Source organism: Bacillus sp. FSL R5-0654 (assembly GCF_038008745.1).
GTDB classification, from domain to species: Bacteria; Bacillota; Bacilli; order Bacillales; family Bacillaceae; genus Bacillus; species Bacillus safensis.
Genome location: NZ_JBBOZV010000001.1, coordinates 803587 through 918929, shown reverse-complemented (window position 1 = coordinate 918929; position 115343 = coordinate 803587). Strand labels below are relative to the sequence as shown.

Here is a 115343-nt window from a genome sequence, read left to right as displayed (position 1 = left end):
GTCTACTGATCATTCCACTTTAAAGGATGACATCGATCAAATAAAAGAACGCATGATCAAATTAGATCATATTTACTTGTTATACAAAGAGGAACGAAGCTATTTAAAGAAAACCACCTATGTCAAATCAAGAAAGCTTGTTTTGTTCAGGCAGGCCATTATGACTTCAAATCGTGCTCTGTATTTACTGAAAAAGCTTCATAAATTAGAAAATGAGATTCATTTGATGCCAGAGCATTTCAGGGAAAGCTTAACGGATGAAATTGATTATTTACTGTATTGGCATGAGCGCACCTTGATGAAATTCGTCGGAAAAATGAAGCCGCAGGACGATGAATTTCAAAATGAATGCTCTCTTCGCCTTGAGACGTTAACGAAATCATTTATTCAGCATCAGCAAAACCAAGAAAATGACCTGCTCGATTACAACATGCTGAATGTCATGTCCAGCATCATCGAATACCGTGATGAATTAGAACATTTAGATACATTGATTACAAGCTTCCAGACGTATCACCCAAAAGATAGTGAAATCGAGACAGAAGAAAAAGAAGCATAAATAGAAAAGACCGATTCCTAGAATCGGTCTTAAATTGTTGACAAAGAGCTAAAATGATCTTGATTTTAGCTCTTTGTCTTCTTTTCAGCGTGACCTGAAAACCTTTGCAGTCTAGGAAGAACGAGTACCGGAGCGGAGCGAATTGAGTATTCGTGAGCACCGGCACGCAGGACTGACACCGAATGCGAGGGTTTGCCCGCGCGCTGAGACCGATTCTGAGAATCGGTCTTATTTTATTTTCTTCATTTTAGGATCTAGTGTGTCTCTTAATCCATCCCCCATCAGGTTAAAGCCTAAAACAGTCAGCATGATCGCTATTCCTGGGAAGAATAATGTCCAAGGGGCTTGAACGAGATAAGGCCTCGCATCGGCGAGCATTTTCCCCCATTCTGGACTTGGCGCCTGTGCCCCCAATCCTAAAAAGCCTAAAGCGGCTGCCTCAATAATTGCCGTTCCGATCGCTAGCGTTGCCTGTACGATGACCGGCACCATACTATTTGGCAGGATGTGGCGCAGAACGATGCGGCGGTGTGACATCCCCACCGCCTTTGCTGCCAGCACGTATTCTTCTTGTTTAATACTCAGCACTTTTGAACGAACGAGCCGTCCAAAGGTTGGGACATTAATAATCGCAATGGCAATAAGGGCATTTTGTAAGGAGGGGCCTAGGATGGAGACAATAGCAATCGCTAATAGAATGCTAGGAAAAGCAAGTAAAATATCAAACAATCTGGAGATCACAGCATCTAACACTCTTCCGCCATAGCCTGCTATCAATCCAAGCAGTGTGCCTAAAATGACAGACCCGAGGACCGAGAAAAAGCCGACCCATAAGGAAATCCGTGCTCCATGCACAACTCTTGAAAATATATCTCTGCCGAAATCATCCGTACCAAACCAGTGTGCAGCTGAAGGGGCACTAAATCGCTCACCGAGTGATTGTTCATTGATTCCATAAGGAGCAATGAGCGGCGCAAAGATCGCTAGGATCAGAAATAAAAAAACAATCACACTACCAATGACCGCCAGCTTATGCTGAAAGAACTGCTTCATTGATTCAAGAATCAATGATTGAGAGCGTTCATCTTTTGGCTGAGGTAGTTCAAGTTCTTTTTGTGCTTCCATATTGTCACTCTCCCTCCCTAATATTTAATCCTTGGATCAATGACCGCATACAAGATGTCCACAATGAAATTGATCAGGACAAATATAAGCGCAACGACGAGAATACCTGTTTGAATGACTGGGTAATCACGATAACTGATGGCGTCATATATATACCGCCCAATTCCCGGCCAAGCAAAAATGGTTTCTGTTAAAATCGCTCCACCAAGCAAGAGTCCTGTCTGAAGACCAATAATCGTCAAGATCGGAATGAGCGCATTTTTCAGGCCATGCTGATAAATGATAAAAAATGAACGTACTCCTTTTGCTTTTGCTGTTCGAATAAAGTCGGAATGAAGCACTTCCAGCATACTTGCCCTTGTAATTCTCGCAATAATCGCAGCAGGAATTGTGGCGAGGGCTGTACTTGGTAAGATCAAATGCTTGATGCTGTCAGCGAATTGATCAAACCGGCCTTGTAAAAGCGTGTCCAGTGTATGAATATACGTAATCGATTCGACTGGATTCCTTACGTCTTCTCGGCCCGTTGTCGGCAAAATACCTAATTCGATCGAGAACAGCCACTGCCCCATTAAGCCTAACCAGAAAATTGGCATGGACACTCCGATGAGTGCAATAAACATCGCGGCATAATCAAAGAAGGAATGCTTAAACCAAGCACTAATGATTCCGGCATTCACTCCCACGACAATCGCCAGCACCATGGCAAAAAAGGTCAATTCTAACGTCGCAAATAAGTAAGGCTTCATTTCCTGGGCAATAGCCGCTCCTGTTCGAATGGAAGTCCCTAAATCCCCTTTTAAAAGGCCAAGCATATAATGACCGTATTGAACGTACCATGGCTGATCTAAACCGAGCTGGATCGTTAATTGTTCTACAGCCTCTTTCGTTGCCCGCTGTCCTAAGATGACCTGCGCTGGATTTCCAGGTATAAAACGAATAATTGAAAACACGACCAATGTCATTCCGATCAGTACTGGGATGAGCATTCCTGCCCGCTTCATACAATAAGCAAACAAACAGCTTTCACCGCCTTTATCTTTGTTTGATAAGGGAGATACATGATCTCCCTTATTTGCTTATTCGAAATACACGTCAGTTAAAGCTTCTGAACCAGTTGGATGCGGCTGATAGCCTTTTAAATCATTAGAAGCGGCAAGCATTGGAATCGAATGCACCAATGGAATCCAAGGCGCTTCGTCATGAATGATTTCCTGCGCTTTTTTATACAGCTCATTTCGTTTCTTTTGATCTGTGTCTGTTTGCGCTTCAATGAGAATGTCATGCATTTTATCGTTTTCGAAGAATGTATAGTTGTTACCGCCAATGCTGTCTTTGTCCAGCAGTGTGTAAATGAAATTATCAGGATCGCCATTGTCCCCTGTCCAGCCTAATAAGAACACATCTGCTTCCCCTTTACTTGCTTTATCTAAATAGGTCGCCCAGTCATATGTGACAATTTCTGCTTTGACGCCGACCTTTTCAAAATTTGACTGAATGACTTCTGCTACCTTCATCCCATCTGGCATGTATGGACGTGGTACAGGCATCGCCCAAAGCTTGATGCGAAAGCCGTCAGGGAAGCCCGCTTCTTTTAATAGTTCTTTCGCTTTTTCTGGATCATACGGATATGGCTCAATGTCGTCATTGTAGCCTTCTAAAGCTGGCGGCAATGGATTTTTTGCTGGCTCAGCAAGTCCGCCATAAAATGACTCAATAATCGATTCTTTATCGACCGCATAATTGAGTGCCTGACGAACCAGCTTGTTATCAAGCGGCTTTCTTGTGACGGTCAGTCCGATATAGCCTACGTTCATCGATGGTCTTTCAATGAGCTGGAGTGCTTTATCGGTTTTAATGCCATCTAAATCTGACGGATTCACGCCATCCATTAAGTCGATCTCACCTGTTTTAAGGGCATTTAAACGAGCAGAGTTTTCTGGAATGGAGCGGAAGATGATTTGATTCAGCTTTGGTTTATCCTTCTGCCAATAATCCTCGTTTTTTTCTAACACGATACGGTCGTTTTGCTTCCACTCTTTAAACTTAAATGGTCCTGTCCCCACTGGATTTTCTCTAAATGAATCGCCGCTTTTTTCAACTGCGGCTGGACTGGCGATGCCAAATGGTGACATGGCAATGTTTTTGAGGAATGTCGCCTGCGGGCGCTTTAGCTGAAATTCAATTTCATGCTCGCCTTTGACGATGATGTCTTTAATGACATGCCCTTTATCTTTTTTATAGCCGCCAAACATACCATAGTAAGGAAACTTTTCTGCGTCTCCATTCATCCAGCGGTCAAAGTTGAATTTCACTGCTTCTGCGTTAAAGTCTGTACCATCGTGGAATTTCACACCTTTTCTTAAGTAGAACGTGTATGATTTTCCGTCCTTTGCAACATCCCATTCTGTTGCGAGGCCAGGATGGATGGTCGTGTCTTTCTCACCGTAATTCAAAAGCTTTTCAAATATATTCTCTGTGACCTTAAAGGTTTCGCCTTCTGTTGTTGTGATTGGATCTAGTGAAGTGGAATCTCCCCCTCTGCCAAATACGAGGGTATCTTTTGTTGCCTTTTCTTCTGATGTCGGTGAAGACGAGCATCCCCCTAAAAAGAGCGCCAGTGCCAGCACAAAAATGAAACTACTGAATAACCATGTCTTCTTCATTGTGTTCCTCCTTTTGATATAAATAACACGCGGCCGCGTGCCCCGGTGCCTCCTCATACAAAGCAGGAACTGCTTTCAGGCATTTCTCCCATCTTTTTGGACACCTTTTGTAGAAAGGACAGCCGCCGCGTTCCGTCATTGTGGTTTCTTCTGCTGCCACATCTTGCGCCTCTAGTACGTGATCCATATGTGGAATGGATTTCAGAAGCAGCGACGTATAGGGATGAAGCGGGCTGTGAAACACATCTTCGGCAGGCCCCATCTCCACAATGCGCCCAGCATACATGACGGCGATCCGGTCACTCATATATCTGACAACCCCAAGGTCGTGAGAAATAAACAGATACGTCAGAGAAAGCGTCTTTTGCAATTCAAGCATCAAATTCAAAATTTGCGCTTGAACGGATACATCTAAAGCCGAAACTGGTTCATCGGCAATAACTAGACTTGGGTGCGTAATAAGTGCTCTAGCGATACCGATACGCTGCCTTTGTCCGCCGCTGAATTGATGCGCATAACGTTCCCCGTAAGACGGATCAAACCCAACAATGTGCAGCATCTCTTTTACCCGTTTCCGTCTTTCTGCTTTCGTCCCATGCTGATGGACAATCAGCGGTTCCTCTAAAATATCTTTGATTTTCATTCTCGGATTTAAAGAAGCATATGGATCTTGAAAGATCATTTGAATATCTTTTCTTAAGGAACGCATGTCTCGTTCTTTTAGAAGGGTGATCTCCTGCCCTTTTAATTGAATAGAGCCTGACGTCGGTTCAGTCAATCTCATTAGGCTTTTGCCAAGTGTTGATTTACCGCAGCCTGATTCACCAACAATGCCAAGCGTTTCTCCTTCCTTCACGTGAAAGGACACTTGATTTAATGCCAAAGTCGATTGTTTATGTTTAGAAAAAAAAGCGGCTGTGTCATACCGTTTTGTCAGCTGATTCACTTGCAAGAGTGGGTGACTCAGTGTCTTCTCCTCCTTCCATTAGAAAACATGCCACGCGGTGATTGTGTTCTATGGATTGTAAGGCTGGATCTTTTTCAAGACATTGCGCCATTTGATATGGGCAGCGTGGTGCAAATTGACAGCCGGACCGGATGGCCCCTGGCTTTGGCACATGACCTGCAATAGAGATGAGTTTTTCTTTTTTCTCTTTAAACGATGGGACTGAGGCGAAAAGACCTTTCGTGTAGGGATGCAGAGGTTTTTGGAAAATACGGTCAACGGTTCCTTCTTCTACAATTCGACCGGCATACATAATCATGACTCGCTGGCATATTTGCCGCACGACACCTAGATCATGGGTAATAAATAAAATAGCAGTGTCCATTTCTTCGTTCAGCTTTTTGAGCAGACGAAGGATTTGTGCTTGGATGGTTACATCAAGTGCAGTTGTCGGTTCATCAGCGATCATGAGCTTTGGGTGACAAAGCATTGCCATCGCAATCATGACTCGCTGGCGCATGCCGCCTGATAATTCATGTGGATATTTTTTAAGCAGCGATTCCGCTTGCTTCAACCCAACTGTTTCAAGAAGATCAACCGCCTTCGCTTTTGCTTCTTTTTGACCGATTGCTTGATGTGTGAAAAGGGCTTCCGTCATTTGTTTGCCGATGGTCATTAATGGGTTCAGAGAGGTCATGGGCTCTTGGAAAATCATCGAAATGTCATTTCCTCTTATCTCTCGCCACTGTTTCTCTGAAAGTGACAGCAGATTTTGCCCTTCGAAATGGACCTCGCCCGTTGTATCGGTTTGCTGATTCAATCCCATTAATGACATGCTTGTGATACTTTTCCCGCAGCCAGATTCGCCCACAATTCCTAACGTTTCCCCTTTTTGAATCGAGAACGATATGTGATGGACGATGGGCACTTTTTGCTTTTTCTGCTGAAACGCAATGGACAGCTGTTTGACATCTAGCAGCACGTCTTGTTCTTTCACATATTCACCACCCCGTCATACTTTTTAAAATTGTATTGAGACAAGCTGGGAAATATGTCATGTTTTTGACAAGCATAAAAAAGCCTATCCGCTAGAATCGGATAGGCTTCTACTAATTTAATGTTTGAATGGTAAATAAATGACGATAGTGGCTGTCTTGATTCATTAATTCTTCGTGTGTTCCCTTTTCCACAATTTCGCCTTGTTCCATGACCACAATTTGGTCAGCGTGTGTAATGGTTGATAATCGGTGTGCGACAATAAAGGTTGTGCGATCCTTCGCCAGCTTTTGCATCGCTTCTTGAATGTAATGCTCACTTTCTAAATCAAGTGCAGACGTCGCTTCGTCTAAAATTAAAAGCGGTGGATTTTTTAGAAATACTCTTGCAATGGAAATCCGCTGTTTTTGTCCGCCTGACAGCTTCACGCCCCGTTCTCCTACTTTCGTGTCATATCCTTCAGGAAGAGACATAATAAAATCATGGGCGTTTGCCGCTTTTGCAGCCGACACGATTTTTTCAAAAGATGCTTCAGGGTCACCAACCGCAATATTTTCTTTAATTGTGTCACTGAATAGGAACGTATCCTGCAGCACCATTCCGACTTGATTTCGAAGACTTCTTGCTTTGTACTCTTTGATATCAATGCCGTCAATTTCAAGTGACCCGTTCGTCACATCATAAAACCTTGGAATTAAGCTGACGAGTGTCGACTTCCCTCCACCGCTCATTCCTACAAGGGCAACCGTTTGTCCTTTTTCTACTTTCAAGGAGATATTGTGCAGAATCTCTTCCTGCGTGTGTTCATAACGAAACGACACATGTTTAAACTCTACCTCTCCTTTTAAATGATTGGCTTCTTTTGCATTCGGCCGGTCTGTGACCTCATATGGCTCATCAATAAACTCAAAGATCCGATCCATTGATGCAACGGACTGGGTTAACGTCGTGGATGAGTTAATGAGACGGCGAATCGGATTATACATCCGGTCAATATAGCCGACAAAGGCGATCATCGTCCCAATTGAAAGCGACCCGTTAATCACGGTGTAACCCGCAAATGCAATGATTAACAGCGGCGCAATGTCGGTGATGGTATTGACGACAGCAAATGTTTTTGCATTCCAATTCGTATGGTTGATTGCTTTGTTTAAGAAATTTTTGTTTTCATCATGAAAATTCTCTTGTTCATATTCTTCAATCGCAAAGCTTCGAATGACCGGCATTCCTTGTACTCGCTCATGCAGGTGCCCTTGCACTTCAGCCAGCGCCTGTGACCGCTCTTTTGTCAGCTTACGAAGCCGTCCGTAAAAATACTTTACTGCAAACGCGTATAGCGGAAAAATAATGACAGACACGATGGTGAGCTTCAGATCCAGTGTACACATAATAGCGATCACGATCAGTACAGTCATCATATCCAGCCAAATGTTCATAAGACCTGTGATGACAAATTCCTTTGTCTGCTCCACATCGTTGATCACTCTTGAAATAATTTCTCCTGTTCTCGTGTTGGCATAATAACGAAGACTTAGCTTTTGAATATGCGAGAACAGCTTCTCCCGAATATCAAACAAAACCTTACTGCCTGTCCACTGAGCGTAGTATTGTCTATAGTATTCAACAGGCGGCCTCAACACTAAAAATAATACGAGCATGATTCCCATTATGATCAGTAGAGTTGATGTCTTTTCTTCAGCTGACCCCGAGCCTTGAATGACATCATCAATGACATATTTTAAAAGCAGAGGCAAGGTTAAGGGAATCGAGAACTTAATCATTCCGATGACCATTGTCAATGCAATCTGTTTTTTATACGGTGTTACAAAAGCCATGTAGCGTTTAATGACCCCCATGTAAATCTCCTTCCCAATCTATCAGTGCCTCTTATCCGTACGCAGTCAAAAACCTGTTAGCCTAAAAAGCCAAACAGGTTTTTCGATGCTCTTGCTTATTTTGTATAATGTAAAAAACGTTCATACCACATATCCACAAATTCAGGAGCAAACGGACCTTTCCGCTGGTGAATCCAATGCAGTAATGTATTCAGATGCTCTCTTAAGATACTATCGATTTCTTTTGGATAATTCATCTGCCTCTTATGATCTGCATATTCGTCCTCATCCAAAATATTGTACGTCATGTCTGGAAAGACTTTGACGTCTAAATCGTAATCAATATACTTAATTGCCTCATCATCTGTCGCAAAAGGAGAGCTGATGTTGCAGTAATAATATACCCCATCATCTCTAAGCATCCCAATTACATTAAACCATTGTTTTGCATGGAAATAGCAAATAGCCGGTTCTCTCGTCATCCAAGTACGGCCGTCGGATTCAGTCACCATTGTACGGTCGTTTGCACCAATGATACACAATTCCGTTGCTTTCAGAATGGTGGTTTCATTCCAAATCCTGTGGATCAAGCCATTATGTTTATAGCTTTGAATTTGGATGGTTTCTCCTTCCTTGGGATAGCCCATATTTTCTCCCCTACTTTCTATAACAAACAAACCTAACAGTCCAAAGACCTAATTTCCCAACTAAACATGTCTCTATTATATTATACCGTTACATCATTAAAAAATGAAATGAAAAAGCCATTCAACCCAATTGAACGGCACACTGACTTACATCACGCTAGAACTCTTTTCCATCTGTTTATATGAATTGATGACCTCTTCTGTCTGTTTTTTAAACAAGGTTTGCACTTTTTGCAGTTCCTCACGTTTCTGTTTGATCTGATCACAAAGCCTATGCCACTCTTCTTTTTTTTCATCCTGCAGCAATTGTTTTTCTGTTTCTAAGCATAGATCGAGTTCTCCCTGCACATCGAGCAGCTGATCCATGAGCTGCATTTGTTCTTTTACAAGCTGATCGAAATCAGACATCTAACTCCTCCCTTTTTATCGAATCCACTTTTTGTCTGTATACCATTTCTTGAAAGAAGGAGGAAATCCTTTGACTGTTTATGTAGAGGTTTTACAGGTTTTGTCGGATGGTGGTGAGGGGCAAAAAGAAAAGCACTTCATTCGTATATGAAGTGCTTTCCTTTGTTTCAGTGATTAGCTGTTTTGTTGTTTGTTTTGCTCAGCTTTTTGGTTGTATTTTTTTACGTGCTGTGCGTCAGTCTCGCTAGCAAATTCAGTGCCGTATTGACCACCTTGTGCAGCAGCTTGGTTTTGTTTCTTCACTTGTTGTGCGTTTGTTTTGTTTTGTTGTTGATCCATCATTATCACCTCCACGCACATTAATTTGTGCAGAAGGTGTACATCCTATTCATGATTTTTTTAAACAAGCAAAGAACGTCCGCCATCTACAATAATCGTCTGGCCTCTAATCATGTCTGCTTTGCCTGATACAAGGAATTCCACGCTGTCGACCATGTCTTTAATTTCCACCATTCGGCCGGCAGGTGTATTTTTCTTCGCATCTTCTAAAAGCTCTTCACGGTTCGGGAAGTGCTTAAGTGCATCGGTATCGATCGCGCCGCCTGATACAGCGTTGACGACGATATTTTTTTGTGAAAGCTCAACAGAAAGGTAACGTGTTAAAGCTTCTAGTGCTGCTTTTGATACGCCGACGACTGTGTAATTTTCAAGGTAGCGGATAGAGCCAAGAGAACTAATGCTGACGATATGTCCGCCGCCGTTTTTCTCCATTAGTTTCGCCGCTTCTTGTCCGCAGAATAACAAGGCTTTCGCATTGATATTCATCGTCCAGTCCCAATGATTTTCTTCAAGGTCCATAATGGGACGCTGAACACCTGATGCCGCATTGTTTACAAATACATCTAAACGGCCAAAGGTTTCGTCAATTTGCTGAAACATGTCTTTGATTTTCTCAGGCTGGCCTACATTTGCTTTGACAACCAATGTTTTGACACCCATCGCTTCAATTTCTTCCGCTGTTTCAAGTGCGGCTTTTTTGCTTCTCGCATAGTTAATGACAATGTCATATCCTTTTTCAGCGAGGCGAAGGGCTACTTCCTTCCCTACTCCTCTGCTGCTTCCTGTAATTAATGCACATTTACGTTGACTCATTATGGTTCATCTCCTGATTTGAATAGTTTTCGTTCATTCGCTTCACACTAATAGGAAAGTTCCTATTAGGAGGTTACATTCATGTATGTCGGACGCGATTTAAGCCAGCTTGGCATGATGTCCAAGGATCAATGGAAAGATACTGAGCTTGCTTACTTTCATCATGCTTTCCAACAAATTTTACCTTATTTGAATGAAGAAGGGCAATCTAAGTATCGAGAAATCATTTCTGAAATCGAAGACCGCGGGGGTCTGCACCGAAATGAAGCTGATTATACCCACGGGACAACGGTTAAATATGACTAGGCTGCTCAAGTGCCAGCTTCCAAATTTTTTGGTGTGAGACTGGCAAAGCATATGCCTCAAATTCTTCTGTTGTGACTTTTTTCAGCTTCGTGTCATCAGATACAGAGGTAACTCGTCCAAAGAAAACAGAAATATTCCAGATGAGGTGGGTAAATACATGCTGAATGGTGCCTTCTAAATCACCAAGCTCCGCTTGTACACCCGCCTCCTCTTTTAAGAAATCAATCAGCTGCTCTTTTTCCGTTTTTCTTCCCTTCATGGTTTCCATGTTAGGGAATTCCCATAAATTCGCAAGCAGGCCTGTACTTGGCCGCTTATGAATATATAGGTTGCCTGCGTCATCAAATAACACCGCTGCTGCCATTGATTTTGCAGTCGGCTTTTTCTTTTTGCTTTTCACTGGGAGCTCATACTGAACGCCTTCCTCGAATGCCGAGCAATGCATGTTCACAGGGCAAATGAGGCAGGCAGGGGATGTTGGGGTACAAATGAGCGCACCAAGCTCCATCAGCCCTTGATTAAATTCTGACGGCTTTTCCCGGGAAATGAGCTGATCGACCGCAAACTCGAAAATGTTTCTCGTTTTTGGTTTTGCAATATCATCCCATATGGACAAAATACGAGAAATGACCCTCATGACGTTGCCGTCTACCGCAGGATACGGCTTGTTATAGGCGATACTCAGCACTGCGCCGCTCGTATACGGGCCTACACCTTTGAGCTTTGAAAATTGCTCTTTCGTATTAGGGACAATACCATCGTAGGATTCATATACTTCTTTCACAGCTGCCTGTAAATTACGCACTCTTGAGTAGTAGCCAAGACCTTCCCATGCTTTCATGACCTTTTCTTCATCAGCTAAAGCGAGATCCTTCACCGTCGGGAATTGCTCCATAAACCGGTTGAAATACGGAATGACCGTATCTACTCTCGTTTGCTGAAGCATGACTTCTGATACCCAGACGCGGTATGGATCTTGATTTTCACGCCATGGCAATGTTCGTTGTTCTTTTTCATACCAATCAATTAAATCATGCTGAAAGCCCGCAATATCTTTGCGGTCCAGCTTTTCTTGAATGTCTTTCATATCTATACTCCTTCTCATTGGACCGAGGGCTAACGTTCTGAATAGAACCTTATTTGTTGTATACTGTTTGTAGATACGTTAACATGTTACATTAAATCGGGATAAAGCAAAAGTGATTTTGCACATAGTCTTGATTGGAGACGTATACTTTGTATGATTGTTCCTAAGCATGACAACTAGGAGGTAATCAATTGGACACTGGTACTCATGTAGTAATGGGCATTTCTCTTGGGGGACTTGCACTTTTAGATCCAGCCGTCAGCGCAGATCCACACATGGCACACGCCGTGATGATCGCGACCATCGCCGGCTCCCAAGCACCAGACATTGATACTGTGCTAAAACTAAAAAATAATGCGGTTTATATAAGAAATCACCGAGGATTTACACATTCCATTCCGGCTGTACTGTTTTGGTCATTGCTAATTCCGGCTGTGATTTTCCCATTTGTGCCGGGGGCGAATATACTTCACCTTTGGTTATGGACACTATTAGCCGTTGTGCTTCATGTGTTTGTCGATATTTTCAATGCATACGGCACGCAGGCCATTCGTCCATTTTCGAAGAAATGGGTAGCACTTGGGATCATTAATACGTTTGATCCGTTTATCTTTTTTACACACCTTGTCGCTATTGTCGTTTGGGCGATTGGCGGTCATCCCGGCTATACGTTCATTACGCTGTATGCCGTGATTTTCTGTTACTATATCGTCAGGGTCATCATGCAGCTTCAGATTAAACGTCAGCTGCGTGCACGATTCGATGAAATTGAAGAGATTATCATTTCGCCTACAATGAAGTTCAGACAATGGCGCATTGCCGTGAAATGTAAATCCTCTTTCCATGTTGGGCGCAGCATGAATGGAGAAGTCGTCATTTTAGACACGTTTAACCGTGTGCCGGTCCCGGATACTGAAATTATGAAAATTGCCAAACAAGATGAAAACATTTCAGCCTTTCTCTCCTTCTCCCCTGTCTACCGGTGGGAAGTGGATAAATTTAAGGATCATTATGAGGTGCGGTTCATTGATTTGCGCTACCGAAGCAAAGGTCATTATCCTTTTGTCGCGATCTGCCATATCGACATGGACCACCAAATCAAAAATTCCTATACCGGCTGGATTTTCAGTGAGGAAAAACTGCAAAAAAAATTAAGACTCGGCTCTGTGTGAGCGAGTCTTTTTTTGTACTTCACTTTTACAACTTCGTCATATATTCCACAATAAACTCCCAAAATCCAGGTCCTTCTTGGTAAATCAGCCGGTCTATTTTTTCGATGAGTTTGATATAGAGTTCTTGTTCGAGGTCTTCTCTTTCTTGATATGCCGTGTTTTGTAGTTTCTTTTTGATCATGGGTGTGAAGGTTTCAATGAGTTCTTCCATTTCTCCATTGGTCATTTTGTCTTCGTGCACGGACATCTCCCCCTGTTTCTTCTTTTAGTTTGTTGAGTGCTTTTTTGTGAATGTTTGAGATGTTTTGTCTTGTTTCGCCTAACTGATCGGCTATTTCCTTCATCGTTTGGCCTTCGACATAGATTTGGGTTAGGACCATTTTTTGTTTGTCTGTGAGCTGCTGGTAGGCCTTGTACAATGTTTGATCTTGCAGATGCTCCCCTAGGTCTTGCTGGTTGAAGAGCACGGCTTCATACGTATCTGTTTGAACAGGGTCTTTCACTTCTTGCGTATCAGGATGATCGAGTATGAGCGGAAAACGCTGCTGCTTCTTTTTTACTCGTTTATCAAAGTCGACTGAAAAGATGCGTATCATTGTGGAGATATACTTGATGATGCGGATTTTCTGATAGAACTGTTTGAACTCGGAATCTAGTTTTTTGGCATTTTCCTCGTTTGGCTCTTCCATGACCTGCCGGAGCAGCTGCTCGTTTTTCGGATTGCTTAAAAACTGCTGAATGAGCGGGTGATCAATGATTTCGTTCCATTTTGCTTTCAATAACAGCCGATAATCCATGTGCATCCTCCCCTTTGTTCCCTCTACTAGCATTAAGTGGACAAAAGTTAAAAAAAGTAAACTTCGTGAAACGGGTCTAATGATTCATTTTATCCCCCTCTGCTTTCCTTTTTCTTCTTTCATACCACTTATATAGAAGACGAGCATCCGCTGGGAGGTGAGACAAATGGAGACCTTTTTTTCGGAGGAATGGCTGAAGCAGCTCGGTCAGGCTGGCTTCCCTGCCATTTTGACAGTGTACTTGCTGACACGCTTTGAACGAAAGTTTGATGAATTAAGCAAACTCATCCAACGATTAGTCGCTGCTCAAAAAAATGATGAATCAGATTGACATCTGCTTGATTCGTTTCACCTTATGAAAACGAGGGCGAAATGAAAGGCCTTTTGTCACCTCACACAATACGATGTTGAAAGGGGATTTTATCATGAGTGAAAAGCAAAATGGAATACCACAGCCGATTCGAGGAGAAAAAGGAGCAACGGTCAAAATTCCACGTAATCTCGAGCGGGACAGACAAAATCCAGATATGCTCACGCCGCCAGAAACCGATCATGGAACGGTCTCCAACCTGAAATATTCTTTTTCTGATACACACAATCGTTTAGAAAAAGGCGGCTACGCCCGTGAGGTAACAGTACGTGAACTGCCGATCTCTAAAAGTCTTGCATCTGTTAATATGCGGTTAAAGCCTGGTGCGATTCGTGAGCTTCACTGGCATAAGGAAGCGGAATGGGCGTACATGATTTATGGGGAAGCCCGGATTACATCGGTTGATGCAGAGGGGCGCAATTTTACAGAGGATGTGACTGAGGGTGATTTGTGGTACTTCCCTTCTGGCCTGCCGCACTCTATCCAAGCACTTGAACCGGGAGCTGAATTCTTGCTTGTGTTTGATGATGGGTCATTCTCAGAAAATAGTACGTTCCAAGTAACCGATTGGCTTGCCCACACGCCAGAGGAAGTCGTGCTCAAGAACTTCGGTATGACAAAAGAGCAGTTTGACAAGCTGCCAGAGAAAGAAAAGTATATTTTCCAAAAAGGAATTCCTGGTTCCCTTGAATGTGACAAGGTGAAAACAGAGCAAGGAGAAGTCCCGAATTCCTTTAAATATGAGCTGTTAAAACAGAAGCCGATTACATCAAGCGGCGGACAAGTGTGGATTGCGGACTCTACCAATTTCAAAGCATCTAAAACGATTGCATCCGCTCTTGTGAAAGTTGATCCAGGTGCCATTCGCGAGCTGCACTGGCATCCAAATACGGATGAATGGCAATATTTTATTTCTGGAAAAGCACGAATGACGGTATTTGCTTCTGATGGACATGCGAGAACCTTCAACTATCAGGCCGGAGACGTTGGATATGTCCCATTTGCGATGGGGCATTATGTAGAGAATACAGGCGACGAACCGCTTTATTTCTTAGAAATCTTTAAGAGCGATCATTATGCAGACATCTCACTCAATCAGTGGCTTGCGGTCACACCGAAACAGCTTGTTCTTGATCATTTAGATCAAGGCGAAGACTTCTTAAAACTGCTTGATACTGAAAAACATCCTGTGATCGCTGCGCCTAAAAAAGAGGATTAACATATGACTTCCTGCAAAAAGGCTGTCCTTTTTGCAGGTATCTTCATGTAAAGGAGTGTTTGTTCACCTATGCAGCAATCTGTTCACGCTTTATGGCAAGGGCTGAAATGGCTCATGGCGGCGTCTGCTGTCTGTTACATATTTTTGTTGTTTTGTGTACTGTTCTTTCATTTAACGGGTGCTTTTTATCAATCGATTTTATCGATGCTTTTATTTATGGGCATCTATGTGGTACTTGGGATATCCTTTGAGCATGTGGAGCATGTGCTTATGAGAGTTGTTAGAAAATGCCGTTCCAAAAAACGCTCCATCGTTTTCTATGCCATATCCATTCATCTTTTGTTTATTTGGAGTGCTGTCTATTTATCAGATGAATTGGTAGGCGGCATTTTACTGTCTACTTCTGAGGAAATCCTCTTTGCTCTAAGCCTTTGGTTGTTTCATTTTTTGTTTGATTATGCGACGTTTTCGTGTGAGAAATAAGCTTAGTGATTTGCTTCATATAATCGATCAGCCCTTGGAAGATAAAAAAACACCACTTATGATGAAAAGTGGTGTTTCTTGTGTTTTCTCCGTGCATATAGGATCGCAACGATCAAACTGACGAGTGAAATCAACGCGAGAATTCTGATATAAGGCGGATAGTAGGTTAGCACAATCTCGTTTTTGCCTTTTTCTATTGGAAAACCGATAAAGGCGTAATTGGCTTGTTCAATATCGGTCTGCTGACCGTTTACTGTGAGCTCCCAGCCTTTTTCATATGGTACTGGCAGAACCATATAATCATCGCCGCGTTTGTTATCATATGAAATCGTAAAGCGGTTGTTTTCGAGCTTTACCTGCTGGCTGCCATTATCCTGTTTTTCTTTTTCATATGCCTTTTCTAGGATGCGGTAAGGCTCTTGATACAGTTTCAATTGATCGAGCTCATATGTCCCTTTTGGCACTCGAATCGAAAGTATTTTCTCAGCAGGAACCCGAATCGTCACTTCATTGACGCCTGTTTTGTAAATGGATGTATTGCTTTTTCGTGAGGTGACGTAGTTGTCAACGGATAACTGAAATCCTTCGTTCCGGTCTGTCCGCTTCACATAAAAGCTCACATACACATCCCCAGCGCGGGCCATATCATCTGGCAGCGTGATATTCAGGCCGCCTGTTTCTCCGTATACATCAAGCACGCCATGTTCGTATACGGCTTGTTCCGTATGAATCTTTGTATCCTTGACTCGATCTGGCGCGTGCTCAATTTCAGCGTTTCCTTTTTTGTCTAAAATCACACCTTGCAGCATCGCATGCTCTCTATCAAGCGCTGAGGCATCCTTTAAAGATTCTTCTGAATAGATGGTGCTTGTTGTTCTTGCAAATGGCAGTGGCCGTGTATTTTCATACACTTTATAATGCTCGCTTTCCAATATTGGCTTAAAATAAGCTGGCGGTGAGTAAGGCATAATGTTGTCTCTCATATAATACTTTCCATAGGTCAGGCTGTATAAATTCGCTCTGTCCCCCATTGTTGCATAACGGCTGACACTTTCACGTCCCATATCGATTTGCAGGTCATTCCAGTAGAAATTGAGCAAATGTTTATTTAATATACTTGAATACGCACTCATGCCTTGAAAGCCTTCAAATAACGGGGTATTGTTGCGCACGCCGTTCATCCAATCAATCCGGGCAAGCGGATCTTTTGAAGAGCGGCTTTGAATCTGCTGAATGAGCTTCATTTGCTCATGTCCAGCATACGCCTCACTATTCAGATACGTATCTGATACGCTCTTAATATTGCTTCTTTCAGATAAATAGCCCTGCTGATACACGCCTGCTGTCAGTAAGCTGAAAGCGATGAGCACAGCTGAAATGAGACGAAGGTGCTGGCGTTTTTCCGCATGAATCACAAGGAAAAACAAGCTGATCACAAGCAGTCCTATGCCTGTAAATACAACAACATCCATATTTCCCTTTGCTCGTTCTGATAAGATGACTGCGAGAAGAAACACGATCCAAGCGCCTAAGACCGCACGCTTTTTCCACTTCCACTCGATTTGCGAGAAATGCTTGATGGTGATGGCTACGACCGCCCCAACTGTAAAGGCAAGAATGTATTCAAACCTGTACTGCGGTGCTGAAAAACCATTAAACACGCTCGCCATCTTTGGACTGTAGTGAAAAACAATGAGCAGAACGCTGATCGATGTAAACATGAAAAACCACCTGTTCCGGTAAAGCGGAACGAGGAACATACAAATGAGAAAGATGACAGGTAATAAATACACCCTGCTAGTAAACAGCAGATGATCATGCAGATCAAACCAAGGTATAGATTGATCATATGGCGGTCTTATATTATTCAGAAATCCATAGACAGACGGGACAAAAAAGGCAGCACTGATTCCAAAGGATAACAGCGTAGAAACCGCCAGCGTCCAGAACACCTTCCACCCATGCTCCTCACTTCGAAGCTTGATGATATATCTGAAGACAAGATAGATCGCTAAAAAGATAAAATGAATATAAGCAAAGTAAAAATTGTTGATGAGCATCAGGCTGCACGCCGCAATAAACCAAGCCGGCTTACCAGTTTTGAAAATCCGTTCAACCCCAAGCACCAGCAGCGGGAGCCACATCATGCTGTCGGTGAAAAACTCCCAAAATGTTTGATGTCGAAAATACACAATAGACAATCCGTAAATTGCGGCTCCTGTGAATGCACTCAGCCTATGCTGAACCATTGAATGGAGCACACGGTAAGCGATGAAAAGAATAAGCGTCAACTTGATCACACTCAGCCAAATGACGGCATTTGCCCAGAAATGGATGTCCGTTGACTGGATGAGATGAAGCGCATTCATCAGCCAGACGACAGCGACTGTAACCATAAAGACAGTCGACGTTGTGAAATAATAACCTAATTGCGTATATGTACCGCCGCCTAGACCGAATTGATAGGAATAAAAGAAGTTCCCTTTGACGTATTCATCGTACAGCAGCTTTTTAAATGGGAGCATTTGTGAGATCCCGTCTCCATCTCCTGTCATGTACCGGCCTTGGGTATATTCATATAAGAAAAAGGAGTGTCCTAATAAAGCGAGAATGAGGCACATTCCTATTAGTATCCATCTACGTTTCATCATCTAAATCCTTTCCACAAAAGATCCACTATTCTTTGAAACAAAACAACCCAGCAAGCGATTCGTGCTTGCCGGTTATTTGACTCCACGTTATTTAAATAACTGTGTTAACACTCGATCTTGTTCCTTTGAGCTTGTCTCTTGTTCCATCACATTTGATTCCTGGATTAAATAATGCGGCCTCTTTTTCGTTTCATAATAAATACGGCCAATATATTCTCCAATCACGCCTAGACTCAAAAGCTGGACACCTCCGAGGAACAGCACAGCCGATATTAAAGTAAAATAACCTGGCACCATAATGCCCGTTCTGACGATTTGAATAAAGGTGGCCACGATGTAAATCAATGAGAGAAATAAGATCAGTATGCCAGTATAAAAACAAATTCGCAGCGGGCGGTTGTTAAAGGAAATGACGCCATCTATGCCATAGTTAAATAATTTCTTCAGTGACCATTTTGTATCACCATGCTGTCTTTCTACATTTTCATAATAGATGACCTTTTCTTCAAACCCAATCCAGCAAAAAAGCCCTTTCGAAAAACGATTTCCCTCTTTCAGCTGGAGAAGTGCATCGATGGCTTGGCGTGAAATTAAACGGAAATCCCCGACGCCATCACGCAAGTCCACTTCTACTACCTTGTTCATCACCTTATAGTACATGGATGACAGGTATGAGCGCAGCTTGCTGTCACCTTTACGATTCCGTTTGGCAATGACTTGATGATAGCCTTCTTCATACCCTCTGACAAAGTCCTGAATTAAATACGTCGGGTGCTGCAGATCGGCGTCCATAATAATCGCAGCGGCTCCTTTTGCATGTTCAAGACCTGCCAAAATAGCGGCTTCCTTTCCAAAGTTACGCGAAAAGGAAATATATTTAACCTTTGCACTTTTGCGAGAGAGCTCTCTCATGTATTGAAGCGTGTTGTCTTTGCTTCCATCATTTACAAAGATGATTTCAAAGTCATAATGAAAATCGCGAAACTCTTCCTCGAGTGCCTCAAAGATTCGTCTGATGTTTTCACCTTCATTGTAAGAAGGAATTATAACAGAGAGCAGTTCCCGTTCCATATCGCACCTTCTCTTCACTTTTTTCACATAGTCTGATATGTTCATTATTCCTTTTTTGTCAGAAAACGAAACCCTTTTTTATTATCCATAAATTACATGTCTCTTCAATCGTTTCATTATATCAGAGTTTTATTTCCAGTGATTTTCGGCAGGATGAATTTAATGTAATTTTAAGTTTAATCATTGTAAAAAGCCTGTAATTTCGATCACAGACTGGGTATTGTTTCATAAAGTTATTTGTTCATTTGTATATTTTCCAAATGATTGAAAAAGATGAATGGAAGTAAAAGGGCAACCTTTTAGTGAAGCAGCCCTCGATTGTTTTGTTGCAGATGCTCATTTGCCTTTGATTGTTTATTTTGAAATAGATGCAGCTGCGCGCCGTAGCTCTCGATCCACTCTTGGACAATTCGCTGTGTTGTTTCTTGTCCTTTATACTTGCGGCCAGCCTTTGCATAAGTCGTTTCAAAATCACTCCAAAGCAGCTCTACCCATGTACGTGCTTCGTCATATGTCAGCATATTGTTTTTTTCCATAAGTTGTTCTGTTAATCGCTCAAAGTATTGTTCCATGCCTGTTCCTCCTTCATCTAGCAGAATGTGCCTTTTTAAAAAAACTTCTTTTTTCATATACTACCCTTACGTCTTCAAAAGACGCAAATGATTTGTATTGTTTGGAGGGAATCGATATGCGTAATAAAGCAAAAGGCTTTCCAAATCAGGTAAATCACAAGTTTGAAGGCGAACCAGGCGCTACAGATGCTTATGCGTCTAAACGGCCGAATGGTGAAACGAACACACGTCCACAGGAACGTATGAGGGCATCAGGGAAACGCTAATTTTTCCAAAGGGAGTGCTTGAGATATGAGTTCAAATGGGAAATCGTATATGGCAGACTTTGTTCAATTAAGGACAACCGCTTACCCTCAACCATGGGCAAATGCAAAACATTCTGCCTCTCAGGTCAACGGAGAAACGCAGCAAACGCAGCACGACATCGTACTTCAGAACAACGTCCGTAAACAGCGTTCGAAGTAAAGAAAAGGACTGATCTTTTAGGATCAGTCCTTTTGCGTCAGCATTGAAATCGGCAGGGCATCTTCCTTATTTGGAGCCGATACTCTGTATCCCCATGCAAAAACGCCATTTAGATATTCCACATAAAACTCTTCTTCTGTGTCTTTAATTTGATAAGTTGTTTTCGTTTGAATCGAGGCTGGATCTAATAAATAGGCTTTCGCCATATCGATTTTCCGTTCTAAAACTGCGTATTCATTCACAATGCCAAGCTGCTCAGCCTTTCGTGCTTTTTCAGAAAGGGCGGCAATCTCCTGCTTCAATTCGTATTCTGTCATCTCACTATAGCGTTTTTCCATCTGTCATTCCCCTTTGTCTAAAACGTGATCAATTGTATCGAGATCAAAGCCTTTTCTGAATAAAAATTGCTTCACTTTCATCTTTTTTTCAAATGATCCGTCATATCCTACCTTGCGTTTTGCCTTCTCCAGCATATAAAGGAGGGCTTCTTCTTCCTTTTCGTCTTCTTGTCCATCATAGGCTTCTTGAAGGGCTTTATCAATGATCTCAAACGAAAATCCCTTTCGCTGCAGCTGCAGCTTGATGCGCTGCTCGATCTCTTTTGCAGAACGATTTTTTTCTTTTTTGACAAGCTTGAGAACCTGCTTTACAGCTTCCTCCAGCTGTAAGTCATCAGGGTATTGCGATAGCGCCTGTTCAATCGTGTCATCGTCTATCCCCTTGAGCTTCAATTCTTTTTTTAGGACGGACGGTCCTTTGCTGTTCGTTTTTCGGTGGGTGCTGACATAGGCTTCTGCAAATTCAAGATCATTTACATACTTATAATGCTTTAATTTGTGTATAATTTCACTAATAGCAGGTGCAGGGATTTCTTTTTTCGTTAAATAATCGGTGACTTCTTTCACTGATCTCATGCGGTAGGATAAATAATCAACGGCCTGCTGAAATCCTTTTTTCACTGAATCACCGAATTGAATCTCAATGATATCTGCTTCGTCCAGCTCTTTTCCTTTTTTCAAATCGTGCTGGACGAGCACATCTAAATCAACGCTAAAGGCGTACTTTTCATCAAGAAAGATGTTGACCCGCTCGGTATTGTTTTTCTGAGCAGAAATTTTTGTAATATAGGGCATCCTGTGATCACTCCTTTTCCAAAACAGTCAGGATGTTTCTTCTGATTCAAAATCGTGAAAGATATAGGTATGTATATGAGAGGAGAGATGTCAATTGAATATCGCCATTACCGGAGGAACCGGTTTTATCGGCCAGCATGTCACAAAAGTGCTCGCTGCTGAGGGACATCATCTATATATTTTAACAAGAAATCCAAAGGAATCCGAACAAAATCATTTACATTATGTGCAGTGGCTGACTGAAGGTGCTGCACCTGAGCATGAATTGCCTGCCATCGATGTATGGATTAACCTTGCTGGAAAATCCATTTTTACACGCTGGACAGACAAGGCAAAAGAAGGCATCCTCTCCAGCCGTCTCAAATCAACACAAGAGGTAAGACGCATTATAGAAGCGCAGGAATCAAAGCCATCTGTACTGATTCAAGCAAGTGCTGTCGGAATTTATGGCACTTCTCAAACAGGCGATTTTACGGAGGAGTCACCTCCTGCAGATACTGATTTCTTAAGTCATACATCAAAGCTTTGGGAGGCTGAGGCGCAAAAAATTGAAGCACTCGGCATTCGTACAGTCTACACCCGCTTTGGCGTCGTGTTAGGCGAAAAAGGCACACTGCCGCTGATGACACTTCCTTACAAGCTGTTTGCCGGCGGGACAATCGGCTCTGGCTCGCAATGGGTTTCATGGGTTCATGTTGAGGATGTGGCACATCTCATTGCTTATGCGATTCATAATGACGACCTCTCAGGCCCGCTCAATGTGACATCACCGAATCCTGTTCAAATGAAACAGCTTGGACAAACCATTGCTTCTGCCCTTCACCGCCCCCATTGGCTGAAGGTGCCATCTTTTGTGATCAAAACGGCCCTTGGTGAAATGTCATTACTTGTTTTAGAAGGTCAGCGTGCTCTGCCAAAAAAAGCACTGCTCTCTTCTTATGACTTTTTGCACCCTGAACTAAAAGAAGCGATTTTGCATTCTAAGGAATAAATGTTGTCAAAAACACCCATCCTATTAGAAATGATATGAGGGGGCGATTTTGATGAAGAAAAAAGAACACCAGCCAACTTCAAAGCTGAAGAAAACCCAGGAAGTCCTGTATCAGCAGGAATTCAAAAAAGCGGAAAGAGCAGCAGAAAAAAGAAACAAATAAGACGGATATTCCCCTCCAACAAGCACATAACTAAAGTGATCTTGTAAAGGAGGGAAAGGCTTTGAAAAAAGACCAACACAAAAAATCCAACCACGAGCTCGCGGCACAAGAGACGGATGGCGAATATGTTGAATTTTCCAAAGAACTTGCAGATCCGAATGACGTAAAAGCAATGGCACGTATGAAAGCAGCCGATCAGCGCGCCAAAAAACAATAAGTAAAAAAGCAGACCTTATTCAGCGGTCTGCTTTTCTTTTATTTGATTTCAGTAAGAAGACTTGATGCTTTCTGGCGTGATTTTTCCTCAGGCACCTCTTCTGGATAACCTATATGAAGGATCGCAGCAAACCGTTCGTTTTCCTTTAATCCCATGTCTTGTTGAAAGCCTTTATCGTATAAAATACGTCCGCTCTTCCATACCATACCGATCCCTTGATCCCACGCAAGCAGCTGGAGATTTTGAATGAGCGCGCTCACGGCGGCAAAATCATCATTTCTCACCACAGGGTTCTCGTCTTCTTTTAGTACGACAAGTAAAAGCGCTGGGACCTTAGAAAAGTAATCTCTATATTGATTGATCTTTTCTTCTTTTGCATCTGGGTTGTTGCGCTGAAAGAAAGCAATGAAGCGCTCTACAAAAGTCGCTTTCGCTTCATCAGTCACCGCATATAAAAAGCGCCACGGCTCCGTGATTTTATGGTTCGGCGCATAGACTGCATCCTCTAATAGCGGCTGAAGCTGTTCAATCGTCACCGGTGTGTCTTTGAATTTGCGAATCGATCGTCTATATCTGACAGCGTCTCGAACCGTTAACGCTTCTGTTTGTTGTTTCGTTTCTGGCATATATGTCATCCTCTCAATCAACCTTAATTGAAATTGATTCTCATTCACATTATAAACGTCATCGCGTGCAGTTGCAAATCAAGTATCACTCCTCCCCGTCTGCTAAATAGTTGTTTGACTTTTTCAAGTAATGTTACAATCATATTACGTTTTAAACAAATTTTGAGAAAAAAGCCAAGATGATGAAATGATTTTCAAGTATTCCCATTTTGTCTGATCTGGTTTTTTTGTCAAAAGGCTTTCAACCATGATTGGAAGGGAGGCTTCTGGATGGAATGAAAATCAATATTGGACAAATCATTAAACTCTACCGTTATAAACAAAATATGACCCAATCTGAATTGGCAGAAGGAATTTGTTCTGTCTCTCATTTAAGTAAAATTGAAAATGGCTCAAAGGAGGCCAATCAAGATACGATCAATTTGCTGCTTGAACGGCTTGGCATCAGCCAAGAAAAGCTGTCACAAAAGGCGCGTCATCTGCTATCACTTTTGGATGAGTTTCAAATGAATATGTATTTCTATGCTCTCGATCAGGCTGAACAAAATGCAGAAATGATCATTCAGCACGAGGAGCAGTTCTTTTCGCTCGATTTAGGCATTCAGTATCATTTGTCCTTATTTCAATTTTATTTATTAACGGATAAACAGCCGCTTGCCTTAAAAACACACCGCGTGCTCAAAAAATTCGAAAAAACCTTTATTGAAACGGAAAAAGAAATTTTTGAATATCTTGACGGCATTCATCAAATTAAAATTGGTCAGCTTGAAGATGGGCTCAAAAAGCTTGAAAGCTGCTTTTCCTACGCTTCAGTCGAACAAAGTGATTTGTATTATCACTATGCAAAAGCACTTGGAAACATGGGACAGCTGGGTGATGCGCTTGAAGCGACACATCAAGCGATGGATTTATATAGACAAAAGAACAATTTCAAGCGGATTATTCACTGTACACTCATTCACGGCGTGATCTCACTTGAACTAAAAGCCTATCAAACTGCGAAGAAATATATAAAGGAAGTGATTTTGCACACGTCCCTTCATCCTGATGCCTATATTAAAATGTCCGCTTATTTTTATTACGGGGTGCTCTTAAAACGTGAAGGTGATTTTTCTTCAGCTGTGCCTTATTTACTAGATTCACTCAATTATTTTAATCAAGAACAGATAGAAGATCGTTACTGTGAAACGCTATATGAAATTGCGACACTATACGCTGAATATGACCGCAAAAAAGCACTTCCCTACATACACGAGTTGTTAAAACAGCCTCGTATTCAGCCAAACTGTTTATATATGATCAAAATCTATAAATTGATGATTGAGGAAAACCCTCTTGATTTGAAAACCTATTTGGTCGAAGCAGCCCTTCCTTACTTTGAACACAATGAGCTGCACAGTGAATATTTATTTGCTCTTAGAACCTTACTTACCTACGCAGGTGCTGAGCTTGATGAGCAGGCCTATAAGTCCTATACAAAGAAATTGCTCGATCATTTAACAGTATATCTTCCCTATTACAAAAAAGCATGACCTTCTGCCGATCGAAGGTCATGCTTTTTCTATTTATTAAATGGTCTCTTGTTGATCTGTATCATGATGGTTCACCCGTTTGACAGAATGAATATACCGTCTTTTTGCAAAGAAATCGTACGCATGCTGTCCAAAGCCAAGCCAGATGCTGAGCACGATGAATGGGACCGTTCCCCATAAAGCAGGGATATGGCAGGCCATACGCAGCCAAGTATAAATCCCTGAATTCTTTTGATTTTTGGCTAGGGAAATAGACACAATTCGTTTTTCCGCCTTCTCTTCACTGATTTTATTCAGCCTGAGCAGCTGCGAGTGTCTAAAGGATTCAAAGTGAATCCGATTTTTCCAATCGAGTGATCTTAACACATCAATCGTTTTTGCACATGCAGGGCTTTGTCCGTCATAAAACACAAGCAGCCTCAGTGATTTAATGGAACGCTGTTCTCTTTTTTTCGATTCAGCGAGCTTCTTTTTTTCTTGATCGAGATAAATGATTTTTTTCATAAATTGATCGCCTGTCCTTTTCCGTCATTTTTTTAGTTCGTTCAAAGGAGATTACAACTAGATTACTATAGTTGCTGGGCCTCTTGTATTGGGAAAAAGCCAACCGTTGTGCGTTATATGAGCCTTTGGATAAGGGCAAAATCATTGATTTCATAGCATATATGAGGTTTTTCAACTAAAAGTGGTTGGGAAAATCGTGGTGCTTTGCGGTTTTCTGCGGTATTTGATAGAATTCTGCGGTTTTCTACATCTTTATGCGGTGGTTTTGTAGGTGAAACGCAAAAACAAGATAAAAAAAGACTACTTCCCATTGCGGCGAAGTAGTCTTTTGGTTTATATTTTTGCCAAAACTTCTACTATTTCTTTCTCAATATCTTTCCATAAGTAGCGGTCTGTCGTATAGTGATGTGCGGCTTCTTTCGCAAATACTTGAAAAGCTTCTTCATAATCAGGTGCATCTTTGTCTGGTTTTTTCTCGTCGACAAAGCGCTGCGCCTCTACTGAGCGAGGTCCCCATTTGCCCACTTCATTCCCGTCCTGATCAATGATGACGATAATCGGAATCGATCTTGCGGTCCCGTTCGTTAAATACTGATCCATCAGGTCTAGATGCTCATCCCGAATGAAATAGCGCGCATCAATGAGTGCTTCATTTGCAATACGCATGAAAATTGGAACATTGACCATCGCATCTCCGCACCAGTCCGCTGTGATGACAAGTGCTCTGAGCTTTTTCTTTTGCAGCTTTTGAAGCAGCTCTTTTTCTTTTTGATGAATTGCATACTGGTTGTACACCGTGAGCAGATTTTCCCGGTTTTTCTCCATGTTGTGTACATATGTACGTTCAGCTAATCCCTTTGTAAACCATTCATTTAATGTCATATGAACATCCCCCTTACCCTTCAACTTTACCACTTTTGCTATTCTTTTGTCTAAAAAAACCTTCACCTAGTGAAAGGTAAAGGTCTTTTGGTTTATGGACGGCGCTTTCGATTTGGGTCCAACCCGATCAGCTTGGTGACAAGTACCATTGTGACAGGCAGTGACGTATTCTTTTTATACGCTAAATATTTCCCGCGCCATTCAGGCTTATATTTCTGTTTAAATGACCGTAAACCGCTGAAGCTGTACATGTATCTGACATTGTTGAAAATAACACTCGCCAAACGCTCCGTGAGAAAGGACTGATGGAACGTCCCCACATTCGATAAAGGTGCCATTCCCATGTTAAACGATTTGTAGCCTCTTTCTTTCGCCCATTGAAACAGGTGGATAAACAGCGCATCCATCATCCCGTTCGGTGCATCATGCATATGACGCATTAAATCGATGGAAATCTCCCCTTCTTGATACATCGGCATCAATGATACAAAGGAAATGATCTGCCCTTGTTCATCCTTTAGAATCGCAATCGGTGCTTTTTGAAGATAGTCTTCTTGAAAATAACCGAGCGAAAATCCTTTTTCTTTTTTCTTTCCGAGCCAGCTGTCAGAGATCTGTTTTAAAGTTGAGATCAACTCATTTGAAAAGGGAGGTTCCAGCATTTCAAAGGTGTAGCCTTCTCGTTCAAATTTATTCGCCACAGCTCGTAAATTTGATTTTTTCTTACCTGACAGAGTAAACGTTTCTAAATCGACCATGGCTTCTTCCCCAAGCTTAAAGAAGTGAAAGCCTAAGTCATGATAAAGAGCCATCCCTTCTCGTTCTACTTGATAAAAAGCGACGCGGTAGCCGGCTTTTTCTGTCTCCTGTAAAAACTCTTCAAGTACAAGCGGATAAGACGCCTCACGTCCAGATGGATCTCCGAGCACAATGACGCAGCGGCCAATTCGTCCAAACTGAAGCATCGCTTCTCCATCACTTGAGAAAAATAGTTTTTTGTCGCCTAAAAAGCCAAGATGACTGAGGGCATTTCCGCCCTTTTCTTCTAAAAACGTTTTTAGTTTTTCCTCATCTGCTTTTTCTCCAATCGGAAATGCTTTCTTATTAAAAATCAATTTACTAATGAAGAAGAAAAGCGGGACACCGATGAGAGCAATCATGCTTGTCATCGTGATATGCCGTTCATTATGCACCAAGTAATCCTTACTCAAGAAATGCCCGATTTTTGTCCAAATAAAGTTACCAATGACATTATAATTAAACAGCACGAGTAAATAACCAGCGGCAGCCGTCACAAACTGATACAAGGAATAAGGTGCCTGCTGCTTTACAAATTGATTTCGAAGAGAGAAAAACACAGCCATGATGACTGGCAAAATAAAAATCAGACTGAGGTTAAACCCCTTTAACAAAGTAAACACAAAACCGCCTGCTAAAGAGATCATTGTCAGCACGTACGATCTTTTCGTTCTTTTATACACTTCAATGGACAAAATCATCAGAATGATTCCGAACATTAAAGAAAGACCATTAAATCCTGATAACAGAAAGCGCGGAATGCTGGTAATCACACCTAATCGATCGACTGGAAGCACAACAGATGCCATGATAAGCAAGCCGCTTCCAAAGGTTAAAATCGATAAAGATCCGTACAATAAACGGATTAATAAAGCACGGTGCAAAACAATTAAAACGTTCGTTGTTTCAATGGCAGGTGCCATTTTCGGATTGCCTTCAAGACGTCTAAGCGTCGTTCCCGTTAAATCGTAAGCAGCTAGACAAAGCCCTAAGATAAACGGGAAAATCGAGTACACGAAGCGGTACAAGACGAGCGCCGTCAGCACCATCTCTTTATCAAAACCAATGTATTGCATGCTCAGTAAAAAGATAAGGTCAAACGAACCAAATCCGCCCGGAACCATACTGATTAAACCGCCGATTGACGCAATCGCAAATACACCTAAGACTATTCGGACATCGATATTCATCCCCATAGAGACGACAGCCATGTACATGACAAGTCCAGCTGCCAGCCATTCTAAAAACGATGCCCCGATATAAGCGTAAATTGGATGCTTTAGTCCATTTTCACCGCTCTCGATCGAGCTTTTTCGAATGGATGCCATGACGATATAAATCGGTACAATACAGGCAAAGATAATGACAAATGCCCATAGCCACGGCTCCTGGCTGATAATACTTTCAACTGGAAGCACCCTGACCAAGATCAAATCACTGAAAATAGATAAGCCCAAAAGGACAGAGGAAGTCAAAAGGGCAATGCCTTTCAGCAATTTTTTCGTATCTGTTATGTACTCCTTATAGAGAAGCGTTCTAAGCCCTGCTCCTGATAGACCGCCAAATCCAAGAACACTGTTAAAGGAGTTCGCAATCCAGGAAATGCGTATCGTTTTCCAGCCGCTGATGGGCATATCAAGGCTTTTTCGTAAAATAAAATCATATAAGGACATCGATAAAACCGCGACAAGTCCAAGAAAGACAAGAATAAACAAGTCCATTCGGTTCAAGCTGTCAATAATATAAAACGTCTTTTTAATGGAAAGTCCGCTCAGCTCCTGCTTCGCGACAAAAATCAAGACAAGGATAATGACGATCGGAAAAAGCATTTTTAAGATCGTCATACCCGTTTTTTTGTTCCACATGTTTTTCCCAACTTTCTAGGTTGCTTCATTATTTCAACTGAACATTATTATACAACAAATACCACTTGATTCATGCAGTTTAACATTCAAAAGCTTGACGAACCTTTCAATTAGAAGTAAAAATCAGTAATATAAAGAAAAAGAGCCGCTTAAAGGAAGTGAACAAGCGTGGAATATAATATTCATGACACCACCGTATTAAAAGAAGAGATTCTATCTCCAGAAGAAAAAAAGACATGGATTCTTTATATGAAAGTGCTCACAGCTGCAGGTCTTGGAGATGTTTCTGAATGGATGAAGCTTGATATGAGTATGCCTCAAATGAAGGTGCTCATGCTGCTCAATAACCATGGCTCTCTCAAAGTATCCGAAATCGCTGAAAAAATGGGCGCTTCTTTGTCCAATATGACAGGTCTGCTTGACCGGTTAGAACAGTCTAACTTTGTCGTGCGAAAGCACTCTGAGCGTGACCGGAGAATCATTGTCGTCGAACTGACAGAGGAAGCGAAAAATATTTTCAGAAGTATTTATCAAAAAGGACACGAAAAAATCAAAAATTCCCTGCAGCGGCTCAATGACGAGGAAAAAGAAAAAGTCAATGAAGGCCTTGCTATCTTAGAAAAAGCACTGCGTCCTGAACGCGGCTAACAAAAGAAAAGGAAAAAAGACGGTCACTTGAGCTCCGTCTTTTTTGTTTCTTCTACTTGTCGATCTGGGGTGAAAAGCTTTTTACGAATCACTTCCCTGTCATCCCATAAAAGATAGGCTAAGCCAATGATGAGGAAAAAAATGCTGATCCACGTACCGCCAGGGAGCAGCTGTTCAAGTTCCTCAATCGTTCTTTCTGAGCCTAAGCTGTTACTATAGCGTATCTCAAAAAGAACATATTTCGCTATATAAAACAATGCCGCCATACAGATAAACATGGCACCGACAATTCTTCTTCCAGACATGCGTTTACTCCTTTAATTCCACTGATTTCTTTTGATTAATTCCGTAATATGAGCAAGGTGATGCTTTGAATGCCAGACGTACATTCCTGCTGCATCATATAAGGACACCGTTTGTTGATCGGCAGGGTGATAATACGAAGCGTTGAAGTCATCCTCTGACATTCCCCGCAGTAAAGTGACCCACCTGCGATGCAGACTGCTGATCAAAGGCAGAGATAAACTGATGGGCGCCTTGCTGTCAGGAAGTGAGGCAAATCCCTCCTGATCATATGGACGTATGTCCGGTGTATCTTCTGTGAGAGCAAGTTTGAATCGTAAGTATGCATTTAGATGGCTGTCTGCTACGTGGTGAATGAGCTGACGAACAGTCCATCCTCCCGGCCGATAAGGTGTATCAAGCTGAGCATCTGTAAGCGGTGCGGTCACCGCTTCATACTCTTCGGGGATTGCAGCCAGCTCATCAATCCATGCTTCAAGCTGTGCTTTCGTTTTTGTTTCAACCGGTTCATATAAGCCAATTGGATATTGTAATGACGTCATACGCTCTCTCCTCTCTCAAATCCTTCAAGCACAAATTTTCCAATCATCTTTCCTTGCTCAAGTGTTTGATGTGCCTGCTTCAAGTTAGCAGCATTGATCGGACTGAGAACCTTTGTTAAGGTATGCGTTATTTTTCCCTGCTCAAATAACTCACCCGCCTCTGTCAAAAGCTCATGCTGTTTGATCATGTCCGCTGTTTCATACATAGGGCGTGTGAACATGAATTCCCATACAAATGCCGCACTTTTATTTTTGAGTAATTGAATGTCTAGGTTGTGCTCGTTTTCGACAATGGTACAGATCGTGCCTTGCGGTTTGATGGCTTCTGCCATGCCTTTGAAATGTCCATCTGTATCATTTAAGCATAAAATAAAATCCACTTCGCCTATTCCTTTTTCTTCGAGCTGCGCTAAAAGCGGCTGATGATGATCAATGATATGATCGGCACCTAATGACAGACACCACTCTTTTGTTTCTGGTCTTGATGCGGTAGCGATCACAGTTGCCTTCGCTAATTTGGCTAGTTGAATGGCGATAGACCCAACACCGCCTGCACCACCAATGATTAGCAAGGTTGACCCTTCAGCATTCCGCTTCATATGCATCCGGTCAAATAAAGCCTCATAAGCCGTAATTGTTGTAAGGGGCATCGCGGCTGCTTCTGCAAAGGATAGATTGGCAGGCTTTTTCGCCACAATACGTTCATCCACAAGCTGATATTCACTATTCGACCCTTGACGCGTAATATCTCCCGCATAGTAGACGTGATCACCTGGCTGAAACAATGTACACGCTTCGCCCACTTCAACAACCGTACCGCTTGCATCATAGCCTAGAATTTTCAGTTTTTCTTCCTTCTGATCCTTCGGTGATCTCACCTTTGTATCAACTGGATTCACTGACACAGCCTCTATCTTCACGAGTACATCTCTGCCAGACGCCTTAGGCTTTTCAACCTCCTGATCCATCAGGCTTTGCTCATGCTCAATCGGCAAATACTCCAATAGTCCAACTGCTTTCACTCGCTCGCACTCCCTTTCTCTATTCTTTCTTTCCACATTTTATCATAATTTTCTGATGTTTATGGCTGGATCAACCGAGTGATGGCACATTTATAACCTTTTCAGGGCCTTTCGCTCCCTCGCCATGTCTGAAGGACGTGCTTTTTGCAAAGAAGGAACATAAATGAACCAGCTGTTGGATTTAAAAAATAGCTGAACGTAGTAAAACTGGACGTGCTGTAGAAAAACGATAATCAATAGAAAAAGAGTGAATGACAGTGTAGATAGATCCGCCCTTCCTTGTATCCATTCATTGATCAATAGAATGACAAAACTGAGGATGAGGATCTGTTCAACTCTTTGCACGAGCTGGCTAAAGACATGCCCGCGTTTTGATAAGTCACCAGACTGGTGCTTTCTAATCTTTCTCGATTTGTAGAGCCAAATGGTACTTTCTGTAAGGTTATGAATCATAAAAAGAGAGATGAGGGCCATCAATAAAGGTGACGGGGTATAAAGGACTTGTGCAACGAACGGAAACACTAAAAAATAACAGGCAATCAATGCGTGTCTGACTGATAAGAGAAATAGGTCTTTTTCTATGGATGTTTTCATGTGTTTCACCTCCATATGTACTACGTTTGAATTGCCAAAATGTTCCCCTTCGCTCCTCTCCATTCAATTGAGGTAGAACGCATTCTTTCCTCATGTCATAATAGGGTGTAAATTGGAGAAATTGGAGTGTCCGTATATGATGGTGACGATTGTTCTTTTTTTATTAGCAGGTTTAGCAGAAATTGGCGGCGGCTATTTGGTATGGCTTTGGCTGCGTGAAGCAAAACCTGTCAGCTTCGGGATCGCCGGCAGCCTCATCTTGGTTGTATATGGCATCATTCCAACCTTTCAGCAGTTCCCGACTTTCGGACGGGTTTATGCTGCCTATGGCGGTGTTTTTGTCATTCTTGCTGTGTTTTGGGGCTGGTGGGTCGATCGAAAAACACCTGATCTATATGACTGGATGGGTGCTTTGATCTGTTTGGCTGGAGTCAGTGTGATGTTATTTGCGCCTCGCAATTAATGGACCCATATAAAAAGTGCTGCCACATACGGGCAGCACTTTGCTATGTTATTTGAATGCTTCAACGAGCTCCAGCTGTTTGTAATTCTTTGTTTTTCTCTTTAAAGCGTTCATTATGAGAGGAAACGTATGCCACTTTTTCAGCTTCTGGTTCGATGTACAGCTTTGCGCTATTCAGTGCATTGACTCCATCAACAAACGTGCCGGCAATTAAGCGAACCTTGCTTTTATGTGTACACAAGTCGCCTACCGCATAGACGCCCGGTAAATTGGTTTCCATTTTTTCATTGACCTCGATCAGTCCCCATTCACCTTGCTTAAGGCCCCATTCTGATAGCACACTTAGATCGCCTTTCATTCCGTGATTGACAATCACAGCATCTGTTTCGATTCGTTCTTTTTCACCTGTCTCTATGTTTTGAATGGTGACCGCAGCAATTTTGTCGCCTTGACCATGCAGCTCTGTTAGTTCATGCGGGGTTAAAATTCGTTTGCAAGTTGCCTTCATGTTGGCGACGTTTTTCTCATGTCCGCCAAACATGTCACGGCGATGCACGACGGTGACACTTTCAGCAATCGGTGCAAGGGCATTGGCCCAGTCAACCGCTGAGTCGCCGCCTCCAGAAATCACAACCCGCTTCCCTGCAAATGTCTTGAGCTCCTGGACAGTGTAATAAAGGTTTGTCACTTCATAGCGGTCTGCATGCTCGATTTCAAGTTTCCGCTGAACTGGAATGCCATGACCCATCGCTAATATGAGGGTCTTTGTCAAATGACGATCACCATTTTCAGCCGTCAGTATGATGTGATTATGTTCATCTCGCTCAAATGACGTGATTTTTTGATTCAGTGCAATCTCTGGTTCAAATGTTTTCGCCTGTGTTTCCAGCTGCTGTATCAGCTGTTCTCCTCTTGTTGGCGGCAAACCGCCGACATCCCAAATGACCTTTTCAGGATAGAGAAGGATTTTTCCGCCAAGGCTTTCGTTGTACTCAAGTACCTTCGTCTTTAAGTCCCGCATCCCACTATAAAAGGCGGTGTACATGCCTGCTGGCCCGCCGCCAATAATGGTGACGTCAAACAATTCAAGCTGCTCTGTCATTTGAGTCCCTCCAGTTTTCCATCGAATGATCTATTTATCAGTGATATTGATTCTCATTATCATATGTATCTATTGTAGTCTACTCTAGTGAGGGGAATCAATAGCTTTCTGCAAAAAAGAACAGGACGAGCGCTCACTCGTCCTGTCATCCATCATACAATGGTTAAACCAAGGTCTTTTAATTCAAGAGAAACAAGTCTTGCAATCGCATCTGCGCCTTCTTTTGTAAAGTGCGTGCGATCCTCAATTCCTGTTGACAGCATAAAATAAGAGGTCGTTTTCTCTATGCCGGAAATTTGATAAAACTGAAGGCTTGCGGTATTTAAATCGACGAGAAGAACTTCTTCTTCATCGGCTAATTCTTTCATAGCGGCACAGTAATCAGGAAAATCATTGATAAATTCTCCGTCTTTTTCATGAAAACGGCCGACTGGCGTTAATAAAAGTGGTGTTGCCCCTTTTGCTCTTGCTCCATGAATATATTGAGACAGGTAGTTTTTATACGTTGTGAAAGGATCTGTATGTCGCTCAGGCTTTTCCTTGGAAGCATCATTGTGCCCCATTTGCGTGAAAAGCCAGTCTCCTGGCTGAATGTCAGCCAATATGTCATCAAGGCGTCCTTCTTCAATGAATGTTTTGGAGCTTCTTCCACCACTGGCACGATTGTCGACGTTCACCCCTTGCGCTGTATAGCGGTGTAAAAACTCTCCCCATCCTCCTTGAACAGGACGATCTAGATAAGATGAAACGGTCGAATCACCAGCTAAATAGATGGTTGTCATGTTCATACGCCTCCTTTTTCATTGAGCCACTTCACCCGAGCGATACGGGCATCCTAGTGGCTGCTGAAAAGATATGAAACAATCAGCTATTTCAATTATTCTCTTTTTAAAGATCAAAACCCTGCTTACCGGTAGATGTGAATGTGTTAAATATGCGGCGGAAGTTCTACTTTTGATTCCACTGCTTGATGTAACGCCTGAAGCATGTAGCCAATTCCTTTATATGGAGCAAGCGGATAATTTGCTTTTTGATGAGGCTGTAATAAAGGATCGATCACTTTTCGATATTTCTTTCCGCCTAGTACCACCAGTTCATCATATGCGAAAAGATTTTTTTGATGAAATTGCTGGCTCAGTTCTTCTCGTGTGATCTGCTTAGCATGCGGTGTACCAAAAGCCACATCATAATTTTCATGTATGATATCATCTGCCTTTAAGAACCCGTGCTTTGCTGATAAGATCATCCAGTCTGAAAAGAACGTTTGAGCATAGCTTTTCGTACGCTGATGCAGGGGACTTAAATAGACATGGTTCGCTGGCTGGCTCCCTGCTTCTGGATCGACATCCCAAATTTTCTTCGCGCCACATGGAATAATACAAACTCGCTTCACTCAGGTTTTCTCCTTCCTTTTTCGATAAATCTGATACACGATACAGCCTAGCGCTGTGCCAAGTGTATTTAAGAGAATATCATCAATATCGCTGCTTCTTGTAATAATACCAGATTGCGAGAACATCCATTGGAGCAATTCGATCATGGTTGACAGGAGAAAGCCCCCAAGAACCGCCTTTTGCCAGCGCAAGGTTCGAAAGGTTTGATATAGAAAAAAACCGAGTGGAACAAATAACAATATGTTCCCTGCTAAATTTAGAAAGACAAGATTGGGATAGCCATGATGGTACGCGTGAAGATTTTGATAAATGGACTGCAAAGGAATGAGATTAACACTCACCTGATCCCTAGAGGCGGAAAAACGATTTGGAAAGACCGTCAAATATAGTAAAACATTCGTATAAATAAACAGACTGGCAAGGACCAATTCTGTCCGCAAATAGATAAAACGATTGTGCTTTTTTGCCTGTCTGTATCTCATATGTAAATAGAGCGGGACGAGCAGGAGAAAATAAGCAATGGAAAACATAGCACTGAAAGTCATACAGAGAGCTGCCCCTTTCTCATATGATGATGCTTGACCATATTTACAGCTTATTCAGGCTTGCCCGCATCTATTCATCACTTATTCTCACATTCAATGAAGAGAAAACCATATTGACAAATCGTCATTTTCTCGCTAAACTGAATGACATTCAGTCATTTAAGGTCGGTGATGATATGTCGAAACGAGAAAAGATTATGCTTGCTGCGATTGACGCGTTTAAAGAAAAAGGCATCGAAAAGACGACCATTTCGGATATTGTGAAAGCAGCAGGAGTAGCGCAAGGAACGTTTTATTTATATTTTCCTTCAAAGCTTTCCGTCATGCCTGCGATCGCAGAACATCTTATCGCACAGATGGTGCCTGCGATCGAAAAGGAATTAACTCAGCATGCAGATGTCCTCGATCAAGCAGATGCACTTGTTGAATTCATTTTTGCTTTTACAAGGCAATACCGAGATGTCCTTGCCCTCACCTACTCAGGCTTAGCCGCCACCGAGCATTTAAAGGAATGGGAAGATATTTATGAGCCGATTTACAAATGGGTCGCTGCTTTTCTAGAAAAAGCAAAGCAGGACAAACGAGTCCGTGCGAATTTGAACTGTCAATATGCAGCCAAATTCATTATCGGTTTACTCGAATCGTCTGCTGAGCAAATGTACTTGTTTACGGAAACAGATACAGAAGAGGTTCTGATTCAAAAGCGAGAGGTGAAGCAATTTCTTCTTTACGCACTTGGCATAGAGACACCTTAACTTAGTACAGCACTCGCTGTACGCAGCGTGTAGACAAACCCTCGCATTCGTTGTCAGGTCTGCGCTCCAGTGCTCACGAATGTTTCAATTCGCTCCGCTCCGGTGCTCGTCCTTCCTAGACTGCAAAGGTTTTCTATCACGCTGAAAAGAAGACAAAGGGCTAAAATCAAGTTCATTTTAGCCCTTTGTCGACAATCTGAGTACAGCACTTGCTGTACGCTCTTTTTTGGGTTCAAAATGACGAATCGTCATTTTTAAGTTTTAGGAGGAAATACGATGAAAAAAAGCTGGATGTATGTTGCACTCACTTGTTTATTCGAATTACTTTGGGTGTTTGGTTTAAATAGAGCAGATGCTCTGTGGGAATGGGCGATCATTATCTGCCTGATCCCAGTTGATTTTTACTTTTTAATGAAAGCCTGCGAAAAGCTGCCGACAGGAACCGTGTACGCCGTGTTTGCCGGAGTTGGAACGATTGGTACGTCTTTGATGGATTATGCACTGTTCGGCGGTTCGTTTTCATTAGAAAAACTCTTATTTATGGGCATTTTGATTCTCGGGATTATTGGACTGAAAGTGTCTGATGGAGATGCACATGAGCAGAAAGGAGAAGCGGTATAACATGGGCTGGTTTTTTGTACTGTTGGCCTCTGCCTGCGAAATCGGCGGAACCATTGGCCTCAATATGTTTAGTAAGAAAAAGCAAATCACGACAGGCATTTTATTTGTCGGCGGGTTTGCCTTATCCTTTTTGTTTTTATACGCCTCGTTTTCTTCCGTTCAAGTATCCGTTGCCTATACGGTCTGGATTGGACTTGGAACGGCGGGCTCTGTCTTGTTTAATATGATTCTATTTAAAGAGCCAAAAAACATGATTCGTATACTCAGCTTGCTGCTGATTGTCATTGGAGTGGTTGGGCTGAAGTTGTTTGCTTGATTGAATAACAAGAAAGAAAAAGCAATGGAATTGATTTTCCATTGCTTTTTAAGTTATTTTATAAACTTTTCTTGGTACGCTTTAAATTGTTTTTCGTATTTTTGCAACTTTTCCCCATCAACTTTTGAATTTAATTTCGGTTTTCGCTTTCCAATCACCATCACATCTTTATCTACAATAGGACTTGATAAATAGATGTATGGCGCAAAACGATCACACTTCGTATTTGGGAGGGTGACGGATAACCTGGCATATTCTTCTGTCGGGAATTGGTTCGAAATTTCAAGTTCCTTGAGTCCCTCTAATTCCGATATCGGCTCTAAAGACTCGTCCTTCACTTTTATATTTGATAAGCACAGATATGTTAAATTCTTGAGGTATCTTAAAGGTTGAAGAGTATTTATATTTAATGTATTCCAAATCCCGCCTGACAATTGTAGAAATTCTAAACCAGTGTTTTTTTGCAAAGGGGCTATGTCATTCAACTTTGAAAAATCTGTTATGGATAAAGATTTTAAAAACGTGTTTTTTGATATATCCCATAAACTTTGTGCCTTTGTATTCCATTCAAGTGCCAATACCTCAACATCTTTAAGAGAACTGATGATTGATAAATCTTCTACTCTCAGTTCATGCACAAAGAGCATTTTGGGATTAACTAAGCTTAAGATCGTATTGAATTCCTTTTGGTTCACTTTGTAAATCCACAATTTCGTCAGGTTAGAAAAAGATTTCAACCTTTCAATATTTTTTGTTTTTCCTGTGATTAACAACTCAGTGGAATTATTATCTACATCGGCTAAATCATGAACAACTTCTGGTCGTTTATCATGATGAAAAATATATTGGGGGTCTTCTTTTCGCATGCTTTTACCTCCACACCTATAATTAAGGAATAATCTAAATAAATTTTATCAGTATTTTGCAGTCAACACATGATTATCTTTAGCACTTTCTGATATTCCTTTTGAAGAAACAGGGAAAGGATAAAAACTAGATGATCTTCTTTGGTCGCCAATCTTGATTATGACCTCTGTTTTCGATCCATTTTATAAAATCTTTATCATCTAAACATTGGAGACTATCTGCTGGGCAGCGGACTTCTTAGTAGATAATAAAGTTAGTAAAACGTCTATATATATACAAATAAAAGAACTCTAATTCATATACGAATTAGAGTCCTCATGATATAACTGATTTTATTTTTCCACCTTAAAATCGAACCCGCTAATTTATTTCTCGTTTAATGGGTATCTTGCTGCTCGAGCAAGAGATCCATTGCGTAAATCGATTCGCCTTTCTCATCCAATAAAAAGTACACAATCAAAGGCTCTCCAAAAGCTGCTGTCTGCTGCGTGAACAAAACACATGTGAATTTTTCAATACCCATTGGAAGCTTTCTTTTTAATAAAGGGTGAAGAATAGGTGAAGCCCGAATTGTATCTACATCAACATCCCAACGTTCGTTTTTTAAAGTTGGATAATGCTCTGATAACAATTGGTGTAACATATCGGTCGTGAGCACTGCTTTTCCATCGCATCCATCATTTATTATGTTGATGTTATACATCGGATGGCTGCTCACCCTTTGAAGCGTTGATTCGTATCCCTTTTAAGACAAATCGTTTCTGACCATCAAGTGTACAAGTGATCAATGTCAGTTCATTTTTCCCACGATCCTTTAGTACATCCACATCCGTCGGTTCAATCGTAGCAGAGCTGACAATTTTATATTCGTATGTTTCAGCTTGATGATGTAAGACGACTTTTTCTCCTTTAGGCACCTCTGGCAGCTGACGGAAAAGACGGTCGCCTCTATACCCTCTATGTCCTGCAATCGTGAAATTCCCTTTACCTGGCATTTGATGAGATTTAATTTGAGTCAGTGCTATACCTAAATTTTCTTTTGTTGTAACAGGAAGCACTTTTTCGTTTAAATCAATTGACGGGATCTCTAGCTCCATCACATCTCGCAGGTCTTCTTCTGACACAATTAAATGTGGAATAGAAGAAAGGGCATCACTTTCATTTTCTTTAATCATTTTTAATGCCTGTTCCATTGCTGCTGTCTCTTGTGAAGTTCGCCACTCATATAGAAAAGGAACGGAGGTGAGCATCAGCCCCGTGACCACCAAAAAGCTTCCTAATAAGGTTCTTTTTTTCATCAATACACTCGTTCCTTCCTTTTACTGAATGGTTCTTCTTCTGAAAACAAGAAGAACAGTTCCAGAAGCTACTAGTAAAATCCCTGCATACATCAAGTAACGCAGCCATTCTTCACCAGTCTTTGGCAGCTCACCGTTTGAGTCATGAGGCGGATGCTGATCCCCTTTATCTGAGGCTGGCGGATTCGTGTGGTCCTCTTCATTCTTCACTGGTGCATTTTTCACAATCATTGTCTTGATCTCCACTTCGCCCATTTGAATTGTAAAAGCGAGCGGTTTCTTTAAAGCTACATAACCATCCGGTGCTTTCGTCTCTGTGAGTAGATACTCTCCAGGTTTAAGCCCTTTGACAATGGCTTCTCCGTCTTTTCCTGTTGTCACAGATTTTATGGTTTTCCCGGCTTTTGTACGAATGTCAAAGGATGCCCCTTTTAAGGTTCTATCTGTCTGCTGGTCTACCTTTATGATACGCAGACTTCCTAAGATCAAGTGATTCTTCGCTGTTAATTGAAGCGGCTTCTGCTGATTTTTCTCAATTGTGAACAGGATCGGCTTATCATCCAATTGATAGCCATGAGGTGCTTTCGTTTCAACGAATTGATATTGTCCCGGTTTTAAATCATTGATGTGAAGCTTTCCTTTTTGGTCTGTTACAAGTGATTTCTTCAACGTTTTTCCTTCTTTACTCAGAAGAGCAAATTCTGCATTTTCCAGCGTGTGTCCTTCATCATCCACTTTAGTCAGTTCCACTGCTCCCGGCGTTAGCTTGTTAATCATTTCTACTTTGGCTGGTTTGTCTTGACCTAAACGAATCGTAAATGAGACAGGTGTCTGATCCAATTCATAGCCGGCAATGCTTGCTGTTTCGACAAATCGATAGGTTCCTGGCTTCAGTTGACCGACTGTCAGTTGACCGTTTTTGTCTGTCTTTAAGTCTTTCTTTATACGTTGATCGTGCTCATCAAGCAGATCGAAGGTCACTCCATTGAGTAACTGACCATCTTCTCCTTTTTTCTGAAGCTGCACAGCACTTGTCGTCCGAATATTTTCTTTTGTCACTTTCACCAGTTGTTTTGGGTTGAAATCAATTTTAAATTCTACTGGTTCTGCATCTAGTTTATGTCCAAAAGGAGCCTTCGTTTCAACCAATTGGTAAGCGCCTGGTTCCAAATCGTTGACAGTGATGATGCCTTTCTCGTTGGTTGTTAAACCTGACATCAATTCTTTTCCATCGTCATTAAAAAGGGTAAATTCTGCTCCTTTCAATCTTTCTTTTTCTTCCCCTATTTTTGTGAGTTCTACAGAACCTTTCTTGAGCTGATTGATTGCCTCCACTTGAATCAACTCTTTTTGACCTAATTCAACTTCAAAGACAAGTGGTTTCGTACTCAATTCATAGCCTTCAAGACTCTTTCTTTCAACAAATTGATAGGTTCCAGGTTTTAAACCTGTGAAGGTGATCTTTCCATCCTGATTGGTTGTGATTCCTTCTCCTCCTGCCACTATCTTTCCTTTATCATCAGATAGATCAAAGACAACCCCTTCTAATGATTTCCCATCTTCGCCTTTTTTGTGTAACAGCACTCCGCCTGTAGTGCGGTTATTTTCTTTTGTCACACTGACCAGCTTCTCAGGGTTAAATGGAATAGCAAAAGTGACAGGTGTTTCGTCAAGCTCATGACCGAATGGAGCCTTCGTTTCAACAAACTGATACGTTCCAGGTTTCAGATCGTTGACGATGATCTTCCCGTTCTGATCAGTGACGAGACCTGTTTTTATCTCTTTTCCATTTGCATCTACAAGCTTAAATTCTGCTCCTTCAAGCACATCATTCTTTTCACCGAGCTTCGTGAGCTGGACAGCTCCAGTTTTAAGATCATTGATCACTTTGATCTCTGCTGGTGTTTTTTGTGCGATTTCGATGGTAAAAGGATAAGGTTTATTATTCTTTTGGTAACCATCAACACTCTCTGTCTCCACGAGCTGATATTTGCCCGGTTTGAGGTTGTCGACCAAAAGCTTCCCATCTTCATCTGTTGTCAAATCTTTACGCACAACTTTGTCATTTTGATCCAAGACTTCAAATCGAACACCTTGAAGCTTCTTGCCATCTTCCCCTTCTTTTAACACTTCTAATGCACTTGTCTCATATAGGTTCTTTTGCGAAATGACGACTGGTTCCTTTGGATCAAGTGGTACTTCAAATTTGATTGGCGTTTCATCTAATACATAACCATCTGGTGCTTTTGTTTCAACGAGCTGATACGTACCCGGTCTTAGTTCGTTTATCGTGATCTTGCCATTTTCTCCTGTGACAAGCGACTTTTGCAGCTCTTGCCCATCTTGATCTAAAAGCTTGAATTGTGCACCTTCTAGTCTTTCTCCGCTTTCACCTATTTTGCTCAATTCTGCAGAGCCTTTGATGATGTCATTTACTGCAGTGACAGCCGTTGTTTCTGTTTGATTTTCTTTAATGGTGAACGGCCATTTTTGCTGATTTAATTGATAGCCTTTCGGTGCGTTTGTCTCAACAAAATAATAGGAACCTGGCTCAAGATGTTTGAAAAGGATTTCTCCTTTTTCGTCTGTTTTCAAATCGGTTTGGACGGTGTCTCCAGATTCATTTTTCAGTTCAAATTCTGCATTCTCTAATGCTGCACCCGTCTCTTTGTCTTTTTTCGTTAACTTGACATGCTGACGGATTTCTTGGTTCTGCACCGTCATGCTATTTCCTGTTTTCGCTTGATCTCCAGATTCGTAAGGCTGATCAATCGTGACATGGATCGGATCCTTGGTTTTAATATAACCATCAGGTGCTTTCTCTTCTGTCACGATATAATCACCATACAGAAGACGATCAAATCGAAGAGCTCCTTCTTCATCTGTTGTCTTTGTACCAATGACGATGCCGCTCGCAGCATCTGTCAGAGAGAAGCTTGCTCCTTTTAGCGCTTTTCCAGTACTCGCATCTACCTTTTTAACGGTTAAAGCACCAATCGATCCTGTGCCATCTCCCATACCAGCGGTGCGTTTGACCACAATTGAGGCTTCGGATTCCTTTTTGATTTCTTTTACATTTTCACCTCTAAACGTTACTTCGTTTTGAAGTGTACTTCCCACTTTATCTAAAATGAGAGATTGGTATTCTAAAATATATGGTCTTGTGATTTCTTCTTTAAATTTGATTTGAAAAGAATCTGGGTCGAATTCAAGGTCTAGTTCATAATCCTTCCCTTTTTCCAGTTCTTCTCCTTTTGTCACTTGCCCCTTTTCATCTACTGTCGTCGAATAGAGATGAAATGAGTTTTCTATTATGGCTTGGTTACTGCTCGGATGGTCTATAATCGTCGCATCTTGGACTGTTGATTGACCAAAATTGATATTCAGTTTCCAATCAATGACTTTTCCTTGCTGATTTCCTGATTTGCTCGTGTATTTCCCCCCATTTGGAATGGACACCACTGCATTCACATCAGATTCTTTTGTCTGCCCATCATAAAGGGTCGCTTTATTATCGTAGGTTTTCTGTACTAAATCCATTCCTTCAACACTTGTTTGATACGTGATTTTGTATGGAGAATCAATGGCTTTTTTGAAAATCACTTCGAAGCCTGTTTCTCCCTTTTCATTTTCAAGGAATTTGATGTCATAATGTTCTTTCGCTAATACCTCTTTTTCTTCTGCTCCATTTTCCCCGCCTTGTAAATCAAGCGAATAGACGATGATTGAATCTTTAATCAAACGCTGATTTCCTTGAATGAAATCTTCAATTCTCGCCTCTTCTAGATGTTTCAAGTTATAGTTCACACCGATATTCCATGTGATCTCTTTTTTCTTTGCATTATAAGTTCCGTTTTTGAAGCCATTTGACTGCGTGTATGTGTCAGGCGTGAAGACAGATTGATTTTCCTTCGTCAAATCCTTGCCTTCTTCATTTACCCATTCAAGCTTTACATGATTACGCAGGTTCTTTTGGTCTTTATCTGCTCTTCTTTCATAATCAAAAGACGTTGTATATGTGACGGTATGTTCTGTCTTTATTTCTTTCGTAAATTGAATATCAAATCCATTTGCATGTTCAACTATTTGATAATCTGTGCCTTCTTCAAGCACTGTATTACCTGTCGTCACTTTTAAACTATCTTTTTGCAGCGTCAATCCTTCGTTTGTAAACGTATCTTTTAATATCACATTGTTCATCGTTTGTTGATCTTTGTTGAAGGTGATACGCCATGGAATGGTCTTGGTCTTGTAATTCGGTGTTCCATGATTTTTCGTTAGGATTTGCTGGTCAATTCTTTGCTTCCCTTGTTTGCTCTCTTTGCCAGCTGTTACCATATTGATGATCTCTTCAGCTTCAAAAATCCGCTCGGTTGCTTTTGTTTGATAGGTGATGAGATAAGCTGATTGAATATCTTGATTGAATTGCAAGGTAAACCCGTTTTGTTCATCCTTTTTTTGAGGTTGAACCACGTAATTTTCAAACGCTTTTGTCCCTGCTTCTTTGCCATTTTGATCAATTGTGACTTCTTTGACTTGAATGGAATCAGATATCAGCGCCTGTGTGCCGTTAAAGAAGTCTTCTAACAAAGCGTCCTTTTCAGCAATCTTTTTTTCGTTATAGTTATAACGAATTTCCCATGTAATTGTTTGTGTCACTGGGTCGTATTGGGCGGCTTTTTTATTTAAAGGACTGCCTCTTGTCACATTCACTGTTCCTTCTGCTGAACTGATCACTTTATCACCAGAAACAAGGGACGCTTTATTACGAAATGCAGATTGATCCTGATTCGTAATATCCGTTTCATACATTAAACGGTAAGCTAGATGAACGTCATCTTTAAATTCAATCGTGAAATCTTGACCATCTGCTGTTTTGCCAATTGTGTAGTGGTTTTCGTCAAGCAGCTGACCAATCGATGTTTCTCCATTTAGCTTTGTATCAATACGATAAAGCTTAATTGAATCTTTTTTCAACGCCTGACCTTCTTGAATCGGATCTAACAGTTTCGCTTGTTTCACATCTTCTAAATCCATATTAAAATCTACTGTCCATTGAATGGTTTCAGCATTGTAAGAACGATTTGGTTCTCCCTTTTTAGAGACGTTTGGGCCATTTGGAATGTATTGAATCGGGATTGATATTTTATCCTTTCCTTCAATCGGGGTAATGACCACTTCTTTTTCTTCAGTAATGACAGTTTTTTTATCTAATTGCGTCCACACTTGAAGTGTTCCATGGATATTTGAATATTGTTTAATAAAATCAGTGAATTCGATGGAGGCATTTCCGCTTTCATCTACAGAAAAATAACCAATGGTTGCCTGATTAAATTTCATTTCAAGACGATCGATTTTTTCATAAATCACTAATTCCTCTGGAACCTTGAAATGGAATTCATCCCCGCCATTATAGCTATGACCGTTCGGGATGGCCCACTCATAGTTAATGGAAATCAGCGAGTTGATATCAGGTTTCTCAACTGAATTTCCTTCCTGATCTTCAAAGATTAATTTCACACCAGTGAGGAGATTTTCTTGTATCAGCGTTTGTTTTGAAACACTTTGCAGCCCTGCACGCTTAGATACGCTCACTTTGTTTTTTAGTAATTCATCTTCATCGTTTTGTTTCGTTTGAGCCGCTTCTTGATTGTTAGATGCTTTATCTTTCTCAGATGAGATTGAGTCATCTTTTGGAAGGCTTTCTTCACCTTCATTTTGCTTTGTTTTCTCTTCTTGCTGAGTTATACTGGTGACATCGATGTCAATTGATCCTTCTAAATTTGGATCGATCTCAACATCTTCTTTAAATTTCACCGTCACTTCATTTTGTTTTGAAACGGTATACTCGCCAACAGGTATGTCACCCACAGTAATGGGTTCCTTCTGCTCCTTCTCTACCTGGATGGCTGAAGGAAGAGTGAGAACATACGGATATTGTTTTTTTAGATCAATTCCTTTTATAGACCAATGCACAGTGGCCTTTCTTACTTGCTGATCTTCCATGCTTGATAACTTATTGCCTTCGCTATCAGCAAATTCAATATCCCCATAAATGTTTTCTTGAATTTCTTTTGCTTGTGCCCCTGCTAAAGGCAAGACTCCTAATATACTAGACTGTATGACTAGCACTGTAATGAGTGCCAGCGACAATATTCTTTTCAATACATCCACCCTTTTCTAAAATTAATTTTCAACAACGATAAAAAAATCATTAGTATACTGTCAGATCAATCACTCCGCTTCTGATCAATATTTTCTAAAAATGGCACCTTAAGACCCTATGAATAAAATGAGTTGATCAATCATGAGCTTGAAAGGTCATCATGAGTAGTGGATTGAGTAACTGGATTGGGGTCTATAGAAATGGGGAATAGTGAGAGGATCGTGAAAAGATTAAATGTGAATTTTTATATTTATACTGGAATGAACAATAAATGATGTGTACATGCATATATAAGCATGTATTCACATATGGTTCGTTCATATGAAACAAGCATGTATCATATCGTATGTAAGATGCGTCAGTTCAGCATTATATAAATCGCCTTCCTTTCTACTCCCTTTCATATGGTAATCAAAAAGCTGCTGCGTTTTATTCTTACATTTACCGTTTCATCAGCAAAAAAATAAACTTAAATACCTAAAATGATCCATTTTTATAGGATTCATGGCTTACTTATCACCTTTTAAAAGAAATATATGGAGAATCAGGGAATAACATTTGTTTTCGTCTAATTTTTTTCTCTTTTATCATGAAAAGTGAAGACAAAACGATTTAGCCTAAACATTAAAATCATTTTATGCCTATTTAGAAAATCAAATGTTCTTTAAGTGAACTTCATCATATAGAGGCAAGCCAAGGGAAGGAGTTAGTTGTTTAATGGAGCTCATTGATAATAAATCAAAGAGATGGATAAAAATTTTAAAACTGCTTGTATCAAAAGATAAGTGGTGGAGCCTTCAAGAGATATCGAATGAAAATATCGGCTCGGTTCGTGCGATTCAAAGCGATTTAGAACAAATGAAGTCGTTCCAAACAGAGAACGGAGAGCCGTTAATCCACATAAAGCCAAGACAAGGCATATCCATTTGTTATACACAGACGATACGAGTCGACTACTATATCAAAGAAATTCTAAAAGATACGATTGAAATTCGATTGATTGACGGCGTTTTCTTTGAACAAAACAGGTCTTTCTATGAATGGATGGACACGCTGAATATCAGTAGATCCACATTGTATAACACCATTCATAAAATCAATTCGCTTCTTATCTCGTATGACATTGAGTTACGACCAGATAGTATGCAGTTCCATGGAAATGAGAAGGAGATTCGTCAATTTTTTGTGGAATTTTTGTTTGAAGTGTATGGAAGCAGGCTTTGGCCATTCGAAGATATTCAAAAGCAAGATGCAGTTGATTTTTTACAAAAGCTATTTCAGGTGCTCGAAGTCAATCTACCTGATGTGGCTATAGATAAATTTTGCCTATGGCTCGCCGTTTCCATACACCGAGTGAGGAAAAATTTTACCATACGACGCAATTATAGGTACTCAATGGATCAGGAAAAACAAACATCTACAGCTAAAGGTATCTATAATCAAATCAAAAACTTGGAAGAACACGTTTGCCAAATGACAAAGGACACTTTTGGTGTTACGTTGGATCGTCACGAATTTGTCTTTTTACTATTGATTGAGCCAGCTATTGGCCATTATAAATCAATTGAAACTGTCGAAGAAAAATTGACGTTCTTTCAATCGCATACACCACACCTCTTCGAAGCCATTCATTCCTTTATCAATCAATTGGAGTTGATTTTTCATCAAGAGGTGGCTAATCGCAAGGCGATGACACTGATTCTGCTCCAATATTATGTGTATTCTAGGGAAATTACCGTAAGAGATGGATTCCTTTTCAAAAAGAAATCGAGGTATTTATCAGAGGTAAAAAAACAGCTTCCTTACTTCTATTCGAGGATTACTCATATCATCCAAGAGTTAAAAACAGACGATATACTTGCTTCTTTTGTGAAAAATGAACGAGAATTGATTCGTATCATTACTTCTAACTGGAGGGGGCTTGTTCATTTGGAAATGGATCGGAGAAACGTGTTGAACATTTTTGTCATTTCAACATTAGGTTATAATCATAGTTTGTTTATTGCGGATTTAATTAAATTAAGATTGCCTCCTCTCATTCATATTTTCACAAGTCCAGAAAATACATTAAATGAACTGACAATGGATCAACTTGGGATTGATATGGTTGTGACCGATACTGAGCTTCCTAATCAATTAGGACGGTCTACGCTGCTGATCAGCTCTTTTCCAACAAAGAAAGAAGTGGACAACTTGCACTCAAGATTGGTTGATATGACAAACTAATATTCACAAGAAAAGCTGCTGAGGAGCTCTCTCAAGCAGCTTTTTGCTTCTGCATTAATGAAGTGCTATTTGTTCATTCATCAAATCAATGGCATAAAGCGATTGCTCATGTTCATCTAATAGAAGGTAGACTTTGAGCGGTGCAGCGGTTTGATCTGTCTGCTGCGTGAATAGAACACAAGTGAATTTTTCGATTCCTTCTGGCAGCTTGCTTTTCAGAAAAGGATGAAGAATAGGAGAGATTCGAAGGGTATCAACATCTTTTAGCCAAAGCTCATCTTGTAACGCAGGATAATGGTCAACCAAAAACTGACGAAACACTTCCAATGTACTCAAGGTAGATATCCTCACTTTCTTCTATTTATGGCTTTAAGCTTAAATAAAAACAAACATGTTCAACTCATCCTATGATCTTAGTCCGTCTAGTTTCGCTTACTACTAGAGACATGATTTCATTTTTTCTTCTAAAAGATTTGTAGATCAACTTTACTGCAATGGTTTTTCATTATGTATGACGTTTACTATATGAAATACGAATTTCAACCGATGGACCTATGATCATATTCTTATCTGTTTCTTTCGTGATGAAACGACAACTTCCTTCTACAAAATTCCATTTTTATTCTAAAAAGAGGAAAATGGAGCAAAAAAGAACAGCTGCTCACTGTTCTTTTAGAAGTTATGAAAGGTCTGTCAAAGAGAACACTTCACCGCTCACTGCATCAACACCTTCATGACAGTCGAGCTTTCCGCATAAAACATATTGTTTTTGCACATCGTCATAGACGTAGATGGGTGTAAGTTCGAGGCGTTCTCTCAATGTTTCAAAGGCTTCTTTCTGAGAAATGGTGATTTCACTAGCGGTTTGAGATGGATTGAGTATCCCGCATACTTGAAACATCTCTTTTTTATCTATGTAATTAATGGCTTCAAAAGTGCTGGCATCAATGAAGACCTTGATCTTATCCATAAAACCACAGCCTTCTTGCTCATTCGTTTTTAATATCGCTTCGATGTAGCCATGGTCGCGGTGGAGTGTTTTTAGCACCCACTTCCCTGTATCCTTTGAATATTTTTGCGCCAAAAAGGTGCGAACCGCTTTGATACACTCAGCCTGCTCTTCTTTTGAGATCGGGAATATATCCGGCGAAGGCTCCAGTGAGAAGGCTTGTTCAGCAGTAATGTCCTCGTTTATATTGATTTCCTTTTTTTCAAAGGCTTTGTTTAACGGTTCATTCCACTCCATGACCTGATTCATGTGTATACAATGTGTTTCTTCACGCCCAATTTCAAACGGTATCGTTCCTGTTCCATCGTTCTTGATATAAATTTCTTCTAACGCATATATAGGGCGGATTCGATTCTGCTCGAAGGATGGCCAATCAAACCGCTGCACTTGCTGCTGAGCTAAATTCTCGATCCTATCAATGGAAAGCACATATTCTTCAGTTCTTAGTCGTTCTTTTGCCATAAATGGCCCTCGATGTATATAGTGAATGAGCTGCCCATGTTCATCCCATTTCACTTCGATTCTGCCTGAAGGCGTCACTTTCACACCATCTATTGCTTCTTCGAAAAAAAGTTCCCCTTTCTCCTTTTGATGCATATGAAAATGCTCACCATAGACCAACCCTGTTTCTTGTTCGATCCATTGAATGACATGAGCTGGATAAGGCCTCTTAAATGTGACACCATTCTTCGCGAAGGTTTTGTCCATGACAAAAATGACCGTTTCAATCTGGCCTGTATTCAAATTCACGTCAATCACAGCTGTGCCGTCCGGGTTTAGATCATCGTCCTCGGGTTCAGCTTCATGAGAGGGAAACCATTCCATATTCAATGTATAAACCGTTTCATTGAACATATTGACGTAGCGATGAAAACTGTGTCTTTTTAAATAGTAAAGATCTAAACCAAATTTCGCCTTTGTCTGATCGATCAGTTGTTGAATGTTTGCATTCATTTGTTTCACCTCAAAATTCTGTTTTATGGAAGAAGAAAAATGACGATAAAGATGAAAATGATGATTACAGTTAAGAACCCTAAAGCTATTGCCATTATATTTGACTCTTTTGTATAGCCTGTTAATTCGCCTTCAGTCGACCGGTCAATTTTTCTAAAGCGAAAAAGCATGCTTATATTGATAATGGCTAGAGCCATAACAAATAAGAAAATGAGAAAATTAGGTTCTATATGAAAAAATGGATCTTGCATCGTTTGAAAACTAAATGATTGGAAGAACATTAGCCCGCTCAATATCAATTTCCAAATATTCTCCACTCTTTGTTCTTTCTCCCACTCTTTTCCCAATTTCTCTTTTTCATAAATGGCTACCTGCTCAAATATGGGAATGATAGACTTTGTTGATCCTTTTTTGATCAAGCCGTAAATACCTTGAAGGAGCATGAAGATTCCTAAACAAAGAAAGAAATATGTAAATTGAATTTCAACATTTTGAATCAAAATAAAAAAAATCAAGATCAACATGCCGAATAGTAAATTAGAGGTAACTACTTGTTTCGATCTCATCTTTTTCAGTGCTGCTTGTTCCATGCAATACTCCTCTCCGTTTTAAACGGTTTCTGTTGAACGCTCTATCTTTATTACGATTTTACCGAAAAAATGTTTCAATATTTTCCCTTTCTACTGTCAATTCGGCTTTTTTCGCAAATGAAAAGACGCCCATCATTCAATGAACGTCTGGTCCTTCTTCATAAAATCATCACATCATATCTGAGCAGCCGATCTGTCTTTGATTTGCTTAGCAGCCATGTGTTTAAAGTCCTCAATAGACAGCTTTTTTGACGTCTTTTCTCCGTGCTGTCTAATATTTAGTGTGTTGTCTTCCATTTCTTTATCGCCGATGACCGCGATATAAGGGATTTTTTGCATTTGTGCTTCTCTCATTTTATAGCCAAGTTTTTCATCCCGCTCATCGATTGTGGCTCTTATTCCGATACTTCTTAATTGCTGCTGCACCTCTAAGCAGTGATCAAGGTGAACAGTTGAGACAGGGATGATTTGCACTTGTACCGGTGCTAGCCATAATGGGAAAGCGCCTGCAAAATGCTCGATGAGAATACCTAGGAAACGATCTAGAGAACCAAAAATGGCACTGTGAATCACAACTGGCCGAACCTTTTCATTTTTTTCGTTGATATATGTTAAACCAAATTTCTCTGGCATTTGGAAATCCAGTTGAATTGTGGCGCACTGATGGCTCCGCTGCAGGGCATCTTTAATATGAAAATCGATCTTTGGACCATAAAATGCGCCATCTCCTTCATTCAGCTGGTAGTCGACCTTTAGACGATCAAGCACATTTTTTAACGCTGTTTCGGATATATCCCAAATAGCATCATTGCCTAATGCTTTTTCTGGACGAGTGGATAGCTCGACTGAATACTCAAATCCAAATGTCCGATACACATGATCAACTAATTGGAAAATCCGTTTGATTTCAGCTTCGATTTGATCTTCTCTTAAAAAAATATGGGCATCATCTTGGCAAAATGTTCTGACCCTGAACAAACCATTTAACGCTCCGCTAAATTCATGACGATGCACCTGACCAAACTCAGCCATTCTAATCGGAAGGTCTCTGTAGGAATATAAGCTGTTTTTAAACATGAGCATATGCCCTGGACAGTTCATCGGTTTTAAAGCGAAGCTTGTATGGTCCACTTCCGAGAAATACATATTTTCATGATAATGATCCCAGTGCCCTGACTTTTCCCAAAGCTCTTGGTTCATCATAAACGGTGTACTCACTTCTTCGTATTGCGCTTTGCCTCTCACTTCTCTTGAAAAGGCCATTAATTCATTTCTGACAATCTGTCCTTTTGGTAAATAAAACGGCATACCTGGCGCTTCTTCTGAAAACATAAAGAGGGATAGCTGTTTCCCTAATTTCCGGTGATCACGTTTATTTGCTTCTTCCATGAAATGAAGATACTCAGCGAGATGCTTTGGGTGTTGAAACGCCACACCATACACTCGCTGCAAGACATCCTGATGACTGTCTCCCCGCCAATAAGCCCCTGCAACACGTGTTAGTTTAAATGACTTTACGTACCCTGTAGAAGGTACATGCGGCCCGCGGCATAAATCTACAAATTCTCCTTGCTGATAAACTGTGATGGCTTCTTGAGAGGGTAAATCTTTTAAAATATCCAGCTTATATGGATCATGTGCAAACAGCGCTTCAGCTTCTTTGTAAGAGACTTCCTTTCTTTGGATAGGGTGATTCTCATTTATGATGTTTTTCATCTCTTTTTCAATTTCTGCTAAATCCTCTACGCTTAATGATTGATCGAGCTTCATATCATAGTAAAATCCATTTTCAATGACCGGTCCGATCCCCAGTGTGACATTGTCATATAACCTTTTCACAGCCTGAGCTAATACGTGTGCAGATGTATGGCGCAGCACTTCAAGCCCTTCTTTTGAATCTAGTGTGACAATAGACAGCCGAACATCGCTGTATAGCTGCTCACTTAAATCAACCATTTGATCATTGACCTTACCTGCCACTGCTTTTTTTCTTAAGCTCGGACTAATATGGGAGGCAACATCTGCGACAGTCGTACCTGCGGGAAACTCCTTTATCTTTCCATCCGGAAATTGAATCTTCACCATGTTTTCTCTCATAACCGACACACCTTTCCTATTTTTTGAAATAAAAAAACACATCCATCCCGCGTAAAGGGACGAATGTGTAATCCGTGGTTCCACCCAAATTCCCATAATGCGTATTCGCTTTATGGCTCTGGTGCCGTAACGTGGCATTGACGGTATTGGATACTGCAATTTTCCCCAATACAGCTCAAAGGTGGTAAGACCGCTTTTCTGCGTTAGGAAGATTTCAGCGTGACTTCCCTCTCTGGTAACCGTAAAAGCTGCTCATGTCCTTTTCAAAGCAATGATCCTATATGAGTGTACAAAAAAAACACACCCATCCCTCATAAAGGGACGAATGTGATATCCGTGGTTCCACCCAAATTCCCATAATGCGCATTCGCTTTATGGCTCTGGTGCCGTAACGTGGCGTAAACGATATTGGATACTGTGATTTCCCCAATACAGCTCAAAGGTGGTAAGACAACTTTCCTGCGTTAGGAAGATTTCAGCGTCACTTCCCTCTCTGGTAACCAGTAAAAAATTGCTCATGTCCTTTTCTTCGCTTTTAATTTCTCCATATCTTACATGATGATGATGGATTGTGTAAAGCTTTATTTTGTGCAGTGATAAGAAAATTCATTCTTTAAATGTAATATTGCGCGTATTCACTTGGGCTGTATTCAATTTGAAACGCAGGAGACAAGGCTCGTTTCACTTCTTCAGTGATACGCTCTCCTTCTTGATTGAACTTCCTTTCCATGTCTACGCCATTTGGCAGCAAATCATCGGTCTCTTCGTCAAACCAGCGGCCATACTGTATGTTCCAATTCCATATCTTTGAGAAAAGAGTATCACTCATTGGTACATCATCTCTTTCTAAATGACATTCGCAATACCCACACTGAAAAGGTTCACCGTAATCTCCTTCAATTTTCACAAAAGGATGATCTACAAACTCTCGACAGCATACCCATTTTTTGAAGTTCTGACCGAACTCCGTCAGTTTAATTGAGTAATAACGCATGGAAGTTCGTTTTCCTTTCATGTCAAAAATTCCTTGATCAATTAATGTCTTCAGCCGATATTCAATAAAATCATCGCCGATATACTGATCTAAATGACCAATGACTTCTCCTATTAGACGTGGAGTGACGATGTACTCCTCTTCTGGTGCGGACTGATGAAGCCGCTTAGCCATTTTCACTAAATAAGCATCAAATTCATCTTCTGGTACGCTGATCACTTGTCCTTTTTTCCATATCCGCAGCGTATGATTTTCTTTAGCAAGTGAAAGCCATTCATTTTGTAATCTTTCTCTCTCTTCTTTTGTCACTGGGTGAATATGCTCTTTACTCTCATACAAAATTTTAAATTTTTCAGATGCGATTTCTCCGGAATGTCGAATATCCATTCTTCTTGTATTTGTATTGAACAGCTGATCAAATGCTGTCGTTGTATTGATTACTGACAATTCTATGCTTTTCTCTTTTAATAAATAGACGGCATATCGCAAGCCAATTTGCTCATGGGCATTACTGCCTGTCCAGAGAAGTATACGACTGCCAGCTTTTATTTCTTTTATTTGCTGAAGCATTCTGTGCTGATCGTTGACCATGTCGTCAAAATAGCCATATTCATTTGACATCACGTTACGCAGCCACTCTATACGGTTCGCTTGTCCTTTATGTTCGTGTAAATACAGAAGTGGTCCAATCGAATAAATATCATCAAAAGCGATGATATCATTTATTTGATCTTGCTTCATTTCACGTATTGCTTGTTTTAAACTACCCGCAGCTGCCGCCCCAAATATGATATGTATCATCATCCGTCTCCCTTTATCTTACAGTTTATTTCATCTTCACCTATTCACGGTTCTTGCGTCAATTCTATTGAGTCAATTTCATTCAAAAGTATGACAAGGAGATCAGGTATTTACAGAAGTAATAAAGCAGAAGTGCAGAGATAAGAATTTTTATAAAAAAAAGCCCACGAAATGGGCCAAGGTACTACCCTAAATAAGTAGTTCCCACAATACAAAACTAAATTTGTATGTTCACTAGTGAAATCGTTCATGTTACCTTCCTTGCTCCATTACCTTCAAACTCTTCTGCTGAGAGATTCGGTCAAACGCCACCATCAAGATGGTCATGAGTAAAGCAAGAAGAACCGTTCCAGCGCTGATCCAGCTCAGGTGCAGTATAGATGTCCTGCTCAATACAAGCCCTCCTAACCCCGAGCCTAAAGCAAAACCGAATTGAATAAACGATGTATTGACACTTAATGCGATATCAGGAGATTTTGGTACAAGTGTGACGAGATACAGCTGCTGAGCTGGAGATGTGCTCCATGTAGCAATCATCCATATCATGATCACCGCCACCATGACCACGAGATTCCCTGACACAAATGCCAGCAGCATCAGCATGATGATTTGCAGAATAATTCCGGAGAAAATCGTGAATGTTGGGCCTTTTTTATCTGCTGCAACCCCTCCAAGACTGGAGCCTAAAAAGCTGCATATTCCCGCTAGCAATAAAATGCCGCTGATTTCTGTGATGCTAAGGTTTGCTGATTCTTGCAGGAATGGCGATAAATAGGTAAATAAAGTGGAATATCCGCCTACATAAAAAAGTGTCACTGCCACTGCAAGCAAAATTCTCTTATCTTTTAATATCGATAATTGCATACCTAGCGTCACCGGTTCTTGTTCTTTCATAGAAGGGATGCGCCTATACACAACTATCAGCGGAATGAGCGTGATCAATCCAATGGCTGCAAATAATGCTTTCCATCCAATCATGCTGCTTAGAAATGTCCCGATTGGCACACCTAAAACTAAGGAACTGCTTAATCCCATTAAAATGATGCCAATCGCTGTTCCTCTTTTTTCTCGTTCGACAAGACGAGTCGCCACAGCCATTGCCACCACAATAGCCGTTCCCCCACTAATTCCTTGTAAAACCCTTGTCATCAGCACCATTTCAAACGAATGGCTGACACTTGTGATGATATTACTTAAAGTAAAAATGATCAGCATCCATGATAATATTTTTCTGCGGTCGATATTGATGGTCAGTGCAATGACAATCGGCGCGCCGATTGCTGCTGAGAGCGCTAATGATGTGACCAATAAACCAGCAGCAGATGTCGTGACCTGTAAATCATCTGCGACCATTTGAATAATTCCTGTAATGATATATTCGATCGTTCCAATTAAAAAGGCTGCTAAAGCAAGTAAATAGACAACGGCTTTATTTTTCATCGTGGCTTTTCTCCTTTGGGCATTGTTTACGATTTGACTTCATTTTTTATAGGAATTTGAATTTCAATGAGTCTTCCTTCTTCATTTTCAGCCAATGGGTAATAAATCTCTCTGCCCGGCTGATCTTCTTTCACGCGGTATCCGTTATGTTCGATCCATGTCGCCAGGTCAACACAAGCAGATTGCGCAAATGGAGAATCTGAATGAAATAAGAGCGTCGCCATGGTTTCTTCAGCTGGTAACGTGCGCATCGTAATTCCCTGAGGAAGAGAGCCCCTTAACGCTTTCGCGGAATACCCAACCTCAAATTCGAACTCACTTTCTTTAGCAAGTGATTCCCTCCACAGCACGATTTGTGGCTCAGAGTTCAATTCTTGCGGATGTTTATGTAACAAATGATGAAACGTTTGAAAGAATGTTGGGATTTCGTCAACAGTTCCATGGGATTGAAAAGACATGATACATTTGCTTTCAACCGATTTGATGATGACCTCCTGCGCTTTTTCAACACACCCCTCTCGTTTGATGAGGTGCATCCGCTCCTTAATACGCGCTAATTTCTGTTGTTCTCTCTCGATCAATTGCTGAATCTCACTCTCTTTCAAGAGAAACATGCCCTGAATCTGCTCGACAGAAATATCTTCACGAAGAAGCTGACCCATTTGCTTTAACGTAAAACCTAATTCCTTGTACAGAAAAATCCGATTGACCTCAAGCAGCTGTTCAGCTGAGTAATACCGGTATCCGGATTCTTGATCGATCTGCTTAGGCTTTAATAAATCTATTTGGTCATAATACCTTAAGGTTTTGACAGGGACCTTACTTAACATAGAAAAATCACCGATTTTAAACATCCTGCATCTCCTCCGATTTGTTAATCTGATCAAAGTATAAACCTTTCAGTAAAGGGGAAAGTCAACAGGCGATTTTAAAATTCAATTTATTGCATATAAAAAGCCCTATTTCAAATAGGTCACGTTGTTTGATGAACTTTATTCGTCCTCCAAAATATGTTTAGCCGCTTCTAGTGCTGAAGCTGCTTTAGGCCATCCGATATAAAAACTAAGATGAGTGATGACTTCAATCAATTCGTTCTTCGTGACATCATTTTCTTTGGCAAGATGTAAATGGTATTCCAGCTGATTCAGGCTGCCCGTACTTACTAAAGCTGAGACTGTAATCATACTGCGATCTCTAAGAGAAAGTTCCTCTCTCCTCCACAAATCTCCAAAGAGAACTTTTTCTGAATACTCAACAAATGCTGGGGCAAAATCTCCGAGAGTGAATTTTACAGTTGGCTTGATTGGCTGATGCATAGCTATTTCCCCTTTCATTCGTTCTGTTACTTGATCATCTGCGCAAGTCCTTCTCCAAAGGACCAATTCTCCAACCCTGTCTCATACAGCATAATGAATACATTTTCTTTCGAGATATGAAGCTGGCAATACAACTGGTCAGCTATTTCCTTATATAAAGACTTCTTCTGCCCGTCGGTTCTTCCTGGACCACATGTAATTTGGATATATAAAAGACGATGATCTCTTTCATGACGAAGAAGATAATGGGGATTATAAAAAAATTCTTCTTTCTTATGTGAACTGAATACCTGAAAGTAGTCTTTTTTAGGAACTTGAAATTCTTTCATCAGAGCTTTCATGATCGTTTGGCTAACAGAAGCTAAGCTTTCTGTATCGTACGCATTTTCCATATAGCTGACTTTTACAAATGGCATGAATGTCATCTCCTTTTTTCTGTCTACATTCATTTTACATCCCAATACTTGTTTTATATAATTGAATAATATATAAAATTGTATTCATAAAATGAATGGAGATTATTAGAAATGGACTTAAAAGAGTTAAAAGCATTTCAAGCCATCATTCAGGAAGGGACATTCTCAAAAGCCGCTCAAAAATTGAATTATGCACAGTCAACCATAACGAATCAGATCAAACGATTAGAGAAGGAGTTAGGATTTCAATTGTTTGTAAGAGGATGGGAGGCTGAATTAACCCCTTCAGGACAATTGTTTGCCAAAGAGATTGATCAGCTGATACTCCATTGGCATTTTGTATTAGAGCAATCACAAAAACTCCAAAAAGAAGAAATCGGAACCTTGAATATAGGCGTCATAGAACCAATTGCTGCCACTATTCTTCCTTCCGTCCTTCAAACATTCAGGAGGCAAAAACCGAATATCACATGCCACTTTATCATTGGTAATACAGACTTTCTTCACAAGCTTCTGCTCAAGGGTGAGATTGATTTTGCCGTTGCAGGGGAACCTGTGATGAATACACTTCCGTTTGAGGAGTTGTACAAGGAGGAAATGTCTTTTATTATCGCAAAACAGCAGGCAGATCAAGTCGGACCGATTTCATTGATCAAGGATCTTTATGAACAGCCTTTGATTATTGGCGGGGAAAGTTGTTTATATCACATGAAATTACAAAAGGAACTCTCAAGAATAAATGTCGAGCCGTTCACTTACACCATCAGCCAGATTTCAGCGATTCCATCATTTCTAAAGGCGTTTCCTTCCGTCGGGGTGGTGCTTTCTTCTACCCCATTATCAGACGAATTTGTTAAAGTTCCAATAGAAATAGAGGACCCTTTTATCCCAATAGGAATCTTAACTCATAAGGAACCCCATCTCTCTCTGGAAAACACCAAGCAGCTGCTGCTTGATCTATTTCGTCAAGAAGTGGAGCAATTCACATGCTCATAATCTCGTTTCAGAAATAAAAAAACCTAGATGTCATACATCTAGGTTTTTCAATCTTTCAAGCCATTTTAAGATGGCTCCACTTTTAAAAGAACCCAATATGGCACCATCGCAAAACCGCTCAGCACTCACCACTCCCATGATGAGTGCAAGTATACACTGCGCATTTAAATGTGAGAGGTCCACATTCTCGATATCGTTCAATCCACCTTCAATGCCATTTTCTTTGAGGATTTCTCTGTAGCGGATAAGCTCCAGCTCTTGATGTTGTTCCGCAAAGGTATAGACATCTTCGATAAAGTGACGGACAGTTTCGGAATAATGGACAAAAGGCATCTGGATTGGGCGTTCAGCTGTTCCATCATTTTCTTGATCGATCACCCATTCTCCGATATGGTCCTCGCGGAGCATCGGTATGTATTTTGTTAGAATCTCGAATTGACTCATTTCCATCCTCCTCTACCTCATTCATATGGTTTACTCTGATCAACACCTACGGATCAGTATATAAAAAAATCCGTGATTATCCTACCAGCTAGACACCAGTATTCAAATCACGGACAGTTTTATTCACTTCACTTTTTTACACTCTTACCATTGATACAACGGTCTCTACATGCGCCGTATGCGGAAACATATCAACTGGCTGCATGTATTCGATCTTGTAGTCTTTTGACATGTATTGAAGGTCTTTTGCTAGTGTGGATGGGTTGCAAGAGACGTAGACAAAGCGTTTTGGTTTGACTTGTTTGACGGTGTCTAAGAAGGTGCGCTCGCAGCCTGTTCTTGGCGGGTCGACGACGATGACGTCAGGACGGAAGCCTTCTTTGACCCATTTTGGCAGCCAATGTTCAGCTGTTCCTGTTACATAGGTCGCGTTTTTCATGCCGTGTTTTTTGGCATTTTTCTTGGCATCATCAATCGATTCTTTGATGACATCCATTCCTCGTACTTCTTTGGCGCCATCTGAAAGCCACATCCCAATGGTTCCAACGCCGCAATACGCATCGACAACCTTTTCTTTGCCAGTCAATTTGGCCGCTTTTTTCGCTTCATCGTAAAGCTTTAGCGTCTGCTTTGGATTCAATTGGAAGAAAGCACGTGCACTTAGTTCAAAAGAGACGTCTCCTAAAAATTCTTGGATGACCATATTGCCGGCTAGGTGAGATGTTTTATGGCCGAAGATGACTGATGTTTTTTCACCATTGATATTGTGCATGATAGACGTCACTTCAGGCAGTCGTTTTTGAATGGCTTCTGCGATTTCTTTTTTCTTTGGAAATTCAGGTTTTGATGTGACAAGAACGACTTGTACTTCACCTGTTTCAAAGCCGACACGCACGACAATCGAGCGTACGTCGCCTTTTCTTGTCCGTTCATTGTAGACAGATACGCCGAATTTCTCTAAAATTTTGCGGACAACGCCCGTTGTTTTGTTCGTTTTTGGATGCTGCACGATACATTCCTTGATCGGAACAAGCTTATGAGAATTCAATCCGTAAAGTCCTGCAATGATGTCTCCGCTGTGAGAACGACCTACTTGGAACTGACTTTTGTTTCGGTAATGCCACGGATCTTCCATACCGATCGTTGGCCGAATATCAAGCTTTTCAACCGATAGCTTTGTATGGCGCTCCATTGATTGAATGACAATATCACGCTTTTCATTTAGCTGCTGCTCATACGCCAAATGCTGAAGCTGACAGCCGCCGCACTGTTCGTATACTGGGCATGGCGGTTTGACTCGATGCTCGGAGCGCTTTCGCACTTTCCTCACTGTACCTTCTGCATATTTTGCTTGGACATTCGTTGCTTCAACGACCACTTCCTCACCTGGAAGTGCACCTGGGACAAAGACCACTTGCTTTTTAAAATAACCGACCCCTTCACCATTAATGCCAAGGCGTTTAATGGTAAGCGGGAACTGCTGTCCCTTTTGCAAAAGGGCACCTTGCTGTTTTTCTTTCACTTTATTCTCTCCGTTCTATTTGAACCCTTAATAGGTTGTCTTCATTTTATTCCATCTCATTAGTATACCACGTCTTAGACAAAGAGAGAAAATGCCTTTCATTTATTTATCTGTCTCAATGCTTCTCCATAAATATAAAGAAGCGTAGCTTAAATATGGGGTCCATTCCTTGCTTAGCGCTGACATCTCTTCTTTTGTCGGTTTTTCAGGCAGGTCGAAGTGCCGTTTGATTGCATTTTGAATGCCGATATCTGCCATCGGAAAAAGATTTGGTCTTCCAAGCCCATTCATGAGCACATTTTGAACCGTCCAAGGTCCGATCCCTCTAATCGGAAGCAATCGCTCTTCCACCTCCAAATCAGATAAATGGTGTAATTCCTCTAAACAAAGTGAGCCGCTCACAATTCGTTTCGATACATCGATGACATATTCTGCTTTTCGCTGACTAAATTGAAGCTTTCTCAAATCATCTGTCTCAAGAGAGGCAATGGTTTCAGGTAAAGGATCAAACCATACACCTTCTATTTGCTCTCCGTACGTATGGACAAATCGTTTCGTGAGCTCGTAAGCAAACGAAAGATTAAGCTGCTGATGAATGATACATTTCATTAAACAATGATATAAATGGAAATCAAGCATGAGCGGCGTTCCGATATGCTGCTCAAAAATGGGCGCTAGATTGGTTTGAGAAAAATGGTCTTGAATCATGTGTAATTGATGCTCCATGCCAAATATCCGTTTCACCTCAGAAAGAAGGGGTTCCTCTGGGCCGTCTGCCCGCACCCGAAACATAGGTGCATCTTTTGTTCCAGTAGCTTGAACGATGACCACATAAGGTTTTTGCTCTAATCTGATCGGCACTTTGATTTCTCTTTGATTCAAATCGACTGCTTTTAATGGATCACTTGATAAGCGTCTAAGCACTTGATCGAAATGATACGGCGGCTCTACCACCAGCTGTTTTTCCCACATACATGTCCTCTTCCTTTCTGCAAACATACGCAGATGTGATTGTTTCATTTTGCATGAATGATTCTCTAGATTGAATACTTTTAAACATAAAGAGTACAAGAATTTATCAGTTATATCTTCCTTATTTGTGGTCATTCTCCTTTTGGATAGACGAAAGTTTTTAGTCGAATTCAGCTAAAATTCGACAGCATCCTGCAACATTTTAGGCTCATTTTCCTTAAATTAGAAATAGAACCTCTGGGTGATATCTTCCATTCCGAAAATATTTGTATAATTATGACATATCAAGGAGGTGAACAAAGAAATTAGCGGATTAGGCAATCATTTGTTTTATCTTGCAGGAACATATTTACCTCATTGATGACCGGCTTCACTTAGTTTCACATTTTACAAAAAAGAAGACCCAAAATTTAAAAACAAAGGAGATCCGACCAATGAAAAAAACAATTCTTTCTGTTGCCCTTGCCACTGCTGTTTCTTCGACACTGCCAGTATTCGCTGACGCTGCTGAGCCAAAAACTTCAGCACCTGTTTCTACTACACTTCAGCAAACTGTCTTAAACAAAGCTGCTGAAGGTAAAGCATCTACAACTGCAGGAAACGTTAATATTAACTTTGATGTACTTGGTATTGCAAATGCATTAATCAATGCTGCAAATGCTAACACAAACCGTGAAGGCTTTGTCAAAGGATTAATGGAGTCTGCTTTCTATGCTGCTGGCGCAAAATACAATGTCATGGTATTTAACTTAAGCCAAGGTTATGAGACTCGTTTCAACGGCGTCAAAACGTTTGCTACTGTGAAATACGGAAGTATTACGTACGGAGTCTGGGTATTCGAAAATGGATCTTTCACAAACAAAGGTGACGGCGGCTACATCAACTGGGCATTTAGAGGCTGGTTCGACCGTAATGGTGGTTTCGTCAACTTCCGTCGTCCTTAATTCTCGATTTTATCCATCAATCATACACGCACATTGAACCGATCTCAAAAATGAGATCGGCTTTTTTTATGAAGAAAACGTATAAGTTCACCGGTGCTGCTTCATGATATAATGCAAGTCTGGAGGGGTGCACATGCTGAGAAAACTTGCAGTGACAAAAAACGGCGACTTGATTGAACATGCAACATTGCAGCAGCTTTCAAGCCCCGATATCGCCTGGTATTGGATTGATTTTCATGCGCCAACGGAAAAGGAAGCAGCGCTTTTAAAGGAATATTTTCATTTCCATCCACTCGCGATTGAAGATTGTTTTCATTATTTACAGCGGCCCAAGCTTGATTTTTATGAAGGGTATTTGTTTTTCGTGCTGCATGCCCTTAATCAAAAAACGCTTCGTTCTGAGGAAGTCGATCTGTTTGTTGGTGAAAACTATATCGTGACCTTTCATTTGAAGGAAGCGCCATACGTTGAACGTGTAATTCGAAAGCTCAAAGGGTCTGATAAAGCGAGAAACAGCGGACCTGAGCATATTGCCTACATGCTGATTGATCAGCTTGTTGATGATTATTTCCCTATTATTTATCAAATTGAAGACAGGCTGAATGAAATTGAGGATGAAGAAGGGCATAAAACGTATGGCACATTGATGAACGAAGTATTCGGGATTCGATCAGATTTACTCAAACTGCGAAGAACGATTATCCCGATGAGGGACCTTTTATATCGTATTGTGAACACAAATATGATGAAAAGCGATACAAACCGCCAAGCGTATTTTAATGATATTTATGATCATCTATTAAAACTAACCGAAATTGTTGAGTCAAACCGTGATATGACAGCCGATTTACGAGACAGCTATCAGACGCTGAATTCCAACCGGATGAATGCAATCATGATGACATTGACCATTGTGTCGACCATTTTTATTCCACTGACCTTTATTGTTGGGGTGTACGGAATGAACTTTGACAACATGCCTGAATTACACTGGAAATACGGCTATTTTGGCGTGCTGATATTCATGGGTCTCCTCGTCTCGGGGATGCTTTTGTGGTTTAAACATAAAGGGTGGTTCAGGATTTTTAAATAGTGTTGACTTTTTTTCAAATCATCACCCTCTTTTTTATCGTAAAAATAGAGAGGGTTAATCAAAAAGCCTGCAGGTCTTCTGCAGGCTTCTTTCTATAGCTGTGGCAGATGCCATACTTTTTCAAGCATGAGATCGTCTAGGCTTTTAAAGGAATATCCTTGTTTTTTCAGAGCGGTGATGGCATCATCCAGCGCTTCGGCATTGTCTCTTGAGACGGTATGAAGTAAGTAAATGGCTCCTGGGTGCGCCTGCTTCATCATTTGATCGTAAGCATACTGTTTTCCTTTTTGATGATGGATATGCCAGTCCACAAACGCCACTGACCAGAAAACGGTTTGGTAGCCGAGCTGTTTTGTTTCTTTTAATACCCGTTCACTGAACACACCGCGCGGCGGACGAAGGTAGAGGTTATCTTGTTTTCCTGTGATTTTGTACACAGCTTCATTGACACGGTCCAGTTCTTCTTTGATTTCTTTCGTGCTCTTTGTTGTTAAATCTGGATGATGATAGGAATGGTTGCCAATGATATGACCTTCTTCTGCCATACGTTTGACAAGCCCGGGCTGGTCCTTTACAAAGTGACCTGTCACAAAAAAGGTGCCTGGTACTTGATGTTTTTTCAGCACGTCTAAGATCTTGGGTGTGTACCCATTTTCATAGCCATTGTCGAAGGTAAAATAAATCTCTTTCTTTTTCGTGTTGCCTAAATAGAACGCATCATACTTTTTTAACAGTGCCGTTAATTCTTTGCCCGCATCCGGCGGCCTGTGCTCTTTACTTTTCGCAAATCCCCAGTGGATGGGCTTATTAGACACGGCTGCCGCTTCTGAGAGAGGCATGGAAACAAAAAGCGCACATAAACAGATCAGCATGAATTTTTTCATTTACGTCACTTCCCGGTTTTTCTTCTATTGTGCAGAATAAGACCGAGACTCATACACCGATTCACCTGCCAATTTAAAGAAAAAAGCCCGCATCACGCGAGCTATTCTTCCTTCCAATCGTTTTTAAACCGTTCATATTTCGCTTCCAGGTCATCAATCATCTGGATCAGTCTGTCTATATCCTCAACGTCTGTTGATTCGGGATCTAATGAATCAATCACATTCATAAACATATCTAATCGGTTCTTTAAATAATCAACCTGCTGCTCTTTGCTGTCTGCTGCCTTACCCATCGATACACTCCCTTTAGCATTTGTTTATAGCTTATCTTTTTTTCCCTTGCAAATCAATTGTGTCCCCCTTGCGTATAACCGTGATGAGGCTTAAAATTAACTGTTGGCGGGTCTACGTTTGCCCGAATGAAAAGGAGATAGATACCATGAACCAAAAAACAGCACTTCGTCCGATTACACCTGCATACGACCCCTGGGAAGCCTATCTCGATGTGCAGGATTACGGAGAAATGAAGCTGACAAATATTGAATTTACGACAACAACGCTGTGTAACATGAGATGCGAGCATTGTGCGGTCGGCTATACCTTACAGCCTAAGGATCCGAATGCGCTGCCGATTGATTTGTTACTTCGCCGTTTAGATGAAGTTCCGCTTTTGCGCTCACTTAGTATTACAGGCGGAGAGCCCATGCTTTCTCTTAAATCTGTACGGGAATATGTCGTCCCTTTATTAAAGTATGCCCATGAACGCGGCGTCCGTACACAGATCAATTCAAATTTAACCCTTGATTTGGCGCGGTATGAAGAAATTATTCCATACTTAGATGTCCTTCACATTTCACATAACTGGGGCACTGTCGAAGAGTTTGCAACAGTCGGTTTTGCCATGATGGATCGAAAACCAACCTTTGAGCAGCGCGAGAAATTATTTAACCGCATGATTGAAAATAGTCAGGCACTTGTCAAAGCGGGCGTAACCGTATCCGCTGAAACCATGCTGAATAAGCGCACGCTTCCATATATTGAGCACATCCACCGGCAGATCGTCGAGGAAATGAAATGCCAACGCCACGAAGTTCACCCGATGTACCCAAGTGATTTCGCCAGCGCCCTTGAATCATTGACGCTTCCGCAAATGCGGGATGCGATTCATCAGCTGCTTGATATTCGTGATCAAAACACCTGGATGCTGTTTGGCACCCTGCCGTTTTATTCATGCAGCCCAGATGAAGAAGACCAGCGACTCCTCAACAGATTACGCCAGGAGAAAAATGTCACGGTGCGAAATGACCCTGATGGACGCTCACGGTTGAATGTGAATATTTTTGATGGGAATATTATTGTGACAGACTTTGGCGATACTCCGCCGCTTGGAAACATTGCAACTGATACATTGCAATCAGCCTATACACGCTGGATGGACACGAAATTAGCAAAAGAACTGAATTGTCATTGCCCAAGCGTGCAGTGCCTCGGTCCGAATGTTTTAGTGAAAAACAGCTATTATCAAGATGTTGATTTTACTTCTCGTACAGCCAGGGGGTAACCGATAGATGGACGATACATTTCTGACAGTGGTCAAAAACAAATACATTGAAATTCTCCTTGTTGGACTCATTCTTTGGCTTGCCGTCTTTATGATTAACAAAGCCCTTCAAATTTTCTTTAAACGAACTGAGTTTATCGAGGACAAGAAGAAGCAAACGATCGAGAGCTTGGTCAAATCGGTCACTCAGTACACCGCTTCGATTTGCTTTGTGCTCTATGTCATTTCTCTTTTCTTTCATGACTTTGGGAAAATTCTTGCGGGTGCTGGTGTCGCTGGGATCGTCATCGGTTTTGGCGCACAGACGCTGATTCGTGATATTTTAGCAGGCGTTTTTCTTATCTATGAACGTCAGATTCATAAAGGGGATTATGTGACGGTGAATAACCTCTTTAATGGAACCATTGAAGAGATTGGTCTCCGCTCTCTGCAAATTAGAGAATGGAGCGGCAAGCTGTTAACCATTTCTAACGGGGATATCCGCCAAATCCAAAACTATAACATGCACTACATGCGGATTACGGAATCTGTGTTAATTAGTGCGAATCAAAACCCTGATATCGCCTTTCACGCACTTGAATCAGCATGTGACAATTTAAATCAAATGCATCATGATTTTCTTAAAAAAGATGAATTTCAAAATGCCATTGAACCCTTTCAGGTTCATGGAATTATGGGGTTGAATAAGCTGAATCGCGGGATTGAAATCACAGTAAAGGGAATGGTCGAAGACGAAAAATACTTCGAAGCCGCCCTCGCTGTGCGAAAAGAAATGATCAAACAGCTTCATCAGCATGATGTCAAATTGCTTGAGGATCTCGCTTATCCCCAGCCGGCAAAATAACCTCATTTATGATGGGGTTATTTTTTTATATACAAGTTGCCGGGCTGACCCGGGCTTGCGAGAAACTTGGAACACTTGAACATTCGCTAACAATTCTTTTCATTTCAGCCCTCTACCTTCTATCCTCTTGACTGATTCATGTATAATAGATAGCAGAATGATTTCATGCAGCATGGGGACCCTCATACTGTGTATTTTCTAAGTGAAAGAGAGTGAATAAGATGGGTCGTAAGTGGAACAACATTAAAGAAAAGAAAGCATCAAAGGATGCCAGTACAAGTCGTATTTACGCAAAATTCGGGCGTGAAATCTATGTGGCTGCCAAACAAGGTGAGCCAAACCCAGAATCAAACCAAGCACTTCGTTTTGTCCTAGAACGTGCAAAAACATATAGTGTCCCAAAACACATTGTGGACCGTGCCATTGAAAAAGCCAAAGGCGGTGCGGAAGAGAATTTCGATGAGCTGCGCTACGAAGGATTTGGTCCAAACGGTTCAATGGTGATCGTTGATGCCCTCACGAATAATGTGAACCGTACAGCTTCAGATGTTCGAGCAGCATTTGGGAAAAACGGCGGGAACATGGGCGTAAGCGGCTCTGTTGCCTACATGTTTGACGAAACAGCTGTCATCGGTGTCGAAGGGAAAAGCGAAGAAGAAACGCTTGAGCTTTTAATGGAAGCAGACATTGATGTACGTGACATCATGGAAGAAGATGAAACGGTGATTGTGTACGCTGAACCAGATCAATTCCATCAAGTACAAGAAGCATTCAAACAAGCCGGCGTAGAAGAATTCACTGTCGCTGAAATCACAATGCTCCCTCAAAACGAAGTGACATTAGATGATGAATCGAAAGCACAATTTGAAAAGCTGATCGATGTATTAGAAGAGCTTGAAGACGTGCAGCAGGTTTATCATAATGTGGATTTAGGGGAATAAAAAACTTAAGCCATAGTAGTCGTTGAGTTCATTCAACTTCTACTATGGCTTTTTTATTTTCTCGAAAAAATGTAATATATGTATAAGATGTTAATGTCTACAAAGTTTCAAGGAGATGAGTTTCATTTTTAAAACATGGTGGTTTTCTTATTATGGATTTATGATCATCCCTTATCTTGGCCTATGGCTTATTTTCAACAACTTACCGATATTGACTAAAGTTATCTTCTTTCTTTTTATCATTTGGTATTTATATAACGCCTTTGACTTTTACAAAAATGAACTAAAAAGAAAAAAAGAGAAACCCTATTAGCAAAAAACAGTCATCTCCTCTATTGATAAGAGGAGATGACTGTTTTAATTCATCCCTTGAAACCCAAACGTCAAGTGATCCTGAACAGGAATCCAAGCGCCGATTCCTTGTGAGGTCACGTTTTTCACGACGAGTTTTCGTTTATTTCCTTTTAGTACAAGGTACACTTCTCCGTATGTGACCTTACCTTTTTCGTTAATCGCTGGTGCATAGGCATGAAGCGATGCTGCTTTTTTCGGAGAGACGTGGTATGACTGATCTCGTTTTGTTCCTGCACCAATCACGGTGTCAAAAGCGAGGGGCAGCTTTGTTTTTTGAATCGCTTTTTGCATCATCAATGTTTTCACATCTTCTGGGTTCGGCACTTTTGCTGTGAGGCCTCCGCTTACTTTCACTTGCTGCTTTTGAACGTATTTTCCGATAGCTGTTTTGTTGCCGCCTCTGTTATCAATGTGGTTCGTATTTACTTTTTTGTATTCCCAGTTGGCGACCGTTTCGTTTGAATCATAGCTCAGCGCCCATCTCCCAAGGAAAATGGTCGCACGGTATCCAACAGCTAATGGCGTCCCTGAAATGCTGGATTCATTCAGCATTTTAATCAAATGCGTATTCTCAATCGGTACACTTGTTGTTTTGAACAATTCAGCCGTCAGCTCGCTCGGCTGGAGCAGCGGCTGATCCTGTGACGCGTTTGGATACGTATTCTCCTTGGAGATACTGGCGACAGAGGATGGCACTTTAAATGGCTTTGCCGCCTCTGCTGGAAAGCTGTATAGAAAACTTAAGGATAAGAGAACAACAAACATGATGCGGAGCATCTTTTTCATATCATCACTCTTTCTCATTCATTTTTCCATAGTATTTTCCGCAAAGACGTCCCTTATCCACAAAAGATTATAAAAGGAAAAATCCAATCGCCATAATAAAATAGGCAGCGAGTAATGTGGCGCCTTCAAACCAGTTTGTATCCCCATCATTTGATAAAATCACCGTGAGCAGTACAGAGGATGCCATCGCAATGAGTTCTGGCAAAGAGAAAATGAGCGGCATCTGCTTGTCGAAAAATAACGAGCTGATGACAAGGATTGGTGCGACCATCATGGCAACCTGAAGTGTGGAGCCAAAGGCAATTTCCACTGCTACATCCATTTTGTTTTTATACGCCATGATGACAGCTGAGGCATGTTCTGCGGCGTTGCCGACGATGGCCACAATAATGACACCGATAAACAGCTCACTCCAGCCAAACTGTTCTCCTACCGTATCAAATGTATGAACAAGGCGCTCTGAAATGTACGCAACTGCGATCGTCGAAAGCAGCAAAATCACGGTGGCAAACTTCCCAGACCATTCAGGTGTTTCTTCTTCCGTCTCCGCTTCACCTTGCACGCTCTCCTGCTTGGCAACATAAACACCGCGGTGGCTGACTAGTTTGAAATAAAGCGCCGCAACATAAAGCAAAATCATCACAATGCTGATCCCAATGCTTAAAACAAACTGTTTATTCTCTGCCATCTCCACCGAAAATACTTCTGGAACGACAAACGCTACAATGATGGCAAACATGAGCAAGCCTGAATTGTGCCTTGCATCATGGACATTGAACACTTGGCGCTTATATTTTAATCCACCAACAAAAAAAGACAGCCCCGCCACAAGCAGTAAATTTCCGATGACTGATCCAGTTAATGAAGCAAGTACGATGGCCGTCAGTCCTTGCTTTAAGGCAAAAAACGATATGATTAATTCCACTGCATTTCCGAATGTGGCGTTTAAAAGTCCGCCAATTCTAGGTCCCGCAATGATGGCAAGACTTTCTGTGGCTCTTCCCATAAAACTAGCAAGACCAATAATGGCGATACAATAAACGGCAAACATGATGACCTGCGGGAAATGAAGAAAACTGCCAATCACCGATAGCGGAACACCGATTGCGACAATTACAAGAAACAAACGATTCATACAGCCATTCTCCTTTACATATGTCTGACTGTTATTCTTTCGTGAGTGCCGGCATCGTATACATTTTAGATTCGCGCGTGTGAGAAAGTGATATCAATACTCCCTTTCACGGACTGCACCATAGAGCAATGCTTCAATGCAAGGGTGATCACTTTATCGATTTGTTCATCAGATGTATTGATGTCTTCAAATAAGATATGTAAATGAATGCAGGAAATTTTGTTTACAGCTCCTGCCCTTGTCGTTTCAGGTGTGATCGTCAGCCCTTCATAGGATATTCGCTTTTTACGGCATACATGAATAAGCATTTCTCCAAAGCAGCCTGCAATGGCTGAGGTGAACAATTGAGATGGGCGGAACCCCAGTTCTTCTGTTCCTGAAATAGGCAGCTGCCTGTCCTCAATATGTGCGATCCAATGATCCTTTTTGTATGTCAGCGTCATTCGTTTTCCACCTTTCTATTGAAACCCCTATGGTTCCATTGTACGATGAAAGCATGAACTTGTAAGGAGCATCTTATGTCGAGAATTCACTTTATGATTTTAATTTTACTTGTATCCGTATCTGGTTTTTCACAGGGAGCATTACTTCCTGTCATTTCCATTATCTTTGAACATGCCGGTACTTCTCCTACGTTAAACGGCCTGCATGCCACAGGCTTATATCTCGGTGTACTGCTTGCGTCTCCTTTTATGGAAGCCCCGCTTCGCCGTTTTGGATTTAAGCCATTAATCGTCATTGGAGGCGCCGCTGTCTTTTTAAGCTTGTTTAGCTTTGTATTTTTTGAATCTTATGTCGTCTGGTTCTTCCTCCGGCTCATGATCGGGATTGGTGACCATATGCTGCATTTCTCTACACAGACGTGGGTGACCTATGCTTCATCATCAAGAAATCGCGGACGAAATATTTCATTGTATGGATTATCGTTTGGACTCGGTTTTGCCGCCGGCCCTTTTTTAACGCCGCTCATTGAGATCAATCCAGCCTTGCCTTTTATTGTTTCTGGTGCCGTTAGTTTATGTATTTGGCTGCTTGTGTTTGTTTTAAAAAATACATATCCAGATACAGGCGAAGTGCAAACGTCAGAGCAGACAAACAGTTTAAAGCGCTTCAAAAAGGCCTTTCAATTTGGCTGGGTCGCCTTTATGATGCCATTTTGCTATGGCTTTTTAGAAACGACGCTCAATAGTAACTTCCCTGTATATGCACTCAGAAGCGGTGTGACTGTAGATGCGGTTGCATTTATTTTACCTGCGTTTGCCATAGGGAGCATTGTCTTTCAGCTTCCTCTTGGGATGCTCAGCGACCGGTTTGGCAGGCGCCGCATCATTTTATGTGTGACACTCGCTGGATCATTCTTTTTCCTTTTGGCAGGGATTTTCATTCAATCCGTTTTGGCTGTAGCCATCTGTTTCTTTATTGCCGGAATGGCTGTAGGCTCTACCTTCTCACTTGGCATCAGTTATATGACAGACTTATTGCCAAAGCATCTGCTTCCCGCCGGGAATTTGATGTGCGGGATGGCGTTTAGTGCAGGCAGTATTCTCGGACCGGTACTCGGAGGATTCTTTGTGCAAACGTTTGAAGGAATGAATTTACTTTACCTTGTCAGCATCGTGATATTATTTGTGTTTTGCTGCGTTCGATTTGGGAGAACGATGGCAGTGGTGGAAAGTCACTAAAATGGAGGGGCAATCATTGTTTACATATCACATCACAAATGAGTTGACTTTGGCATCTCTACAATTAGATGATGCAGACACACTATTTAGCCTTATTCAAAAGAATAAGGCCCATTTAGGGGAGTGGCTGCCTTGGATTCATCAATGCCAAAGCGTAGAAGCTGTCAAAACGTTTATTCAATCAACTCAAACCATCTACAATGAACAAAAAGGGTTGGAAGCTGGCATTCAGCTGAACGAGCAATTAATCGGTGTGTTCCGTCTGACAATTAATCAACAATTAGGCAATATCGGTTATTGGATTGATGAAGACGCGCAAGGACAGGGCATTGTGACAACCATCGTCAAATCTATGACAGAAACCTTTGCTCCTAAAGTCAATGGATTTGAAATTTTTTGCCCTATTGGCCATGTCAGAAGTGAACGTGTAGCAATAAACGCAGGGTTTCAGCTTGATCGTCACTACCAGTCAAAACCTGATACAGCTTTTATCCTTAAGCGATATATACGATTGTCGAAATAAAAACTCCCCTGCACCTATGCAGAGGAGTTTTTTTCATTTAATGATAACCATTTTGCCCGTTTGCACTGCCGCTTGTTTTGTGCTTTGGCTGCTGGCCTTTGTTTTGTTTCGTATTGCTTCCGCCTTTTTTCGATTGTTTGGACATATGTGATTCCCCCATCCATCAAGATTGAACATGTTCGTTCTTCTTTAGGATGCCCGAATTTCTTCACACCTTGCCTGGTACGATTTTACGCTTATGTAAAAGCGCATTGAGCTCGCCGCCAAGGATAATCATGATGCCGGTTAAATAGAACCAGATCATTAAAATAATGATTCCCCCAATACTTCCGTACATCGCACTGTAATTCGCAAACTCGCCTACGTAAAATGAGAACAGCATGCTCACCAAAATCCATCCAATTGAGGCAAAAATGGCGCCTGGCAGAACAAATTTCAATTTCAGTCTAATGTTTGGGGCGAAATAGTACAAGGCTGTAAACACAATCAATAAAATCAGCGGGCTAATGATCCACCTCATGGCCGTCCACATGGTGAGAAAGGCATCTGACTGCCCGACTAATTCAGCGAGAAATAAGCCAAGTTCTTTTCCAAAGACAGGCAGCATTAAGGCAAAAATAATCGTGAGAACCATTGCTATGGTTAAGATGATTGATGTTAAACGTACGAGAATGAAGGAACGATTTTCCTCAACTTCGTAAGCATGGTTAAATGCTCTGACGACGGCATTAATGCCGTTAGATGCAGACCAAAGGGCGGCAATAATCCCGAATGACAGCAATCCGCCGTTACGGCTGTTCAGTGTCTCTTCGGCAATGGATTCAATCATCGAAAGCGCTCCTTCTGGCGCATAACCAGAGATGACGTTTAGGACATCCTTCGACGTCAGCGGCAAATATCCAACGAGCGTCAGCACGAAGATGAGAAACGGAAATAATGAAAGCAAAAAGAAGTAAGCAAGCTCAGCAGATTTTGCCGGTCCTTCATGCAGCAAAAAGCGTTCAATTAACGCTTTAATAAAACCCATACGCCTCATCTCCAATGATCAATCTTTCTATTTCGATCGAAAGTGATCCTTTGTTTCTTCAATAATCTCTAATACTTTTGGGGTTGTTTCCTTTAACTGATTGACTTGTTCATTTAAAAATGACAAATCATCTGAGACTGTTCGCATCAGCTGCTTCGTTTCTTCCATTTTTTCTTTCATACAAGCAGAAATTCTGGCTGGCTCCTGACGGTATTCCGCCAGCTTTTCCTGACAGTCATCCCATTTGTCTTTGAGCGCGATTCTCGTTGGCCGATGAAATAATGTCAGCAGTGCGCCGCAAGCTGCTCCTATCATAGCTCCTCGAAGCATGATTTGATTTTTTTCTTCCATCTCGTCTGATCTCCTTTCAGTTAAAGGTGTTTCTCTTTTTTTACATACGTCAAAAAACGATCAATTCCTTTTTCAATTAAATCATGTACTTCCTCAAAGTTTCCAGTGTAATAAGGGTCTGGCACATCATCTCGATCGTCGTCTTCAACAAAGTCAAGAAGACGGCCAATAAAGTGATGTTTCCCATAGCCAGCTATACTGCGAAGTGCCCCTACATTTTCAGCATCCATCGCAATGATATAGTCGTATGCTGTGATGTCCTCATCTATGATTTGTCTTGCGGACATCCCTTCATAGCTGATCCCTTTTTCATCAAGCAGCTTTCGTGTTCCTTCATGCGGAGGACTGCCTTGATGCCAGCCGCCAATGCCTGCTGAATCAATGACAAAGTGCTCGCTTAGCCCCTCATCTTCTACTCGTTTTCTAAACATGGCCTCTGCCATCGGTGATCTGCAAATATTGCCAAGACATACGAATAATACATGAATCATCCTTCATTCTCCTCCTATCTTTTCCCTAAGAACTGCTTTCGAAAACCTTTTCTCTATCATATCAAGCCCTTTTTCTTTTGAAAACTTTGCAAGAAAAGCTCTCATCGCCATTGACAAAATACACAAAAACAGGAGAAACTTTAGGAGAATTACACAAACAAAGGGGGATATTAGATGGGAATAATTGAGCAGTTTGTCACGACGATGAACAATTTTTTGTGGGGACCTCCCCTGTTGATTTTAATTGTTGGTACTGGAATATACCTCACCTTTCGCATTCTCTTCATTCAAATTAGATTACTTCCTTATTCTTTAAAGCTCGCTTTTTCAAAACAAGACAAAATGTCAGAAGGAGATATTTCACATTTCCAAGCGTTAATGACGGCTCTTGCTGCCACTGTCGGTACAGGGAATATCGTCGGTGTGGCCTCCGCTGTTATAGCCGGTGGTCCTGGTGCAGTTTTCTGGATGTGGTTTGCTGCATTTTTCGGGATGGCCACCAAGTTTGCAGAAGCTGTTCTTGCTGTAAAATACAGAGTCAAAAATGAAAAAGGCGAAATGTCTGGCGGACCTATGTATTATTTAGAGCATGGATTAAAACAGAAATGGCTAGGGGTGCTATTTGCTGTTTTCGGTGCCAGTGCTGCCTTTGGGATCGGCAACCTGGTCCAGTCTAATTCTATCTCAGGCGTCATGAATTCTACTTTTCAAATTCCAACATGGGTAACAGGTATCATCATTACGGCTTTTACAGCACTTGTAATTTTAGGCGGAATCAAAAGCATTGGCCGGGTCACATCTATCTTTGTACCCGTCATGGCTTTATTTTACGTCATTTGCGGTCTAATCATTCTTGTTATGAATGCTGATCTTGTTCCAGGCGCAGTCAGTCTTATTTTCTCAGATGCCTTTACTGGTCAAGCCGTAGCAGGGGGTGCAATTGGGACTGTCATTCGCTGGGGTGTCGCACGAGGAGTTTTTTCCAATGAAGCAGGTCTTGGGTCAGCACCAATTGCTGCTGCAGCTGCGAAAACGGATATGCCTGCACGCCAGGCACTCGTCTCTATGACGCAAGTGTTTATTGATACCATCATTGTTTGTTCTATCACTGGCATTACCATTGTCATGGCAGATATGTATTTAACAGTGAAAAGTGATGCGCTGACTTCGTTATCCTTTGCTCACTTCCTCGGTCCAGCTGGCTCAACCATTGTGGCAATCGGACTGCTCTTGTTTGCCTATTCAACCATCATTGGCTGGTCCTATTATGGAGAGAAATGCTTTACATATTTGGCGAAGGATTCGTACGTCATGTATTATCGCATCGTCTTTGTGATGGCTGTCTTTTTTGGTGCTGTGTTTAAGAATGACTTCGTATGGGGCGTAGCAGATATGTTGAATGGTCTGATGGCCATTCCAAACTTAATTGGCCTTATTGGTTTATCGGGCGTTGTCGTATTTGAATCAAAACGAATCATTGAAAAAATTAAACAGGAGAAAAAGGAGAAAAACATCTCGGTGTCGTCTTAATAGCCCTTTTATTCTTTTGCTTTTCTGTTAAAATAGACATATTATTCAACACATATGCAGGAAAGGACGTGCCGCCCTTGTCAGAGCAAAAAGCGGCTGAAGTCAATCAGCTGATTGAAGACATTTCGCAAAAGTTAAATATGCTGAACATTGGAGTCATCAAAGCCGAGGACTTCAGTCCAGACAAGTACGAAGATATTGAATTTCTACACCAAATGGTGATGAAAAAATCTTCATTCAGCCCAAGTGAAATGCAAGCCATCGCAAGCGAGCTAAAAAACTTAAGAAAATAATCGTGCAAAGGAAACTAAGATTGCGGTTTACGCCGCTTTCTTCCAATCATGCGCAGAAAAAGCCAGCACCCCGCAAGGTGCTGGCTTTGTTTATCCTGTCAAAACTGCTTATTTTGCGAGCAGTTTTAATGATTCACGGTTAAATGCTGGAATGTCATCAGGTGTACGGCTTGTCACAAGCTGATCCTGACAAACAACAACTTCTTCATCTTTGAATTTTGCGCCTGCGTTTTCCATATCTACTTGGATGGATGTATATCCAGTCGCGCCTCTGCCTTCCAGCGTCTTTGCTGTAATGAGCAATTGCGGTCCGTGACAGATCGCAAATACTGGTTTTTTCTCGTCCATAAATGCTCTTGTGAACTGGACATAGCGATCATCTGCACGCAGAATGTCTGGTGAGAACCCGCCAGGAATCAGCAGTGCATCGAAGTCTTCAGGCTTCACGTTATCAATGGACGCATCCACTCTCACTTCTGCTTCTCCTTGCTTCCCTTTCACTGTTTTTCCTTTTTCGTTTTCAATTACTGTGATCTCATGGCCTGCATCTTTAAAGGCTTTTGCAGGCTCGGTGAATTCAACATCCTCAAAGTAATCTGTTAATACAACTGCAATTTTCTTACCCATGTAGAAACCCTCCTGCTTGATTATCGTTTACACTACACACTATACCCGGGTACATTGAAATCAAACATCCTATCCCGATCAGATAACCCCTTATGATGAAAATAAGCATTTAGACTTATTTATATTTCCTCAACAAGGTAATTCGTATGATTTATGTTATCTTTACAATAATCTGCAAAAAATAACTACAAAAGTTAACGAAACATTTCTACAATAGGTATTGTGGTCAAAAAAATTAGAAAGGCGGAGATCAGGTGAAGAAGCAAACACATAGGTCTAAACGAAGGAAAAACCTGTCTATTCTGCTCACTTCCATTATGATGATTAGTCTCATTCTCCCAGCAGTACCTACTCATGCAGCAATAGAAAACGGCGATGCCGTAAAAGTCAGCATCTTAGCCACAACAGATGTTCATGCGAACATGATGAATTACGATTATTACAGCGACAAAGAAACAAATGAATTTGGTTTGGCAAAAACAGCCGAGCTGATTGAAAAGCACCGTTCACAAAATCCAAATACACTCCTTGTTGATAACGGAGACCTGATTCAAGGAACCCCTCTTGGAGAATACGTTTACAAAAATGAAAAAGACAGTATCATCAATCAAACAAAGGTTCACCCCATTATTCATACACTCAACAAACTAAAGTACGATGCAGGAACACTTGGCAATCATGAATTTAACTACGGATTATCATTCCTTGATGGTACCATTGCCGGGGCTAACTTCCCGATTGTCAATGCGAACGTCAAAAAGTTAAATGGAGAACACCGTTTTACCCCTTATGTGATCCAAGATAAGACCTTTAAAGATGCAAACGGAGCTTCCCAAACTGTGAAAGTTGGTTACATAGGATTCGTTCCACCACAAATTATGACGTGGGATAAGAAGAATTTAGATGGACAAGTTCAAGTGCAGGATATCGTCGAATCTGCCAATGAAACCATTCCTGAAATGAAGGAAAAAGGGGCAGATATCATCGTCGCTCTTGCCCATACAGGGATTGAAAAAACCGCTTCACCTAAAGGATCAGAAAATATGATCTTTGACCTTGCCACAAAAACAAAAGGCATCGATGCGATCGTGTCCGGCCATCAGCACGGCACATTCCCAAGCGCTGAATATAGCGGCGTCGACAAATTCGATGTCTCAAAAGGAACGATCAACGGCATTCCAGTCGTCATGTCAAAAAACTGGGGAAGCTACCTCGGAGTCATTGATTTAACATTAGAGCCTGACGGCAGCAAATGGAAGGTCACAGATGGAACAGGAAAGATTGAATCTGTTGCAGGAGTCACCTCTCAAAACAGCACTGTGAAAGATGCCATTCAAACAACGCATCAAAACACACTTGAGTATGTGAGAAAACCTGTTGGTAAAACAGAAGCAGACATTAACAGCTTTTTTGCTCAAGTGATGGATGACCCTTCTATTCAAATTGTGACAGATGCACAAAAATGGTATGCACAAGAAAAAATGAAGGACACGTCATACAAAAACTTACCGATTTTATCTGCAGGCGCCCCGTTTAAAGCCGGCGGCCGAAACGGTGTAAATTATTATACAAATATCGCAAAAGGTGATTTAGCAATTAAAAACATCGGCGATCTCTACCTTTACGATAACACCGTGCAGATTGTCAAACTGAAAGGCAGTGAAGTGAAAGACTGGCTCGAGATGTCTGCTGGACAGTTTAATCAGATCAAACCAAACAATTCAAATGAACAGCCTATTTTAAACGAAGAATACCGCTCGTATAACTTTGATGTGATCGATGGTGTCACCTATCAAGTCGATGTGACACAGCCTGCTAAGTACAGCACAACAGGCACTCTTGTTAATGCGAATGCAAACCGCATCAAAAACCTGTCCTACAATGGGAAACCAGTCTCTGACAATCAAGAATTTTTAGTCGTAACGAACAACTATCGAGCTTCTGGCGGCGGGGGCTTCCCGCATCTGACGCAAGATAAAGTGGTGCTTGCCTCAGCTGATGAGAACCGCCAAGTGCTGATGGATTATATTATTGAACAAAAAACCATCAACCCAAGTGCGGATCAAAACTGGTCCATTGCACCAGTCACGGGCGCAACAGTCACATTCGAATCTTCTCTTTTAGCTAAGCCGTTTGCTGAAAAATCAAGCAGCGTAGATTTTGTTCGTAACGCCAGCACAGATGGTCTTGGCGTGTACAAGCTAGCCTTTAAAGAGGATGGCACAACAGAACCGCCTGCATCAAATAACTGGAATTTAACGGTGATGCATACAAACGATACACACGCACACCTTGATGATGCGGCAAGACGTGCAACAAAGATTAAAGAAGTTCGAGCCGAAAGCAAAAACAACATTTTATTAGATGCTGGAGATGTCTTCTCTGGTGACCTATATTTCACAAAATGGCAAGGACTTGCCGACCTAAAACTGATGAACTTAATGAAATATGATGCCATGACGTTTGGTAATCATGAATTTGACAAAGGTCCATCTGTTCTTCGTCAATTCCTGACAGGTGATGCATCAGATGTAGATGCGAAAAACCGTCATCAATTTGAAAAGCCTGCATTCCCGATTGTGTCATCAAACGTTGATGTCTCTAAGGAAAAACAATTGAGCGGCTTAGTGAAAAAGCCAGCCACATTCAAAGCTGGTGAGAAAAAAGAAGCTGGGATTTACCCATACATCCTGCTTGATGTAAACGGTGAGAAGGTGGCTGTATTCGGCTTAACGACTGAAGACACGGCCATTACGTCCAGCAGCGGTCCTAACATTCAATTCAAGGATGCATACAAGAAAGCAAAAGAAACAGTCAACACGATTCAAACAAAAGAAAAAATCAACAAAATCATTGCTTTAACACACATTGGCTATAACCGTGATCTTGAGCTTGCTCAAAAAGTAGACGGGATTGATTTAATCATTGGCGGTCACACGCACACCCTTGTTGAAAAATTAAAGGTCGTCAATAAGAAAGAACCAACGATTGTCGCACAGGTAAAAGACTACGGACAATACTTAGGAAAAGTAGACGTGGCCTTTAATCAAAAAGGAGTCGTACAGCCAAAGGAATCTTCTTTTGACCTCATCACCATCGATGACTCTGTCAAAGAAGATGCCGATGCAAAAGCGATCCTCGATCAGTACAAGGCAGATATTCAAGATTTAAAAACGGAAAAAGTCGGGTCTACCGATGTCCTCTTAGATGGACAACGCGAGCATGTCCGTGCGAAGGAAACGAACCTTGGGAACTTTATTGCTGACGGCATGCTGAAAAAAGCACAAGAATCTGCTGGTGCTGACCTTGCCATCACAAACGGCGGCGGTATTCGAGGCAGCATTGAAAAAGGAGATATCACTTTAGGTGATATTTTAACGGTCATGCCATTCGGAAACACACTCTATGTCGCAGATTTAAAAGGCAGCCAAATTAAGAAAGCACTCGAACAAGGGCTTTCAGGCATTGAGGAAGGCGGCGGCGCATTCCCTCATGTAGCCGGCATTGAATATACGTTTACACTGAGTAAACCAGCTGGCAGCAGACTCATTGATGTCAAACTGAAAGACCAAAACGGCAAACTAACAGACATTGATGATAAGAAAACATACCGCGTGGCGACAAACGCATTTGTCGGCACAGGCGGAGATGGCTACAGCGTCTTTACAGAAGCCTCTCACGGCGAAGACTTAGGCTATGTTGACTATGAAATCTTCAAAGAGCAAATTGAACAGGCAGACGGCGGGCATATTTCTCCTGTCATCGATCATCGAGTGAAAGAAGTGTTCCTTCCGCGTGCGAAAGGAAAAGGCGCCTATGACATTCAAGATGATGAGAAATTCCAAACGTATGTGCAGCATACAAACAAAGCATTGCTCTATTTAGACAAAGCAAGCGAAGCGAAAAACGTTCAATTGTCTCTATCAAAAGCGCAGGTAGCCGAGCTGAAGAAAAGAGAGCAAGATCCAAACGTCACCATCTATCATGACAAAGTGGGACTCGCATTACCGCTCTCTAATTTGTCCGAAAATAGCGCAGATATATGGATGAAAAAAACGAATAAGGTGAAAAATGCATTAACCGATACGTATGATTTCCAAATCAAACAAGATCAGAAAAAGGTTTCTACCTTTAAAGATCCTGTCACACTATCCTTTACATTAGATGAGCCTCAAAAGGCGAAGAAACCTGGTGTATATTATGTAGACCGCAAGAAAAACCGTTATGCCAAAACAAGTAACGGATCGTTCGAAAATGGGGTCGTATCAGGTCAAACTGAACACTTCAGCGAATATACCGTACTCAACCAAAGCGGGGCAGCTGGAACAAAGCCAGATCAAACTGGCGGAGACGGCGGTACATCAGCGCCAGGCGGAGGTACAGGTACAGATCCAAACCAAGATGGAACCGGACTCCCAGGCGGCACACTGCCTAATACAGCAACGATGATGTATACAGCTGTATTGATTGGTGTACTTATGCTTGCCTCAGGCGGTATCCTATATTACTACCAGCGCAAGCGTACAAGAAAAAATGTATCATCCTAAAAAAGGACAGAGCGTATGCTCTGTCCTCATATTGTTGACAAAGGGCTAAAATGATCTTGATTTTAGCCCTTTGTCTTCTTTTCATCTCAATCTTGGGATAAATAAATCCAATTGCGCTTATCAAATTCTTTCACATTATCTGATCCTAGATGACGCAGCATTCTATTGAAGAACGTGATATCATCTTCATCATCGATGGCATATAAATCCTCTTGAACATAATCTCTTATAATAAAATTCGTTAAGTTCGTATTATTCACAAAATCAGCAAAATAATCCTCTACAAGAGTTAAATCCTCTTCACTTAACTTTTCATCATTAATAATTGAAATATGAAACACATTCAAAATCGCTTGTATATCTTCTTCATCCATATAACATAATGGCTCTAGTTTTCGATCTTCTTCCGTAAACGGTTTTCGAGTATCTTCAATGATCACGTAACATAATATTCGATGATCTTTCATCACGCTAAAAATTTCTAAATCCCGTAATTTTAGTGGTCGATTCAGTCTAATCATTTTTCCTCCTATAAATCATGATCTTGTCGTTGTATATCCCCGCTTCTCCAAAAATTGAAACGGACAGAGCCTATGCTCTGTCCGTTTTTTCTCTTCTAGCAAAATCGACGAATCTGAAGCGGTCTAATCGGTGACGGCTTTCTGTGTATTGAAATAGACTCGTATCCTCTAAGAACACATAATTCTTTACCACGACAACATGGTCAAATCCCTTCAAATCAAGGTACTTCGCATCCTCTTCTGTACATGGCTCTACCACAAATTCCTTTTGAGCATAGCTGATCGATACACCGAGTTCTCCCTCAATATACTCGTAGATGGATCCTTCGCATATGTCTTTAGTCAAGACTTCAACATGCTTTTGCAAGAAGTAGTCCTTGTCTAAAATCACTTCTTCCCCGCTAATATTACGAGATCGAATGACTTTCCAAACGTCTGTCTGTTCATCAATTTTCAGCTGAGATTGAATATACTGATCCGGTTTAATTAAGCCAAATTCATGAACCGTTGTGACTGTCTTTCGGCCAAGCGTTTGGGAAAGCTCTTTAAAGCTGACAAGACCTGAAACAGGGAACTGCATTTTCTCCCGATTCAGCAATACAGAGCCTTTTCCGCGGATTTTTTGAATATAGCCATTTTGTACAAGAATATTTAATGCCTTTCTCACCGTCTCCCGGGACGTGTCGTACATGATAGAAAGTTCATGTTCTGATGGGAGGATGCCTTTATCCTGCCATTCACCTTGCTCAATTCGTCTTGCGAGCTGATCATAAATCACTCGAAACTTATTCTCTTTCATTTTCCCTCCGCCCCATTTTCTAGCGTTTGGTTAAATGATAAACGATTGACTCATATGGGCGCAACGTAAATCCCTTGATATGTGCCGGCACATCCTCATAATTGGATAACAGGACTTGCCCCTCCATCTCATCTACAGCCTGCACAAGCTCCTCAGGAAGCGTAAAGTCCGCCTCCCCTGGATAAAAGTGATTGATCACGAGGAGCTTCTCATCCTTGCTTTCTCTAACATAAGCAAAAATCTTTGGATCTTCTGCTAAAAGTAAGGAGAAGCTGCCATATGTGATCACATCAAGTTCTTTACGCAGTCTGCAAAGGGCTTGGTAATGATAGAAAATGGACGTCCGGTCTTTTAACGCAGCTTCGACCGAAATGTCGTTATGGGCTGGCTCAATCCAAGGTGTTCCTGTTGAGAAACCTGCATTCTTCTCTGAGGTCCACTGCATTGGTGTTCTTGCATTATCTCTTGACTTGACCTGTAAAATGGCGAGTGCTTCTTCCTTTGATTTTCCCTTTTCAAGCATGACTTCGTACATATTGAGTGATTCGATATCACGGTAAGACGAAATGTCCTCAAAGCGAGGATTCTTCATGCCAATTTCCTCACCTTGATAAATATAAGGAGTCCCCTGCATCAGATGAATCGTGGTCGCCAGCATCTTCGCTGATTGCTGATGATACGTGTCATCATCACCATACCTTGAGACGATCCGCGGCTGATCATGATTGCACCAGAACAGCGCATTCCAGCCGCCGCCCTCATGCATTTTCGTCTGCCATTCAGACAGAATCGACTTTAATTCTTGAAAATCAAATGGTGCGATCGCCCATTTTTCACCGTTTGGATAATCCACCTTTAAATGATGGAAATTGAACGTCATATCCAGCTCCTGCCGATCAGGTCTTGTATACCGAATGCAGTCTGCGATATTCGTTGAAGACATTTCTCCAACTGTCATGCTATCGTATTTCGAAAAAACCTCCTGGTTCATTTCATGCAGAAATTCATGAATTCTCGGCCCGTCCGTATAGTACATGCGGCCGTCGCCTTGCACAGATTGTCCGGCATCATCTAAGAAACGCTGATCCTTTGAGATGTTGTTGATGACATCCAGCCTGAACCCATCAATTCCTTTTTCAAACCAAAAGTGCATGATGTCATATACTTGCCCGCGCACCTCATCCTTCTCCCAATTGAGATCCGCCTGAGTGACATCATATAAATGAAGATAATAATCTCCTGTTACTTCGTCAAGCTCCCAGGCTGGGCCGCCAAATTTCGACTGCCAATCATTCGGCGGAGATCCGTCCGATTTTGGCTCCTTCCAAATATAATAATCTCGGTAAGGGTTATCCTTTGACTCACGCGAGGCTTGAAACCACTCATGGAAAATGGATGTATGGTTAACGGCTAGATCCATAATGACTCGTATTCCTCTCTCATGCGCTTCCTTCAGCATGCGTTCAAAATCTGTCATTGTGCCGTACATGTCATGGATTTTTGTATAATTACTAATATCATAGCCGTTGTCATGCTGCGGGGACTCATACATTGGCGTGAGCCAAATACAATCCGCCCCAAGCTCTTTAATGTAATCAAGCTTTTTCGTCACGCCATTGATATCCCCTGTACCAGAGCCCGTTGTATCTAAAAAGCTCTTCGGATAAATTTGATAGACCACCGCTTTTTTCCACCATGGTTCATTTGATTGCTGATTCAATTTCCTTCACCACCACTAGTTAAGTTCTTCTGAAAAATCCTTCTTCTTTTTTAGTTTTGCATATAAAAGAGTACCGATGAATGGAAGGATGAGTACAATCACCATTCCAATTGCAAATGCCCCCCAATATTTCGGGATAATGGAGAAGATTCCTGGAATGCCTCCAACACCAACTGAGCTTGCCAGCACCCCTTGAGAGGCGATAAACATACCGGCTAATCCTGAGCTGATCAGTGCAAAAATAAATGGGAATCGATAACGCAGGTTGACCCCAAACATCGCCGGTTCGGTAATTCCTAAATAAGCAGAAATACTTGATGTCAGTGAAAGTCCTTTTTGTTTTTCATCTTTTAAGACAAACATCATTGCCAGTGCAGCTGATCCTTGTGCGATATTGGACAGTGCAAGCATTGGCCATAGGAACGTGCCGTGCAGCTTTGAGTTAATCAATTGAATATCCACAGCGAGAAACGTATGGTGCATTCCTGTAATGACTAATGCTGCATACAGCCCGCCGTATAATAGACCGCCAAGTGCTGCGAATTGCTGGAAGACGGCTACAAGTCCAGATGTTAAAACATTACCGATTGCAAAGGTAACAGGTCCAATGACGATAAATGATAAAAATCCAATGACTAATAACGTAATCGGTGCAACAACTAACAGCTGAATACTTTCAGGTGTCCGTTTTGTGATAAATAATTCGAGCTTTGCAAGTAAATAGGAGGCGACGAGTATCGGAAGAACCTGTCCTTGATAGCCTACCTTCTGCACTTCAAGTCCAAACAAATTCCAAACAGGAATGTCACCGGTCTTCTCAGCCGCTCCATAGCCCCATGCGTTTAACAAGTCCGGGTGTACAAGCATCAGTCCAAGGACCATCCCTAAAAGCGGATTTCCCCCAAACCGCTTCACAGCTGACCAGCCAATTAATGCTGGCAGGAAGGTGAAGGCAGTTCCTGCAATTAAGTTGATCATATTCGCTAAATCAGCCCATGCCGGATACACATCCACAATCGATTTTTGATCGAAGAAAATATCAGGAGCTGTTAAAATATTATTAATCCCCATTAATAAACCGGCTGTGACGATGGCAGGAAGAATCGGTATAAAGATGTCCGCAAGCGTTTTCACAGCACGTTGCAATGGATTCAATTTCTGATCAGAGGCACGCTTGACGTCCTCTTTTGTGGCTTCCCCAATTCCTGTCCTTTTGACCATTTCGGCATATACTCGATTGACGACCCCTTGACCAATGACAACTTGGTATTGACCGTTTGCTGAGAAAGATCCCTTCACTTCTTCAATTTGTTCAAGTGCTTTCTCATCAACCTTGTCTTCATCTTTCAGCACAAAGCGCAGCCTTGTTACACAATGTGTCGCTTGATCGATATTTTCTTTGCCGCCGATGGCTTTCACAATCTGATCTGCTGCTGCCTGATAATCAGCCATACTATCCCCTCCGAGATCGTTTTTTATAAGAAAAAAGAACCAAAAAACTTGTATATACATGTTTGATTATTATTTTATATTTGTATATACATGTAGTCAACAACAAATTGCAGCGCTTACATAAAAAAAGCTCCCTCAATGTGCTCAGGGAGAGTCAGCGTGTCATCATCTTTTTTTATGCTCCGTTAATTTCTCGTAGACCTTATTTTTGTAAAAGGAGGAGGCTGGGCGGGCAAAAGTTTGGCGCTTAGATGTAAGTTCATCCAGACGTTTTTGTTTTTCTTCACATATGAGAGACAGTTTCTTTCTTTCTTTCTTCTCCATCTATGCTTGATTGAAGTAATTTTTTGACAGTCATGAGTTCTTTTTTCAGCGCTGTTTCTTCCCCAGCAAATCCGGCATTTTTCATGATGCGGTAGCCCATTCTAAGTTCTTCTGGTACATGAGCAGCATCATCTTTTGGCAGAGGTTTCCCAAAGCCAGATAATCCTTCAAAAGCCCCGTTATCCATCGCTTTTTTGATCCGTTCTTCTGATAATCTCTGCGCAAAATCCATAGCGTTTCTCCTTTCGCCGCAAGTATTTGATTAAGCATAGCAAAAAAGCTGGCTCTCTCACAAGAGCCAGCTTCAGCATCTAGACACTCCCTCGCATTCGGTGTCTATCCTGCGCTCAGGTGCTCGTCCCTTCTTCGCTGAAAAGAGAAAAAGGGCTAAAATATTTTAGCCCTTTCTCGTTATTTATTGTCGACTTTGAAGGTTGAGACCATTTGTGCTAAGTCCTCTGACATGTCAGAGAGCTGTTCAATCGCACTTGAAATTTGCTGCATACCAGCACTTTGCTGTTCTGTTGCTGCCGCCACTTCTTGAGAGCTGGCTGCATGTTCTTCTGATACAACAGAAATTTGCTCAATCGATGTAGAAATCGTTTGATATGCTTGCTCAACTTGCTTAATAGAAGCAAGCAAATTGTTCGTTCTTCTTGAAAACTGAGATACACCGTCGTAAATCAAAGCGAAATTTTGTGACGTGCCTTCCATTTGCTCACGTCCTTCTTCCACTGCTTTACTACTTTCCTCTACACTTTCAAGAACGCGCTGACTGTTTTCCTGTGTGCCGATGACAAGATCTGAAACGGTTTTAGCCGCATCCGCTGATTGCTCAGCTAACTTGCGCACCTCATCTGCCACAACAGCAAACCCTTTTCCTTCTTCTCCAACACGTGCCGCTTCAATTGAAGCATTCAGTGCAAGCAGATTCGTTTGGGCTGAAATGTCCGTAATAATTGAGATGACACTTTCAATCTCCGTTGAATGAGATTGTAATTCTTCTGCTGCCTGCTTTGAGTTGGTCATCTTGTCATGTAGCATATTCAGATGATCAAGCACATGGTTCACTAATTTTTGACCAGATTCTGATTGCTTTTGTACGTCAGATGAAACAGATTTCATTTCGTCGACTTCTTTTGTGACGCCTTCGATTTGAGTATCGATCTCTGCAACGGATCTCGTACAATCCGTGATATTTGCGACAGAATCATTGATTCCTTCACTCATATTCGTCATAGCTTCTGATACTTGCTGCGCACTTTGACTTGATTCGGTCGTCACCGTACGAAGCTGTGAAGACATTTTCGACACTTCACTAGATGAGTTTGAGATTTTCGAAATGAGCTCTTTAATCCGTCCCTGCATCTTTTGGAAGGATGCGGCAAGCTGGCCGATCTCATCTTTACTTTCAACCTCTACCATACCAGTTAAATCACCGTCAGCAATTCGATTCGCTGATTCCATCAAGGAACGTGCTGGTTTTGCAATTCTTCTTCCCATGAAGTATGAGAAGAGTAATCCACCGATAAGCACAATGGCAGATGCCACTGTGATATAGATCATCAACTTCTGCGTTGTTTGAGGCACGACAGACGCATCTAAATCAATGCCTAAAATCCCTGTCAGCTCACCGCCTGAATCCTTGATTGGCAAAAAGACTGATTTATGTGTACCAAATGAATCTTTGTAAATATCACTTTTGACCATTTTATCTTCAGAGAGCGCTTGTTTCATCTCTTCTGAAAAAGCATAATCTTGATCAAAGTCATTTTCTTCACCGGTTAGTATAATAATTCTTTCTTTGCCGCCTTTATTAGATAACACGTATAAGTTCTCAAGCGTATGATCTTTTTGAAGCTCTGCGAATTTCGTTTTGATCTCAGCATAAATAGGATCATCCTTCCCGCTAATGCTGAGTACGTTTCCATCGATGTTATCGATTTCTTTTTTGGCGGTATCAATATCTGTTGTTAATCGATAATCAAATTGCTTTAATAACTGGGATGATAAATCCTGGCTCACTAGATAAAAGGTTAGAACGAATAATGCTACGGTTGCGAGTAATGTTACGGTAACGACTGACATGATTTTAGAGGATATCGTGTATCCTCCAAATTTCCTTTGTTTCGCCATTTTTTCCTACATCTCCACTCTCAGATTTGATTTAAGCATGTACATTTTCAAATTGACCACAAACAGATGCAATCACATCTTTTAAATAAGATACGATATGAGGGATATGCTCTGGTAACGTATAAGGTGAGATGACAAAAAACTTACTAACACTTAGATAGAATTCTTGACCTTCTTTTGAGTTGACAAGTAAAAACTTCGTTGTATCGCCAAAGAACATCTCATCTCTTTTCTCTCCAAGTTTTTCAAACAGCATTTTGTTCAATTCATTGTTTCTCTCAATTTCCATTGAAGTTGCTTCGCCAGAAATCTCTTCTTGAAAACGCGGTGAGCCGTCTAGGTAAATTCTAAATAATGTAGCCATTCCGACGTTGTCATCATTCACGACTTCTGCTTGCGGAATTTCTCGACTAAGTGCTTCTCTGAAGGCAAGGTTCACTTCTAAGAATTGACCGAGCAAGCGCTGATAGCCTTCAACCCCAAACGTTAAGAGCACACTCAGCATGCTGATTGAGCTTCCCATTCTTGAACACTCAAGTGTATAACCCGTATGGTATTCCCCGTAGCCTCTATGGCCAACGTATGGTGTCTCTTGTTCTTCCAGGTCCAAACGCTTTAAGTCAGCAGCGTTTTTCACTAAGAATAAACTGGATGTGTAAGGTGTTTGGCCAAGCTTTTGAAAATCAAAGCACATCGAGTCTGCAAGAGAAAGATGCTGGAATTTCGCTTTGATTTCTTTTAGCATACGAAGAACACCGACTGAGAATTGCAGCGGGTTTTCTGATACATCATACTCATTAAAGAAAGCAAAGAATCCACCCAGCGCCGAATCTGCATGAATATGCGGCACCTTCAGATCATACTTTTCAGCAATCGCTTCTGCTGTTTCACGTACCCCTTTGACATCATCAATTGCAATGGCATCTGTTGTTCCGGTTGTTGCCACAATATAAACGGGAATCCCGCCACCCTGTGCAACACGTTCCATTTGACAACGCAAATCTTCCATATCCATTGAATGATCTTTATTCGTCTTAATTCTGATTAAGTTGTTTGTGCCTAGTCCTGTTGCTTCCATTGACTTAAATAAGCTGTAATGTGCAGCATCAGAACAAAACGCATAAAGATTTTGTGGAACTCCTTTTCGCAGTGACTCCGGCGCAGCTTTTGCGATCGCTAAACGAAGTCCTGAAAAAATCGCTCCTTGACCTCCCCATGTTGTGTATCCCCCGCTCATATTTGGATCATATCCGATGAGCTTAGACATCATTGAAACCACTCTGACCTCAGCTTCCGCACCTGCTGGTCCATAAACATCCCAAAGGTTGTTTCCGTTTACCAGCATAGCTGTCAGCATGCCTAAAATTCCTGGTGTACTTGCCATTGGCAAAATGTTCGTGAAGAAATACTTGGTGTGGTATGGATGGTTATGTAAAAGCTTCAGTAATTCTTCATTCACAAGTTCCGCTTGCTGGCCGTTCATCGGAATTTGACTTGTTTCAGTGAGCTTTTTGTAAAAGTCCTCCCCACGATTCTTTTCACCTTTAAGGTGTGCACGGTTGGGATCTTTCAGGTCATCGACCCCTGAAATGATCTGCTCCATCAATTTGATGAGTTCTTTACGCTCTCCTGCATTTCCGTCCTCACTCGGAAACCAGTTCTGAACGAGGTTCTCTGCTCGTACAGTCATATACTATCAATCCTTTCAATGGAAGATTTCCTGTCACTGTCTATATCGACCCCAATTCAGAAGTTTATAGTCTCGATATGTTCACTTAAGTATATTTAGATAATTTGTTCACTTATTAAAATAAATGAAACCCTTAAAAAACACATAAAAACCATTATGTTCACGAAACACAAAAATATATTGATATATCGTATAGGAGGAATTTTTATCCATCGTCTTATTCCATTACATGGCTCATTTTTTTTGTTTAACCTGCATAAACATTAATAAACAATGGAAATACTCTCTAAATGACCATTGTAGAAATTAAATTAATTCTTTAGACTTGTATCTTTTTACCTGTTTTATTGATATAGCAACTGGAAAATTGCTGAATTTTCTGTAAATGATAGGTCGATTTTCATAAAAAGTTTTTCGATGGGCGAATATTTTCATTTTCTCTCCTTTTATTGCTCGGACAGACTTGCAAAGGCTCTTCACTGGATATGACTTTTCTATTTGTGCATTTCGTGGTATATTCTAATGGTTCGTTTTCTTTCGTTCCGCCTCTTCCGTTTAACGGAGAAAAGGAGTGTTTATATGAAAACATTTATTCAAAAAAGAGGTCTCGGCTTCTTTCTGATTGCAGCCATCTTACTATGGCTCAAAACGTATTCAGCGTATTTAATCGAATTTAAACTTGGTATATCAAATGTGCTTCAGCATATTTTGCTTTTCGTGAATCCTATTAGCTCCAGCTTGTTCTTTCTTGGCTTTGCTTTATTGTTCAAGAAAAAATGGCAGCCTGCCGCTATCATTGTGATTCACTTTTTCATGTCTTTTTTACTATACGCAAACATCGTGTACTATCGATTCTTCAATGACTTTATCACGCTGCCTACAGTGATGCAGGCAGGAACGAATGGCGGACAATTAGGTGATAGTGCATTTTCACTCATGCGTTGGACTGATGTGTTTTACTTTATTGATACAATCATTTTGATTGTACTTGCAGTCCGCATGAAAAGGCAGCAGCAAACAAGTACAGCCACTGTACCTGTTCAAAAGTCAAAATCGTTTAGACTCGTCCTTGTGTCCTCTGTTGTGATCTTTGTTTTAAACTTAGTTGCTGCAGAGATCGATCGTCCAGAGCTTTTATCAAGATCGTTCGACCGCAATTATTTAGTTAAATATTTAGGTGCTTATAACTTTACTGTGTTTGATGCCATTCAAAATGTGAAATCAAACAGCCAGCGTGCTCTGGCAAATTCAAATGACGTGACAGATGTAGAGAACTATTTAAAAGCGAACAGTGCTGATCCTAACCCTGCTTATTACGGGAAAGCGAAAGGCATGAACGTCATTACAATTTCTCTTGAATCTCTGCAAAACTTTGTCATTGATTATAAGGTGAATGGAAAAGAAGTAACGCCATTCCTTAATTCATTGGCACACGACAACAAAACGTTTTACTTTGATAACTTCTTCCATCAAACAGGACAGGGAAAAACGTCTGATGCTGAATTTATGATGGATACTGGGCTATTCCCATTATCACAGGGCTCTGTTTTTATTAACAAAGCGCAAAACACGTATCAAGCACTTCCTGGCATTCTGAAGAAGGATCAGTACACGTCAGCAGAATTCCATGGCAATACGAAAACCTTCTGGAACCGTAATGAAATGTTTAAGTCGTTTGGGTATGACAGATTTTACGATTCTGAGTACTACGATATGAACGAGCAGGATACGAAGAACTATGGACTGAAAGACAAACCGTTCTTCAAAGAATCGATGCCAATGCTTGAAAACTTGAAGCAGCCGTTTTATTCGAAGTTCATTACCTTATCGAATCATTTCCCATTTGGAATGGACGAAGGTGATACTGATTTCGAACCTGGTGATTTCGGTGACTCTGTCGTCGATAACTACTTCCAATCGGCTCATTATTTAGATGAAGCGATTGAACAGTTCTTCAATGATCTAAAAAAGTCAGGTCTTTATGACAACACAGTCGTCATTATGTACGGAGATCATTACGGTATTTCTGAAAACCATAATGAAGCGATGGAAAAAGTGACAGGACAAAAAATTGGAGATTATGAAAATGCGCAGCTCATGCGTGTGCCGCTCTTTATCCATGTTCCTGGCGTAAAAGGCGGACAGATTCATAAATACTCTGGTGAAGTCGATGTCGCACCAACCCTTCTGCACCTGCTTGGCGATGATACGAAGAACTATTTAATGTCTGGTTCTGATATCCTATCGAAGAACTTTAAAGAGCTTGTGCCATTTAGAAATGGTGACTTCGTGTCTAAGGACTACACGAAAGTAGGCAATAACTATTACAGCAACAAAACAGGCGAGAAAATCGAGCCAACTGACAAGGCATCCCAAGAAAATGAAACGGTGAAAAAGATGCTGGAGACATCTGATAAGATTGTCACCGAAGATTTACTCCGTTTCTACAAGCCTAAAGGCTTTACACCGATTGACCGCAATGATTATGACTATACAAAGAAAGTACAGGATGAAAAGGATTCCTCTTCCGCCAAAGATGAATCCAGCTCTTCTTCAAAATAACGTTCTCATGCTAAGAACCAGCCGATCCTTGATCAGCTGGTTCTTTTTACGTTTGATCATGATTACTCCGGGTATAGGAGAAGAAGGAGGGATATATCATGAAGAAATCAGCAGCTTTTGTCGTGACTGCCTCACTTGCTTCGTCTGCCCTTTTCGGTTTCAGCCCTGCTGTCTCAGCACACGCCATGACCAAACCGGCAGCAGAACAATCCGTTCCTCAAGGTCCAAATGCCGCGCTTACCAGCATTTATGAGCTGGCACATAAAGGACAAATGCCCTACTATGCTAAAGGATTGAAAATAGGCGTTCAAACCAAAAAAGACGTTCATCATCAGCTCGGAAATCCATATCCAGAAACAGGTCAAAGCAGCTTTGATTTGTATCATGCGGAAATGGGGAATCCCGGATTTGCTTTTCACTATGATGCAAAAGGCAAAATTGATGAAATCCGTTATTTCGGTACAAATGTAGAAAAAGAAACAAATATCGGCGGTATGACCCCTTCGTTACTAAAGAAACAGCTTGGACCAGCGGATTCAGTGAGCACCATTCCGCAGACAAAAGAGAAAAAATATGTGTATCGAACCGGTGATTATGAGCTTGAATTTATCGTTGGACATGATCCTGATATCAGCCAGCATGAACTCACCGTGCTGCATATCAACTTGATAAAAGCCAATTCTTAAATAAAAAAGCATCCTGAGCGTTTACTCAGGATGCTTTTCTTTTATTATGATGCCACTTCTAATTGCGGCTTTCTTTTCAATTTTCGTTTGAGGACTGGACCTGCTACATAATCAAGACCAAGTTTTCCGGCGTTTCCTTTCGCTGCCATGATGAAGACTGCGATCAGAAGAAGCAGCGGGTTCACAGAGACAGTTCCAGCTAGTAGGAAAGAGACATTCATCACGCTTCCAAAAAAGGCTGCCGTTGTTGTAAACAATCCAACAATTAATCCTAGGCCTACTAAGATTTCTCCCCACATGACCATGGCACTGAATAGTCCGGCATTTGGCAAAGCGACATTTTCTAAAAACCATACATAGAACGGATACACTAGATGACCATCTTTGACGACAGGTTCAGATATCGCAAATTGCAAATAGCCTGATGCATCAAATCCACCTGTTAGTTTTCCAATACCAGATGTCAGCCAAGTCCATCCGATATAAAGTCTTGCTGCCAAAAGGATAACAGCTGCCCATACATTCGTTTGTAAGAATTTTGTAAACATGATGATGCCTCCTTTTAAATTATGTGAAATATTTCACATTTTCTTTATGATCTTATTATACTATGCTATATCTAATTTGTGATCTTTTTCACATATATATTCACAAATTGTTCATGAATATCTAGTTGAGGTAAACTTTTCCCTTGCGAAAACCGTCTAAGTCATTTCAGACCGTAAAAAGGGGTTTAATTTTGTATGAAAACACTATTTCATTTTGCTTATTTACAGGCCATCTCATGTCTATTCCCCGTCATGATCTTTGCGGCGCTTGCCCTATCAAAGACGGTGTCTATTCCTTTTCTTCACCGGTATGATTTCATTCTACTGCTTTGCCTCGCGGCTCAGATCCTGATGCTGACGCTGCGGCTGGAGACTTGGGCGGAGCTAAAGGTCATTTGTCTATTTCATCTCATAGGAATCTGTTTAGAAGTGTATAAAGTACATATGGGCTCTTGGTCCTACCCAGAAGAAGCTTATACAAAAATATTTGGGGTTCCACTTTATAGCGGCTTTATGTATGCGAGTGTGGCTAGTTATATTTATCAGGCATTTTCACGACTTCATGTAAAAGTGGCCGACTGGCCTCATCCATTTCTTTCAATTGGCATCAGTTTGTGCATTTATCTCAATTTCTTTACGCATCACTGGCTCTATGATGTCAGATGGTGGCTGACATGTCTGCTTGTTGTTGTGTTTCGGAAAACATCGGTTTCGTTTCAGGTTGGTCCATCTTCCTTTCGAATGCCGCTTATTGTTTCATTTCTCCTGATTGGCTTTTTTATTTGGATTGCCGAAAATGTCACCACCTTTTTAGGCGCATGGCAATATCCAAATCAGCAGCATGCTTGGTCCATTGTTCATCTAGGGAAAATTAGCTCATGGTTCTTACTCGTTGTGATCAGTATTGTGCTAGTGATCGAACAGCGTAAACAAAAAAACGTTCAGCCCATTTGACCTGGCTGAACGTTTTTTTTAATCTCGATCGACTTCCTTACGGAGATCATCTGCGACAAATTCTACATTCGTTCCAATAATAATTTGTACGGATGTTTTTCCAGAAGTCAGCACCCCTTTGGCACCTGCTTTTTTCAATGTACCTTCATTTAATAAATTTGTATCCTCTACTGTTAAGCGAAGACGTGTGGCACAATGATCAATCGTGGTGATGTTGTCTTTGCCGCCAAGTCCCTCTACGAGCATACTCGCTCCTCCTGCCGTCACCACATCATCTGCTGCGATATCTTCTATGTCATCATCTTCCCTGCCTGGTGTTTTCAGCTTTAATAGTTTAATGAGGAAATAGAAAACGACAAAGTACACGACGCCATAAATGATTCCTACTACGAGAAGCAAGATCGGCTTTTGCGCAATGCCGAAGCTTAAGACGTAATCAATCGCACCTGCTGAAAAGGCAAAACCGCTATGAATCCCAAGGGTATTCACAATAAAAAGCGAAAGTCCCGTCAAAATAGCATGGACACCATATAAAAGTGGTGATAAAAACATAAAAGAAAATTCAATTGGTTCAGTGATCCCTGTTATAAATGATGTAAGTGCCATCCCAATCATCAGACCAGCTGTTGCTTTTCGTTTCTCAGGTTTTGCAGTTACAACCATGGCTAGACATGCCGCTGGCAGACCAAACATCATCACTGGGAAGAATCCAGTCATAAAGACACCTGCACTTGGATCTCCTTTAAAGAATCGCGCTAAATCCCCTGTTGCCCCGCTGAATTCACCGAATTGAAACCAAAATAAGTTATTCAAGACATGGTGAAGTCCTAATGGAATGAGCAATCGGTTAAAGAAACCAAACAGCCCTGCACCTGTTGCACCAAGGCTTAAAATCCATTCTCCTAAATCATTGATTACACTTTGAATCGGCGGCCATACATATCCGAAAACGGCTGCTAATAGAATGGTGAAAAGTGCGGTCATTATAGGCACAAGCCGCCTTCCGCTAAAGAAACCTAAGTATTCCGGCAGTTTCGTATCCTTAAATTTATTGTAAACATAACCTGCCAAAAGCCCGCATAAAATACCGCCCAATACACCCATATTGTTGGTTGAGTTAATCGACGTTGTACCGGCTGACAAAATAAAATAAGAGATCGCTCCTGATAATGCCGCTGCCCCGTTCCCATCCTTTGAAATACCAATCGCTACACCCATTGCAAAAATTAAAGCCAAGTTCGCAAAAATTGCATTCCCTGCCGCATGAATAAACGGGATATTGAATACATCCTCCCGCCCAATGGCCAAAATAATCCCTGCTGCTGGAAGTACAGCGATTGGAAGCATAAATGATTTTCCTAGCTTTTGAAAAAACTGAAACACCATCTGATTTCCCCCCTTTGTCATCATCATGACCAAAGCATTCATGATGTTCATAAAAAATATATCATATGCACGTCTAGTTATCTATACCAATTTGTCCACATCCATTTGAATTCCGCTCTTTACTCTTTTTGCGTAAAATGTGGTAAGCTATTGAATAGAATGAAGATATAGAAAGCGGGAATGAACAGTGATTGTCAAACATGATCATGAGTTAGAAGCCTTAAAAAAAGTCGGCCGAATTGTCGCTTTGGCAAGAGAAGAAATGAAAAGCCAAGCGAAACCAGGCATGTCTACAAAAGAATTAGATTTGATTGGGAAAAAAATATTAGAAGAGCACGGTGCCAATTCAGCACCTGAAAAGGAATATGACTTCCCTGGTACCACTTGTATCAGCGTGAACGATGAAGTTGCACACGGTATCCCAAGTGAAAAAACCATTTTACAAGAGGGCGACCTCGTGAACATTGATATCTCAGCAGAACTGGACGGCTATTATTCCGATACGGGCATTTCATTCGTTTTAGGTACAGGTGATGCTCGTCTTGAAGCATTATGTAAGTGTGCGGAAGATGCGTTCCTTGAAGGATTAAAACATGCAAAAGCCGGTAAAAGACAAAACCAAATTGGCCGTGCGGTCTACAATACAGCGAAAGAACAAGGATTTACCGTCATTAAAAACCTGACAGGACACGGCATTGGGAAGAATCTGCATGAAGCACCTAACCATATCTTGAACTACTATGATCCATTCGATAATGCTTTGTTTAAAAATGGCACAGTCATTGCCTTTGAACCTTTCATTTCAACAAATGCTGAATCGATTTATCAGGCTGATGATGGCTGGACATTTAAAACACCAGATAAAAGTCTAGTCGCACAGATTGAACATACGATTGTGATCACTAAAGACGAACCGATTATTTTAACAAAGCTGTAAGCCAGCTATCCCCTCCTTCACTGGAGGGGATTCAGATTGTTGACAAAGGGCTAAAATGATGTTGATTTTAGCCCTTTGTCTTCTTTTCAGCGTGATAGAAAACCTTTGCAGTCTAGGAAGGACGAGCAGCGGAGCAGAGCGAATTTGACATTCGTGAGCACCGGAGCGCAGACCTGACAACGAATGCGAGGGTTTGTCTACACGCTGTATCCCCTTCTTCACTGGAGGGGATTTTTTCATGCCCGTTTCACGAATCTGTCACGACTAAACAAAAAAGCCTGTGGTAAAATAGGCAAAGATATGTGAAAGGGGTCTTATTTGATATGTGGTTCATCATCATAGGTGTTATCTTTTTCATCGAAAGTATTATCTTAACGGTTGTAGGGATTAAGAAAAAACAATCCATGATGACCTATCTTGGTGTTGTCATCATGATTATGACGGTCGGCATGATCCTCGTTACCCTCAACCCGCCAAATTCATAAATCAATATTTCCAGCATATACATGGATCATAGGCAGATAGAATCAGTTTTCATTTCTTGACACCTGCACGCTTTTCACGTCCTTTTTTGAGATGTTACAATGCAGGCAGTTTCAATTGAAAGGAGTTTTCTATCATGCATTATGGTAGCAAAGGCTGGTATGTCGAAGAATTAAAGAAGCTTGGTGTGACTAAGCATGAAGGAAGAAAGCTTCAAAGCTTAAAAACATATTTCCTTGCAAATCTTCTTGAGCAAAAGAAACGCAGCTCATAAACGCTGAAAAGCCGTACATCTTAAGATAATGTACGGCTTTTTTTAAATGTGCTGAATGCGTTTTTCTAAAGACTTCCTCACCACATCTGCTAAAGCATCTACTTCAAGAACAGCTTTCAGTCTCTCTGGACTTGTTTGACGATATTTGACTTCGTTGACCTCATGGACCGTAATGTGATGGGACGCTTTTTCTACTAGTACAAGCGATGCATCAGGCGGCACCATGCCTTCTTTCAATACACGTAAATAAAAGCCTGTATACCCTGTTTTTTGCACTTCCTTTACAAGCTTCATGTTGCCATGCTTAAGAGACAATTTCACACAAGGCTGTCTTGGCTGGCTCACCTCAACAAATGCATCTCCAAGCTGAAACACATCGCCAATATGCACATTCGTTTCGACTAGCTGGCGCACTGTTACATTCTCGCCAAAGGCAGCTTCCTGTAATGGTACCCCTAAAAATTGTTCAAAGTGAGCATAATGAGCATATGGAAAGACGCAGACGGCTTTATCATAACCCCCATGATGAACCAAATCCCCTTGACCATCTCCTTCAAAATTGACCTGACTTAAATACACAGGCTCATGAATGCGCCTTTTGTTGATGGCTGTTTTGATTTCTTTTCCATTCGCATATGTAATGATAGGTTGTCCCACTTGAATTCCTTCTATGTCGTATCTGTTTTGTCCCACGATGGCCATCTCCTTTGGTTGTCTACTGGCCTTTATTTTACATCGTTTGACAATCAAATCATAGTCGAGGCGTGAAGATCAGATGCAGGCTATGGTACGATGTGAAAAAAGGAGAGATGACCATGATTCATTATCACGCCATTGTAAAAGGACGTGTGCAAGGAGTCGGCTTTCGTTATTTTGTTCAGGGAGAAGCCGTCAATCGGGGAATGAAAGGCTGGGTACGCAACACAGATGAAGGTGATGTCGAGTTAAAGGTAGAGGGTGAGCAGCAGAAAGTGATTGATTTCTTAGAGACTGTCCGGAAAGGAAGTCCTTTTTCAAAAGTCACCGACATGCAAATGGAGCCGCTCACCGAGCTTGCTCATTATCAGGATTTTCGAATACGATCATAAAAAACCTAGCTATATGTAAACATTATTCCTATTCATGATAGTTAGACGGAGCTTTCGTATTATATAGTTCAGCCAGAACTTTCTGGTTGAACTTTTTTTATTTAGATTTAGTCTATCAGTAGCCAGGATAGAACGTACAGGGGCGTGGGACATAGATTCCGTCAAGTAAACTGTTCACCACCTACTTGTAGAAATATGTTTGAGGCTGGTTGGGACTTAGATCTTCTATAACATCGAATCGGTACGAGTCATGCATAAGATTAATTGGACTGGTTCGATATTGCCTCAAAATAGTCTAGAACTACTTTGCGGAATTCCAATGAAGCTTGCGTCATGTATCGACTTGTATGCCATAATAAAGCGATATCACGTACAAGTTCATGATTCTCAACTTGCAAATATTTAATCTTTCCCCATGATATTTTTGCTGTGCTTGGTATGAAGGCAAGTCCAATTTCAGCTTCTACAAGACTGATCAAACGTGTAGGTTCATCGCCCTCATACACATATTTAAGGTCAATTCCAGCCGATTTGCATACAGAGTCTACTAAATCACGAGTGCCGTATCCTCTTTTCACACCGACAAAGCATTCATCCTTAAGTTCTGTTAAACATACGCTAGTTCGGTCTGCCAGTCGATGCCCATTAGGAACTGCTACAAGAATGGGATCAACAAAGACAACTTGACATTCGATGTCTTCCCCTTGAAAAGGAGAGGACGACAAGCAAAAATCGACTTCGCCTCGATGTAAAAGCGTGACCATTTCCAGTGTGGTCAGCATTTGCACATGAAATTGGATATTAGGACGTTTTTTACGAAACTCTCGCATCATCTGAGGCAAAGTGCTTGCTGTGGTTACCGCAAGCTTTAGTGTACCAGATTCTCCTCTAGACAAATCGCTAATCTCCTGTTTTCCCTGTTCCAACTCAAACAAAGCCCTTTCCGCGCGACGAATGAATTTCTTGCCAAATTCATTTAATCGCAGCTTCCTGCCTGTGCGATCAAATAAAGGTACCCCTAAATCTTCTTCCAGACGCTGAATCGTTTTGCTTAGCGACGATTGCGTAACGTGGAGGCTTCGTGCAGCTTCGGTTACATGCTCTAATCGAGCTACCTCTAGAAAATATTGTAGTTGAAGGAGTTCCATTTCATTTTTTCTCCAATCATTCCTTTTGGTCAATGATATCATAACTTTAAATGCGTTGGAATGAATGTAAAATCCCAAGTAAGATATCAATATAACAAATTTAAAGGGGGAGAAAAAATGAATTCTCGTAGCAGATGGTTAATGATCTCCGTTGGACTAGGAATATTATTAAACCCTTTAAATTCATCAATGATTTCTGTTGCTATTGCTAGGTTGCAACATGTGTATAGCATTGATTTTACTGCTGTTTCCTGGATTGTGTTTTCATTTTATATCGCTAGTGCTATCGCCCAACCTGTCATGGGGAAGGCTAGTGATTTATTCGGCCGGAGGAAGATATTTCTGGCTGGTCTTGTTGTATCCTTAGTTTCTTCTATTCTGGCTCCATTTTCTACAAATTTCGGATGGCTTATTGTGTTCAGAATCGTACAATCCATCGGAACTAGTATGCTGATTGCAGTTGGAACAGCTATAGTACGCATTCATATTACAGAAAAGCAATCAGATGCTTTAGCAGGTTTATCAATTTTCCTATCCGGTGCGGCAGCTATAGGACCTTTTGCCGGGGGAGTACTTATTCAATGGTGGGACTGGCCAGCGATCTTCATCGTCAATACCCCGTTTGTAGTGGCGAGCTTTATATTAGCTTGGAAAATGATTCCTAATGATGGACCAGCAGCAACGGTTTCACGTGACATGTCGTTTCGAAAATTACTGGGTGTGATTGATGTGCCAGGAATTCTGCTCTTTGCGGTGGGTCTGATTGCCCTTCTAGTTGGCTTGCTGGCAGCGAAATCATCTGGGCATTTCTCTATGTGGAATATCGTTGTTGTGCTAATCGGGCTCGTTGCGGTGGGAATATTCGTACGACATGAGCTAAAAACAGTGTCGCCATTTATTCCTTTACGCATAGCTCTCGCTAGGCTTTTTCTGTCCTGTGATAGGGCTTGTCCTGATAAAAATAGTTTGGTTTCACAATGGTATTGTCGTAATGCTTGTGGAATATGTGGGTAGCAGCTGGTGATACTGGCGGAATCAGCCATGTCCAGTCCCCAGTCAGCTTGCGGTCAGCCTTTTCTTCCTGCTTTTCAAACTGCTTGAATTGATGTGCTGCTGTATGGTGATCGACAATGGTTACCCCTGCTTCGCGATAAGAATGGAGAACCGCCACGTTCAATTCGACAATGGCTTTATCCTTCCAAAGGGACGCATTCTTGGTTGTGTCCAGTCCTAAAAGAGAAGCGACTTTTTTCAGCATATTGTAGCGGTTTTCATCCGCTAGGTTGCGTGCGCCAATTTCTGTGCCCATATACCAGCCATTAAACGGTGCAGCATTGTAATGAATACCGCCAATCTCTAATTTCATATCAGCAATAATCGGGACCGCATACCATTTTAGTCCCAAATCACGGAATCCATCATATTCAGGATGGGTGATCTCTACCTCTTGGACGATTTCTTTCGGAAGCTCATACAGAACAGGCGGCTGACCTTTTAGCTGAAACATGAGAGGCAGAATATCAAAATGTGTGCCCTCCCCTTTCCAGCCATGTGCTTCACATAATTTTGTTAATTCAAGAGATGCCTCGTCGCCGATGATGCCATATTCCGTTTCATAGCCTGCATAACGAACGAGCTGATGATTATAAATGACGACTTCCTTCTGTCTGTTTTTCTCTGGGGGAAAGATCGTGATGGACGGTTTGATTTTCCCGCCATTTGTCGCATACTCAATATGATGAAAGAGCGCCTCCTTCACCTCATCCTCTGTCTTTACATGCCGGCAGTCATGCACTTGCAGGGTCGACCAAAACAAACGGCCAATGCAGCGGTTACTGTTGCGCCATGCCATTTTCGCCCCGTGAGCTAATTCCTCTAGTGTATGCGTATAAATTCCTTCAGACTCAATTTCTTTTTTTATTTCATGCAGACGTGCTGCTTTCTCTTCATTTGACTTGTTTAATTCTTCATAGCATACAGAAATAAAAGCTTCTGCTTCATTCCACAACGCTTCTTGATTACTCAAACATACTCGCCTCACTTTAATACGAATATATCCATTGTAGCGGTTTCTATTGATAAATTCACTCGTTTCAAACCATTTTTTATCAAATCATCCGACCATTGTCCTTAGATCATAGATGAATCAATACGTTTAAGGGTCTTTTGGAGCCAGCGGACATAGCCTTTTTCCCTTTCGATTGCCCTTGTCAGCACTAAGTAATGCCCAAATTGCGCTGAATGCAGTGATTCAGCAGAAGGGTCTTCCTCTGTCAAAGCGTGCAGCTTTTGTTCCAGCACATCTACTTTCTTGGTGCGCTCTAAAAGTTGATAGGCAAACAGGTCAGCCGCTTCTTCTTTGTCCATGGAGGAGATGAAAAAGGTTTTAAGCATGAATTCATCCTTTGTAGTTTCCGGAATCGGATCTTTTGTTCTTAACCACTGACGCAATTCTTCTTTTCCTGCCTCAGTGATTTGATAGACCTTCTTCTCCAGCTTTTTTCCTTGTATGTGAATATCAAATTCAATAAACCCTTCCTCTGTGAGACGCTTCAGCTCAGGGTAAATCTGACTGTGCTTCGCACTCCAAAACTGTCCAAGGGAATCCTTAAAATGTTTCGTGATATCGTATCCCGTCAGCTCACGCTGATCCAGCAAGCCAAGAATGGCATATTTTAGTACTCTCATGATGGGCCTCCAACGCTTATTCTTTGACAATAGTATACCATAGACTTTAAAATAAACATGTAAATAACAACATGTTTGAAAAAACATCATTCTAATGAAAGAAGGAATAAACATGGATCAATTCGTTGGACTTCATATGATTTATACGTATGAAAATGGCTGGGAATATGAGATTTACATTAAAAACGATCACACCATTGATTACCGCATTCATAGCGGAATGGTTGGAGGACGCTGGGTCCGTGATCAAGAAGTAAATATTGTGAAGCTGACAAAAGGCGTATACAAAGTCTCTTGGACAGAACCAACTGGGACAGACGTCTCTCTGAACTTTATGCCTGAAGAAAAACGCATGCATGGCGTCATCTTCTTCCCGAAATGGGTGCATGAACGTCCAGACATCACCGTCTGCTATCAAAATGACTACATCGATCTCATGAAAGAATCTCGTGAAAAATACGAAACCTATCCAAAATATGTTGTCCCAGAATTTGCGGACATTACGTATATCCATCATGCAGGTGTGAATGACGAAACCATTATCGCAGAAGCACCATATGAAGGCATGACAGATGAAATAAGAGCTGGACGAAAATAAAAAAGCGGCACGCCTAGTGCCGCTTTCAGCGTGTAGACAAACCCTCGCATTCTTTGTCAGTCCTGCGTGCCGGTGCTCACGAATGTACAATTCGCTCCGCTCCGGTACTCGCCCTTCCTAGGGCTGCAAAGGTTTTCTATCACGCTGAAAAGAAGACAAAGGACTAAAATCATTTTAGTCCTTTTTTATTGAATGCCGAGCGTCTTTTGAGGAAGTACGAAACGATAGACTGGCAGTTCATCACCTGTTTTTGAAGCAATAAACCCTGATGACATATAGCTGTCCTTTGATTCTGGTTCAAGGGCAAGTGAGAGCAAATTGGTTTGCGGCTGTGCCGTGACATATACCTTTGTTCCTTTTGGCAGCTGACGTTTCTTGTCAACGAGTTTTGTTTCAAGCTGAATATCTGTTTTGCTCTTTTCCTCTCGCTTTGTCACCTGATAGGCTTGTACCGGCACTTTCATGCCAGCCGGCAATGTGACACTTTTAAATCCTAATGTTCTGAGTTTCTTTTCTACACCTTCATGCCCCGGAAGAATGAGATAAGCTGTCGGCCGTTCTCTTGTTAAGACAGGAACAGCATCGCTCGCACTATGAAAGCGTACAGGAACTTGAGTCGTTTGTCCCTTCTCAATATCAACCATTTCCAGCGAGTCATTGACAGGTGCTTGGAAATCATCTTGAATGACCACTTGATCATCATCATTTGGCTGCAGTCCTTTTTTGACCAGCTTCAGCCGCTCCGTCACCATTTGCCGCTTCACCTGTTTCGCATGTTTCACCGTGGTCTCAATGATTTTTTCATGGGTGGCTACTTGCGCAGCGACGCGGCGGGCAAAATCCTCTCTTCCAATCCCAATCCCTCTGCTTTCTACAAGAAATGACAGGGCTGGCGAAAGTGCAAGGGCATTACGGCCAATTCGCGCATCCGTTCCACCTTCATAGATGTCGATCTTTCCATCCTTTCCTCTTGTGTTTGTATAATACAAATCGTTAGAAAACCCTTTATTCGTCAGCGTTTCACGAACTCCGTTAACGTATAACTCATTTGATGTCAGCCGGATGCTTTCAGGAATGTTTAAATTCTTCCCTGAAAGAATAAGCAAATCATGATATTTGAGAGCGCCTGATGAACCGATATTTTCAAACTGCTTTTGACCCACATCGTATTCATGGGCATCAATAACTACCTCTGGCGCATACCGATTAAATTCTTGATGCAGGGCTGCCAGTTCTGGAGATTCTAATGTCATATGATCACGGTTTCCGTCTAATCCGTTTGCCAGTCTGCGGTCAAACGCATAAGAACCATCAGGATTGATTCTTGGAACAATGATGATATTGACATGATTGAGTATACGCTCTCCTTCTTCACCTGCTAATCGTTTTGCAATGACGAGAGCAGATTCACCGGAGGCTGGTTCATTTCCGTGTATTTGTGCTTGGAGCCAGATGGTTGGCTTTTTTGAAAGTGGAGTAATGGAGCGATCCTTTGTAAAGTACAGGGCCGGAATGGATCTGCCTTCAATGGATGTTCCAATCTGTTTCTGCGTGGCATATGGGCTTTTGCGGACAATGTCTTTTAAGAAAGCTTGAAGCTCTTCTTGTGTCGTAAATGCTTCTCCTTTTTTCTGAAAGGCAGGGGTTTCAAACGTCTCGCCAGGCTTAGGGTATAGCTTTTTCACTGAAGCCGGTTGTTCATAACTCTTTCCATAATAAGGGGTTTCTGCATGAGCTGAAGTTGGGCTCACCATCGACAAACTGCCTGCCAAGAGGCATGCAGCAGCAAAAAGAATCGTGCCTTTTCGTTTGGACATGCTATCCTCTCCCTTCGTTGATTTGCATTATAAAGAAAAAAACAGAAAAAGTGTCAGTATTTTTCAAAAATAAATCTTTTGGAGGAACAGGCAGATCTTTGTCTAGGGCAAATGAATGGAGCCTGCCCGGCAATATGACCTAAAAAAAGTGCCTGCCCGCAGCAGACACTTTTTTATTTACCAGATGGAAATGGCCCCAATGAGAACCGCCATGACGGTCATAGCGACGACTGCCAGCACAGCCCATTTCATCCCAAATTTCTGATGCTGATCCAGTGATACGCCAACAAGTCCAACAAGTAAATGAGTCGATGGAACAAGTGGACTTAACATATGAATCGGCTGACCAATAATAGAGGCTCTGGCAATCTCAATTTTATCGACACCGTATGCTGCCGCTGTTTCTGATAGGATCGGCAGTACGCCATAAAAGTATGCATCATTCGGCATAAAGAAAGTAAAGATCCCGCTTGTTAATGCGACAATGACTGGAATAAAGCCGCCAAGCTGCTCTGGAATTGCAGATACAATCGAAATCGCCATTTCATCGACCATTTTCGTTCCAGTTAGAATACCTGTAAAAACACCTGCCGCAAAAATCATCGAAGCAATGGCTAAAACGTTTGTTGAGTGAGCGGCAATTCGCTCACGCTGCTGATCTAAGTTCGGATAGTTCACGATAATCGCCACACAGAAAGCAAGAACAAATAGAACAGTTAAGCTGACTTTACCTGATACAAGCAGCAGCACCAATAACAAAGTCAGCGCCAGGTTAAACCACCAAAGCTTCGGCCGTTTGATGTCATCTTGCAGTGCCGCTGCCATTTCATTTGCATGAATCGGCTGGTCAAGTTCAATCACACCAAGGCGTTTTCTTTCAGCTTTTCCAAGAAAATAAGCAACAATTATCATACTGAGAACCCCTGCACCAATGACTGGAATCATCGGTCCAAATAAAAGTGAAGGGTCAACGCCAAGTGCACTCGCCGCTCTAGGTGTAGCTCCTCCCCATGGAATTGTATTCATAATTCCCATGCCTACCCCGGCAATACCCGCTAAAATAATTGGACGGATGCCAAGCAGCGTAAATAGTGGAAGCATCGCTGTTGTTGTAATCATATACGTTGTTGTTCCATCACCATCAAGTGCAACAAGCATCGTCAGGACAGCTGTACCGACCACGATTTTTAATGGATCGCCTTTAACGATTTTTAAAATTTTCGCCACCATTGGATCAAATAAACCCGCATCAATCATAATGCCAAAGTACAAAATCGCAAACATGATCATGACCGCTGTTGGTGCGACTTGCTGCACGCCTTTGACAATCATGTCTGAAATTTCAGTAAAATGAAAACCTGCAATAAGAGCAAATGCAATCGGTGTTAACACCAATGCCGTTAAAACAGACATACGTTTCGTCATAATCAAAACCATAAATACAATCATCATAAGAAATCCTAAGATTGCTAACATATTGTTCACCCCTTATGTTGTATACGCTTTCATTAATGTGTTGGTATCCCATTTCCAACCCTTTTTGTCATCATATCTGAGGTGAGAATTGAAGTAAATATTATGAATTTTAATTCTTTTTCGGTCGATAAATGCTTTTTGTTCATTTTGTTCAAACATTGGGCTTTTTGATTCCATGAAAAAAACAAAGGGTTTATTTTAGCCCTTTGTTTTTTTCAGCGTAATAGAAAACCTTTGAAGTCTAGGAAAGACGAGTACTGAAGCGGAGCGAATATGAGATTCGTGAGCACCGGCACGCAGGAAGCGGTCTCACTCGACCGCTTGTTCTCCTTGTATCAATTGCTCATATTGCCTTAATTGATTTTCCATAAAGATCTTTGCCTCTTTGCTGTTCATATAACGACTTGTCCAGCCCTTTTGCTTTAATCGCTTTTTCCAGGACTTCGTTTCCGTCATTTTTTGAAGAAGCTGATCCCATTCACGAATGTCATGCTGACTCATTTGTTTAGGGCCCATCACACCTCGCCAATGGGAAAAGATGAGCGGAATGCCCTGCTCTTTCCATGTCGGCACATCTTCAAATCCATCTAAGCGCTGGCTGGTTGTCGTCGCAACGAGCTTCAGCCTCTTTTTTTCATAATCATGACGAACCTCTGTAATGGTAGTCGTTGCTGCATCCACTTCATGGTTGATGAGCGCCTGAAATAAATCATCTGCACTGTCAAATTTCAAAAATTGAATGCGATATGGATCAATCCCTGCCATTTCTGCTGCCCGGGCGAATGAGATTTGATCATCATTTCCAAAGTCAGGCGCAAACCCAATTTTTAAGGAATCTGGTTTTTTCTTGAGGGCGTGTAACAGCTCCTTCCCATTTGCAAAAGGAGAATCCATCGGGACTGCGACGACCTGCCACTCTTCTGCAAGGATTGCCAGCGGTGTCACATCATTCATCGTCACGTTACTGCTGCCAAGTAAATTACGGCTTAACAATAAGCTTGAATTTAAACTGATATAGTTGGCTTCTCGCTCCATCATGTATGTCCATCCTTTATCCACCGTTCCGCCTCTTTGATAAAGAATGTTCACAGGCCGGTTCACCAGCTTCTCTTGTTCAAGCACTGATTTCATCACCTGGGCCGTTTGGTCAAATCCCCCCTCTGGTACACCCGACACCACAATATATAAGGAGTTTTGCTGAAGGAAAGAGTCTCCAGCTTTTTTTTCATTAAAGGTGAGTGTCATACATAGGCAGAGCACGATCACAAAAAGTATTCCTTTTTTCATCTTTTAAGACTCCGCTTGTTTGGCAGGGTAATATTTACGTTCAGGTCTGCCAATGATTCCGTATGCAAGCTCTGCCCGGCATTCCCCTGTTGTCACAAGATACTCTACGTATCGTCTCGCTGTTGTACGTGATGCGCCCATCTTTTCCCCAAGTTCTTCTGCTGTAATTCCGCTATTCTCTGATGCCATCAATGTTTTCACTTTATCCAAGGTCAGTGAATTGATGCCTGTGGGGAGATCTCTGTCATCCCTTTGTTTTGGCTCTTCCTGCATCTGCCCAAAAAACAGATCGATCATCGTTTGATTGACTTCATCCTTTGAATTGATGATGTCTTTCTTCTCTTTATATTCGGTTAAGACTTGTGCAAACTTTTGTGCGGTCACCGGTTTGATTAAATAATGAACCACTCCGTAATGAAGCGCATCTCTTAAAAGCGTTGTTTCTGTTGCAGCCGTGATTATGATCACATCTACTTCCGGACAGCGTTCTCTTAAAAGCGGCAGCAAGTTTGTGCCGAGTTCATCAGGCATATACACATCAAGCAAAATGAGATCGACTTGTTCCCTTTGGAGCGCCTCCCACATATCCTTTGCACTCTTTGCCTTTCCGGCGACCTTAAATCCTTCTATCTTTTGTATATAAGATTCATGAATGGCAGCGATTCGAAAATCATCCTCCGCAATGAGTACCTTAATCACCATCTATTCCCCCTTTGTGCCTTTCGGTATGTATACAGTGAAGATGGCACCGCCTTCTTTTTGGTTCGCAACTTCAATCCAGCCCCCAAGCTCGTCCAATACTTCTTTCACATTCGCAAGCCCATAGCCTCGTCCTTCTCCCTTTGACGAATGACCTCTTGTGAAAATCTGTGACAATTCCTCTTCATTCACTCCATCACCTGAATCTGACACTTCTATGATAATATCAAACCCAATATCTGTGATGAACAGGTCAACCTCGCGCTTCTCCTTATTTAATACAGCTTCAAAAGCATTATCGACGAGATTGCCAATGATGGTGATAAAGTGAGATAGACTTAAATGAGCTGGGAGCGGCTCAAGTGAGCTATTTTCATCAATGTGAAATTGGACTTTCTTCTCAGATGCTTTCCCTAACTTGCCAAGTAAGATGGCTTGTATTTTAGGAGACCGAATCTGCTTCATGAGTAAATCGTGCTGACGGTTTTGCAGATGATATTCTTCTTTAATTAAGTCGATGGCTTCATCGACTTGCTTCAGCTCAAGCAGGCCTAAAATGGCGTACAGCTTATTTGAGAATTCGTGCGTTTGGGCCCTTAGGTCTTCTGAATATTGGCTGACCTCTGTTAATGTATCCAGCAGCTTCGTCAGCTCTGTTTTCTCTCTGAAGCTCACAATCCCTCCGAATACTCGATGATCCTGCATTACTTTTTTCACATTTAAGACATAGGTTTTATCATTGACGACGGTTTCGATGTTAGGTTCAATCGTCTCTGCCTTTAAATAGAGAAGAAGTTTGGCATTTGGCAAGACTTGATCAATATGAAGAGGCAGCTTTGATGAGACGCGCAGCATGTGCTCAGCTGATGTATTCATCATCGTAATCGCGCCTTTCTGGTCAAACGCAATAATCCCTTCTTTTATAGCGAGCAGCATCGCTTCTCTTTCTCGATACAACGAAGCAATTTCATGCGGCTCAAGCCCTAATGTATCTTTGCGAATACTCTTCGTTAAAAAAATCGCACCGAATATGCCAGGCAAAAGCACGAGAAGGGCAATATAGCTAAGCTTCAATAGCTGATGAGCTGTCGCTTGATCAATTTCCTTTTTTAAAAATTCGACGGTGACTGTGCCGATAATTTCTTCATGCCCCTCTGTTTCTTTCATAATGGGTGCACTGCCTCTGACAACGGTTTCACCATTAGAATCATCAGTTGATATGGAGGTTCCTCCAAATAAGAGGGTACTTCTTCCTTCCGATACACTGATGGTTTTTCCTACGTCCTCATGATTCGTATGAACAAGGACCTTTCCTTTTCGATTGGTAATGAAGATGGCATGTGCTCTTACTTGCTCCTTCATTTGCTCAAGCACTGCCTGTTCTTCATTTTGGGACGCTGATAAAGCCACCGATGCTTTAATGGGCGGCATATATGATATCGTTCTAGCGGTCTGCACCGCCAGCTGTTCAGCTTGTGCCTGCCTTTCTGATGTCTGCAGAAAACCAAAACAAATGGTTAATAATGCAATGACAACAAGCAAAAGCCCGATAATTAACCCCAAAATTTTCGTTTGTAAAGAGACTTTCCTTTTGCCCATCCTCACCGCTACAACCCCTAATTCAGTAGATTCACCCGAATAGACTCTAAGAAAATGATATCATTTTTTCTTACTAAGTTAAGAGAAAATTCTTTCAAACAAAAAAGACGACTCAGGCATCGAGTCGTCCCTATATGCCTATTACGTGATTGATAAACCCGCACTCGCATAGCCAGCTACGGTATTCACTAAGGAAAGACCTGTAGCTGATGCGGAGAACACAACAAGCAATCGTGTTTCAGGTGTGACTGGTACATTTAGACCAGTCGCAATACCATTTGCAATCGCACCCAGCGTTAAAACACCGGTTAAAGCTGGTGCTAAAGTGACACTCGCTACTTGAGTGAAACTGTTATTTGGTGTTGGTGAAGCAAACAAACTAGCTGTGACCGTAATACTTGTGCCAAGCAAAGAAAGAGCAGCTGTCGTACTGAAATAGCCGGCAAATGATGTGATTGTTCCGGCTCTAGGAACTGAGAACGCCATATTGAGTAAAGTGCCTGCAGCACCGGTTAAATCAATCACTCCGCCTAAAATACTGACACCTGTCGCTGAGTTACCAAATCCGATCAAGCTGGATGTTCCAACGAGACCGCCTGCAATTGTTGTCAGGACAGCAGGTGTACCTGAAGCAAACGGAATGATCGCACTCGATCCTGTCACTCCTGTTGGACCGGTGGCGCCTGTTGCTCCTGTACCTGTGACTCCCGTTGCGCCTGTTGCACCGGTTACCCCCGTGGCTCCGGTCACTCCCGTGGCTCCGGTCACTCCTGTCGCTCCGGTTACTCCAGTTAATCCAGTTGCTCCGGTGGCTCCTGTTAATCCAGTTGCTCCGGTGGCTCCGGTTAAGCCTGTGGCTCCTGTGACACCGGTCGCTCCGGTTAATCCAGTTAATCCAGTTGCACCGGTCACTCCCGTGGTTCCTGTCACTCCTGTAGCTCCGGTTAATCCAGTTAATCCAGTTGCACCGGTCACTCCCGTGGCTCCTGTCACTCCTGTAGCTCCGGTTAATCCAGTTAATCCAGTTGCACCGGTCACTCCCGTGGCTCCTGTCACTCCTGTCGCTCCGGTAACTCCGGTTTCTCCCGTGGCTCCGGTTAATCCAGTTGCTCCGGTGAGACCTGTAGCTCCTGTGACGCCAGTCGCACCGGTGGCTCCTGTATCTCCAGTTGCACCCGTATCTCCTGTTACCCCGGTGGCTCCAGTTACTCCTGTGACGCCGGTGGCTCCTGTATCTCCAGTTGCACCGGTTGCTCCTGTACCCGTGACTCCCGTGGCTCCGGTGGCTCCGGTTACTCCTGTGACTCCTGTTGCCCCTGTATCACCAGTTATCCCAGTTGCACCAGTTGGTCCTGTGACGCCGGTTACACCCGTTGCACCCGTATCTCCTGTTACCCCGGTGGCTCCTGTGACGCCCGTTGCTCCGGTCGCTCCTGTATCACCGGTTACCCCAGTTGCTCCTGTCGCTCCCGTGACACCTGTCGCGCCTGCGGCTGCTAATAACGTATAGTCTGGAGAAGTATCCGGTGTGCCTGTTGGTGGCGCCGTGTTAACAAGGTAGGTTCCTCCTTCATATGTTACCACTTGACCTACTGGATAAGTTGGCGCTACTGCTGGATCAAACGCTGCGACTCCGGATAAACCGACTCCCGTCGCTCCGGTTACTCCTGTTGCCCCTGTTTCACCAGTTACCCCAGTTGCACCTGTTGGTCCTGTGACGCCGGTTGCACCAGTTTCTCCTGTCGCTCCTGTGATCCCTGTTGCTCCTGTGCCAGTAGCTCCGGTTGGGCCAATTTCCCCGGTCGCTCCCGTAACACCAGTGGCTCCGGTTGGGCCAACTTCTCCCGTAACTCCAGTGACGCCGGTAGCTCCGGTTGGACCAACTTCCCCGGTTGGTCCTGTCACTCCTGTTGCGCCGGTGGAACCCGTGACTCCTGTACCGGTTGCACCCGTAACGCCAGTCGCTCCTGCAGCGGCCAATAACGTATAATCTGGTGACGTATCAGGTGTACCTGTTGGCGGCGCCGTATTGACGAGGTAAGTTCCTCCTTCATATGTCACCACTTGACCTACTGGATATGTCGGCGCTGCCGCTGGATCAAACGCTGTGACGCCGGCTAGACCTACTCCCGTCGCTCCTGTAATCCCTGTGGCACCGGTGGCTCCTGTTGCTCCCGTATCACCAGTTGCACCTGTGACACCGGTTTCTCCTGTTGCACCGGTGGTACCCGTTGCTCCTGTGACTCCTGTGACTCCTGTGCCAGTAGTTCCGGTTGGGCCAATTTCTCCCGTCGCTCCCGTAACACCAGTGGCTCCGGTTGGGCCAATTTCTCCTGTTGCACCCGTGACGCCGGTGGCTCCGGTTGGACCAATTTCTCCTGTTGCTCCCGTGACGCCGGTGGCTCCCGTTGCTCCTGTTGCACCCGTACCGGTAGCGCCTGTAACGCCAGTCGCGCCTACAGCGGCTAATAACGTATAATCTGGTGATGTATCTGGTGTACCTGTTGGCGGCGCCGTATTGACGAGGTAAGTTCCTCCTTCATATGTCACCACTTGCCCCAATGGATATCCTGGTGCTGCTGCAGCATCATACGGTACAACCCCAGTTAAACCCACGCCGGTGGCTCCTGTGGCTCCAGTTGGACCTGGATCTCCTGTGACACCTGTTGGCCCTGTACCTGCTTCCCCCGCTGCAGCTAATAATGTATAATCTGCCGACGTATCCGGTGTACCTAATGGCGGTACTGAATTGACGACGTACGTACTGCCATCGTATGTCACCACTTGCCCTATTGGGTAGGTTGGTGCTACTGCTGGATCAAATGCCAAGATGCCTGTTAAACCTACGCCTGTTGGACCGATTGGACCTGCTGGGCCTGCCGGACCCGCTGGACCCACTGCACCCGCTGGACCTGCTGGGCCTCTTCTTCCTCTCCCGCCTGGCGGACCTTGAATCACACAAACACAAGGATCTTTTCCGCAGCAAGGATTTTTCACTGGTTTCCTTGGCTTTTCTGATATCCCTTTTTTACAACTATCACATTCCCAGCCATCATCCTTATACGCATCATACCAGCTTCCTTTTTGGTAGTGGTCTGTCGAATGAGTTGGATATGTCTTACCACATTGCCTACATCTTTTCATGGAATCACCCCCATCCATCGTATTCATCATGACTGGGAAAGGTGTATGTACACTTTTATTTTTTTAAAATAATCAAAAGACCTTGCACTTTATGCACAAGGTCCTTCTTTCATTAAAGTCTCATCGTCATTTTTAAATCTTTCCCTACCATACTATAATCCATATCTACCGGCCGGATGGCTTCTTTTAATGTTTTCGTACCTTCTCCTTCAAAGAAAGTAGGTGCATCTTTCCCCCCAATTAATAATGGTGCCATATAAATAATGACTTCGTTCACAAGGGACGCTTCTAAAAAGGATGCGCTCACACTGCCTCCCGCCTCTACAAGCACCGACATCACAGAGCGCCTTTTCAGCATACGTAACACCGCATGAAGATCTGTCCGATTTTCTCCGCTTGTGACAAACACTTGATGTCCTTTTTGCACCAGTTGATGGTATTTTTTTTGATCATACGTGTTTGAGGTACAAATGATGGTTTCTGCCATATGATCATTTAAACATTTCGCATGAAGCGGAATCCTTAAGGTGGAATCTAAAATGACACGAATGGGCTGTGTCACGAATGAATCTTTTACAATAAGACCTGCATCATCTTGAATAATGGTTTCGACGCCTGTTATGACAGCATCTGCTTCTTGACGTAATTGCTGCACTTCATTCCTCGCTTCTGTCCCTGTAATCCATTTGCTTTCTTGATGAGCTGTTGCAATTTTCCCATCTAATGAAATGGCTGTTTTTAATATGACATACGGAAGGTCTGATTGTATCGAATGAAAAAAAGGAAGATTTAAGCTGTCCGCTTCCCGCTTACATATCCCTTCTTCTACTTCTATCCCTGCTTGTTTCAACATCGTGATCCCTTTACCTGCTACAAGTGGATTTGGGTCCCCAGTGGCAATGACCACACGTTTCACCCCGCTCTTTATAATGGCTTCTGAGCAAGGACCTGTTTTTCCATGATGCGAACAAGGTTCGAGCGTCACATACATATGAGCCCCCTTCGCCTTATCTCCTGCCATTTGCAGCGCATGAATTTCAGCATGCGGCTCGCCAGCCTTCATGTGAGCACCAATTCCAACGATCTCTCCTTTTTTGACTACCACTGCCCCGACAAGCGGATTTGGCGAGGTTTGTCCTTTCATGGCCTTTGCGTTGGCAATCGCTAGCTTCATATAAAAAACATCGTCTTTCATGTAAGTCTCCTTTCCTCTCTTTCAAGGGAAAGAACTCCTTCAGGGAATGAAGGAGTTCTATTCTCATGTGCTATATTTTTTCCATCCGTTTCTTTTCAGATCGATCATAGTAAGGCAAGGAATAAAAAAGTTTATAAGATGCTCGTTGTTTACAAAAACAGCATTTGCGACATTCATATTTATTAATGAGGAGCACATGCGGACAATTGAGTACAGACAGACCTTTTTTCATATGTTCCTTGCAAACACTTATCATGAGAATCCCCCGCTTACATTCTTTTTCTTAATGAGAGATTACTTCTTTCGGAAATTGTTCAAATAAGCGTAATACTTCGGTATGCGTCCCATCTTCTCGAACGTGATAAATCCCGCCGTCATATGAGCTTGCATATACATCATTGCCTAATTGTCTGATGGCACTAATCCCATTTTGGGCAATTCTAATTGGGCCGGTGTTGACATCCAGCTCTGGATTCCACACAACGATATAGCCCCAATAATCACCGCTTACAATATAGCCTGAGTCTGTGACTGTGACCGATTTAATCGAATACTGGTGTTCGTTATGTTGGTCTAAAATTCTTCCTGTATGCAAATCAAACAATCTCACATTCTTGTCGCGGCTAACAATGGCGATACGGTCTCGTTTACTATCAATAAAGACATCATTTAACAGCTCTGTCGCACCAATGTATTCCGCTTTTAAGGACAAACTCTTTTTATCTAAAAGACAGATGGTTCCTTCAACTGCTGCTGTGATGATAAGATCTCCTTCTACCTTTAATGCTTTAACTGCACAATCGTGTGCTTTGGAACGGCCGATTTCTTTTAAGTGTTCTGTCGAAATGACATGGACATAACCGCCGTA

The 115343-nt window shown here is 41.8% G+C and carries 111 protein-coding genes, 3 pseudogenes and 2 other annotated features (2 of these 116 only partly in view); of the genes and pseudogenes, 38 read left to right on the top strand and 76 right to left on the bottom strand.

Going from position 1 to position 115343, the window contains the following annotated elements; genetic code table 11:
* Window positions 1-559 carry the 3' portion of an FUSC family protein gene (locus NSS76_RS04405; RefSeq protein ID WP_024425203.1) on the top strand. Its footprint begins 515 nt before the window's first position, so the window shows 559 of its 1074 coding nt (coding positions 516-1074); its start codon lies off the left edge, out of view; the stop codon is at window positions 557-559.
* Window positions 560-787: 228 nt separating this feature from the next.
* Here NSS76_RS04405 and NSS76_RS04400 read toward each other — a convergent pair whose 3' ends face one another.
* The 10 genes and pseudogenes from NSS76_RS04400 to fabL all read right to left on the bottom strand — a co-directional run bounded on the left by NSS76_RS04400 (window position 788) and on the right by fabL (window position 10334).
* Window positions 788-1684 carry an ABC transporter permease gene (locus NSS76_RS04400; protein ID WP_073204415.1) on the bottom strand — a complete coding sequence of 299 codons (897 nt, stop codon included), beginning with the start codon at window positions 1682-1684 and terminating at the stop codon, window positions 788-790.
* 17 nt (window positions 1685-1701) lie between these two features.
* The gene (locus NSS76_RS04395; protein WP_024425205.1) at window positions 1702-2703 is read right to left on the bottom strand and encodes an ABC transporter permease; all 1002 of its coding nucleotides are present in this window, start codon (window positions 2701-2703) and stop codon (window positions 1702-1704) included.
* 60 nt (window positions 2704-2763) lie between these two features.
* Window positions 2764-4350, bottom strand: a complete 1587-nt coding sequence (locus tag NSS76_RS04390; protein WP_151863195.1) for an ABC transporter substrate-binding protein — start codon at window positions 4348-4350, stop codon at window positions 2764-2766.
* Entirely contained in the window at window positions 4325-5302 is a 978-nt protein-coding gene (locus NSS76_RS04385) for an ABC transporter ATP-binding protein (protein ID WP_080708071.1), read from the bottom strand. Before NSS76_RS04385 ends, NSS76_RS04390 begins: the two co-directional genes overlap by 26 nt.
* Window positions 5271-6293 carry an ABC transporter ATP-binding protein gene (locus tag NSS76_RS04380; protein ID WP_122632170.1) on the bottom strand — a complete coding sequence of 341 codons (1023 nt, stop codon included), beginning with the start codon at window positions 6291-6293 and terminating at the stop codon, window positions 5271-5273. The genes NSS76_RS04385 and NSS76_RS04380 overlap by 32 nt, the downstream gene beginning before the upstream one ends.
* A gap of 112 nt (window positions 6294-6405) precedes the next feature.
* Window positions 6406-8148: an ABC transporter ATP-binding protein gene (locus tag NSS76_RS04375; RefSeq protein ID WP_133744902.1), complete on the bottom strand. Its 1743-nt coding sequence runs from the start codon at window positions 8146-8148 to the stop codon at window positions 6406-6408.
* Window positions 8149-8243: 95 nt separating this feature from the next.
* Window positions 8244-8774, bottom strand: a complete 531-nt coding sequence (gene ntdP, locus NSS76_RS04370; protein WP_024425209.1) for a nucleoside tri-diphosphate phosphatase — start codon at window positions 8772-8774, stop codon at window positions 8244-8246.
* 147 nt (window positions 8775-8921) lie between these two features.
* On the bottom strand, window positions 8922-9182 hold the full coding sequence (locus tag NSS76_RS04365) for a YgaB family protein (protein ID WP_149125842.1): 261 nt from the start codon (window positions 9180-9182) through the stop codon (window positions 8922-8924).
* 174 nt (window positions 9183-9356) lie between these two features.
* Window positions 9357-9506, bottom strand: a pseudogene (locus tag NSS76_RS04360) (gamma-type small acid-soluble spore protein); the annotation flags it as partial.
* A gap of 75 nt (window positions 9507-9581) precedes the next feature.
* Window positions 9582-10334, bottom strand: a complete 753-nt coding sequence (fabL, locus tag NSS76_RS04355) for an enoyl-[acyl-carrier-protein] reductase FabL (RefSeq protein ID WP_024425211.1) — start codon at window positions 10332-10334, stop codon at window positions 9582-9584.
* An 81-nt stretch (window positions 10335-10415) separates the two neighbouring features.
* On the opposite strand from fabL, the gene NSS76_RS04350 reads away from it, so the two are divergent.
* Window positions 10416-10640, top strand: a complete 225-nt coding sequence (locus NSS76_RS04350) for a hypothetical protein (RefSeq protein ID WP_003217808.1) — start codon at window positions 10416-10418, stop codon at window positions 10638-10640.
* Here the strand turns inward: NSS76_RS04350 and mutY are convergent.
* Window positions 10627-11727: an A/G-specific adenine glycosylase gene (gene mutY, locus NSS76_RS04345; protein WP_149125843.1), complete on the bottom strand. Its 1101-nt coding sequence runs from the start codon at window positions 11725-11727 to the stop codon at window positions 10627-10629. The two genes, NSS76_RS04350 and mutY, sit on opposite strands and share 14 nt — an antisense overlap.
* A 191-nt stretch (window positions 11728-11918) precedes the next feature.
* On the opposite strand from mutY, the gene NSS76_RS04340 reads away from it, so the two are divergent.
* On the top strand, window positions 11919-12899 hold the full coding sequence (locus NSS76_RS04340) for a metal-dependent hydrolase (protein ID WP_206533977.1): 981 nt from the start codon (window positions 11919-11921) through the stop codon (window positions 12897-12899).
* 25 nt (window positions 12900-12924) lie between these two features.
* Here NSS76_RS04340 and rsoA read toward each other — a convergent pair whose 3' ends face one another.
* Together rsoA and NSS76_RS04330 are read right to left on the bottom strand one after the other, a co-directional pair.
* Window positions 12925-13146 carry a sigma-O factor regulator RsoA gene (gene rsoA, locus NSS76_RS04335; RefSeq protein ID WP_029707333.1) on the bottom strand — a complete coding sequence of 74 codons (222 nt, stop codon included), beginning with the start codon at window positions 13144-13146 and terminating at the stop codon, window positions 12925-12927.
* Entirely contained in the window at window positions 13094-13696 is a 603-nt protein-coding gene (locus tag NSS76_RS04330) for a sigma-70 family RNA polymerase sigma factor (protein ID WP_206533978.1), read from the bottom strand. Before NSS76_RS04330 ends, rsoA begins: the two co-directional genes overlap by 53 nt.
* A 166-nt stretch (window positions 13697-13862) precedes the next feature.
* On the opposite strand from NSS76_RS04330, the gene NSS76_RS04325 reads away from it, so the two are divergent.
* The 3 genes from NSS76_RS04325 to NSS76_RS04315 all read left to right on the top strand — a co-directional run bounded on the left by NSS76_RS04325 (window position 13863) and on the right by NSS76_RS04315 (window position 15768).
* Complete coding sequence (locus NSS76_RS04325; RefSeq protein WP_073204399.1) at window positions 13863-14027, top strand: YvrJ family protein; 165 nt, start codon at window positions 13863-13865, stop codon at window positions 14025-14027.
* Between the two features lie 94 nt (window positions 14028-14121).
* On the top strand, window positions 14122-15285 hold the full coding sequence (locus NSS76_RS04320) for an oxalate decarboxylase family bicupin (RefSeq protein ID WP_172881334.1): 1164 nt from the start codon (window positions 14122-14124) through the stop codon (window positions 15283-15285).
* Between the two features lie 69 nt (window positions 15286-15354).
* Entirely contained in the window at window positions 15355-15768 is a 414-nt protein-coding gene (locus NSS76_RS04315) for a regulatory YrvL family protein (protein ID WP_341080940.1), read from the top strand.
* Between the two features lie 56 nt (window positions 15769-15824).
* On the opposite strand, the gene NSS76_RS04310 is transcribed toward NSS76_RS04315, so the two are convergent.
* The 3 genes from NSS76_RS04310 to NSS76_RS04300 all read right to left on the bottom strand — a co-directional run bounded on the left by NSS76_RS04310 (window position 15825) and on the right by NSS76_RS04300 (window position 20062).
* Entirely contained in the window at window positions 15825-18419 is a 2595-nt protein-coding gene (locus tag NSS76_RS04310; RefSeq protein ID WP_341080939.1) for a YfhO family protein, read from the bottom strand.
* Between the two features lie 87 nt (window positions 18420-18506).
* Window positions 18507-19490, bottom strand: a complete 984-nt coding sequence (locus tag NSS76_RS04305) for a glycosyltransferase family 2 protein (RefSeq protein WP_024425218.1) — start codon at window positions 19488-19490, stop codon at window positions 18507-18509.
* 299 nt (window positions 19491-19789) lie between these two features.
* A complete protein-coding gene (locus tag NSS76_RS04300; RefSeq protein WP_122632173.1) occupies window positions 19790-20062 on the bottom strand; it encodes a YfhJ family protein in 273 nt (90 codons plus the stop codon).
* A gap of 116 nt (window positions 20063-20178) precedes the next feature.
* Here NSS76_RS04300 and NSS76_RS04295 point away from each other — a divergent pair, with 116 nt between their 5' ends.
* Both NSS76_RS04295 and NSS76_RS04290 read left to right on the top strand, forming a co-directional pair.
* On the top strand, window positions 20179-20328 hold the full coding sequence (locus tag NSS76_RS04295) for a small, acid-soluble spore protein K (protein ID WP_003217849.1): 150 nt from the start codon (window positions 20179-20181) through the stop codon (window positions 20326-20328).
* Between the two features lie 25 nt (window positions 20329-20353).
* Window positions 20354-20527, top strand: coding sequence for a YpzG family protein (locus NSS76_RS04290; RefSeq protein ID WP_008360604.1), 174 nt, complete (start codon window positions 20354-20356; stop codon window positions 20525-20527).
* A 23-nt stretch (window positions 20528-20550) separates the two neighbouring features.
* Here NSS76_RS04290 and NSS76_RS04285 read toward each other — a convergent pair whose 3' ends face one another.
* Both NSS76_RS04285 and recX read right to left on the bottom strand, forming a co-directional pair.
* A complete protein-coding gene (locus NSS76_RS04285; protein ID WP_041087336.1) occupies window positions 20551-20865 on the bottom strand; it encodes a YfhH family protein in 315 nt (104 codons plus the stop codon).
* A 3-nt stretch (window positions 20866-20868) separates the two neighbouring features.
* Window positions 20869-21660: a recombination regulator RecX gene (gene recX, locus NSS76_RS04280; protein WP_133744899.1), complete on the bottom strand. Its 792-nt coding sequence runs from the start codon at window positions 21658-21660 to the stop codon at window positions 20869-20871.
* 94 nt (window positions 21661-21754) lie between these two features.
* Between recX and NSS76_RS04275 the strand changes: the two genes are divergently transcribed.
* From NSS76_RS04275 to NSS76_RS04265, 3 genes are all read left to right on the top strand, one after another.
* The gene (locus NSS76_RS04275) at window positions 21755-22651 is read left to right on the top strand and encodes a TIGR01777 family oxidoreductase (protein WP_122632157.1); all 897 of its coding nucleotides are present in this window, start codon (window positions 21755-21757) and stop codon (window positions 22649-22651) included.
* A gap of 52 nt (window positions 22652-22703) precedes the next feature.
* Complete coding sequence (locus NSS76_RS04270) at window positions 22704-22814, top strand: YfhE family protein (RefSeq protein WP_017358836.1); 111 nt, start codon at window positions 22704-22706, stop codon at window positions 22812-22814.
* Between the two features lie 61 nt (window positions 22815-22875).
* A complete protein-coding gene (locus NSS76_RS04265; protein WP_024425223.1) occupies window positions 22876-23031 on the top strand; it encodes a YfhD family protein in 156 nt (51 codons plus the stop codon).
* A 38-nt stretch (window positions 23032-23069) separates the two neighbouring features.
* Here NSS76_RS04265 and NSS76_RS04260 read toward each other — a convergent pair whose 3' ends face one another.
* The gene (locus NSS76_RS04260; protein WP_041087328.1) at window positions 23070-23657 is read right to left on the bottom strand and encodes a nitroreductase family protein; all 588 of its coding nucleotides are present in this window, start codon (window positions 23655-23657) and stop codon (window positions 23070-23072) included.
* Between the two features lie 275 nt (window positions 23658-23932).
* Between NSS76_RS04260 and NSS76_RS04255 the strand changes: the two genes are divergently transcribed.
* Window positions 23933-25189, top strand: coding sequence for a transcriptional regulator (locus tag NSS76_RS04255; RefSeq protein WP_024425225.1), 1257 nt, complete (start codon window positions 23933-23935; stop codon window positions 25187-25189).
* Between the two features lie 36 nt (window positions 25190-25225).
* Here the strand turns inward: NSS76_RS04255 and NSS76_RS04250 are convergent, their stop codons facing one another.
* From NSS76_RS04250 to mprF, 3 genes are all read right to left on the bottom strand, one after another.
* On the bottom strand, window positions 25226-25693 hold the full coding sequence (locus tag NSS76_RS04250; RefSeq protein ID WP_024425226.1) for a thiol-disulfide oxidoreductase DCC family protein: 468 nt from the start codon (window positions 25691-25693) through the stop codon (window positions 25226-25228).
* A gap of 333 nt (window positions 25694-26026) precedes the next feature.
* On the bottom strand, window positions 26027-26575 hold the full coding sequence (locus tag NSS76_RS04245) for a thioredoxin family protein (RefSeq protein WP_125587472.1): 549 nt from the start codon (window positions 26573-26575) through the stop codon (window positions 26027-26029).
* A 92-nt stretch (window positions 26576-26667) separates the two neighbouring features.
* Window positions 26668-29238 carry a bifunctional lysylphosphatidylglycerol flippase/synthetase MprF gene (gene mprF, locus NSS76_RS04240; RefSeq protein ID WP_341080933.1) on the bottom strand — a complete coding sequence of 857 codons (2571 nt, stop codon included), beginning with the start codon at window positions 29236-29238 and terminating at the stop codon, window positions 26668-26670.
* Window positions 29239-29406: 168 nt separating this feature from the next.
* Here mprF and NSS76_RS04235 point away from each other — a divergent pair, with 168 nt between their 5' ends.
* Entirely contained in the window at window positions 29407-29886 is a 480-nt protein-coding gene (locus NSS76_RS04235) for a MarR family transcriptional regulator (RefSeq protein WP_044334463.1), read from the top strand.
* Window positions 29887-29909: 23 nt separating this feature from the next.
* Here NSS76_RS04235 and NSS76_RS04230 read toward each other — a convergent pair whose 3' ends face one another.
* The 4 genes from NSS76_RS04230 to NSS76_RS04215 form a co-directional block, all read right to left on the bottom strand.
* Window positions 29910-30191: a hypothetical protein gene (locus tag NSS76_RS04230; protein WP_073204386.1), complete on the bottom strand. Its 282-nt coding sequence runs from the start codon at window positions 30189-30191 to the stop codon at window positions 29910-29912.
* 12 nt (window positions 30192-30203) lie between these two features.
* Window positions 30204-30731: a YfiT family bacillithiol transferase gene (locus NSS76_RS04225; protein WP_268422585.1), complete on the bottom strand. Its 528-nt coding sequence runs from the start codon at window positions 30729-30731 to the stop codon at window positions 30204-30206.
* On the bottom strand, window positions 30728-31753 hold the full coding sequence (locus NSS76_RS04220; protein ID WP_212052908.1) for a zinc-binding alcohol dehydrogenase family protein: 1026 nt from the start codon (window positions 31751-31753) through the stop codon (window positions 30728-30730). Before NSS76_RS04220 ends, NSS76_RS04225 begins: the two co-directional genes overlap by 4 nt.
* A gap of 90 nt (window positions 31754-31843) precedes the next feature.
* Window positions 31844-32347 (bottom strand): hypothetical protein, encoded by a 504-nt coding sequence (locus NSS76_RS04215; protein WP_283859958.1) that lies wholly within the window; start codon window positions 32345-32347, stop codon window positions 31844-31846.
* Between the two features lie 136 nt (window positions 32348-32483).
* Between NSS76_RS04215 and NSS76_RS04210 the strand changes: the two genes are divergently transcribed.
* Window positions 32484-32810 (top strand): YnfA family protein, encoded by a 327-nt coding sequence (locus NSS76_RS04210; protein ID WP_103132717.1) that lies wholly within the window; start codon window positions 32484-32486, stop codon window positions 32808-32810.
* 61 nt (window positions 32811-32871) lie between these two features.
* On the opposite strand, the gene NSS76_RS04205 is transcribed toward NSS76_RS04210, so the two are convergent.
* The 4 genes from NSS76_RS04205 to NSS76_RS04190 form a co-directional block, all read right to left on the bottom strand.
* On the bottom strand, window positions 32872-33912 hold the full coding sequence (locus tag NSS76_RS04205) for an NAD(P)/FAD-dependent oxidoreductase (protein WP_073204376.1): 1041 nt from the start codon (window positions 33910-33912) through the stop codon (window positions 32872-32874).
* A 152-nt stretch (window positions 33913-34064) separates the two neighbouring features.
* A complete protein-coding gene (locus tag NSS76_RS04200; RefSeq protein WP_341080919.1) occupies window positions 34065-34694 on the bottom strand; it encodes a rhamnogalacturonan acetylesterase in 630 nt (209 codons plus the stop codon).
* Between the two features lie 146 nt (window positions 34695-34840).
* Window positions 34841-35305: a DUF6884 domain-containing protein gene (locus NSS76_RS04195; RefSeq protein WP_073204371.1), complete on the bottom strand. Its 465-nt coding sequence runs from the start codon at window positions 35303-35305 to the stop codon at window positions 34841-34843.
* Window positions 35306-35851, bottom strand: a complete 546-nt coding sequence (locus NSS76_RS04190) for a VanZ family protein (RefSeq protein ID WP_073204367.1) — start codon at window positions 35849-35851, stop codon at window positions 35306-35308.
* Window positions 35852-36027: 176 nt separating this feature from the next.
* On the opposite strand from NSS76_RS04190, the gene NSS76_RS04185 reads away from it, so the two are divergent.
* The 3 genes from NSS76_RS04185 (at window position 36028) to NSS76_RS04175 (ending at window position 37543) form a co-directional block, all read left to right on the top strand.
* Window positions 36028-36606 carry a TetR family transcriptional regulator gene (locus NSS76_RS04185; protein ID WP_024425822.1) on the top strand — a complete coding sequence of 193 codons (579 nt, stop codon included), beginning with the start codon at window positions 36028-36030 and terminating at the stop codon, window positions 36604-36606.
* A 276-nt stretch (window positions 36607-36882) separates the two neighbouring features.
* Window positions 36883-37227, top strand: a complete 345-nt coding sequence (locus NSS76_RS04180) for a DMT family transporter (protein WP_024425239.1) — start codon at window positions 36883-36885, stop codon at window positions 37225-37227.
* Between the two features lies 1 nt (window position 37228).
* Window positions 37229-37543, top strand: coding sequence for a DMT family transporter (locus tag NSS76_RS04175; protein WP_003217878.1), 315 nt, complete (start codon window positions 37229-37231; stop codon window positions 37541-37543).
* A gap of 53 nt (window positions 37544-37596) precedes the next feature.
* Here the strand turns inward: NSS76_RS04175 and NSS76_RS04170 are convergent, their stop codons facing one another.
* The 4 genes from NSS76_RS04170 to NSS76_RS04155 all read right to left on the bottom strand — a co-directional run bounded on the left by NSS76_RS04170 (window position 37597) and on the right by NSS76_RS04155 (window position 45882).
* A complete protein-coding gene (locus tag NSS76_RS04170) occupies window positions 37597-38409 on the bottom strand; it encodes a leucine-rich repeat domain-containing protein (RefSeq protein WP_029706848.1) in 813 nt (270 codons plus the stop codon).
* 377 nt (window positions 38410-38786) lie between these two features.
* A complete protein-coding gene (locus NSS76_RS04165; RefSeq protein WP_212048795.1) occupies window positions 38787-39113 on the bottom strand; it encodes a hypothetical protein in 327 nt (108 codons plus the stop codon).
* Window positions 39106-39708, bottom strand: coding sequence for a class D sortase (locus tag NSS76_RS04160; RefSeq protein WP_024425242.1), 603 nt, complete (start codon window positions 39706-39708; stop codon window positions 39106-39108). The genes NSS76_RS04165 and NSS76_RS04160 overlap by 8 nt, the downstream gene beginning before the upstream one ends.
* A 21-nt stretch (window positions 39709-39729) precedes the next feature.
* Window positions 39730-45882: a SpaA isopeptide-forming pilin-related protein gene (locus NSS76_RS04155; protein ID WP_341080906.1), complete on the bottom strand. Its 6153-nt coding sequence runs from the start codon at window positions 45880-45882 to the stop codon at window positions 39730-39732.
* Window positions 45883-46591: 709 nt separating this feature from the next.
* On the opposite strand from NSS76_RS04155, the gene NSS76_RS04150 reads away from it, so the two are divergent.
* Window positions 46592-48100 (top strand): helix-turn-helix domain-containing protein, encoded by a 1509-nt coding sequence (locus NSS76_RS04150; protein ID WP_212048791.1) that lies wholly within the window; start codon window positions 46592-46594, stop codon window positions 48098-48100.
* Between the two features lie 54 nt (window positions 48101-48154).
* On the opposite strand, the gene NSS76_RS04145 is transcribed toward NSS76_RS04150, so the two are convergent.
* The 9 genes from NSS76_RS04145 to NSS76_RS04105 form a co-directional block, all read right to left on the bottom strand.
* Window positions 48155-48436 carry a hypothetical protein gene (locus NSS76_RS04145; protein WP_212048789.1) on the bottom strand — a complete coding sequence of 94 codons (282 nt, stop codon included), beginning with the start codon at window positions 48434-48436 and terminating at the stop codon, window positions 48155-48157.
* Between the two features lie 343 nt (window positions 48437-48779).
* Window positions 48780-50063, bottom strand: coding sequence for a hypothetical protein (locus NSS76_RS04140; protein WP_212048788.1), 1284 nt, complete (start codon window positions 50061-50063; stop codon window positions 48780-48782).
* 23 nt (window positions 50064-50086) lie between these two features.
* On the bottom strand, window positions 50087-50653 hold the full coding sequence (locus tag NSS76_RS04135; protein ID WP_212048786.1) for a hypothetical protein: 567 nt from the start codon (window positions 50651-50653) through the stop codon (window positions 50087-50089).
* A 174-nt stretch (window positions 50654-50827) separates the two neighbouring features.
* On the bottom strand, window positions 50828-52750 hold the full coding sequence (gene thrS / locus NSS76_RS04130) for a threonine--tRNA ligase (protein WP_212048784.1): 1923 nt from the start codon (window positions 52748-52750) through the stop codon (window positions 50828-50830).
* A gap of 52 nt (window positions 52751-52802) precedes the next feature.
* Window positions 52803-53026: a binding site (T-box leader), on the bottom strand.
* 38 nt (window positions 53027-53064) lie between these two features.
* Window positions 53065-53289 (bottom strand) — a binding site (T-box leader).
* A gap of 74 nt (window positions 53290-53363) precedes the next feature.
* Complete coding sequence (locus tag NSS76_RS04125) at window positions 53364-54545, bottom strand: DUF1835 domain-containing protein (protein ID WP_122632141.1); 1182 nt, start codon at window positions 54543-54545, stop codon at window positions 53364-53366.
* 252 nt (window positions 54546-54797) lie between these two features.
* Window positions 54798-55985 carry an MFS transporter gene (locus NSS76_RS04120; RefSeq protein ID WP_024425249.1) on the bottom strand — a complete coding sequence of 396 codons (1188 nt, stop codon included), beginning with the start codon at window positions 55983-55985 and terminating at the stop codon, window positions 54798-54800.
* A gap of 26 nt (window positions 55986-56011) precedes the next feature.
* Window positions 56012-56839 carry a MerR family transcriptional regulator gene (locus NSS76_RS04115; RefSeq protein ID WP_122632140.1) on the bottom strand — a complete coding sequence of 276 codons (828 nt, stop codon included), beginning with the start codon at window positions 56837-56839 and terminating at the stop codon, window positions 56012-56014.
* Window positions 56840-56977: 138 nt separating this feature from the next.
* A complete protein-coding gene (locus NSS76_RS04110) occupies window positions 56978-57301 on the bottom strand; it encodes a carboxymuconolactone decarboxylase family protein (protein ID WP_122632139.1) in 324 nt (107 codons plus the stop codon).
* 26 nt (window positions 57302-57327) lie between these two features.
* Window positions 57328-57717, bottom strand: coding sequence for a tautomerase family protein (locus NSS76_RS04105; protein WP_122632138.1), 390 nt, complete (start codon window positions 57715-57717; stop codon window positions 57328-57330).
* Window positions 57718-57828: 111 nt separating this feature from the next.
* On the opposite strand from NSS76_RS04105, the gene NSS76_RS04100 reads away from it, so the two are divergent.
* Window positions 57829-58713 carry a LysR family transcriptional regulator gene (locus NSS76_RS04100; RefSeq protein ID WP_073204329.1) on the top strand — a complete coding sequence of 295 codons (885 nt, stop codon included), beginning with the start codon at window positions 57829-57831 and terminating at the stop codon, window positions 58711-58713.
* Window positions 58714-58743: 30 nt separating this feature from the next.
* Here the strand turns inward: NSS76_RS04100 and NSS76_RS04095 are convergent, their stop codons facing one another.
* The 3 genes from NSS76_RS04095 to NSS76_RS04085 form a co-directional block, all read right to left on the bottom strand.
* Window positions 58744-59157: a DUF6508 domain-containing protein gene (locus tag NSS76_RS04095; RefSeq protein ID WP_341080888.1), complete on the bottom strand. Its 414-nt coding sequence runs from the start codon at window positions 59155-59157 to the stop codon at window positions 58744-58746.
* 136 nt (window positions 59158-59293) lie between these two features.
* The gene (gene rlmD / locus NSS76_RS04090; protein WP_044334675.1) at window positions 59294-60679 is read right to left on the bottom strand and encodes a 23S rRNA (uracil(1939)-C(5))-methyltransferase RlmD; all 1386 of its coding nucleotides are present in this window, start codon (window positions 60677-60679) and stop codon (window positions 59294-59296) included.
* Window positions 60680-60781: 102 nt separating this feature from the next.
* The gene (locus tag NSS76_RS04085) at window positions 60782-61651 is read right to left on the bottom strand and encodes a DNA-3-methyladenine glycosylase family protein (protein WP_044334673.1); all 870 of its coding nucleotides are present in this window, start codon (window positions 61649-61651) and stop codon (window positions 60782-60784) included.
* A 434-nt stretch (window positions 61652-62085) separates the two neighbouring features.
* Here NSS76_RS04085 and NSS76_RS04080 point away from each other — a divergent pair, with 434 nt between their 5' ends.
* Entirely contained in the window at window positions 62086-62595 is a 510-nt protein-coding gene (locus NSS76_RS04080; RefSeq protein WP_024425256.1) for a hypothetical protein, read from the top strand.
* Between the two features lie 133 nt (window positions 62596-62728).
* On the top strand, window positions 62729-63688 hold the full coding sequence (gene corA / locus NSS76_RS04075) for a magnesium/cobalt transporter CorA (protein ID WP_025093503.1): 960 nt from the start codon (window positions 62729-62731) through the stop codon (window positions 63686-63688).
* Window positions 63689-63780: 92 nt separating this feature from the next.
* On the opposite strand, the gene pdaA is transcribed toward corA, so the two are convergent.
* Both pdaA and NSS76_RS04065 read right to left on the bottom strand, forming a co-directional pair.
* Complete coding sequence (gene pdaA / locus NSS76_RS04070; protein WP_044334668.1) at window positions 63781-64572, bottom strand: delta-lactam-biosynthetic de-N-acetylase; 792 nt, start codon at window positions 64570-64572, stop codon at window positions 63781-63783.
* A gap of 101 nt (window positions 64573-64673) precedes the next feature.
* Window positions 64674-64865 (bottom strand): SE1561 family protein, encoded by a 192-nt coding sequence (locus NSS76_RS04065; protein WP_012009274.1) that lies wholly within the window; start codon window positions 64863-64865, stop codon window positions 64674-64676.
* Between the two features lie 146 nt (window positions 64866-65011).
* On the opposite strand from NSS76_RS04065, the gene yfkAB reads away from it, so the two are divergent.
* From yfkAB to NSS76_RS04050, 3 genes are all read left to right on the top strand, one after another.
* Entirely contained in the window at window positions 65012-66133 is a 1122-nt protein-coding gene (gene yfkAB / locus NSS76_RS04060) for a radical SAM/CxCxxxxC motif protein YfkAB (RefSeq protein ID WP_044334665.1), read from the top strand.
* A 7-nt stretch (window positions 66134-66140) separates the two neighbouring features.
* Window positions 66141-66977, top strand: coding sequence for a mechanosensitive ion channel family protein (locus NSS76_RS04055; RefSeq protein WP_044334663.1), 837 nt, complete (start codon window positions 66141-66143; stop codon window positions 66975-66977).
* A 221-nt stretch (window positions 66978-67198) separates the two neighbouring features.
* The gene (locus tag NSS76_RS04050) at window positions 67199-67918 is read left to right on the top strand and encodes a YebC/PmpR family DNA-binding transcriptional regulator (protein ID WP_034283703.1); all 720 of its coding nucleotides are present in this window, start codon (window positions 67199-67201) and stop codon (window positions 67916-67918) included.
* A gap of 357 nt (window positions 67919-68275) precedes the next feature.
* Here NSS76_RS04050 and NSS76_RS04045 read toward each other — a convergent pair whose 3' ends face one another.
* The 3 genes from NSS76_RS04045 to NSS76_RS04035 all read right to left on the bottom strand — a co-directional run bounded on the left by NSS76_RS04045 (window position 68276) and on the right by NSS76_RS04035 (window position 70636).
* Window positions 68276-69058, bottom strand: a complete 783-nt coding sequence (locus NSS76_RS04045) for a YfkD famly protein (protein ID WP_024425268.1) — start codon at window positions 69056-69058, stop codon at window positions 68276-68278.
* Window positions 69059-69125: 67 nt separating this feature from the next.
* The gene (gene cax / locus NSS76_RS04040; RefSeq protein ID WP_044334656.1) at window positions 69126-70193 is read right to left on the bottom strand and encodes a calcium/proton exchanger; all 1068 of its coding nucleotides are present in this window, start codon (window positions 70191-70193) and stop codon (window positions 69126-69128) included.
* Between the two features lie 65 nt (window positions 70194-70258).
* Window positions 70259-70636 carry an OsmC family protein gene (locus NSS76_RS04035; protein WP_024425269.1) on the bottom strand — a complete coding sequence of 126 codons (378 nt, stop codon included), beginning with the start codon at window positions 70634-70636 and terminating at the stop codon, window positions 70259-70261.
* 75 nt (window positions 70637-70711) lie between these two features.
* On the opposite strand from NSS76_RS04035, the gene NSS76_RS04030 reads away from it, so the two are divergent.
* Both NSS76_RS04030 and NSS76_RS04025 read left to right on the top strand, forming a co-directional pair.
* Window positions 70712-71875, top strand: a complete 1164-nt coding sequence (locus NSS76_RS04030; RefSeq protein WP_268464828.1) for an MFS transporter — start codon at window positions 70712-70714, stop codon at window positions 71873-71875.
* A 16-nt stretch (window positions 71876-71891) separates the two neighbouring features.
* On the top strand, window positions 71892-72398 hold the full coding sequence (locus NSS76_RS04025) for a GNAT family N-acetyltransferase (RefSeq protein WP_341080872.1): 507 nt from the start codon (window positions 71892-71894) through the stop codon (window positions 72396-72398).
* A 208-nt stretch (window positions 72399-72606) separates the two neighbouring features.
* Here NSS76_RS04025 and NSS76_RS04020 read toward each other — a convergent pair whose 3' ends face one another.
* From NSS76_RS04020 to NSS76_RS04010, 3 genes are read right to left on the bottom strand one after another with little or no spacing between them, the layout of a single operon-like run.
* On the bottom strand, window positions 72607-73425 hold the full coding sequence (locus tag NSS76_RS04020; RefSeq protein WP_283859953.1) for a YihY/virulence factor BrkB family protein: 819 nt from the start codon (window positions 73423-73425) through the stop codon (window positions 72607-72609).
* Window positions 73426-73452: 27 nt separating this feature from the next.
* The gene (locus tag NSS76_RS04015) at window positions 73453-73776 is read right to left on the bottom strand and encodes a YtxH domain-containing protein (RefSeq protein WP_135032903.1); all 324 of its coding nucleotides are present in this window, start codon (window positions 73774-73776) and stop codon (window positions 73453-73455) included.
* A 20-nt stretch (window positions 73777-73796) separates the two neighbouring features.
* Window positions 73797-74267, bottom strand: coding sequence for a low molecular weight protein-tyrosine-phosphatase (locus NSS76_RS04010; protein WP_024425273.1), 471 nt, complete (start codon window positions 74265-74267; stop codon window positions 73797-73799).
* 174 nt (window positions 74268-74441) lie between these two features.
* Here NSS76_RS04010 and NSS76_RS04005 point away from each other — a divergent pair, with 174 nt between their 5' ends.
* A complete protein-coding gene (locus NSS76_RS04005; RefSeq protein ID WP_073204292.1) occupies window positions 74442-75797 on the top strand; it encodes an alanine/glycine:cation symporter family protein in 1356 nt (451 codons plus the stop codon).
* A gap of 77 nt (window positions 75798-75874) precedes the next feature.
* Complete coding sequence (locus NSS76_RS04000; protein WP_003214000.1) at window positions 75875-76090, top strand: DUF1128 domain-containing protein; 216 nt, start codon at window positions 75875-75877, stop codon at window positions 76088-76090.
* Window positions 76091-76198: 108 nt separating this feature from the next.
* On the opposite strand, the gene NSS76_RS03995 is transcribed toward NSS76_RS04000, so the two are convergent.
* Window positions 76199-76717 (bottom strand): type 1 glutamine amidotransferase domain-containing protein, encoded by a 519-nt coding sequence (locus NSS76_RS03995; protein ID WP_024425275.1) that lies wholly within the window; start codon window positions 76715-76717, stop codon window positions 76199-76201.
* A 254-nt stretch (window positions 76718-76971) separates the two neighbouring features.
* Between NSS76_RS03995 and NSS76_RS03990 the strand changes: the two genes are divergently transcribed.
* Window positions 76972-81264 carry a multifunctional 2',3'-cyclic-nucleotide 2'-phosphodiesterase/3'-nucleotidase/5'-nucleotidase gene (locus tag NSS76_RS03990; protein ID WP_341080868.1) on the top strand — a complete coding sequence of 1431 codons (4293 nt, stop codon included), beginning with the start codon at window positions 76972-76974 and terminating at the stop codon, window positions 81262-81264.
* Window positions 81265-81350: 86 nt separating this feature from the next.
* Here the strand turns inward: NSS76_RS03990 and NSS76_RS03985 are convergent, their stop codons facing one another.
* The 7 genes and pseudogenes from NSS76_RS03985 to NSS76_RS03955 form a co-directional block, all read right to left on the bottom strand.
* Entirely contained in the window at window positions 81351-81785 is a 435-nt protein-coding gene (locus NSS76_RS03985; protein ID WP_151863205.1) for a terpene synthase, read from the bottom strand.
* A gap of 70 nt (window positions 81786-81855) precedes the next feature.
* Entirely contained in the window at window positions 81856-82584 is a 729-nt protein-coding gene (gene treR, locus NSS76_RS03980; RefSeq protein WP_034623146.1) for a trehalose operon repressor, read from the bottom strand.
* 19 nt (window positions 82585-82603) lie between these two features.
* On the bottom strand, window positions 82604-84304 hold the full coding sequence (treC, locus tag NSS76_RS03975; protein WP_185854176.1) for an alpha,alpha-phosphotrehalase: 1701 nt from the start codon (window positions 84302-84304) through the stop codon (window positions 82604-82606).
* A 15-nt stretch (window positions 84305-84319) separates the two neighbouring features.
* Entirely contained in the window at window positions 84320-85756 is a 1437-nt protein-coding gene (gene treP, locus NSS76_RS03970; protein WP_111291799.1) for a PTS system trehalose-specific EIIBC component, read from the bottom strand.
* Window positions 85757-85921: 165 nt separating this feature from the next.
* Window positions 85922-86312 (bottom strand): annotated as a pseudogene (locus NSS76_RS03965) (DnaJ family domain-containing protein).
* A 179-nt stretch (window positions 86313-86491) separates the two neighbouring features.
* A complete protein-coding gene (locus tag NSS76_RS03960) occupies window positions 86492-88216 on the bottom strand; it encodes a methyl-accepting chemotaxis protein (RefSeq protein ID WP_206533998.1) in 1725 nt (574 codons plus the stop codon).
* A gap of 31 nt (window positions 88217-88247) precedes the next feature.
* Window positions 88248-89906: a pyridoxal phosphate-dependent decarboxylase family protein gene (locus NSS76_RS03955; RefSeq protein ID WP_044334637.1), complete on the bottom strand. Its 1659-nt coding sequence runs from the start codon at window positions 89904-89906 to the stop codon at window positions 88248-88250.
* A gap of 579 nt (window positions 89907-90485) precedes the next feature.
* Between NSS76_RS03955 and NSS76_RS03950 the strand changes: the two genes are divergently transcribed.
* Window positions 90486-92468, top strand: a complete 1983-nt coding sequence (locus NSS76_RS03950) for an LTA synthase family protein (RefSeq protein WP_103132784.1) — start codon at window positions 90486-90488, stop codon at window positions 92466-92468.
* A gap of 98 nt (window positions 92469-92566) precedes the next feature.
* A complete protein-coding gene (locus tag NSS76_RS03945) occupies window positions 92567-93154 on the top strand; it encodes a YjgB family protein (RefSeq protein WP_044334631.1) in 588 nt (195 codons plus the stop codon).
* A gap of 44 nt (window positions 93155-93198) precedes the next feature.
* Here NSS76_RS03945 and NSS76_RS03940 read toward each other — a convergent pair whose 3' ends face one another.
* Window positions 93199-93702 (bottom strand): DoxX family protein, encoded by a 504-nt coding sequence (locus tag NSS76_RS03940; protein ID WP_024426621.1) that lies wholly within the window; start codon window positions 93700-93702, stop codon window positions 93199-93201.
* Between the two features lie 195 nt (window positions 93703-93897).
* On the opposite strand from NSS76_RS03940, the gene NSS76_RS03935 reads away from it, so the two are divergent.
* Entirely contained in the window at window positions 93898-94656 is a 759-nt protein-coding gene (locus NSS76_RS03935) for a DUF817 domain-containing protein (protein WP_044335436.1), read from the top strand.
* Between the two features lie 18 nt (window positions 94657-94674).
* Here NSS76_RS03935 and nagE read toward each other — a convergent pair whose 3' ends face one another.
* Window positions 94675-96042: an N-acetylglucosamine-specific PTS transporter subunit IIBC gene (gene nagE / locus NSS76_RS03930; RefSeq protein ID WP_171464057.1), complete on the bottom strand. Its 1368-nt coding sequence runs from the start codon at window positions 96040-96042 to the stop codon at window positions 94675-94677.
* Between the two features lie 187 nt (window positions 96043-96229).
* On the opposite strand from nagE, the gene map reads away from it, so the two are divergent.
* The 3 genes from map to NSS76_RS03915 all read left to right on the top strand — a co-directional run bounded on the left by map (window position 96230) and on the right by NSS76_RS03915 (window position 97736).
* Window positions 96230-96979, top strand: a complete 750-nt coding sequence (gene map, locus NSS76_RS03925) for a type I methionyl aminopeptidase (protein WP_024424611.1) — start codon at window positions 96230-96232, stop codon at window positions 96977-96979.
* A gap of 323 nt (window positions 96980-97302) precedes the next feature.
* On the top strand, window positions 97303-97464 hold the full coding sequence (locus NSS76_RS03920; RefSeq protein WP_087978305.1) for a hypothetical protein: 162 nt from the start codon (window positions 97303-97305) through the stop codon (window positions 97462-97464).
* A 134-nt stretch (window positions 97465-97598) separates the two neighbouring features.
* The gene (locus NSS76_RS03915) at window positions 97599-97736 is read left to right on the top strand and encodes a YflJ family protein (RefSeq protein ID WP_064497716.1); all 138 of its coding nucleotides are present in this window, start codon (window positions 97599-97601) and stop codon (window positions 97734-97736) included.
* A gap of 42 nt (window positions 97737-97778) precedes the next feature.
* On the opposite strand, the gene NSS76_RS03910 is transcribed toward NSS76_RS03915, so the two are convergent.
* Complete coding sequence (locus NSS76_RS03910) at window positions 97779-98429, bottom strand: MOSC domain-containing protein (RefSeq protein ID WP_341080861.1); 651 nt, start codon at window positions 98427-98429, stop codon at window positions 97779-97781.
* A 122-nt stretch (window positions 98430-98551) separates the two neighbouring features.
* Between NSS76_RS03910 and NSS76_RS03905 the strand changes: the two genes are divergently transcribed.
* Entirely contained in the window at window positions 98552-98824 is a 273-nt protein-coding gene (locus tag NSS76_RS03905) for an acylphosphatase (protein WP_024424609.1), read from the top strand.
* A gap of 260 nt (window positions 98825-99084) precedes the next feature.
* Here NSS76_RS03905 and NSS76_RS03900 read toward each other — a convergent pair whose 3' ends face one another.
* A complete protein-coding gene (locus NSS76_RS03900; RefSeq protein WP_024424608.1) occupies window positions 99085-99972 on the bottom strand; it encodes a LysR family transcriptional regulator in 888 nt (295 codons plus the stop codon).
* A gap of 117 nt (window positions 99973-100089) precedes the next feature.
* On the opposite strand from NSS76_RS03900, the pseudogene NSS76_RS03895 reads away from it, so the two are divergent.
* Window positions 100090-100881, top strand: a pseudogene (locus NSS76_RS03895) (MFS transporter); the annotation flags it as partial.
* Between the two features lie 10 nt (window positions 100882-100891).
* Here NSS76_RS03895 and NSS76_RS03890 read toward each other — a convergent pair.
* Together NSS76_RS03890 and NSS76_RS03885 are read right to left on the bottom strand one after the other, a co-directional pair.
* On the bottom strand, window positions 100892-101998 hold the full coding sequence (locus NSS76_RS03890) for a nitric oxide synthase oxygenase (protein WP_044335441.1): 1107 nt from the start codon (window positions 101996-101998) through the stop codon (window positions 100892-100894).
* A gap of 104 nt (window positions 101999-102102) precedes the next feature.
* The gene (locus tag NSS76_RS03885; protein ID WP_044335443.1) at window positions 102103-102660 is read right to left on the bottom strand and encodes a PadR family transcriptional regulator; all 558 of its coding nucleotides are present in this window, start codon (window positions 102658-102660) and stop codon (window positions 102103-102105) included.
* Window positions 102661-102772: 112 nt separating this feature from the next.
* Between NSS76_RS03885 and NSS76_RS03880 the strand changes: the two genes are divergently transcribed.
* Window positions 102773-103258 carry a phenolic acid decarboxylase gene (locus tag NSS76_RS03880; protein ID WP_008341777.1) on the top strand — a complete coding sequence of 162 codons (486 nt, stop codon included), beginning with the start codon at window positions 102773-102775 and terminating at the stop codon, window positions 103256-103258.
* Window positions 103259-103443: 185 nt separating this feature from the next.
* On the opposite strand, the gene NSS76_RS03875 is transcribed toward NSS76_RS03880, so the two are convergent.
* The 8 genes from NSS76_RS03875 to NSS76_RS03840 form a co-directional block, all read right to left on the bottom strand.
* Window positions 103444-105075 (bottom strand): M14 family metallopeptidase, encoded by a 1632-nt coding sequence (locus tag NSS76_RS03875; protein ID WP_281237294.1) that lies wholly within the window; start codon window positions 105073-105075, stop codon window positions 103444-103446.
* A gap of 177 nt (window positions 105076-105252) precedes the next feature.
* The gene (locus tag NSS76_RS03870) at window positions 105253-106551 is read right to left on the bottom strand and encodes a citrate:proton symporter (protein WP_034283666.1); all 1299 of its coding nucleotides are present in this window, start codon (window positions 106549-106551) and stop codon (window positions 105253-105255) included.
* Between the two features lie 309 nt (window positions 106552-106860).
* Window positions 106861-107838, bottom strand: a complete 978-nt coding sequence (locus tag NSS76_RS03865; RefSeq protein WP_024424603.1) for a tripartite tricarboxylate transporter substrate-binding protein — start codon at window positions 107836-107838, stop codon at window positions 106861-106863.
* A 3-nt stretch (window positions 107839-107841) separates the two neighbouring features.
* The gene (locus NSS76_RS03860) at window positions 107842-108537 is read right to left on the bottom strand and encodes a response regulator (protein WP_025092679.1); all 696 of its coding nucleotides are present in this window, start codon (window positions 108535-108537) and stop codon (window positions 107842-107844) included.
* 3 nt (window positions 108538-108540) lie between these two features.
* The gene (locus NSS76_RS03855) at window positions 108541-110136 is read right to left on the bottom strand and encodes a sensor histidine kinase (RefSeq protein WP_341080855.1); all 1596 of its coding nucleotides are present in this window, start codon (window positions 110134-110136) and stop codon (window positions 108541-108543) included.
* Window positions 110137-110277: 141 nt separating this feature from the next.
* The gene (locus tag NSS76_RS03850) at window positions 110278-113280 is read right to left on the bottom strand and encodes an exosporium glycoprotein BclB-related protein (protein ID WP_341080854.1); all 3003 of its coding nucleotides are present in this window, start codon (window positions 113278-113280) and stop codon (window positions 110278-110280) included.
* Between the two features lie 112 nt (window positions 113281-113392).
* Complete coding sequence (ribD, locus tag NSS76_RS03845) at window positions 113393-114475, bottom strand: bifunctional diaminohydroxyphosphoribosylaminopyrimidine deaminase/5-amino-6-(5-phosphoribosylamino)uracil reductase RibD (protein ID WP_341080852.1); 1083 nt, start codon at window positions 114473-114475, stop codon at window positions 113393-113395.
* A 283-nt stretch (window positions 114476-114758) separates the two neighbouring features.
* Window positions 114759-115343 carry the 3' portion of a WD40 repeat domain-containing protein gene (locus tag NSS76_RS03840; protein WP_024424598.1) on the bottom strand. Its footprint extends 1173 nt past the window's final position, so only the last 585 of its 1758 coding nucleotides appear in the window; its start codon lies beyond the right edge, outside the window; its stop codon occupies window positions 114759-114761.

What these genes read in the sequence shown, in the direction of transcription:
- NSS76_RS04400 (WP_073204415.1), bottom strand. Translation starts at nt 1,684, where the DNA reads ATGGAAGCACAAAAAGAACTTGAACTACCTCAGCCAAAAGATGAACGC.
- NSS76_RS04390 (WP_151863195.1), bottom strand. Translation starts at nt 4,350, where the DNA reads ATGAAGAAGACATGGTTATTCAGTAGTTTCATTTTTGTGCTGGCACTG.
- NSS76_RS04375 (WP_133744902.1), bottom strand. Translation starts at nt 8,148, where the DNA reads ATGGGGGTCATTAAACGCTACATGGCTTTTGTAACACCGTATAAAAAA.
- ntdP (WP_024425209.1), bottom strand. Translation starts at nt 8,774, where the DNA reads ATGGGCTATCCCAAGGAAGGAGAAACCATCCAAATTCAAAGCTATAAA.
- NSS76_RS04365 (WP_149125842.1), bottom strand. Translation starts at nt 9,182, where the DNA reads ATGTCTGATTTCGATCAGCTTGTAAAAGAACAAATGCAGCTCATGGAT.
- fabL (WP_024425211.1), bottom strand. Translation starts at nt 10,334, where the DNA reads ATGAGTCAACGTAAATGTGCATTAATTACAGGAAGCAGCAGAGGAGTA.
- NSS76_RS04350 (WP_003217808.1), top strand. Translation starts at nt 10,416, where the DNA reads ATGTATGTCGGACGCGATTTAAGCCAGCTTGGCATGATGTCCAAGGAT.
- mutY (WP_149125843.1), bottom strand. Translation starts at nt 11,727, where the DNA reads ATGAAAGACATTCAAGAAAAGCTGGACCGCAAAGATATTGCGGGCTTT.
- rsoA (WP_029707333.1), bottom strand. Translation starts at nt 13,146, where the DNA reads ATGTCCGTGCACGAAGACAAAATGACCAATGGAGAAATGGAAGAACTC.
- NSS76_RS04330 (WP_206533978.1), bottom strand. Translation starts at nt 13,696, where the DNA reads ATGGATTATCGGCTGTTATTGAAAGCAAAATGGAACGAAATCATTGAT.
- NSS76_RS04325 (WP_073204399.1), top strand. Translation starts at nt 13,863, where the DNA reads ATGGAGACCTTTTTTTCGGAGGAATGGCTGAAGCAGCTCGGTCAGGCT.
- NSS76_RS04320 (WP_172881334.1), top strand. Translation starts at nt 14,122, where the DNA reads ATGAGTGAAAAGCAAAATGGAATACCACAGCCGATTCGAGGAGAAAAA.
- NSS76_RS04315 (WP_341080940.1), top strand. Translation starts at nt 15,355, where the DNA reads ATGCAGCAATCTGTTCACGCTTTATGGCAAGGGCTGAAATGGCTCATG.
- NSS76_RS04310 (WP_341080939.1), bottom strand. Translation starts at nt 18,419, where the DNA reads ATGATGAAACGTAGATGGATACTAATAGGAATGTGCCTCATTCTCGCT.
- NSS76_RS04305 (WP_024425218.1), bottom strand. Translation starts at nt 19,490, where the DNA reads ATGGAACGGGAACTGCTCTCTGTTATAATTCCTTCTTACAATGAAGGT.
- NSS76_RS04300 (WP_122632173.1), bottom strand. Translation starts at nt 20,062, where the DNA reads ATGGAACAATACTTTGAGCGATTAACAGAACAACTTATGGAAAAAAAC.
- NSS76_RS04295 (WP_003217849.1), top strand. Translation starts at nt 20,179, where the DNA reads ATGCGTAATAAAGCAAAAGGCTTTCCAAATCAGGTAAATCACAAGTTT.
- NSS76_RS04290 (WP_008360604.1), top strand. Translation starts at nt 20,354, where the DNA reads ATGAGTTCAAATGGGAAATCGTATATGGCAGACTTTGTTCAATTAAGG.
- NSS76_RS04285 (WP_041087336.1), bottom strand. Translation starts at nt 20,865, where the DNA reads ATGGAAAAACGCTATAGTGAGATGACAGAATACGAATTGAAGCAGGAG.
- recX (WP_133744899.1), bottom strand. Translation starts at nt 21,660, where the DNA reads ATGCCCTATATTACAAAAATTTCTGCTCAGAAAAACAATACCGAGCGG.
- NSS76_RS04270 (WP_017358836.1), top strand. Translation starts at nt 22,704, where the DNA reads ATGAAGAAAAAAGAACACCAGCCAACTTCAAAGCTGAAGAAAACCCAG.
- NSS76_RS04260 (WP_041087328.1), bottom strand. Translation starts at nt 23,657, where the DNA reads ATGCCAGAAACGAAACAACAAACAGAAGCGTTAACGGTTCGAGACGCT.
- NSS76_RS04255 (WP_024425225.1), top strand. Translation starts at nt 23,933, where the DNA reads ATGAAAATCAATATTGGACAAATCATTAAACTCTACCGTTATAAACAA.
- NSS76_RS04250 (WP_024425226.1), bottom strand. Translation starts at nt 25,693, where the DNA reads ATGAAAAAAATCATTTATCTCGATCAAGAAAAAAAGAAGCTCGCTGAA.
- NSS76_RS04245 (WP_125587472.1), bottom strand. Translation starts at nt 26,575, where the DNA reads ATGACATTAAATGAATGGTTTACAAAGGGATTAGCTGAACGTACATAT.
- mprF (WP_341080933.1), bottom strand. Translation starts at nt 29,238, where the DNA reads ATGTGGAACAAAAAAACGGGTATGACGATCTTAAAAATGCTTTTTCCG.
- NSS76_RS04230 (WP_073204386.1), bottom strand. Translation starts at nt 30,191, where the DNA reads ATGTCTGGAAGAAGAATTGTCGGTGCCATGTTTATCTGTATGGCGGCA.
- NSS76_RS04225 (WP_268422585.1), bottom strand. Translation starts at nt 30,731, where the DNA reads ATGACGTCATTACAATATCCAATTGGCTTATATGAACCGGTTGAAACA.
- NSS76_RS04215 (WP_283859958.1), bottom strand. Translation starts at nt 32,347, where the DNA reads ATGAAAACATCCATAGAAAAAGACCTATTTCTCTTATCAGTCAGACAC.
- NSS76_RS04210 (WP_103132717.1), top strand. Translation starts at nt 32,484, where the DNA reads ATGATGGTGACGATTGTTCTTTTTTTATTAGCAGGTTTAGCAGAAATT.
- NSS76_RS04205 (WP_073204376.1), bottom strand. Translation starts at nt 33,912, where the DNA reads ATGACAGAGCAGCTTGAATTGTTTGACGTCACCATTATTGGCGGCGGG.
- NSS76_RS04200 (WP_341080919.1), bottom strand. Translation starts at nt 34,694, where the DNA reads ATGACAACCATCTATTTAGCTGGTGATTCGACCGTTTCATCTTATCTA.
- NSS76_RS04190 (WP_073204367.1), bottom strand. Translation starts at nt 35,851, where the DNA reads ATGACTTTCAGTGCTATGTTTTCCATTGCTTATTTTCTCCTGCTCGTC.
- NSS76_RS04185 (WP_024425822.1), top strand. Translation starts at nt 36,028, where the DNA reads ATGTCGAAACGAGAAAAGATTATGCTTGCTGCGATTGACGCGTTTAAA.
- NSS76_RS04180 (WP_024425239.1), top strand. Translation starts at nt 36,883, where the DNA reads ATGAAAAAAAGCTGGATGTATGTTGCACTCACTTGTTTATTCGAATTA.
- NSS76_RS04175 (WP_003217878.1), top strand. Translation starts at nt 37,229, where the DNA reads ATGGGCTGGTTTTTTGTACTGTTGGCCTCTGCCTGCGAAATCGGCGGA.
- NSS76_RS04170 (WP_029706848.1), bottom strand. Translation starts at nt 38,409, where the DNA reads ATGCGAAAAGAAGACCCCCAATATATTTTTCATCATGATAAACGACCA.
- NSS76_RS04165 (WP_212048795.1), bottom strand. Translation starts at nt 39,113, where the DNA reads ATGTATAACATCAACATAATAAATGATGGATGCGATGGAAAAGCAGTG.
- NSS76_RS04160 (WP_024425242.1), bottom strand. Translation starts at nt 39,708, where the DNA reads ATGAAAAAAAGAACCTTATTAGGAAGCTTTTTGGTGGTCACGGGGCTG.
- NSS76_RS04150 (WP_212048791.1), top strand. Translation starts at nt 46,592, where the DNA reads ATGGAGCTCATTGATAATAAATCAAAGAGATGGATAAAAATTTTAAAA.
- NSS76_RS04140 (WP_212048788.1), bottom strand. Translation starts at nt 50,063, where the DNA reads ATGAATGCAAACATTCAACAACTGATCGATCAGACAAAGGCGAAATTT.
- NSS76_RS04135 (WP_212048786.1), bottom strand. Translation starts at nt 50,653, where the DNA reads ATGGAACAAGCAGCACTGAAAAAGATGAGATCGAAACAAGTAGTTACC.
- thrS (WP_212048784.1), bottom strand. Translation starts at nt 52,750, where the DNA reads ATGAGAGAAAACATGGTGAAGATTCAATTTCCGGATGGAAAGATAAAG.
- NSS76_RS04125 (WP_122632141.1), bottom strand. Translation starts at nt 54,545, where the DNA reads ATGATACATATCATATTTGGGGCGGCAGCTGCGGGTAGTTTAAAACAA.
- NSS76_RS04120 (WP_024425249.1), bottom strand. Translation starts at nt 55,985, where the DNA reads ATGAAAAATAAAGCCGTTGTCTATTTACTTGCTTTAGCAGCCTTTTTA.
- NSS76_RS04115 (WP_122632140.1), bottom strand. Translation starts at nt 56,839, where the DNA reads ATGTTTAAAATCGGTGATTTTTCTATGTTAAGTAAGGTCCCTGTCAAA.
- NSS76_RS04110 (WP_122632139.1), bottom strand. Translation starts at nt 57,301, where the DNA reads ATGCATCAGCCAATCAAGCCAACTGTAAAATTCACTCTCGGAGATTTT.
- NSS76_RS04105 (WP_122632138.1), bottom strand. Translation starts at nt 57,717, where the DNA reads ATGCCATTTGTAAAAGTCAGCTATATGGAAAATGCGTACGATACAGAA.
- NSS76_RS04100 (WP_073204329.1), top strand. Translation starts at nt 57,829, where the DNA reads ATGGACTTAAAAGAGTTAAAAGCATTTCAAGCCATCATTCAGGAAGGG.
- NSS76_RS04095 (WP_341080888.1), bottom strand. Translation starts at nt 59,157, where the DNA reads ATGAGTCAATTCGAGATTCTAACAAAATACATACCGATGCTCCGCGAG.
- NSS76_RS04085 (WP_044334673.1), bottom strand. Translation starts at nt 61,651, where the DNA reads ATGTGGGAAAAACAGCTGGTGGTAGAGCCGCCGTATCATTTCGATCAA.
- NSS76_RS04080 (WP_024425256.1), top strand. Translation starts at nt 62,086, where the DNA reads ATGAAAAAAACAATTCTTTCTGTTGCCCTTGCCACTGCTGTTTCTTCG.
- corA (WP_025093503.1), top strand. Translation starts at nt 62,729, where the DNA reads ATGCTGAGAAAACTTGCAGTGACAAAAAACGGCGACTTGATTGAACAT.
- pdaA (WP_044334668.1), bottom strand. Translation starts at nt 64,572, where the DNA reads ATGAAAAAATTCATGCTGATCTGTTTATGTGCGCTTTTTGTTTCCATG.
- NSS76_RS04065 (WP_012009274.1), bottom strand. Translation starts at nt 64,865, where the DNA reads ATGGGTAAGGCAGCAGACAGCAAAGAGCAGCAGGTTGATTATTTAAAG.
- yfkAB (WP_044334665.1), top strand. Translation starts at nt 65,012, where the DNA reads ATGAACCAAAAAACAGCACTTCGTCCGATTACACCTGCATACGACCCC.
- NSS76_RS04055 (WP_044334663.1), top strand. Translation starts at nt 66,141, where the DNA reads ATGGACGATACATTTCTGACAGTGGTCAAAAACAAATACATTGAAATT.
- NSS76_RS04050 (WP_034283703.1), top strand. Translation starts at nt 67,199, where the DNA reads ATGGGTCGTAAGTGGAACAACATTAAAGAAAAGAAAGCATCAAAGGAT.
- NSS76_RS04045 (WP_024425268.1), bottom strand. Translation starts at nt 69,058, where the DNA reads ATGAAAAAGATGCTCCGCATCATGTTTGTTGTTCTCTTATCCTTAAGT.
- cax (WP_044334656.1), bottom strand. Translation starts at nt 70,193, where the DNA reads ATGAATCGTTTGTTTCTTGTAATTGTCGCAATCGGTGTTCCGCTATCG.
- NSS76_RS04035 (WP_024425269.1), bottom strand. Translation starts at nt 70,636, where the DNA reads ATGACGCTGACATACAAAAAGGATCATTGGATCGCACATATTGAGGAC.
- NSS76_RS04030 (WP_268464828.1), top strand. Translation starts at nt 70,712, where the DNA reads ATGTCGAGAATTCACTTTATGATTTTAATTTTACTTGTATCCGTATCT.
- NSS76_RS04020 (WP_283859953.1), bottom strand. Translation starts at nt 73,425, where the DNA reads ATGGGTTTTATTAAAGCGTTAATTGAACGCTTTTTGCTGCATGAAGGA.
- NSS76_RS04015 (WP_135032903.1), bottom strand. Translation starts at nt 73,776, where the DNA reads ATGGAAGAAAAAAATCAAATCATGCTTCGAGGAGCTATGATAGGAGCA.
- NSS76_RS04010 (WP_024425273.1), bottom strand. Translation starts at nt 74,267, where the DNA reads ATGATTCATGTATTATTCGTATGTCTTGGCAATATTTGCAGATCACCG.
- NSS76_RS04005 (WP_073204292.1), top strand. Translation starts at nt 74,442, where the DNA reads ATGGGAATAATTGAGCAGTTTGTCACGACGATGAACAATTTTTTGTGG.
- NSS76_RS03995 (WP_024425275.1), bottom strand. Translation starts at nt 76,717, where the DNA reads ATGGGTAAGAAAATTGCAGTTGTATTAACAGATTACTTTGAGGATGTT.
- NSS76_RS03985 (WP_151863205.1), bottom strand. Translation starts at nt 81,785, where the DNA reads ATGATTAGACTGAATCGACCACTAAAATTACGGGATTTAGAAATTTTT.
- treR (WP_034623146.1), bottom strand. Translation starts at nt 82,584, where the DNA reads ATGAAAGAGAATAAGTTTCGAGTGATTTATGATCAGCTCGCAAGACGA.
- treP (WP_111291799.1), bottom strand. Translation starts at nt 85,756, where the DNA reads ATGGCTGATTATCAGGCAGCAGCAGATCAGATTGTGAAAGCCATCGGC.
- NSS76_RS03960 (WP_206533998.1), bottom strand. Translation starts at nt 88,216, where the DNA reads ATGGCGAAACAAAGGAAATTTGGAGGATACACGATATCCTCTAAAATC.
- NSS76_RS03955 (WP_044334637.1), bottom strand. Translation starts at nt 89,906, where the DNA reads ATGACTGTACGAGCAGAGAACCTCGTTCAGAACTGGTTTCCGAGTGAG.
- NSS76_RS03950 (WP_103132784.1), top strand. Translation starts at nt 90,486, where the DNA reads ATGAAAACATTTATTCAAAAAAGAGGTCTCGGCTTCTTTCTGATTGCA.
- NSS76_RS03945 (WP_044334631.1), top strand. Translation starts at nt 92,567, where the DNA reads ATGAAGAAATCAGCAGCTTTTGTCGTGACTGCCTCACTTGCTTCGTCT.
- NSS76_RS03940 (WP_024426621.1), bottom strand. Translation starts at nt 93,702, where the DNA reads ATGTTTACAAAATTCTTACAAACGAATGTATGGGCAGCTGTTATCCTT.
- NSS76_RS03935 (WP_044335436.1), top strand. Translation starts at nt 93,898, where the DNA reads ATGAAAACACTATTTCATTTTGCTTATTTACAGGCCATCTCATGTCTA.
- nagE (WP_171464057.1), bottom strand. Translation starts at nt 96,042, where the DNA reads ATGGTGTTTCAGTTTTTTCAAAAGCTAGGAAAATCATTTATGCTTCCA.
- NSS76_RS03920 (WP_087978305.1), top strand. Translation starts at nt 97,303, where the DNA reads ATGTGGTTCATCATCATAGGTGTTATCTTTTTCATCGAAAGTATTATC.
- NSS76_RS03915 (WP_064497716.1), top strand. Translation starts at nt 97,599, where the DNA reads ATGCATTATGGTAGCAAAGGCTGGTATGTCGAAGAATTAAAGAAGCTT.
- NSS76_RS03905 (WP_024424609.1), top strand. Translation starts at nt 98,552, where the DNA reads ATGATTCATTATCACGCCATTGTAAAAGGACGTGTGCAAGGAGTCGGC.
- NSS76_RS03900 (WP_024424608.1), bottom strand. Translation starts at nt 99,972, where the DNA reads ATGGAACTCCTTCAACTACAATATTTTCTAGAGGTAGCTCGATTAGAG.
- NSS76_RS03885 (WP_044335443.1), bottom strand. Translation starts at nt 102,660, where the DNA reads ATGAGAGTACTAAAATATGCCATTCTTGGCTTGCTGGATCAGCGTGAG.
- NSS76_RS03880 (WP_008341777.1), top strand. Translation starts at nt 102,773, where the DNA reads ATGGATCAATTCGTTGGACTTCATATGATTTATACGTATGAAAATGGC.
- NSS76_RS03875 (WP_281237294.1), bottom strand. Translation starts at nt 105,075, where the DNA reads ATGTCCAAACGAAAAGGCACGATTCTTTTTGCTGCTGCATGCCTCTTG.
- NSS76_RS03870 (WP_034283666.1), bottom strand. Translation starts at nt 106,551, where the DNA reads ATGTTAGCAATCTTAGGATTTCTTATGATGATTGTATTTATGGTTTTG.
- NSS76_RS03865 (WP_024424603.1), bottom strand. Translation starts at nt 107,838, where the DNA reads ATGAAAAAAGGAATACTTTTTGTGATCGTGCTCTGCCTATGTATGACA.
- NSS76_RS03855 (WP_341080855.1), bottom strand. Translation starts at nt 110,136, where the DNA reads ATGGGCAAAAGGAAAGTCTCTTTACAAACGAAAATTTTGGGGTTAATT.
- NSS76_RS03850 (WP_341080854.1), bottom strand. Translation starts at nt 113,280, where the DNA reads ATGAAAAGATGTAGGCAATGTGGTAAGACATATCCAACTCATTCGACA.
- ribD (WP_341080852.1), bottom strand. Translation starts at nt 114,475, where the DNA reads ATGAAAGACGATGTTTTTTATATGAAGCTAGCGATTGCCAACGCAAAG.